The organism is Streptomyces sp. MAI_2237, assembly GCF_054189285.1.
Window position 1 is genome coordinate 114167 of the sequence record NZ_JAJPGQ010000002.1, and the last position, 113603, is coordinate 227769.

Below are 113603 nucleotides of genomic sequence, written 5' to 3' on the forward strand. Positions count from 1 at the left end.
CGTCAACACCATCCCCACCGCCGCCGAGCCGGCCGTGCCCGGTGACGAGGCGATGGAGCGCCGTATCACCGCGTGGAACCGCTGGAACGCGGCCGCGATGGTGACCCGGGGCAGCAAGTACGGCGTCGGCGGCCACATCGCCACCTTCGCCTCCGCGGCCTGGCTCTACGAGACCGGCTTCAACCACTTCTTCCGCGGCAAGGAGGCCGACGGCTCGGGCGACCAGCTCTACATCCAGGGCCACGCCTCCCCCGGCATCTACGCCCGCGCCTTCCTCGACGGCCGGCTGACCGAGACGCACCTGGACAACTTCCGCCGCGAGTCCGGCGGCAACGGTCTGCCCTCCTACCCGCACCCCCGCCGCCTGCCCTGGCTGTGGGAGTTCCCGACGGTGAGCATGGGCCTCGGCCCGCTCTCCGCCATCTACCAGGCCCGCTTCAACCGGTACCTGACCGCGCGCGGCATCAAGGACCTCACCGACTCGCACGTGTGGGCCTTTCTCGGCGACGGCGAGATGGACGAGCCCGAGTCGACGGCGGCGCTCGCGCTCGCCGCCCGCGAGGGCCTGGACAACCTGACCTTCGTCATCAACTGCAACCTGCAGCGCCTCGACGGCCCGGTCCGCGCCAACTTCAAGATCGTGCAGGAGCTGGAGGCCCAGTTCCGCGGCGCCGGCTGGAACGTCGTGAAGTCGCTGTGGGGCTCCGCCTGGGACGAGCTGTTCCAGCTGGACACCACCGGCGCGCTCGTACGCCGGCTGCGCGAGGTACCGGACGCCCAGGTGCAGACGTACCAGACGCGCGACGCCGCCTACATCCGCGAGGACTTCTTCGGCAAGGACCCGGCGCTCGCCGAGATGGCGAAGCTGCTCAGCGACGACAAGATCCTCGAGTGCTTCCACCTCTCCCGCGGCGGCCACGAGTCCCGCAAGGTGTACGCGGCGTACAAGGCGGCCGTCGAGTTCAAGGGCGCCCCGACCGTGATCCTCGCCCAGACCGTCAAGGGCCACACCCTCGGTGAGGGCTTCGCGTCGAAGAACGCCAACCACCAGATGAAGAAGCTCTCGGTGGACGAGTTCAAGGCGATGCGGGACCTGCTCGAACTGCCCATCTCCGACAGCCGGTTCGTCGACGGCGTGGTCCCCTACGGCCACCCCGGCGCCGACTCCCCCGAGGTGCGCTACCTCCAGGAGCGCCGCGCGGCCCTCGGCGGCCCCGCCCCGGCCCGCCGCGTGCACCCGGTGGCCCCTCTGCCGGCCCCCGCCGAGAAGGCGTTCACCGCCTTCGACAAGGGCTCCGGCTCCCAGAACGTCGCCACCACCATGGCCTTCGTCCGGCTGGTCAAGGACCTGGTCCGCGACAAGGAGACGGGTAAGCGCTGGGTACCGATCGTGCCCGACGAGGCACGCACCTTCGGCATGGAGTCGCTCTTCCCGTCCCTCGGGATCTACTCCCCCAAGGGCCAGACGTACGAGCCGGTCGACCGCGACCAGCTGATGTACTACAAGGAGGCCAAGAACGGCCAGATCCTCAACGAGGGGATCACCGAGGCCGGTTCGATGGCCGACTTCATCGCCGCTTCGACGTCGTACGCGACGCACGGCGAGGCGATGATCCCCTTCTACATCTTCTACTCGATGTTCGGCTGGCAGCGCACCGCCGACCAGATGTGGCAGCTCGGCGACCAGCTCGGCCGCGGCTTCCTCGTCGGCGCCACGGCCGGCCGCACCACGCTGACGGGCGAGGGCCTGCAGCACGCCGACGGCCACTCGCCGGTCATCGCGGCGACCAACCCGGCGGCGCTGACGTACGACCCGGCGTTCGCGTACGAGGTCGCGGCGATCGTCAAGGACGGTCTGCGCCGCATGTACGGCGAGGCGGCTCCCGGCGAGGACCCGAACGTCTTCTATTACCTCACCGTCTACAACGAGCCGCTGCCGCAGCCGGCCAAGCCCGCCGTCGCGGGTGTCGACGAGGGCATCGTCAAGGGCCTGTACCGCTTCAACACGGCGGAGTCGGCGGGGCTGTCCCCGGCGGCCAACGCCCCGCGCATCCAGCTGCTGGGCTCCGGCACGGCGATCCACTGGACGCTCAAGGCGCAGCAGCTGCTGGCCGAGGAGTGGGGCGTCGCGGCCGACGTCTGGTCCGCCACGTCCTGGACCGAGCTGCGCCGTGACGCGCTGGAGGCCGACGAGGCCCTGCTGCGCGGCGAGGAGCGCGTCCCGTACGTCCGCCGGGCCCTGCACGGCGCCGAGGGTCCCGTTCTCGCGGTGTCCGACTACATGCGCCAGGTCCCGGACCAGATCGCGCAGTGGGTCGAGCAGGACTGGTCCTCGCTGGGCGCGGACGGCTTCGGCCTCTCCGACACCCGCGAGGGCGCCCGCCGGCACTTCGGCGTCGACGCCGAGTCGATCGTCGTGGCCGCGCTGGCCCAGCTGGCGCGACGCGGCGAGGTGAAGGCCACGGCGGTGAAGGAAGCGCGCGAGAAGTACGGGTTGTAAGTCGGCTGCGGGCCGGTGGGGGCCGGTCGCGCAGTTCCCCGCGCCCCTGAAAACAGGGGGCGCGGGGAACTGCGCGATCAGCCCCCACTCACCCGCACCCGAACACGCACGATGATGTCCCCATGCGTGCTGCCCGCCTCATCAAGATGGTGCTGCTTCTGCAGTCCCGGCCCTCCATGACCGCCGCCGAACTCGCGCGGGAGCTGGAGGTGTCGGAGCGGACCGTCACACGGGACGCGCAGGCGCTGTCTGAGGCGGGCGTGCCGGTGTACGCGGACCGGGGGCGGGCCGGCGGCTACCGGCTGATCGGCGGGTACCGGACCCGGCTGACCGGGCTCGCCCGCTCGGAGGCCGAGGCACTGTTCCTGTCCGGGGTGCCGGGCGCGCTGCGCGAGATGGGGCTGGAGGACGCCGCCTCCGCGGCCCGGCTGAAGGTCTCGGCCGCCCTGCTGCCTTCACTGCGGGACGCCTCCCGCACCGCGGCGCAGCGATTCCACCTGGACGCCCCGAACTGGTTCACCGAGCTGAAGGCGCCCGCGCTGCTGCCCGCCGTGGCGGACGCGGTGTGGGACGACCGGAGGATCACCGCGCGCTACCGCGGCCGGGACACCGAGGTCGAACGGACGCTGGAGCCGTACGGGCTCGTGCTCAAGGCGGGGGTCTGGTACCTGTGCGCGCGGGTCGCGGAGCGGGGCACGTACCGGGTGTACCGGATCGACCGTTTCACGGCGGTCGACGGCGCCGAGGAGCGGTTCGAGCGCGACGAGGACTTCGACCTGCCGGCCTTCTGGGACGAGCGGGCGGAGCAGTTCGCGCGGTCGATCCTGCGGGACGAGGTCGTCGTACGGCTCTCGGAGGCGGGGGTGCGAGCGCTTCCCCATGCCGTCGACCCCGCGGCCGCGCGGGAGGCGCTGGCGGCCGCCGGCTCCCCCGGCCCGGGCGGCTGGGTCACGCTGACCCTGCCGGTGGAGTCCGTGGAGGTCGCGCACGCGCAGCTCGCGGGGCTCGGCCCGGAGGTGGAGGTGCTGGCGCCGCCGCGCCTGCGGGAGCGGTTCGCGAGCGACGCCGCACGGCTGGCCGCCCTGTACGGGACATAACAATCCGCCGCACTCCACGTGCGCCCCACCCGCCCAGGGCCGATGCTGTACCCGTGATGGACGAGACGGAGTTCTGGGAGCTGGTGGACGCCGCCCGCGAGGCCGCCGAGGGCGACCCCGAGGAGCAGGCGGACCTGCTCGTGGACCGGCTGCTCCAGCTGGAGCCCGACATGGTCCTGGACTTCGCCCGTCACTTCGAGGCCCGCTACAACCGCGCCTACACCTGGGATCTGTGGGGGGCCGCCGCCGTGCTGCTGAACGGCGCCGGCGACGACACCTTCGACTTCTTCCGCTGCTGGCTGATCGGGCAGGGGCGGGAGGTGTACGAGAGCGCGGTGCACCATCCCGACGCGCTGGCCGGCCTCCTGGACGACTTCGACGAGGAGCTCGACGGCGACGGGGAGGAGCTGGGGTACGCGGCCGACGAGGCGTACGAGGAGCTCACCGGGACGGTGGCACCCGACCTCGGCATCGCGCCGGCGCCGCCCGAGCCGGAGGGGACGCCGGTCGACCTGGAGGACGACCGGGCGCTGGCCGAGCGCTATCCGAAACTGTGGGAACGGTTCAGGGGCTGACGTCCGCGAGCCGGCATCCGTTCGACGAGGGGGACCATGGCCCGCATCCCGTACCCGGAGCGTCCGGCCGACGGTGTTTCGAAGCTGCCCGTGCCGCTGAACGCCTTCCGTATGCTCTCGCACGCCCCGCCGCTGACGGACACGGCGATCGAGATGGGCCTGGCCGTGCTGCGGGCGTCGACGCTGCCGGTCCGGCTGCGCGAGCTGGTGGTGCTGGCGGTGGCGGCCGGCACGGAGTGCGAGTACGAGGCCGTCCAGCACGGTCCGGTCGCGCTCGCCTCGGGTGTGACGCCCGAGCAGCTGGCGGCGATCTCCGAACGGCGGTCGGCAGGCCGGGAGTTCGACGAGACGGAGTCTGCGGCGGTGACCGCGGCCTTCGAGCTGGTGTCCCGGTGCACCCTGTCCGAGGCCACCCTGACGGCGCTGCGCGCCCGCTTCACCGACCGGCAGGTCGTCGAGATCGTGACGACGACCGGCTACTACGTCATGCTCGCGGGCCTGATGAACGGGCTCGGGGTGGACGTCGACCCGTCCGGGGAACGGTTCCTGGGACTGGCTGGGGACGAGGGCCCGCGCTAGCGCTTCAGAGCGCGGCGGTGCGCCTGCGGGAGGAGTCCGACGGGATGTAGGCGTGCGCCTGGTCGGCGACCGCGTGGTGCAGGGGGGCGGCGTTGGCCTGGTCGAGTGCGGACGCGGTGACGGCCGCGGGGCCGAGGACGACGGCTGCGGCCGCGCAGAACGCGGCCCACGGGCCGAACACGCCCTTGGTCCGGCCTTCGGTCTTGTGCGTGGCGCTGCTGTGACTGTTCACTTCTTCCCCACCTTCGGTCAGTGCGTGTGCATGACGATAGGGACGGTGCCTCAGGACGGTCCGTGAGGCCGCTGGGAGAAACCTGTGAGGCCATGAGCAGCCCGTACGTGAGGGAGCTGACGCGCGAGGAGCATCTCGCGCACCTGCGGCTGCACCCGGACGTCAGCCATCTGCAGATCCCCGAGTGGGGCGACGTGAAGCCCGACTGGGTGGCGGAGAGCGTGGGCTGGTTCGAGGGGAAGCTGCTCGTCGCGGCGGCGCTGGTGCTGTACCGCCCGCTGCCCGGGACGCGCCGCTTCCTCGCCTACCTTCCCGACGGGCCCGCGATCGACTGGTCGGACCCGCGGCTGGAGCGCTGGCTGGACCCGCTCGTCGCGCACGTCCAGGAGCGCGGGGCGTTCGCGGTGCGGATCGGGCCGCCGCTCGTCGTACGGCACTGGGAGGCGGCGACCGTCACGGCGGGGATCGCCGACCCCGCCGTACGGCATCTGCGCGATCTGCCGGCGGCCGGTGTCGACGGGTTCGCCCTGGACGCGGCCGAGCGACTGGGGCGGCTGGGGTGGCGGCGGTGCGCGGAGGGCGACGGCAGCGGGTTCGGGCTGGGACAGCCCCGCTACGGCTTCCGGATCCCGCTCGCCGGGCGGTCGACGCAGGACCTGCGGCAGGGCCTCGCCCCGCACTTCGCGCAGGCGCTGGGCACGGCGGAGCGGGCGGGCGTGCGGGTCTCCTGGGGCACGGCCGCCGACCTGTCCGACTTCCACCGCCTGTACGAGGCCACGGCCGCCCGCGACGGCTTCCGGGCCCGCCCGCCGGAGTACTTCCGGCGCATGTGGAAGGCGCTCAACGCCGAGGACGACGACCGGCTGCGCCTCTACCTCGCGGAATACGACGGGTTCGTGCTCTCCGCCGCCCTCATGATCAACGTAGGTCCCCGGTCCTGGCACTCCTACCCCGCCTCCGGCCGGCAGGGCCGTGAACTGCGGCCCAGCGGCGCCCTGTTGTGGCGCATGCTGTGCGACGCGCGGGCGGCGGGCACCGACGTCTACGACCTGCGCTCCATCACCCCCGTCCTCACCGGGGGCCGGTTGCTGGGCCGCCTGCGCTTCAAGGCGGGTACCGGCGGACGGGCCGTGGAGTACCTCGGGGAGTGGGAACGGCCGGTGGGCGGTGGCGGGAAGGTGCTGCAGCGGGCGGTGCGGGCGTATCTCGGGCGGCGGTGACGCTACGGCGTCCTGCCCTGGAGCCGGGCCGCCAGGGCCCTGATCTCCGGCAGGTGGGCGGAGAGGGCGGCGCCGGGGCAGGAGGTCATGTAGCCGTCGTCGTGGCCCGCGAGGGCGGGGAGGGTGGCCGTGGTGCCGGCTGTGTAACGGCTGAGGCTGTTGCTGGAGGTCAGCCGGACCCGGGAGCGGGGGTCGACGTCGGCGACGCCCAGTTTCCAGGCGGCGAGCCCGGCGATCGCGTCGGTCATGGCCTTGGGGACGGGGACGCCCGCGGTGAACGTGCCGAGGGCGGCGATACCCGCGGTGCGGTGGTTGAAGCCCTGGGTGTGGGCACCGGTGACGGGACGGTCGACGCCGCCCGCCCGGCCCTCGTAGATGGTGCCGCAGCGGTCGACGAGGAAGTTGTAGCCGATGTCGTCCCAACGGCGGGCGCCGGTCTGGCCGGCGTAGAGGTAGCGGATGATGCGGGGCGCGTCGGCGCAGGCGTAGCCGTTGGGCGAGTCGGTGTGGTGGACGAAGACGGCGACGACCTTGTCGTCGTAGCGCGGAGGCGGCTGCGCGTGCCGGGCGAGGTCGTCGAGCCAGACGGAGCGCGGCACGATGGGTGGCCTGGCGGCGGTGTGCGCGGCGGGCACCGGGCGGGCCGGGGCGGGCCGGACCCGGCGCCCCGCGTTCGCGTGCTGGACGCCGTCCACGCACAGCACGAGACCGAAGACGGCGGCGAGCCCGATGAAACAGGCGAGCCCCACCCGCGCGCCTCGCGGCAACCGAAACCCCCGCCCCACCCCACGGCACCCGACCGGAACCCTGCGCCCACCCGGCAGCCCCGGCGCGACCACACCCCCGACCGCCCCGGTGCCGCCCGGCATCTCGCTCCCGGTCGCCTCGCCCCCCAGAGGGCTGCTTCCGGCCGCCACGGCCTCCGCCACCGGGGTATCCGCCACGGGCCCGACCCGCCGCCCCGCAGGCCCGGCCGCCTCCGCCGCCGGAGCGGCGTGCGGCGCTTCCGTCCCCGGCCAGGTCGCTGTCTCCGCCGGTGACGGGGTGTCGGGCGGCGCGTTGCCGTCGCGCCGTGCCGGCGTCCCGCTTGCGCGCAGCGCCGCCTTGCCTGCGCGCAGGGCGTGCAGCAGGCGCTGCAGCCGGGGTGGGCGCGGCGCCCGGGTTCGGGGCAGCGTGGCGCGTATGCGCGCTGGGCGTCGGCTTCGAGATGCCCGCGATCTTCGGACCCGCATGGGTCCACTCTCGGCCGGAAAGGCTTCGCCCGCGATGTGCGCTGTGCCACCCGGTGGAACCATCCTCCTGGTCCGCGACGTTTTTCCCGGTGAAGGGGGGCCGGAGGGCGACACGCACGCACGCGACTGATCATCGGGACCGTCCCGCGCGTACTAAGGGGTCTGAGGGAAAGGCGGCTCTGTGGACCTGCTCGACATCCTGCTGATGCTGGTGGTTCTGGCCTACGCGGCATCCGGCTACCGGCGCGGCCTGGTCGCCGGCTGCGTCTCGCTCGCCGGGTTCGTCGGCGGAGCCGTCGTCGGCGTGTGGGTGCTGCCCTGGATGATGGACCTGGTGACGGCGGGGACGACCCGGGCGACGGTCACCGCGGTGCTGACCGTGCTGGTCCCGGCGGTGGTGGGACACGAACTGGCCGGGCGGCTGGCGCTCAGGCTGCGCCGCGAGCTGGACCGGGGGCCGCTGCGGGTGGCGGACGGCGTCGGCGGCGCCGCGGCCAACTCGGTCGCCGTGCTGATCGTGGCGTGGGTCGCCGCGAGCGTGGTCGGCGTCTCCTCCTCCCCGCTGGTCACCACCGCCATCCGGGACTCGACCCTGCTCGGCGCCGTGCAGAACGTGATGCCCGACACCACCCCGACCTGGTTCTCCCGGGCCACCTCCGCGCTGACCCAGGCGGGCTTCCCGCAGGTCTTCAACCCGTTCGAGAACGAGTCGACGGCGAGGGTGGCCAAGCCCACCGGCGACAGCGTCACGGCCGCCGCCACCAGTGCCGCCAAGCGCAGCACGGTGAAGATCGAGGGCGCCTCCGGCAACCAGGGCCGCGAGGGCAGCGGGTTCGTGTACGCGCGCGAGCACGTGATGACGAACGCGCACGTGGTGGCCGGCATCGGCAACCCGACCGTGCGCATCGGCGGGGTCGGGCCGTCGTACGACGCCCAGGTGGTGCTCTTCGACCCCGACAAGGACGTGGCCGTGCTGTACGTGCCGGGCCTCAGGGCACCGGTGCTGAAGTTCGACCGCGGTGCCGAGCGCGGCGACTCGGCGGTGGTCGCCGGTTATCCGCAGGACGGGTCCCTGGACCTGCAGGCGGCGACGGTCGCGAGCCGGGTCGACGCCACCGGCCAGAACATCTACGGCGACGCCACGGTGACCCGCGAGATCTACTCGATCCGGTCCACGGTCCGCCCGGGCAACTCCGGCGGCCCACTGCTGACGACGGACGGCCGGGTGTTCGGTGTCGTCTTCGCCCGCTCCACCTCCGACAACGAGACCGGCTATGTGCTGACGGCGGCCGAGGTGTCCGCCGACGCCCGGCGCGCGGCGCAATCGACGGCCGGGGTGGACACGGGGGATCTGGTCACGTCGTAGCGCGGTCCGCGGGCCGATGATGGAGGGCTGGTCCCCCACACCCGCCGGAGGCTGCCGTGCCCGTCTTCTTCCTGATCTCCCTGCTGGTGGCGGGAGGCGCGCTCGTCCTGGTCGTGCGCAGGCGCCGCGAGGCGGCCCAGCGCGACCAGGTCAGAGACTGCACCCCATGAGGACGTCGTCCACGTACGCGCCCTGCAGCAGGAACTCTCCGGGCAGCACGCCCTCCACCACGAAGCCCTCGGCCTCGTAGAGCTTGCGGGCCGGGGCGTTGTGCCCGAGGACGCGCAGGGTGAGCCGGCGGGCGCCCTGCCGGCGGGCCTCCTCCCGCACCGCGCGCAGCAGCGCCCGCCCGACACCGCCGCCGCGCGCCTCCTCGGCGACGACGAGGCCCTGGATCTGCCGGACGTGCGCGTTGCAGGCGAGGGGGGTCGGATAGCCCAGCCGGACGTATCCGACGACCGTGCCGTCGAGTTCGGCGACCAGGTGGTCGCGGGGGCCGAACCGCTCGTTGTAGAAGGGCTCGTACGGCGGCCGGGGCCGCGGCTGCACGGAGTGCAGCGGGGACCAGGTGACGCGGTCGAGGCGGCCCAGTGTCTCCTCGTCGTCGAGCGTGGCATGACGTATGTGGGGAACAGCCATGACGGCCACCTTATGAGCCCCTTGAGGAGAATGAGCCCATGGAACGATCTCGAATCGCGGTGGCCGGCGCGTCCGGGCTGATCGGCGGCGCCCTGGCGCGGTCCCTGAAGGCGGACGGGCACGAGGTGGTGCGGCTGGTGCGGCGGGCCGCCCGGGCCGACGACGAGGTGTGCTGGGACCCCGAGGGGCGGTACGTGGACGCCGACGGGCTGGCCGGGTGCGACGTGGTGGTCAACCTCGCCGGCGCGGGGGTCGGCGACCGGCGCTGGACCGACGCGTACAAGGAGCGCATCCGCAACGGCCGGGTGCTGGGCACGGCCGCGCTGGCCGAGGCGATCGCCGGGCTGCCGGACGGACCGCGGGTGTTCGTGAACGGCAGCGCCATCGGGATCTACGGCGAGACCGGTGACCGGGCCGTCGACGAGAGCGCGCCGTCCGGCCGCGGGTTCCTGCCCGAGCTGTGCGTGGAGTGGGAGGCGGCCGCGGCGCCCGCGCGGGAGGCGGGCGTGCGGACCGTGTTCGCGCGGACGGGCCTCGTGGTGTCGGGGCAGGGCGGCGCCTGGGGGCGGCTGTTCCCGCTGTTCAAGGCGGGGCTCGGGGGGCGGATGGGCGACGGGCGGCAGTACTGGTCGTACATCGCGCTGCAGGACGAGGTGGCCGCGATCCGGTATCTCATCGACACCGACGGGCTGTCCGGGCCGTTCAATCTGACGGCCCCGAATCCGCTGACGAACCGTGAGATCACCGCGGCCATGGGGCGCGTGCTGCACCGGCCGACGCTGTTCCCCGTCCCGGCGCAGGTGCTGCGGACCGTGCTCGGCGAGATGGCCGGGGACGTGCTGGGCAGTGCGCGGGTGCTGCCGAAGCGGCTGCTGGAGTCGGGTTTCACGTTCACGTACCCGGAGATCGAGCAGGCGATCCGCGCCGCCCTGTGAGGGCCACCCTGCGCAGCCACAGCGTGACCGCATGCGACCGTTGTGCGACCGTGCCCTGTCCATGCGCGACTGCACTTGACCGGTCTCAGCCCTAACCTCGACCCGAACTCGGGTATCCCTGGAGCCTGTTGGGGGCATCACGTCTCCACCGGCCGCGCAACCTCGAGGAGGGGCACGTGCTTGAGCCCGCGTACCAGGCGGACGTCGTGATCGTGGGGGCCGGCGTGGCCGGCCTCTCGGCGGCGCATCGACTGACCAGCGCAGGAGTGACGACCGCGGTTCTGGAGGCCGCCCCCTGTGCGGGGGGCCGGATGTCCACCGAGAAGGTCGACGGGTTCCGGCTCGACCGCATTGGGCAACTGCTGTCGACGGCGTATCCGGAACTACGTCTGACCCCCGGCCTCGACGCCCTCGTGCTGCGCCCGTTCGCGCCGGGCGTCCTGCTGCACAGCGACGGCCGGCACCACCGGGCGGGGGCGGTGGCCGGCGCGGGGGGCGCACGGGGCGCACTCCATGCCGTACGTGCCCTGGCGAGCGCCCCCCGCGCTACGGCCGCGCCACGGGCGAGCGCCCCGCTGGGCACCGCCGTCGACCAGGCCCGGCTCGGCGCGGCGCTCACCCGGCTCGCGGCCATGCCGGTGCCACGGCTGCTGGCCCGGCCGGAGCTGCCCGCCCGCGAGGCTCTCGCCGCGCGCGGTGTGCCCGCCCGCACCGTGGACGGCTTCCTGCGTCCGCTGCTCGCGGCGCTGCTGTGCGACCCGGAGCTGACGACGTCCAGCCGGTGCGCGGATCTCGCGCTGCGCTCGTTCGCGGGCGGGCGGCTGTGCGTACCGGAGGGCGGCGCCGAGATGCTGCCGGAGCTGCTGAGGCGGGCGCTGCCGCCGGGCACGGTGCACACCGGGGTCCGGGTCACCTCCGTCTCCACCAACGCGGTGGCCACCGCCGAGCACGGTGAGATCCGCTGCCGTGCGGTGCTGCTGGCGACCGACGCGCGGGCCGCCGCCGAGCTGCTGCCCGGTCTGCGCGTGCCGGACTTCCACCAGCTGACGGTGGTCCACCACTCGGCGGACGAGGCACCGGCGACGGGCGCCTCGCTGCTCCTGGACGCCGACCGCGGCGGCCCGGTCGCCCACACGGCGGTGGTCAGCGCGGTGGACCCGAGCCGGGCCCCCGCGGGCCGGTGCCTGATCTCCTCCACGGTCCTGGGACCGCCCCCGGCCGACCTCGACACCGCCGTCCGCATGCACCTGTCGCGGCTCTACGGCACCTCGACCCGCCGCTGGGAGACCCTCGCCGTCCACCACACCGCCGAGGCCGTCCCGGCCATGCGCCCGCCCCACGACCTGCGCCGCCCGGTGCGCCTGCTGGCCGGCCTGTACGTGTGCGGCGACCACCGGGACACGAGCACGGTCCAGGGAGCCCTGCACTCGGCCCACCGAGCGACGACGGCGATCCTGAGGGACCTCGGAGCGACAGGCTCGACGCACACCTCCGCCCCCCTCCTGACAACCGAGGCCGCCTAGGAACGCCCCGAAAGGCGCGCGGGGAACTCCGCGACCAGCCACAACGGCGCCGCACCCGGCACACAACGGCCCCGTCAGACCAGATGCACAGCCCGCCTGGCACGCGCCCCAAAAGGGGCGCGGGGAACTGCGCGACCAGCCACGACGGCGCCGCACCCGGCACACAACCCCCGCCGTCACGGCGATCCCCCGCCCCGCCCCGCCCCGTCCCGACCCCGGCCCCTCAGCCCAGCGCAGCGACCTTGTCGCGATACCCCCGTACCGGCGCCGAGTCCTTGTACGGCTCCAGCCGGCGCTCGAAGTCCCTGACGTACTCCGTGGCCCGCACCGACCGCATCTCCGCCGCCGCACCCGCCGCCTCCGCCCCGAGCGCGCAGGCCTGGTCCAGCTCACCCAGGCCGAGCCGGGCGGAGGCCAGCACCACGCGGCAGAACAGCCGGCTGCGGGCGTACGCGGGCCCCCGCAGCTGCAGCGAGCGTTCCGCGTGCTGCGCCGCCGCCCGGAACTGCTGCAGGTCCCGGTGCGCGTGCCCGAACTCGTCGGCGAGCTGCGCCTCGTCGAAGAACCGCGCCCAGTACGGCACGTCGTCTCCCGAGCGGGCCGCCTCCAGCGCGCGCTCGGCCCGTACCAGCGAGGCCGTGCAGTTGCGGACCTCGCCGAGCACGCCGTGCGCACGCGCCTCGGCCGCGTGCAGCAGCGCCTGCACGACCGGCGGGGCGCTGGTGCCGGCGCCCTGCTGGGCCACCCGCGCCAGTTGCACGGCCTCGCGCCCGTGCCCGAGGTAGACGGCCTGCCGGCTCATGGTGACCAGCACGTACGCCCCGTACACCCGGTCCCCCGCCGCCTGCGCGAGCCGCAGCGACTGCACGAAGTACCGCTGGGCCAGTCCGTGGGCGGCGATGTCGTACGACGTCCAGCCCGCGAGCCGGGTCAGGTCGGCGGCGGCCGCGAAGAGCTTGCGGCCGGTCTGCTCGCCGTAGGCGCCGCGCAGCATCGGCTCGCACTCGTGCTCCAGGTAGCGCACGAGGGCCTGGCGGGCGTGCCCGCCGCCGTACATGTTGTCGAGGGTGCGGAACAGCTCGCCGACCGAGCGCAGCGCGGCGATGTCGCCGCCGGTGACCCGCTGGCCGGGCCCGCGCTCGCCGTGGCCGCGCTGACGCGGGACGCCCGGGCGGCCCTGGACCGGGATCTTGGGGACGCCGGCCGCTCGGGCGGCGCCGGGCACGGCGGGCGGCTGCTCGCCGCGGGCGACGCGGTCGTCGGCCCGTCCGATCAGCCAGTCCCGGCTGGGCACCACCAGCCCGGCGGGCGTGAAGGCGATCTTGCGCAGTTCGGCGTGCGAGCCGGAGTCCTTGCGCCACAGGCCGCTGACGATGTCGACGGCCTCCTCGGGGGTGGAGGCGAACTCCAGCCCGGCGTACACCGGCGCACAGGCGTCGAGCCCGAGGTCCTGGGCGGTGAGTCTGCGCCCCAGGCGCCGGGTGAAGACCTCGGCGATGAGGGCGGGGGTGGTGCCGCGGGGCTGCTGTCCGCGCAGCCACCTGGTCACGGACGTCTTGTCGTATCTCAGGTCAAGCCCGTGTTCGAGACCTAGCTGGTCCACGCGCCGGGCGAGCCCCGCGTTGGAGAACCCCGCTTCTGCGATGAGCGCGGCGAGCTGTCGATTGGGAGTGCGCTGCGCGGGTCGTTCCGTCATCTGCGGTGCGGTCTCCTGCCTTTCGGGCCTACCCCGGGGCCGACCTGGCCGCCGAGGTGCCCGGATTGCCTGTGAGCAGCCCTTATGGCCTCTGTGAACGGCGCGAATGTAGCGGAGAGTGAGCATGCCGTCGCACACTTCCCCGTTCGTTCATCCGATCGTGTGAGGATTGGCCGCACGGCTGACGCGCGACGGCCGGCCGTACAGTGGCGTAGGCACGTTTCGTGCCTTACGACTTCCAGGGAGGCGCTTGCCGTGAGTGAGCTGCGGTTCGTCCGCATGGGGTTCGGCACCGAGGCCGTGGACTACCAGGTGGCGTGGGACGAGCAGCGCCGGGTGCACGCGGCGCGGTTCGCGGACGAGGTCCCCGACACCGTGATCCTGCTGGAGCATCCGCCGGTCTACACGGCGGGCCGGCGCACGGCGGACAACGAGCGGCCCCTCGACGGCACCCCCGTCATCGACGTCGACCGCGGCGGCAAGATCACCTGGCACGGGCCGGGCCAGCTGGTCGGCTATCCCATCCAGAAGCTGCCGCGTCCGGTGGACGTCGTCGCGCACGTACGCCGCCTGGAGGAGGCGCTGATCCGCACGTGCGCGGAGTTCGGCGTGGAGACCACGCGGGTCGAGGGCCGCAGCGGGGTGTGGGTGCTCGGCGACCCCGTCGAGCAGCGGCCGTCGCTCGGCGGACTGTCCCTCGACTTCGACCCCCGGCTGACCGACGAGGAGTTCGACCCGCGTCTGAACGGCCCCGAGTACGCCCCGTCCAACGCCGGCCAGCGCCGCGAGGACCGCAAGATCGCCGCAATCGGCATCCGCGTGGCCAAGGGCGTCACGATGCACGGCTTCGCGCTGAACGTGAACCCCGACAACAAGTGGTTCGACCGCATCATCCCGTGCGGCATCCGCGACGCCGGAGTCGCCTCGCTGGCGGCCGAACTGGGCCGGGACGTCACCATCGCCGAGGTGCTGCCCGTGGTGGAGCGGCACCTGAGGGACGTACTGGAGAACGCCGAGCTGAAGCCGCGCCTCGTCGAGAAGACGCCGGCGTAACTCAGCGGGCCAGCACCACCGCCTGGCTTTCAAATCCACGGGCGTACCCTTGAGCACGCCGAAGAATCAATCGCTAGGAGCCCATCGTGTCCGCAGTCGCACCCGACGGACGCAAGATGCTGCGCCTGGAGGTCCGCAACAGCCAGACCCCCATCGAGCGCAAGCCCGAGTGGATCAAGACCCGGGCGAAAATGGGTCCCGAGTACACGAAGATGCAGAACCTCGTGAAGAGCGAGGGGCTGCACACCGTGTGCCAGGAGGCGGGCTGCCCCAACATCTACGAGTGCTGGGAGGACCGCGAGGCGACCTTCCTCATCGGCGGCGACCAGTGCACCCGGCGCTGCGACTTCTGTCAGATCGACACCGGCAAGCCCGAGGCCCTGGACCGCGACGAGCCGCGGCGCGTCGGTGAGTCCGTGGTCACGATGGACCTGAACTACGCCACCATCACCGGCGTCGCACGCGACGACCTGGAGGACGGCGGCGCCTGGCTGTACGCCGAGACCGTGCGCCAGATCCACGCCCAGACCGCGAACCGCGAGGGCGGCCACACCAAGGTCGAGCTCCTCGCCCCCGACTTCAACGCGGTCCCCGAGCAGCTCGCCGAGGTCTTCTCCTCCCGCCCCGAGGTCTTCGCGCACAACGTCGAGACGGTGCCGCGGATCTTCAAGCGCATCCGCCCCGGCTTCCGCTACGAGCGCTCGCTGAAGGTCATCACCGAGGCCCGCGACTTCGGCCTGGTCACCAAGTCGAACCTCATCCTGGGCATGGGCGAGACCCGCGAGGAGGTCAGCGACGCGCTGCGGCAGCTGCACGACGCCGGCTGCGAGCTGGTCACCATCACGCAGTACCTGCGCCCGTCGGTGCGCCACCACCCCGTGGAGCGCTGGGTCAAGCCGCAGGAGTTCGTGGAGCTGAAGGAGGAGGCCGAGCAGATCGGCTTCTCCGGTGTGATGTCCGGCCCGCTGGTCCGCTCCTCCTACCGCGCCGGACGGCTGTACCAGATGGCCGTCGAGAAGCGCGGTGCGTACATCGCCTCGCAGGCGGTGTGATGGCACGCAGTGCCACGCTAAACGTGTGAATCTGCGCACAAGCAACTACCGCTGGGTAGTGGCTGATTGACGCGGTCCCGGACGTCCTCGCAGTTGAGGACGGCATCGGGGCCGCGTCCGCGTTTAACTGGCGCGAATCGGGGTTTCATCGGTGTTTGACCGGTCGGTCACGCCCTGGTAACACCAATCAGTGACCCTGGCTGTACACCCCGTGCACCACTCACATGAGCCGTCAGTCTCGAGGGGGGACTCCCATCATGCAGGCCGCGCCCGTTCGCGCCACCGCCATCCCGTCGTTCACCGATGCACTCCGTGCCGTCGAGTCGCTGCTGATGAGCAGCGGCCAGCGCACCGCCCGGCGCAACGCCTGGACCTCCGTCCTGGAGGACCGCCGCCGCGCCAAGGACCGGGTCGAGGCCCAGCGCGTCCTCGACCAGACCACGACCGTCCGCCCCTGACACCTCGCGATCCCTTCCCGCCGGGCACTGCCGTCGTCGGCGCTCCCGGGGCCACGTAGACTTCGTGGCATGGCGAGGAAGGACACGGCAGCAGACGCTGCGAACTCCGGGCGACTGAAGCAGATCGTCCTGACCTACAAGATGACCCGCAAGGCCGACAAGAAGATCGGTCTTGTACTCGCGGCTGTCGGCATCAGCATCCTCGGTGTCTTCCTCGCGATCGGTTTCTTGATCGGTCACCCCATCTATCTAGGCATCCTGGGTCTGTTCCTCGCCCTCCTCACGATGGCCATCGTGTTCGGGCGACGGGCCGAGCGTGCCGCCTTCGGGCAGATGGAGGGCCAGCCGGGCGCCGCAGCGGCCGTGCTGGACAACATCGGCAGGGGCTGGACGACGACTCCGGCGGTGGCGATGAACCGCAGCCAGGACGTCGTGCACCGGGCCGTCGGCAAGGCCGGCATCGTCCTGGTCGCCGAGGGCAACCCGAACCGGGTGAAGACCCTGCTGGCCGCCGAGAAGCGGAAGATGAACCGCATCGTCGCGGACGTGCCGGTGCACGATCTCATCGTCGGCACGGGCGAGGGCCAGATCCCGCTGAAGAAGCTGCGCACGGCCATGCTCAAGCTGCCGCGCGTGCTCACCGGCCCGCAGGTGACGGCCACCACCGACCGGCTGCGCGCGATGGGCGACCTGATGAGCAACATGCCGCTGCCCAAGGGGCCGATGCCGAAGGGTATGAAGCTGCCGAAGGGCGGGCCGAAGGCCCGTTGATCTCCCTCTATGTCGAAGGGGCGCCCGCGGATGCCGCGGGCGCCCCTTCGCGTGTACGGCGGTTCAGGCGCGGACCTCGACCGTGCGGGCCAGCTTGTCGTGCAGTCCACGGCCGTCGCGGTCCCAGATCAGGGCCGGGAGGGCGACGCACAGCAGGGCCGTGCGCAGCAGGCCGCGCGGGAGGCTGGGGCGGCCCGTGTCGAGGGCGACCACGCGCAGACCGAACAGGCGCTTGCCGGGCGTGAAGCCGATGGTGCCCACGGTCAGCACGCCGAGGGCGAAGAAGACCAGGAGTGCCCAGTTACCGGTCGACTGGGGGTGGTAGCCGTGCGTGATGAGACCGTATGCGATCAACAGGCACAGCCCCCAGTCGACGGCCAGGGCACCGAACCTGCGGCCGGGGCGGGCGATCGAGCCGGGCCCCTCCTCCGGCAGGCCGAGCTGCTCACCGCGGTATCCGAAGTCCACACCGGCTTCCTCGGCGGCCGCACGGGGGCCGGAGAGCCACGATCCAACTGCTTCCCTCTTGTCCACCCGTCCACGGTACTGCCAGCGTTTCGGGATACGGACAGGTGGGGTCAACCGGACGACCTCCGGTTAACTTGTGCGAAACAAATGGGTCACGCCCGAGAAATCACCCATCCCTAGGGTCGAGGACAGCGTGTGCCACCGCACTGGCCGCACGAACGAACTACCACCCCGGCAGGCGGTCGGGAGTAGGAGGAGCTGGATGTTCCAGAACGCCGACGAGGCCAAGAAGTTCATCGCGGACGAGGACGTCAAGTTCGTCGACGTCCGCTTCTGCGACCTGCCGGGCGTCATGCAGCACTTCACGGTGCCCGTCGAGGCGTTCGACCCGGACGAGGAGCTCGCCTTCGACGGATCGTCGATCCGTGGTTTCCAGGCGATCCACGAGTCCGACATGGCGCTGCGCGCGGACCTGTCGACCGCCCGGGTCGACCCCTTCCGCCGGGACAAGACGCTCAACATCAACTTCTTCATCCACGACCCGATCACGGGCGAGCAGTACTCCCGTGACCCGCGCAACGTGGCGAAGAAGGCCGAGGCCTACCTCGCCTCCACCGGTATCGCGGACACGGCGTACTTCGGCCCCGAGGCCGAGTTCTACGTCTTCGACAGCGTCCGCTTCTCCACCTCGGCGAACGAGAGCTTCTACCACATCGACTCCGAGGCCGGCGCCTGGAACACCGGTGCGGTCGAGAACAACCGTGGTTACAAGGTCCGCTACAAGGGCGGTTACTTCCCGGTCGCCCCGGTCGACCACTTCGCCGACCTGCGCGCCGAGATCTCCCTGGAGCTGGAGCGGTCCGGCCTGAAGGTCGAGCGTCAGCACCACGAGGTGGGCACCGCCGGCCAGGCCGAGATCAACTACAAGTTCAACACGCTGCTCGCCGCCGCCGACGACCTCCAGCTCTTCAAGTACATCGTGAAGAACGTCGCCTGGCGCAACGGCAAGACCGCGACCTTCATGCCGAAGCCGATCTTCGGCGACAACGGCTCGGGCATGCACGTGCACCAGTCGCTGTGGAGCAACGGCGACCCGCTGTTCTACGACGAGGCCGGCTACGCGGGCCTGTCGGACACCGCCCGCTACTACATCGGCGGCATCCTCAAGCACGCGCCGTCGCTGCTGGCCTTCACCAACCCGACGGTGAACTCGTACCACCGTCTGGTGCCGGGCTTCGAGGCCCCGATCAACCTGGTGTACTCGCAGCGCAACCGCTCCGCGGCCATGCGCATCCCGATCACCGGCTCGAACCCGAAGGCCAAGCGCGTCGAGTTCCGCGCGCCCGACTCCTCCGGCAACCCGTACCTGGCCTTCTCCGCGCTGCTGCTCGCGGGCCTGGACGGCATCAAGAACAAGATCGAGCCGGCCGAGCCGATCGACAAGGACCTCTACGAGCTGGCTCCCGAGGAGCACGCCAACGTCGCGCAGGTCCCGACCTCGCTCCCGGCCGTCCTCGACTCCCTGGAGCGCGACCACGAGTTCCTGCTCGCCGGTGACGTCTTCACGTCCGACCTGATCGAGACCTGGATCGACTTCAAGCGCGCGAACGAGATCGCCCCGCTGCAGCTGCGTCCGCACCCGCACGAGTTCGAGCTGTACTTCGACGTGTGATGGGGCCCCCGGGGCGGAGCGGGATTCCGCTCCCCTGGGCCGTATGCGGGCCGTCGGCCGTGTCCTTCCTCGCCGGAAGGGCACGGCCGACGGCCTTTCGCGCCGGTCAGCGTACGTCGACGTAGTCGCCGGTGGCGGTGGCCGGCGACGTGGTGGACGTGCCGGCGAAGGACCAGCGCCAGTAGCCGTCCGCGGCTGCCGTGACCGTCGTCGAGAGGTTGCCCGTCGCGTTGCTGTAGACCGTCTTGAGGGTCGTGTACGTGCTCGTGCCCGCCTTGCGGAACTGCAGCTTCACCGGCTGGTCGGTGTAACCGGCGTAGACGCGCCTGTCCCAGTTGGCACGGGCCAGCTTCCCCGTGACCGTGATCGCCTTGCCCTTGGTGACCGGTTCGGGGCCGGCGTCGACGCTGAGCGTGCCGCGGCGCAGGACCGGGTGCTTGGGGGCACCGCCGTTGTTGTACAGGTCGCCGTCCTTGGACTGGAGCTGGACAGTCACGTCCCACCTGCCGGCGAGGGTGTTGCGGGGCACGCCCCAGCCCGAGTCGAGCTTGAAGGCGAGCTTGCAGGTGGAGGTGGTGGCGCTGACCGCGGTGCACGTCGGGGTGCCGTGGTACGACCAGTAGTCGTCGCCGACCTCCCGGTCGATCCCGAGGAACGCGAGGTCCTTGCTGATTCCCGAGTCGTCCGAGGCGGTCACGGAGATGGTGAACGACTCGCTCTGGGAGGTGCCGAGGACGATCGGCTTGCCACCGTTCACGGACAGCTTCTGGATCACCACGCCGGTCTCCGTCGCCCAGGCGGGCGGCGCGACGACGGCGGAGGCGGAGAGCGCCAGGGCGCCGGCGAGGACGGCACCTATGGATTTCATGCGCATGAATCCCCAAATGTTCGGGCCCGCCCCAGCCGTGTTTCCCCCCGGCCGTGGGCGTGGCAGGTGCGGCGAGAATACGTCATCTGCGCAGGTCAGGCATGGTGGGGTCCGGCTGGGGTTTTCCCGGGCCGGGGCACCGTCGTATGGTTTTCTGCACTGCTGTTCGACAGTTGACGCTGACCTGACGGGGAGATACGGGGATGTCCCAAACGGGGGACGAGGAGCGGGAGTTCGACATCAAGTGGGCCGACCGGGCGGAGTTCAAGGAACCCTCCGCGCGGGCCCGGATGCTGGCCGCGCGATGGCGGGAGAACCCGCCCGAGCCGCAGCCCTTCCGTGCCGATCCGGGGCCGGTGGAGCCGCGGCGCTCCTCGTGGTGGTCGACGGCGATCGTCTTCGGGTGCGTGGCGGTGGTGATCGTGCTGCTGGGCTGGGTGCGGTTCCGGGCTCCGTACTAGGGAGGACCGCGGCCGGAGGGGGCAGGGCTCTCACAGGGACCTTTTGCAGCACCTAGGGCCGTTCGGGACCACTTCATGGGAGTGGGCGGGTGCACACTGGACAGCGGGACGAGTGCCTGACTGCGGGGTGAGGCAGATGCAGAGCCGCTTCCGGAGCGACCGGCGACTGACCGTGCGGATGACGGTCACTATGTTCCTGCTCGGATTGCTGTACGTGGGCTTCGTGGCCGCACTGATCGTGCTGCTGAAGTCGTGGTTGCTCGTCGTGGTGCTGGTCGCCGCGATGTTCGTCGCACAGTTCTGGTTCTCCGACCGGATCGCGATGTTCGCCATGCGCGGGCGGGTCGTGGAGCGCGAGGAGTATCCCGAACTGCACGCCGTGGTCGACCGGCTGTGCGCGATCGCCGACATGCCCAAGCCGGTGGTCGCCGTGTCCGAGATGGACATGCCCAACGCCTTCGCGACCGGCCGGAACCCGGATCACGCCGTGGTCTGCGTGACCACCGGGCTGCTGCGGCGGCTGGAGCCCGCCGAGCTGGAGGGCGTCCTCGCGCACGAGCTGTCGCACGTGGCGCACAAGGACGTCGCCGTGATCACGATCGCCTCGTTCCTCGGCGTGATCGCCGGGCTGATCGTGCGGTTCGCCTTCTACTCGCAGCTGTTCGGCGGAGGACGCCGGGACCAGAACACCGCCGCCGTCTTCGCCGCCGTGATGGCGGTGTCGGCCGCGGTGTACGCGATCAGCTTCCTGCTGATCAGGGCTCTGTCCCGGTACCGGGAGCTGGCCGCGGACCGGGCGGCGGCGCTGCTGACCGGGCGGCCCTCGGTGCTGGCGTCGGCGCTGACCAAGGTCACCGGCGACATCGCCCGGATCCCGACCAAGGACCTGCGCACCGCCCAGGCCTTCAACGCCTTCTACTTCACGCCGGCCACCGGCAAGGAGCCCGGCATCGAGCGGTTCTTCTCCACCCACCCGACGCTCGAGCAGCGTCTGGACCAACTGGGCCGGATCTCCGCCGAACTGGGCGAGGCGGCGACCCCCGGAACCTCCGAAACCCCCGGAAAGGCGTGATGCATGGGGCTCCTGGACATCCTCCTCGGCCGCACGAAGCCGGTCCTGCCCGATCTGGACCGGCTCTTCGCGCTGCCGTCGGCGGCCATCACCCTGGAGGCCGCGGCCGGCTTCACGCCGACCGGCACCGGGGCGGTGTGCTTCGCGACGGTCGAGGGCGCCGCCTTCGAGCAGACGCACCGGGAGGTCCAGGCCCTGCTGGACGCGGACGCCGACCGATGGGGGTCCGCCCGCCCGAACGACGCCGAGGGCGAGGCGCGGGCCCCGGTGGAACTCAGCCAGGACAAGTACGGCTACTCCTGGCTGGTCTCGCGCCGCTCCCCCGACCAGCTGTCCGACCTGGTCAACGACCTGCACGCGGTGAACAGTTCGATGGAGGTCAACGGCTTCGGACCGCAACTGCTGTGCTCCCTGGCCTCCTTCGAGGGTGAGGGCGGTAAGCGGCTCGCGCTGGTCTACCTCTACAAGCGGGGCACGTTCTACCCGTTCGCGCCGCTGCCCGGCGGCGGACAGCGGCGCGACAACGCACTGGAACTGCAGGTGAAGGCGGCGCTCGCCGACGACCTGCGGATGGAGCAGGATCTGAGCCGGTGGTTCCCGGTCTGGGGCGCGCCCGGCCTGTGATCCGTCACTTGGTGCGGTCCTGGCGGCGCGACTCCAGGGGGCGCTCGCGGCGGTAGCGGCGCTCCCACTTGGCCTGCTGGTCACGGCGCTTGCGGTATGCCTGGTAGGTGGCCGGCGTCGATCCGGACGAGCCGCCCCCGCCCGACGTCGACGACGACGCGTCGCGGCCGTACTGCAGGTACAGGAACAGCACACCGGCGGCGGCCAGCCACCAGACGTGGTTTCCGAATCCCAAGAGGACCAGCACTGCGGTCCCGGCGATCAAGATGGTGCCCATCACGGGCCTCCGTGAACGTGGGTCGATGAAGCGATCTGGATCCCGACGGGGCGCTGGGGGACGGGCGCCCGGCCGTCGGTGCGTAGAGAGTAGCCCTGAGACCGCAGGGTGATGCCTGTCCTGCGGCAAGCGGTGGTGAGCAGCTCCGTTCCGCGTGTCCAGCGTAGAAAGCCGGTCACCCTGCGTGCATCCCGTTTTCGCCGCCTACCCCCGCGGGGGCAGCTTCAGGCGGCGGTCCACGACGTCCTGGGCGACGTCCGTCAGCCGGCGGCGGTGCGAGCGGGCGTGGGAGCGCAGCAGCTGGAAGGCCTCGTCGACGGAGATGGACAGACTGGCCGCGAGGGTGCCCTTGGCCTGTTCGATGACGATGCGGCTGGTCAGTGCCTGGCCGAGCTGGTCGGCGAGGGCGCGGCTCTCGGCCAGGAGGCGCTCCCGGTCCAGGGTCCAGCCGACGACGTCGGCGAGGGACTGGCCGAGCTCCAGCAACTCGGGGCGCAGCGGGGTGGGTCCGGGTCCCAGCAGCGCCAGTGCGCCCCGGGTGTCGGCGCCGACCCGCAGGGGGACGGCGGCCGCGCGGCCGTAGCCCAGTTCCCGGGCGCGGCGCGCGTAGCGCGGCCAGTCCCGGCGGGCCTGTTCGCCGTCCAGGTCGGTGTCCGGCACGGGGCAGCCGGTGCGGCGGGCCTCGGGGCCGGGGCCCTCGTCCCAGTCGACGGCGTCCCGGGCCAGGTCGATCAGCTCCTCCCCGGTGCCGGCCACCTGCGCCGAGGCCTGGCCGTCGGGGAAGTACAGGACGTTCGCGGCGCAGTCGTCGAACAGCTCGGTTCCGTGCTCGGCAAGGGCCCACAGGAGGCCGGTGGGGTCGGCCGGGTCGGCGACCGGGCTCGCGGCCAACTCGACGAACGCCTTCGCCAGCCGCTGCTGTGACACGGGCTTGGTCATCGGTCTCTCACCTCTTGGCCCTTCGCCCTGCGAACGACGACCTCCGCGGCCGCGCTCTTCGCCCGCCAGTCTTGCCTGTTCCGGCTCCGGTGTCCGGTTGCTCAGCCGAGTCGCAGCGCTCCCTCCGCGATGCGCTCCGCCACCCGGTGCGCCGGGACGCCCTCGCCGAAGGCGTGCGCCCGGATCAGTTCCAGCGCGTCGGCCACCGGGCAGTCGAGCTGTACGGAGACCATCCCCGCGGCCTGGTGCACCTTGGCCCGCAGGTCGATGCCGTCGCACAGGTCGGCCAGGCCGGCCGGGCCGAGGATCACCGAGCGGGTGAGGGCCTCGGCGATTTCGGCGAAGGCGGTCGAGCCCGCCACCCCCGGCGCCGGGTCGTAGACGGTGAGCGCCCCGACACAGCTCCCGTCCAGGCTGAGCGGTACGGCGGCCACCTCGGCGACGCCCAGTTCGCCCACGGCGCGGCCGTAGCCGGGCCAGCGCCGTGCCAGCGCGTCGCCGGTCGCCGTCACCGGGCCGACCGTGCTCGTCGCGTCCCGGGCGGGGCCCTCGCCGAGCAGGAACTCCAGCTCCTGGGCGGCCCGTGAGGGTTCGTCCGAGGCGGCCAGGGCCAGGTCCGTGAACTCCGTCCCGACCAGGGTGAGGGCGGCGCCCCTGCTGCCGCAGGCCCTTGCGACACCGGTCATGAACAGCGGCCGTGGGCTGTCCGGCCGGTGGGCCCGGGCCATGAGCCTGTCGGCGAAGGCGTCCTGGAGCTCGGCGGCGGTCCGATGACAGGCCTCGGACGACCGGTGGACGGCGGCGATCCGCAGATGGGCCTCGCGCAGGAAGGCGCCGGCGGACTCGCCGGCGAGGCGTTCGTGCCGCTCGGCGCGGTCGGCCTCGTGCGAGGAGCGCGCACGTGCCGCAGCGGCCTTCCGCTCCGCGGAGGTCAGCGGGTCCGAGGCCTCACCAGCGCCGGCCATACCCGAATCCTACGCCCGGCACCCGGCCCGGAGTCCGCCGTCCGGTCCTCCTCAAGGAGCACGACCACTCCGCCGTGGTGTCCGTCGAACGGGCTGCACCGCAGCCGGGAGGTGATCGCCCGGCCCAGGCGGTTCACGGCCGAACCGCACGCACGCCTGGCGCTTGACGAGGATGACGGTGCGGTGTCGCGGGTCCAGGTGCTGCACGACCAGGACCGGCACCGGCACCGGCAGGTCGGCGTCCAGGCGTCGGACCGGGCTGCGGAGGGCTGCACGTGGCCGGCCTCGGGGCGGGCGTCAGGCGTCGGGGGCCGCCCGGACCACCCCGGCGGCGATCGCCGCGCCGAGGGCGGCGTGGTCGTCGGCGGTCTGGCCGGCGTAGGCGAGGGCGAAGTCCGCCACGGCCCGGTCGAAGGTGTCGGCCTCTCCCAGGTAGGAGGCGATGGCGATGCGGTCGCCGGAGCGGGCGTGGGCACGGGCCAGGGCGCTGCCGCACAGGCGGGCGTAGGCGAGCAGGTCGGACGGACTCATTCCGGCGACGTCCGCGGAGCCCTTCATGTCCCGCAGCCGGCGCCAGTAGAAGGCCCGTCCCTGCGGTCCGCTCATCCACCCCAGGAAGATGTCGCTCGCGGCCTGCGTCAGCCGCTGTCCCGCCACCACCCGGTGTCCGGGATGCACGTACGGCCCGTGCGGCAGGTGTTCCTCCAGTACGGAGTTGCGTGCCTCCTTGATCTGCAGGAACAGCAGGTCATCGGCGTCCCGCCCGGCGAGCAGCACGACGAAGCAGCGCATGCCGACGCTGCCGACGCCGACGACCTTGCGGGCGGCGTCCACGAAGCGGTAGCGGTCCAGCAGCAGGCGGCGTTCCTCGGAGAGGGTGGAGCGGTAGTCGCTGAACATCTTGCGGACGGCGGCCGTGTCGGAGACGCCGGCGGACTCCAGCAGCGGCGGGTCGTGCACGATCCGGCGGCGGCCGTCGACGACCTCGGTCAGCTTGCCGACGGCCTGCAGGCTGGTGCGGCGGCGGGCGCGGGTGAGGCTGGCGGCGACCTGCCGGCGGCGGCGCGCGGAGCGGGCGAGGGTCCGCAGGCTGTCGGCGTCGACGCGCTCGTACCAGACCTCGAGCTCGCCGCGGCCGGCCAGCCGCCTGATCGCGGTCCGGTAGGCGGCGGCCGTCGCCAGCGCCGCCCGTCGTGCCCTGTCGTCGGCGTGCCCGTTCTCCCGGGCGGCGACGGCCACGCTGGCGGCGAGCCGCTGGACGTCCCACTCGAAGGGGCCGGGAAACGTCTCGTCGAAGTCGTTGAGGTCGAACAGCAGCGTGCGTTCCGGGGAGGCGTACAGGCCGAAGTTGAGCAGGTGGGCGTCGCCGCACAGCTGCACGGTGAGGCCGGTGTGCGGCCGGGAGGCCAGGTCGGCGGTCATCACGGCGGCCGACCCGCGCAGGAAGGCGAGCGGCGAGGCGGCCATCCTGCCGTACCGGATCGGCAGCAGCTCGGACAGCCGGTCCCGGCCCTGCCGCTCCAGCACGGCGACGGGGTCGGACCGGTCGACGGGCGCGAGCCACCCGGCGTGACCGGAACGCGGGACCCGCTTGCGGGCGGCCCTCCCGCGCTGGGCGCGGTCGGCCGGGGAGGCGGGGGCGACGGACGTGCTCATGGGGCGTGCCGGGTGGGTGCGGTGCCGGCGGGGCCGGAGGGCCGGGTGGGTGCGGTGCGGCCGCCCGGGGGCAGGGGCTGCGGTGTCGGCGGTCGTCTCCGCGTGGCTCCGCTCGTCCCGCGCTCTGTGTCGTGACTGCCGTCCATGTCGCCTCCCGCCGCCGTGTCCGCCTGGGACGGTTCCGGTGATCCCCTCGGCTCGTCGCCTCCTGATCGCAGTGAAGGCGGCAGGCGCGTCGTGCGCATGCCGGGTCCGGCAATCGGGTGACCGCGCGCGGAGCGGGGCCGGTGTCAGTGGCGTTCGCGATGATGTCCTCAGGGCCGGATGCGGCGCGTGGTGGTGTCGACGGGGTGGAGGGTGCATGGGCGGCAGGGAGCGGTACGTCGGTGTGGCGGAGCGGCGGGCGCGGCTGGCGCTGCGGCACCGGCTCGCGGGGCCGGCCCGGGGCGCGGCGCCGGAGGAGATCGCGGACGCGCTCGTCGCGCTGCACGGCACAGACCCGGCGACGGTGTATCTGGCGGTGGGCGCGCGTCTGGGGGACCCGGCCCGGACGGTGCCCGAGACGGACCGGGCGCTGTACGAGGACCGCTCGCTGGTCCGGATGCACGGCATGCGCCACACGGTGTTCGTCTTCCCGACCCCGCTCACCGCGGTCGTGCACGCCTCGACGGGCCTGGCGGTGGCCGCGCGCGAGCGGGCCAAGCTGGTGGCGGACATGGCGAAGGCCGGGGCGCCGGACGCGGCCTGGCTCAAGGAGGTCGAGGAGTCGGCGCTGGCCGCGCTGGCCCGCCGCGGCCAGGCGACGGCGGCCGAACTGGCCGAGGACGAGCCGCGGTTGAGGGAGCGGTTCGCGTACGCAGCCGGGAAGGGCTACGAGGGCGTGCACACCGTCTCGGCGCGGCTGCTGCGGGTGCTGGGCGTGGAGGGCAAGGTGGTGCGGGGCCGGCCGCTGGGCTCCTGGACCTCGACCCAGTTCCGCTGGGCGCTCGCCCCCGCCCATCCCGAACTCGACCTGGCCGGCGCCCAGGCGGAGCTTCTCGGACGCTGGCTGGCGGCGTGCGGGCCGGCCACCGAGGCGGACCTGAAGTGGTGGACGGGCTGGAAGGTGACCGACGTACGGCGCGCGCTGGCGGCGATCGGCGCGCGGCCGGTGTCCCTGGACGAGGGCACGGGGTACGTCGTCGCGGGCGACACCGACCCGGTGGCCGGGCCCGTCGAGCCCTGGGCGGCGCTGCTGCCGGCCCTGGACCCGACGGCGATGGGCTGGCAGTCCCGGGACTGGTATCTGGCGCCGGAGCTGCGGCCGTCGCTGTTCGATCGCAGCGGGAACGTGGGACCGACGGTGTGGTGGGACGGCAGGGTGGTGGGCGGCTGGGCACAGCGGGCCGACGGGGAGATCGCCTGGCGCCTGCTCGACGAGGAGGGCGTGGGCCGCGAGGGCGAGGCGGCGATCGCGGCCGAAGTGGACCGGCTGCGCGGCTGGTTGGGACCGGCCCGGGTGACCCCACGGTTCCGGACCCCATTGGAGAGGGAATTGACGGCCTAGGGCCGGGCGCCCCGTGGGCGGGGCGCCCGGCACCGGTGGTTCACCTCGAGTAGCGCATCAGTGCCCGCACCATGTGGCAGGTCGTGTCCGACGGCGGGTGGACTCCGATCGTCTCCGCCGTGCTGCGGATGGTCTCGTTGCGCGCCTGGTTCGGCATGTAGACGCCCGAGTCGAGCAGGGCGATGGCCAACCGCATCGCCTTCAGGCGGCGGTTGTGCGTGACGTACCACTCGCGCGGCCGTCCCGGCGGCAACGGGCGCTTCTCCAGGGGTTCGTACGGCAGGTCGAGCAGGACGGGACGGTTCACGGTGGACTGGGTCGGCTTCGGCTTCAGTGCGGCAGCGGGCACAGGCATCCTCCTGTCGCGGTGAGGGGGTCGGCACGGGGGTTTCGGCAGCCCCCCAACACCCTCGAACACTTCTTCTAGTGTACTGCTCGCCACTGACAAAAGCCCCTGGCCACAAGGGCTTTCGGCCACCCCTGACGTACCGTGGACCCCATGGAGATCTGGATCAACCCGGCCTGTTCCAAGTGCCGCAGCGCGATCGGCCTGCTCGACGCCGAGGGAGCTGACTACACCGTCCGCCGCTACCTGGAGGACGTGCCGAGCGAGGACGAGATCAGGGACGTACTCGATCGTCTCGGACTGGAGCCGTGGGACATCACCCGCACCCAGGAGGACGCGGCGAAGGAGCTGGGGCTCAAGGACTGGCCGCGGGACGCGTCCTCGCGCGAGCGGTGGATCACGGCGCTGTCCCGGCACCCGAAGCTGATCCAGCGTCCGATCATCACCGCGGACGACGGCACGGCGGTGGTCGGACGCAGCGAGGAGGCCGTTCGGGACGCTCTGTCCCGGTAGCCGGTGGTATCTCCGGCGGCGGGATTTCGGGCCTGGACTGCTGTTACCCTCCGCCGCCATGACCTTCGGTGATCAAGGAACGCCGTACGACCCGTGGGCGGCGGAGCGGGAGCGCGTACGCAGGGCACGACGGGCACGGGCGGCCGCGGCCGCCGCGGTGGGCGTCGTGCTCGTCGCGGCCGCCGCCGCGGGCATGGTGCTGTACTCCGGTGACGGCGCGGGCGAGGCGGCCGCGGCGAAGACGTCGGGGAGCCCCCTGGTGTCCGCCACCCCGGACGTCCGCGTCTCCGGCTCCCTGTCCGGCGCCCCCTCCTCGCTCCCCTCTCTCCTCGCACGCCCCGTGATCCGGCCCGAGCAGGCGTTTCCCTCGAAGAGCGTCCGGCTGAAGGACGGCTCCCGTTACGAGCGGGTGGACCTGGCGACCACCACGGAGTGCGCCCGCGGGATGTCGCAGCAGCTGGCGGCGGTGGCCCAACAGGGCAAGGGGTGCGTCCGGTTGACGGCGGCGCTGTTCACGGACGCCGACCGCCGCTCGCAGATCACCGTCACCGTGGTGAGTTTCCGGCGGGCGGAGGACTCGGGGATGGTCTTCGGGATGGCCTCCATGGACCCGGTGACGTACCAGGTGGTCTCCCTCGACCCGCCCGCGCAGGCGGGGCTGCCGACCGTGCCGCCCGGGTCGGCGGGGGTGTTCCGGCGGTTGGCGACCGTGCGGTCCGTGGTGTTCGCCAACGGGCAGTGGGGCGACGGCTCGGAGACCGCGGAGGCCGTGCTGACGAAGGAGACGGAAGGGCTGCTGCGGCACGTGAACGACACGGTGGTGGCCTACGAGGAGGACAAGGTCGGCGGCCTGTGAGTCCGCTCCAAGTCTCCTGTGACGCAGGTTACTTCGGTGAGTCCCGCAACCGCTGAGTAAGTCTGTTCGGTATCTCGTACATAGCGGCGTACGCTCCCCTACCTCTCAGGAGGCGCGCATGTCGCGCAGGAGAACTGTCGGTACGAAGAAGAAGATCGCGCTGCTGGTGAGCGCGGCGGCGGTGGCGGGCGGCGGTGCCTTCGTCATGGCGAGCACCTCCAACGCCGCGCAGAGTCCGCCGAAGACCCTGTCGGCCGCGGACTCGAACGTCTGCCAGGGGCTGGCCACCGCCCTCGGCAACAACCAGAAGTTCATCGACGGGCAGCGGGCCAACCCCGACGCCCAGTCCGCGGCCCGGATCGCCAACCGCGAGGCGGTCATCGCGCAGATCAAGGTGCAGCAGAAGGCGTCCGGTTGTGCGGTTGGGGAGTCGGCTCAGGGCTCCCAGTCCGCTCAGCCCGCGCAGTCGGCTCCGCCCGCGCAGGCCGCACCGCCCTCGCAGGCCGCCTCGGCGCCCGCGGGAAACGCGAACGCGGGTGGCGCTGCCGCGTCCGGCTCCGCCCGGCAGGTCTGCAAGGGCTCCACCGTGACGCTGTCGGGCGAGGCCGGCGCGCCTGCCGCGTCCAGCAACCAGTTCCCGGCGGGGACGACGCTGAAGGTCACCAACCTGGACAACAACAAGTCCACGACGGTGAAGGTCACCTCGGTCTCCGGCAGTTGCGCCCTGCTGAACAACGCGGCCTTCGAGCAGGTCCGCGAGCCGGGCAAGTTCCTGATCCGCCGGGCCCTGATCGAGAAGGTGGGGTGAGGCTCACCCGTTCAGGAACTCCGTGAGGAGGCGCCCCAGTTCGGGGGGCGCGGACTGCGGCAGCGCGTGATGGGAGACGCCGGGGACCACGACCGTCTCGACGCGCGGCAGCAGTCCGGCCGCCCGCTGGGCCACCTCGTGCGGGTCCTGGGTCCTGCTGCTCCCGGCCAGGAGCAGCAGGACCGGCATGTCCAGCCCGCGCAGCGCCTCGGGCGCCGGGCGCGGACCGGCCACCGGCTTCGACACGGAGGGGAAGCCGGCGGCCGCCTCCTGGAGGCGGAGCCAGTCGGGGTCGAGGGGGGCTCCCCCGGTCTCCCACTCCAGGAAGGCGCGGACCCCGCGGGGCGAGGGCCGCAGCAGCGACGGCAGGGCGTGCAGCAGGTACGCCGGCCGGAACCCGGCGAAGCACTGGGCGGGGTCCAGGAGGAAGAGCCGGCGCACCCGGGCGCGTGCCCGCAGAGCGTGCCGCAGGGCGATCCAGCCGCCGTAGGAGTGCCCGCCCACGGCGGTCTCGGCCAGGCCCAGGCCGTCGAGGACCGCGTCCAGCCAGTCCGCCAGGTCCGCGGCCGTACGGGGGTGACGGCCGCGGACCTCGGTGCCGCGGCCCGCGCAGGCGGGGAGGTCCACGGCGTGGACGCGGTGGGTGCGGGCGAGTTCGGCGGCCTGGGCGTACCAGGAGGCCGAGGTGGCTCCCCCGCCGCCGGGCAGCAGGACGACCGCCGGTGCGTCGGGCGGGCCGCACCTGTTGACGTACGCCGTTCCGAAGGGCGTGGGGACGGTCACCGCCTCGCGCTCGGCGGGCCACTTCGCCATGACCTTGTCGTACGCGGCCAGGAAACCCTCCCGGTCGAACGCGGTGCGCATCGCCTCCGCCTCCTCTATTATCTCGTCGAGCGAGATACTCGGTGAGCGAGACGATACCGGAGAAGGACATGCAGCCCCAGGGCCCGGAACTGGACATCGTCCATCTGCTGCGCGCGGTGACGGTCGAGCTCGGTCTGCTCAGCGGCAGGTTCGCGAGCCGAAACCAGATGCATCCCACCGACGTCCGCGCGCTGATCGCCCTGATGGACGCCGCGCGCGAGGGCGAGGAGACGACGGCCGGGCGGCTCGGCGCCGCGCTCGGGCTGAACTCGGCCGGCACGACGGCCCTGGTGGACCGGCTGGTGCGGGCCGGGCACGTGCGGCGGGTCCGCTCCGAGCGGGACCGGCGCAGGGTCGTGATCGAGGTGGAGGAGCAGGCGGTGGCGCTCGGGTGGGCCTTCTTCGGGCCGCTGATCGGGCGGACGGCGGAGCTGCTGCGCGGATACGACGAGCGGGAACTGGCCGCCGTCAGGGGGTTCCTGGAGGGCGTACGGGAGGCGGCGGCCACGGAGGGCTGACGGCTCGGCCGCCGCACACGTCCGCACGCCGTGAATCGCGCCACACCGACGCCAGGTAACACGGGGTTCACATTCGAGCAATGGCCGGGAAACCGCCTGTTGACAGGCTCGCGGCCATCGAACAGCGGCGCCCCAGTGCCGCAGCGCCGCAGCACCCGCAAGTGCGCCTGGACATACCCCGAAGGATGTGGCCCGTGAGCTTCAAGGCTGAGTACATCTGGATCGACGGCACCGAGCCGACGGCCAAGCTGCGTTCCAAGACGAAGATCCTCGCCGACGACGCAAAGGGTGCCGAGCTGCCGATCTGGGGCTTCGACGGGTCCTCCACCAACCAGGCCGAGGGCCACGCCTCGGACCGCGTGCTCAAGCCGGTCTTCACCTGCCCGGACCCGATCCGCGGCGGCGACGACATCCTCGTGCTGTGCGAGGTCCTGAACATCGACATGACGCCGCACGAGTCCAACACCCGTGCCGCGCTCGCCGAGGTGGCGGAGAGGTTCGCCGCGCAGGAGTCGATCTTCGGCATCGAGCAGGAGTACACCTTCTTCAAGGACGGCTACCCGCTCGGCTTCCCCAAGGGCGGCTTCCCGGCCCCGCAGGGCGGCTACTACTGCGGTGTCGGCGCGGACGAGATCTTCGGCCGTGACGTCGTCGAGGCGCACCTGGAGAACTGCCTGGCCGCCGGTCTCGGCATCTCCGGCATCAACGCCGAGGTCATGCCCGGCCAGTGGGAGTTCCAGGTCGGCCCGCTGGCCCCGCTGGAGGTCTCCGACCAGCTGTGGGTGGCCCGCTGGCTGCTGTACCGCACCGCCGAGGACTTCGGCGTCTCCGCGACGCTGGACCCCAAGCCGGTGAAGGGCGACTGGAACGGCGCCGGCGCGCACACCAACTTCTCCACCAAGGCGATGCGCGAGGGCTACGACGCGATCATCACCGCGTGCGAGTCGCTCGGCGAGGGCTCCAAGCCGCTGGACCACGTCAAGAACTACGGCGCCGGCATCGACGACCGCCTCACCGGCCTGCACGAGACCGCCCCGTGGAACGAGTACTCCTACGGCGTCTCCGACCGCGGCGCCTCGGTGCGCATCCCGTGGCAGGTCGAGAAGGACGGCAAGGGCTACATCGAGGACCGCCGTCCCAACGCCAACGTCGACCCGTACGTCGTGACGCGCCTCCTCGTCGACACCTGCTGCTCCGCGCTGGAGAAGGCCGGCCAGGTCTGATCCGGCCGCCCGGCCTCCGAGGGGCGTCCACCGTGCGCGGTGGGCGCCCCTTCGTGTCCGGGAAGGCGTCCAAGCAGTGGGAACGGGCTCCTCGTGCCGGCCGCCGTCTGCTTCAATGGGCCCATGGCCAGCTTCCAGAAGCACACCGCGACGGGTCGCCATGACCTCGAGCCCTTCTGGCCCTCCCGTCAGCACCACGACTTCGACCGGGTGTGTTGCCGCGCGAACACCGCGCCGGCCCTCTGAAGCCGTACCTCACCCGGCCTCCGGCCAGCGCGCAACGGCGTACGTCCTTCCCGACGAACCTCTCGCGCGAAAGAGCTGACCTGTCATGGCGACCACCCGTCCGCTGTCCCCCGCTCCCGCCCCCGTCTCCGCCCTCACCGCCCCCGCCCGGCACCGGCTGCGCGCCGTCGACCCCGACGAGGTGATCGACGTCGCGGAGTTCCTGCCGCCCGGCGCCACCTGGCTGCCCGCGCCGCAGCACACCCTGCCCACCCTGCCGGGACAGCCGCCGATGGTCGGCTACCTCGTCCTCATCCCGGCCGACCGCCCGCACGCCGCCCCCGCCGACGCGGCCCCCGGCCTGCCCGGGACGGCCGGCGACCCGCTCGTCCGCATCGACGCCGTGCAGCGCACCGCCTCCGTCGACGGACGCGAACTCGACCTCACCTACCTGGAGTTCGAGCTGCTCGCCCACCTGGTCGCCCACCCGAACCGGGTGCACACCCGCGACCAGCTGGTCACCACGGTGTGGGGATACGGGCACGTGGGCGACGGCCGCACCGTCGACGTCCACATCGCCCGGCTGCGCCGCAAACTGGGCGCCGAGCACCGGCAGGCGATCCGGACCGTGCGGCGGGTCGGCTACAAGTACACACCGCCGGCCGGACGTTGAGCCCGCCGCTGCTCCTCTGCTGACGGCAGAGCGCCGTTCCGTCCCGCGTCCCGACCGGGCAGAGTCACCGGCATGAGACTTCTGGTGCTCGGTGGTACGGAGTTCGCGGGACGGGCCGTCGTGGAGGCGGCCCTCGGGCGCGGCTGGGAGGTGACGGTCCTCAACCGGGGCCGCCACCGCCCACCGGACGGCGTACGGGAGCTGCGCGGCGACCGTACGGCGCCCGGCGGGCTCGACGCCCTCGCGGACGGCGAGTGGGACGCCGTCGTCGACACCTGGCGGCTGGCGCCCCGCGTGGTGCGGGACGCGGCCCGGCTGCTGCGCGGCCGGGCGCGGCGGTACGTCTACGTCTCCAGCTGCTCGGTGTACTCCTGGGCGCCGCCCGCCGGGTACGCCGAGGACGCGGCCGTGGTCGAGGGCGCCGACCCGGACGCGGAGGAGACGGACTACGCCCGCGACAAGCGGGGCGGTGAGCTGGCCGTGCTGGACGCCTTCGGTGCGGAGGACTCCGTCCTGGTGCGCGCCGGGCTGATCCTCGGTCCGCACGAGAACGTCGGACGGCTGCCGTGGTGGCTGGCCCGGACCGCCCGGGGCGGCCCCGTGCTGGCCCCGGGCCCGCGGGAGCTGCCCCTGCAGTACGTCGACGTCCGCGACCTGGCCCAGTGGATCCTCGGCGCGATCAAGCAGGAGCTCAGCGGGCCGTTCAACCTGATGAGCGAGCAGGGGCACGCCACGATGGGCGAGTTGCTGGAGGCGTGCGTGGCGGTCACCGGCTCCGCCGCGGAGCTGAGGTGGACGGCGCCCGAGGTGATCCTCGACGCCGGTATCGCGCCGTGGACCGAGCTGCCGGTGTGGGTGCCGCCGGGGACGGACATGCACGACGCCCTGCACGCGGCGGACGTCTCCCGTGCGGTGGCGACGGGCCTGGTGTGCCGGCCGGTGGGCGAGACGGTCGCGGACACCTGGGCCTGGCTGCGGTCCGTCGGGGGGACGGCCCCCTTGCGTTCCGCCGCGGCGGTCAAGGGGCTCGATCCGGAGGTGGAGGCGAAGGTGTTGGGTCGGTGATTCGGCTGCGGGCCGGTGGGGGTTGATCGCGCCCACGCGGCGGAGCCGCACAGGGACACAGCCCCGCGCCCCCTTCAGGGGCGCGTCACGGGCCGGGGTGTACCTGGCAACACCCCCGAACCCGGGGGCCCGGCCCCGTGACCTGCCCCCACCGCTCGGCCAGACTCTCTGCCATGAACACCAACACGAAGAGCGGCTCTCTCTCCACGAGGGCCCGGGCCGTGGCGATCGCGGCGGGGCGGGGGTTCGTGCTGACTCTGGTGAGCCTTCCGGGAGCGGTGCTGGGCTTCACGCTCTCGCTGCTGTCGATCGCGCTCGTCCCCCTCGGCATCGGGGTGCTGACCACGCCCTGGGTGCTCACCCGGGTACGGGCCTTCGCCGACTGGCGGCGCGCGCTGGCGGAGCGGTGGGGCGGGATACCGATCCCGTCGGCGTACCGGCCCGTCCCGGAGGGGGCCAACGCCTGGTCGCGGACGTACGCGATGCTGCGGGACCCGGCGACCTGGCGGGACCTGCGGTGGCTGCAGGTCGACATGACCGCGGGATACGTCACCGCGCTGCTGCCGGCCGTGCTGCTCGTCTACCCGCTGGAGGGCCTCGCGGTCGCCGCCGGGCTGTGGCGGCCGCTGTCGGCGTCCGGCGGGTACTGGTACGGCTTCGTGCACGTCACCGACCAGAGCTCCGCCCTCGGCGCCGGCGCCCTGGGCGTCGTCCTGCTCGTCCTCACGCCCTTCGCGCCGCGCATGCTGACCACCCACTTCAAGCTGACCCGGGCCGTACTGGGCGCCAGTCAGGCCGAGTTGGCCGAGCGGGTACGGGTGCTCACCGAGACCCGGCGGGACGCCGTGGACACCTCCGCCGCCGAACTGCGGCGGATCGAACGGGACCTGCACGACGGCGCGCAGGCCCGGCTGGTGGCGATGGGCATGGACCTGGGCACCATCGAGCTGCTCATGGACAAGGACCCCGCGAAGGCCAAACAGCTCCTCTCGCAGGCCCGGCAGTCCTCCGTGGACGCCCTGGCCGAGCTGCGCGAACTCGTGCGCGGCATCCACCCGCCGGTGCTCGCCGAACGCGGACTGGGCGACGCGGTGCGGGCGTTGGCGCTCAGGCTGCCCCTTCCGACCGAGGTGACGGTGGAGCTGGACGGGCGGGCGGAGGCGCCGGTGGAGTCGGCCGCCTACTTCGCGGTGAGCGAGGTGCTGACGAACGCCGTCAAGCACTCCGGCGCGGACCGGATCTGGATCGACCTGCACCACGCCGAGGGCCGGCTGCGGGTCGGCGTGACGGACGACGGCAAGGGCGGCGCGGCGATCGGGGCCGGTTCGGGGCTGGCCGGGGTGGAGCGGCGGCTCGGTACATTCGACGGTGTCCTGGCCGTCAGCTCGCCCGCGGGCGGCCCCACCATGGTCACCATGGAGATCCCTTGCGCGTTGTCCTAGCCGAAGACCTCTTCCTGCTGCGCGACGGACTGGTCCGGCTGCTGGAGGCGTACGACTTCGAGATCGCCGCCGCCGTCGAGTCCGGCCCCCAACTCGCCGGCGCCCTGGCCGAGCTGGACCCGGACGTCGCCGTGGTCGACGTGCGCCTGCCGCCGACGCACACCGACGAGGGGCTGCAGTGCGCGCTGCGGGCGCGCCGGGACAGACCCGGCTTTCCGGTGCTGGTGCTGTCGCAGCACGTGGAGCAGTTGTACGCGCGCGAGCTGCTGGCCGACGGCAGCGGCGGGGTGGGCTATCTGCTCAAGGACCGGGTGTTCGACGCGGAGCAGTTCGTGGACGCCGTCCGCAGGGTGGCGGCGGGCGGTACGGCGATGGACCCGCAGGTGATCCAGCAGCTGCTGTCCCGGCGGGCCGCCGACGACCGGCCGCTGGCACGGCTGACCCCCCGGGAGCGGGAGGTCCTGGAGCTGATGGCGCAGGGCCGCTCCAACGCGGCGATCGCCGGGCAGCTGGTGGTGACGGAACGGGCGATCGCCAAGCACACCTCCAACATCTTCGCCAAACTGGACCTCGAGGTGTCGGACGATGACAATCGCCGCGTTCTGGCGGTCCTCGCCTACCTGGACCAGGACCGGTGAACGGCCGCTGATTTTCCGTAACTTCCCCTGCTCAGAGGGCGGTTGGGAAGCAAAAGCCGAGTAAACCTCTGATTTGTTCGTGAGGCTGCTGAACACCTCTGGGACGACGCCCGTATGAGTGGGAGCCGCTTCACTCCTGTCGGGCGCCTCGAAGCCCCGCCAAGCCCGCAAGGAAGTCAGAGGAGTTCCATGGGACGCAACACACGCAAACGCCGTACGCCGCTGGCCACCAAGGCCATAGCCGCATCGGCGGCCCTAGCGCTCGGTGGGGGCGGGCTGATCTGGGCGAACTTCTACGCCTCGGCGCACGAGTCGAACAACTCCGGGCAGAACCAGACCAAGGCCGCCGCCGGCCAGGTGGCGACGATCGCCTGTCCCGACGTCCAGCAGAAGCTGACGAACGTGCCCGAGAAGGCCCGTCAGGGCGTGGCGACGGAGCTCGCGAACCTCGACAAGCAGATCACCGAGGCCTACGCCCGGCTCGCCTCCACGCGCCAGGCGCAGACGCAGGACGCCGGCTTCGTGCAGAACGCGATCGTCGGCCCCCTCAAGGAGAAGCGGTCCGCGACCCTCGACCGGATCCGTATCGACATCCAGCGCGTGGGCGGCCAGGTCGACGCGGCGGGCCTTAGCGCGCTCGCCGCCTGCACCACGCAGACCGCCAACCAGACCACGGCCGGTGGTCAGCAGCAGAACGGCGGCCAGCAGCAGGGCGGCCAGCAGCAGCAGAACGGCGGCCAGCAGCAGGGTGGTCAGCAGCAGAACGGCGGTCAGCAGAACGGCGGCCAGCAGCAGGGCGGCCAGGCCGGCGCCGGCCAGAACATCGGCGGCCAGGCCGGCAACGGCCCCGTGGCTGCCGACTTCGTGGACATCACCAAGGTCCAGCCGAACGTCGCCGCGAAGCCCCGCAAGAACGGCAACGCCTCCACCGGCACCTTCGTCACCCGCTGCGGTGTGAACGCGAACAAGAACCACAACACCGACAACGTCATCGTGGCGCCCGGCGTGAACAACGGCGCGCACCACCTGCACGACTACGTCGGCAACCAGAAGGTCAACGCGTTCTCCACCAACAACTCGCTGATCGCGGACCAGACCAGCTGCCAGAACCAGGGCGACCTGTCGGCCTACTACTGGCCGGTGGTGCGTCTCCAGAACGGCACGCAGGACTTCGACCAGAACGCGGACGGCGGCGGCAAGGAGGGCAACGTCGGCAAGATCCTGACGCCGGTCCAGGCGCAGATCAAGTACGTCGGCAGCCCCACCAGCAAGGTCACCGCGATGCCGCAGTTCCTGCGCATCATCACCGGTGACGCCAAGACCACCACCAACGGTCTGGCGAACGCCAACGCGCACTGGTCCTGCACCGGCTTCGAGAACAAGGTCCAGCTGACCACGCAGTACCCGATCTGCCCGCAGGGCAGCAACGTGGTGCGCACCTTCGCCTTCCAGTCCTGCTGGGACGGCAAGAACATCGACAGCGCCAACCACCGCACGCACGTCGCGTTCGCCGACGCCAACGGCAACTGCGGCAACGGCTTCAAGGCGATCCCGCAGCTGACCATGCGCCTGGTCTACAAGATCGCCCCGCCGGTCCTGCAGAACGGCCAGGTCAAGAACGCCTACGCGGTGGACGGCTTCCCGGAGCAGCTGCACAAGGCGGCCACGGACCACGACGACTTCATCGCGGTCTTCAAGAACAACCTGGCGAACACCATCGCCAACTGCATCAACCAGGGCAGGCAGTGCCAGTGACGCACGGCTGACAGACCCGCGAAAGGCGGGCGGTGGGAATCTCCCACCGCCCGCCTTTCGTATGTGCCGTACGGCTCAGCCGCTGTGCGACGAGCCGTGCGCGCTGTGGTCGGTGCCGATCTCCTCCTCGCCCCCCAGCGTGGTCTGCAGCGCCTTGACGATCTTGTCCGTGCCGACGGCGACCCACTTGCGGCCGACGAGGTAGTGACCGCCGTAGTCCTTCGCGTCGTTGATCCACTCGCGCTGGCCGCGGTCGGTGGCGAACGTGGCGAAGACGTACTTGCCGTCGGAGGTCTTGCAGATGGCCTGGCGGACCTCGTCGGAGTCGATCTGCATGTTCGGCCTGCACTTCACCTTGGCCGCCAGGCTCTCCAGACTGCCGGTGGCGGCCGTCGGGATCTTCGCGGCCGCGTCGCTGTCTCCGGATCCACAGCCCGCCAGCGCCAGAACGGCCACGGCGCCGGCCGCGGCGAGCATCGGTCGGGTCAACCTCATCTGTTCCTCCGGGTCGCTCTGTTGGCCAGGCCCCACGGGCCCGTTCCCTTCGATACGGCTGCCGGGCACGGGGCGCTCAATCGGATTGAGGGATGTGGCCACAGGTGTGCGAGGGTAGGCCGGTGAATCAGGACTGGGAAGACCGTGTGGCCGCCGCCTGGGCCACCTTCGACGACTATCCGGAAGAGCGGGCGGCGGACTTCCGGGCGGTGATCGACGCGCTCGTCGCCGAACTGCCGGCGGGCAGCCCGCTCGGCCCGTTCGAGCAGGCGTGCGCCTGGGACTCGACGGGGCACTCCGACAAGGCGGCTCCGCTGTACCGGGAGGCGCTGGCCGCCGGGCTGAGCGAGGCCAGCGGCTACAAGGGCAGGCGGGCGAAGATCCAGCTGTCGAGTTCGCTGCGCAACATCGGGCAGGCGGAGGAGGGCGTCAAGCTGCTGACGCCCGAACTGGACGCCCCTTCGGACGAGTTGGACGACGCGGTGCGCGCCTGTCTGGCGCTGTGCCTGTCGAGCCTCGGCCGGGACCGCGAGGGGCTGTCCCTCGTCCTGGGCGCTCTCGCGCCCCATCTGCCGCGCTACCAGCGGTCGATGGCCCACTACGCGCGGGCGCTGGTCGAGCCGGAGGACTGAGCGGGCGGCGTGCGACGGTGACCATCCGACGATTCGCTCGTTCTGCTGAACGTGCAGTCACAGGATGTCGCCCCGCGCCACGCAGCCTCTTCCAGCGACCCGGCCGTCGACGTCGAGCGGGCCGAGGCTGCGCTCGTCGAGCACTACCCCCGGCTGGTCCGGCTCGCCTACCTCGTGCTGCCGCCGAGCCTCGGCCGCAACCGGCGCGTGGTGACCGCGCACGCCCTCACCCAGCGCGCCCTGCCCCAGGGCCGCGCCCAGTCCCCTGTGATCCCGGCCCAGTCCACGGGCCGCGACCGCGACCCCGGGTACGCCGTGGTCCGCCTCCAGGTGCTGCGCAACGCCCTGGAGGCGGGGCGCCCGCTGCGCTTCACGGCGCTGCCCAGGCGGTCCCAGCTTCCGCCGCTGCTCCCCCAGGTGTGGGGTCTGCGGCTGTTCCCCCGCTCGGGCGGCGCCGACGAACTCGCCCTGGACCAGCGCCTGTCGGCCCTGTCCGGGCCGGCCCGCGCCGCCTACGTGCTGCGCGGTCTGGAGAGGCTGCCCGACGCCGACGTGCGCGAGATCCTCACGGCCGCCGGCTGCGACGACGTCAAGGGGGCGCTGCGCGAGGCCGACGAGGTGTCGGCGGCCCACCATCCCCTGCTGGAGTCCCCCGAGTTCGACCCGTGCTCGCTGCAGGCCCGGCCCACCGATCTGATGCGCCGCCGCCAGCACACCAAAGCCGCGGTCGTGGCCGCCGCGGCGCTCGCCGTGACGGGCGCGCTGCTCGGGATGCCCGGTGACGGCTGGGGTCCCGACGGTGCGGCGGCCCCCGCCTACGCGCAGAATCCGGCCGCCGAGGCCGCCCTGAACCCGGGCCGGCTGACCGAGGTGGCCCCCACCGCGTGGGAGTCCTCGGCGCGAACCGACTTCTCCGTCTGGCCCGCCCGAGGTGAACTGACCGGCGACCGCGCCCTGTTGCGCCGCGCCCTCGCCGTCTGGGCCCGCCCCGGCGAGCGTGTCCGGGTCTCCGCGACGCCGGGCACCCCCTCGGGCGGCCCGTCCGGCCCGCCCCAGCTGCTGTACGCGGGAAAGGTCGACAGCGCGCGGGTGGTCATCCTCTACGACGGTCTGCGCATCGTCCGCTACGCCGAGCCGGCCGACGGCACCCAGGGGGCCGCCCTGGACTTCGCGCGGGTCGACGGCGCCGACCGGGCGGGGGCGAGCGCGGTGGTGCTGGGCCGGGCCGACGGCAACGTCCGCTATCTGACGGCGCCCTGGGTGACGAAGGCCGCCGAGCGGGACCTGCTCAAGCCGGACGCCGGGGCGACGGACCTCGGCCTCGCCAAGGGGATCACGTCGCCGCTGGCCGGCCCGGCCGAGCAGACCGGCGCCTGTGCGTCGTGGAACGTGCTGGAGCTGACCGACGGCACGAGCACCTGGCTGCTGACCGACCTCGGCGAGCTGGTCCCGGCCCGACTCACCACCGGCCGCCCCGGCTCGTCCGCGCAGGTCTCCGCGGCGCGGACGCTGCGGGCATGGGCGCCGTACGGCTGTTCGCTGGCGGCGGTGCGCTCGGCGGGTGTGCGGGCCGTCAACGCCTGGGCGTACGCCGCGCAGCCGCTGCCGGACGGAAGCGGGTCGGCGGACTGGGTGTGCACGCGCGCGGAGACCTGGCGGGGCGGCGGCACACGTGTGCTGGCACAGTTCGGAACGCCGGGCGGCAGGTACGGGGCGGTGGCCGCGAAGGCCGAGAACGCGGCGGCCTGCGGCCCGAAGGACCCGCACGTGCTGGCGGGGGTGCTGTGGAAGTCGGAGACCAAGGGCTGGTACCTGCTGGCGGCCGGCGGGCCGGGGACGGCGTCGGTCACCGCGACGGGCGGCATCGAGGCCTCGGCACGCGGGAACGAACTGGCGGTTCCGGCGAAGCAGGGCCGGCAGGCCGAGTTGAAGGGCACTCTCGACGACGGCCGGGTGATCGGCGGTCTGCGGTAGGAGCGGGACGACCTCCTAGTTGACACTGGCGTCAACAAGTCGGCGCAGAAGGGTTCCGTAGAACCCTACCCGTCAGTACATTGACGCCATGTCTCACAAGCGGGCCTCGGAGCGGGTCGACCTCAAGGCGCGGAAGGTGTCCTTCTCCTGGGAGGACACGCCGCTGCACTGGGTGCCCGGGGACCCGTTCACCACGCACACCATCAATGTGCTGCACCTGCTGCTGCCGGCCGGTGAGCGGTGGTTCGTGCACGTCTACAAGCAGGTCCTGCCGCTGATCCGGGACGAGCGGCTGCGCGCGGACGTCATCGGGTTCATCGGCCAGGAGGCGATGCACTCGCAGGCCCACGACGAGGTGCTGCCGCATCTGAGGGAGCTGGGGCTCGATCCGACGCCGTACACCGCGCAGGTCGACTGGTTCTTCGAGAAGCTGCTCGGCGACCGGACCCTGCCGCCCGGCCGGGCGCGCCGGTGGTGGCTGCTGGAACGGGTCGCACTGATCGCGGCGATCGAGCACTACACCGCCTTCCTGGGCGACTGGGTGCTGAATGCCGGCGAACTGGACCGGCGGGGCGCCGATCCCACCATGCTGGACCTGCTGCGCTGGCACGGAGCCGAGGAGGTCGAGCACCGGTCGGTCGCCTTCGACCTGTTCATGCACGTCGACGGCAGCTACCGGCGGCGAGTGCGCACCTGGGCGACCGCCTTCACGGCACTGGTGTTCCTGTGGCAGCGCGGCTCCCGCTTCTTCATGGCGAACGACCCGACGCTCGCCGACGGCAAGGCGTCCTTCAAGGACTTCTACGTCAGCGGCCGACGGGGCACCCTGCCCGCGACCGGCGACCTGCTCAGGTCGATCCCGCGCTACCTGAGCCGCGCCTACCACCCCTCCCAGGAGGGCTCCACCGAGCAGGCGGTCGCCTATCTGGCCTCCTCCCCCGCCGCCACGGCCGCAGAGAAGGGCGCCGCCTGATGCCCAAGCCGCTCACCGTCGCCGCCCTCGCCACGGCCGCGCTGCTCACCCGGCACGCGCTGCGCCGGCGCGTCCGGGTCTCGCCGCTGTGGCCGATGCCCGCGCTGGACCCGCCCGTCTCCGGCCGGCCGCGCTCCCGGGCGCTGCGGCTGCTGGTCGCCTCGCGCGAGACGGTCGCCGACGGCGTCGTACAACTGCGTCTGGAGGGTGAGCAGCTGCCGCGCTGGGAGCCCGGCGCGCATCTCGACCTGGTGCTGCCGTCGGGGCTGGTGCGGCAGTACTCGCTGTGCGGGGACCCGGCGGACGGCTCCTCGTACACGGTGGCCACGCGGCTGGTCGCGGACGGGCGAGGGGGCTCGCGCGAGGTGCACGAGCAGCTGGCGGAGGGGATGGAGCTGGAGGTGCGCGGACCGAGGAACCGGTTCCCGCTCGTCGAGGCCCCGTCGTACGTCTTCGTCGCCGGCGGCATCGGGATCACGCCGATCCTGCCCATGCTGCGGGCGCTGCCGGAGGGGACCGAGTGGCGGCTGCTCTACTGCGGGCGGTCGCGGGAGTCCATGCCGTACCTGGCGGACGTCGAGAAGCTGGGCCCGGACCGGGTCACGGTGGTCACCGGTGTGCCGGACCTCGACGCGCTGCGGGTGCCCGAGGGCGCCGTCGTCTACTGCTGCGGCCCAAAGGGGCTGATGGCCGCCGTGGCGGAGCGCTTCGAGCGGGTGCGCCTGGAGCGGTTCGCGCCGCGTACCTCCGGCGGCGCGGCTTTCGAGGTCGAACTGCGGCGCAGCGGGCGGACGTTGACGGTGCCGGCCGACTCGACGGTGCTGGCCGCGGTGCGGGCCGAGCTGCCGGACACGCTCTACTCCTGCGAGCAGGGGTTCTGCGGGACCTGTCAACAGCGGGTGCTGGAGGGAGAAGTGGAGCACCGGGACGAGTTGCTGACGGACGCGGAGCGTGACGACTCGATGCTGATCTGCGTTTCGCGGGCGCGAAGTGATCGGCTTGTGCTGGACATGTGAACACCGATGGCCGGACCGGCCCGTTCGGGGCCGGATCCGATCGGTAAGGTGTTCGCATGAGTACCGGGGTACGCCGCAGGATGGGAGTCGATGAGCGGCGGCAGCAGTTGATCGGCGTCGCCCTCGAACTGTTCAGCCAACGCTCTCCCGACGAGGTCTCGATCGACGAGATAGCAGCCGCCGCGGGCATCTCCCGTCCGCTGGTCTACCACTACTTCCCCGGCAAACTCAGCCTGTACGAGGCCGCGTTGAAGCGCGCCGCGCAGGACCTCGCGGGCCGTTTCGACGAGCCGCACGAGGGACCGCTCGGTGACCGGCTGCGGCGCGTGATGCGCCGGTTCTTCGATTTCGTCGACGAGCACGGCCCGGGTTTCTCGGCGCTGATGCGCGGCGGCCCGGCGGTCGGCTCCTCGGCGACCAACGCGCTGATCGACGCCGTACGGCAGGCCGCCTATGTCCAGATCCTTTCGCACCTCGACGTCGAGGACCCGCCCGCGCGGCTGGAGCTGGTCGTGCGCTCCTGGATCTCGCTCGCCGAGTCGACCGCGCTGATCTGGCTGGACGGCCGGCGCATCCCGCGCGCGGAGCTGGAGAGGCAGCTCGTGCACGACTTCGCCGCGCTGGCCGCGGTGAGCGCCGCCTACGACGAGGAGATGGCGCAGGTGGTGCGCCGCATGGTCAAGGACGAGCCGCCGGACGGGGCCTTCGCGGACCTCGCCGCCCGGCTGATCGGGCTCGCGTCCTGAACCCGGGCCGCGCCCTCAGCGTTCGAACTTGCGGTACGACGGGTCGAGGTCGCGCACCTCGGCGGAGGCGTGCAGGACGGTGTGGCCGTCGTCGGCCACATGCTTCTTCAGCAGCTCCAGCACGGTCTCGGTCAGCTTCGCCTTGGTCTCCTCGGTGCGGCCGGCGAGGAGTCCGATCATGACGTGCACCACGGCGTGGCCCAGCTCGCCCGGCTCCTCGTAACCGAACGCGGTGACCTCCGAGGCGCGGAACTGCGTCTTGCACGCCTCCGGCTTGGCGGCGGCGATCTCGACGAGCGAGGCGTGCAGCTCCCGCGCGAAGCCCTCCCGGTCGAAGTCGATGTGCTTCGAGTGGTCGACGATGATCTGCGGCATGGGCACTCCTGTTCTACGACGGCGACAGGCTCACCCTAGTCGGCCAGCTGCAGGGCCAGCATGGCGATGTCGTCCTCGTGGTCGCTGCCGAAGGAGGCGAGGAGCGTGTCGCACAGGGCGTCCAGTCCGGGCAGGGCGCCGACGGCGGCGGCCCGCAGCTGTTCCATGGAGACCGACAGGTCCACGCCGCGGGTCTCGATCAGGCCGTCGGTGACCATCAGGAGCCGGTCGGCGGGGTCCAGGTACAGCTCGGTGGGCGCCGGGTGCGGCAGGCCCACGCCGATCAGCGGGCCGGACGCCTTGACGTACTCGGCGTCGCCGGAGTCCCGCAGCAGCAGGGGCGGGATGTGGCCCGCGTTGGCGATGCGGGTGCGCCCGGTGGCGGGGTCGATCAGCACCAGGCACACGGTGGCCGTCACATCGGGGTGGAAGCGCTGGAGCATCCGGTCCAGCCGTTCGGCGAGCACCGCCGGGTCGCTCTCGTCGACGCAGTAGGCGCGCAGCGCGTGCCGGATCTCCACCATGACCGTGGCCGCGTCCAGCGAGTGCCCGACGACGTCGCCGACCGCGGTGAGCACGCCGTCGTCCAGGTGCAGCGCGGCGTAGAAGTCGCCGCCGATCTCGGTCTCCCGGGACGCGGGCACGTAGCGCACGGCGATGTCGATGCCCGGCAGTTCCGGCAGCCGGTGCGGCTCGGGCAGGAAGCTGTGCTGGAGGGTGAGGGCGACATGCCGCTCGGCCTGGTACATCAGCAGCGGTTCGGCGGCCAGCGCGGTGGCCTGCGCCAGCTGGGCCAGCAGCGCCTCGCCCTCGGGGCTGACCCGGCGCAGGCCGCGGGTGGGCGTGGCCAGGCACACCGGGGCCCGGCCTCCCTGGGTGAGGACGAGTGCGAGGCGGGCGTCGTGCTGCACACCGGGCCGGAAGAAGCCGGCGGGCCACAGCGGCGACGGCACGGTGGTGATCTGCACCCCGGCCTGGCCGCGGGTCAGGCGCCGCAGCAGCGCGGCCACGGCCTGGTGCGCGCCCTCGTCCGGCAGGGACAGCCCGGTGCGCCCCCGGTACAGGCCGCGGTACAGCCCGTCGTCCCGGTCGAGGACGAACACCGCGGCGGGGCAGCCGAGGAGGCGTGCGGTGCCGTCGGCCGCGGCGTCGGCGAGCTCCTGCAGCGAGCGGGCGGCCTGGATGGTGACGATCGTCTCCGACAGCAGCCGCAGCCGTTTGACGAGCGCCTGGTCGTCGGCCCGCAGCCGGGCCGCGCGCACCGCGGCCCGCACCGCCGCCTCGATCTCCTCCGGCTCGGCCGGCACCGTCAGATACGCCTCGGCGCCCGCGAGCAGGCCCTGGCAGCGGTCGGCGGGCGGTGCGGCGAGCGCGGAGAAGTGCACCACGGGCAGGCCGGACATGTGCGGGCGCTCCCTGAGCCGGCGGCACAGTTCGAAGCCGCTCATGTCCGGAAGGTGCACGTCGACGAGGGCCACGTCGGGCATGGTGCCCTTGCGCAGCCGTACGTCGAGCTCGTTCAGCGCCTCGCCGCCGCTGGCGACCGGGACGACCTCGTGGCCGGCCCGGCGCAGCACTGTGCCCATGGCGTAGCGGCTGGCGGCCACGTCGTCCACGACCAGCACGGTCGTGCCTGTCAGCTTGCCGTTGTCGTCCATCCTCTGCCCTTGGACAGGCCGGTGGGACGGCCCCCGACTTTCGGGGTCCGTCCCACCAAAGTAATGCCGTCTCAGTCAGTACGGGAGAAGACGGCGACAGTGCGCCCCGGAACGGCGAAGGTGCCCGATACCCGCTCGTAGGAGGAGGACTTGACGATAGGGTCCGCTCCGGACGCCTGAACAGGGTGCAGGTGGTAGGCCGTACCGGCCAGAGAACCGATTCTCTGCTCCTGCTTCTCCGGCGTCGCGTTGAAGACGACGACCAGGTCGCCCAGCTCCATGGTGATCACTCCGGGCGTCTCGTCCTTGCCCGACAGCGGGAACGAGAGCTTCGACTGGACCTGTCCGGTGGTGCCGAGCGAGAAGACGTGCTCGGTCGTACGGACCCTCAGCAGATCACGGTAGGCGGCCGAGGCGCCCTCGATCTGCGGGCACCCCACCTTCACCGTGCTCAACAGGGGCTTGGCGAAAGCCCACTTGGACTGGTTGTCGGCCGCCGGCGGAAGCCCGCGGCCGAACCCGTTGCCGTCGGCGCAGTTCCAGTGGATCGCGTTGAACCAGTCGCCGCTGTCGAAGGAGTTGCGGTCCAGGGACTTCGAGCGCAGCAGGTCGGAGCCGGCCTGGGAGAGGGACGGGCCCTGCGAGAGGGTGGCCGTCGCCATCGCCAGGACCTGCATCCGGGCCCGGTCGGCGGCCGAGGTGCCCTGGGGCAGCTTGTACGTCAGCGCGTCGAACAGGGACTCGTTGTCGTGCGCGTCCGCGTAGGCGAGGGCGTCGCCGGGGGCGTCCGCGTATCCGGCGGGCTGGCCGTTGTAGTCGACCTCGGAGCCCTTGACCTCCTTGCCGTCGGTGTCGGTGAAGCCGAACGACCTGAGGTTGCCGGACAGGCCCACCTTGATCAGGTCCTGGTAGTGCAGGAGACGGGCCTTCTGCTCGGCCGTCGTGCCGTTCGCGGCCGAGGAGTTGGGGTCGGTGTAGAGGCCGGAGGCGAAGCCCTGGACACCGGGGTCGGAGTCGAAGGGACCGCCGCCGCGCACCGCGTCCCGGGCCCGGTCGGAGAAGGTCGCGATGCCCGTGCCCGCCATGTTCTTCTGGGTGGCCTGGACGAAGCGGGCGTCGTCGGCGACCTCGCCGAAGTTCCATCCCTCGCCGTACATGATGATCTTCTTGCCGTCGACGCCGTCCTTCTTGAGGGTCAGCGCGTCGAGGGCCTTGCGCACGGCCAGGATGTTCGCCTTGGGCTGGTGCCCCATGAGGTCGAAGCGGAAGCCGTCGACCTTGTACTCCTTGGCCCAGGTGACCACGGAGTCGACGACCAGCTTGCCCATCATGGCGTTCTCGGTCGCGGTGTTGGCGCAGCAGGTGCTGTTGGCGACCGAACCGTCGGCGAGCAGGCGCTGGTAGTAGCCGGGGACGATCTGGTCCAGAACGCTGGTGTCCGCCTCACCGGCGGCCGAGGTGTGGTTGTAGACGACGTCCATGACGACCCGCAGCCCGTCCTGGTTGATCGCCTTGACCATCTTGCGGAACTCGACCGTGCGCCCGGTGCCGTCCGGGTCGGTGGCGTACGAGCCCTCGGGGACCGTGTAGTGGTAGGGGTCGTAGCCCCAGTTGTAGGCGTCCTTGGCCGCCGTCTTGGTCACGCACTCCTGCTGCTTTTCGGAGTCGGCGGCGTAGGAGGCGAGGTCGCAGTCGGGGCTCTGCTGGTCGGCCTTCTTCTCGGGCACGGTCGCGAAGTCGAAGACGGGCAGCAGGTGGACGTAGGAGGTGCCCGCCTTCGCCAGGTCGCGCAGGTGCTTCGAGCCGTCGCTGCCCTTGTCGGCGAAGGCCAGGTAGGTGCCCTGGTCCTTGGCCGGCACGGTCTTGTCCGCGACGGAGAAGTCCCGGACGTGCAGCTCCTGGATCTGGGCGTCCCTGAGCGGTACGGCCTTGGGCTTGGCGTAGGCCGACCAGCCCTTGGGGGCCAGCGACCTGTCGTTCAGGTCGGCGACGACGCTGCGCCCGGAGTCCGCGGTGAGGGCGACCGAGTAGGGGTCGGTGACCTTGTTGGTGACGACCTTGCGGACGCTGGGCGCCCACACCTTCACGACGTACCGGTACTCCTTGCCCTTCCAGGACGCGGGGCCGGTGACGGACCAGACGCCGGTCGTGGCGTCGCGGTGCATCGCCTTGCGGGAGCCGTCGAGTTCGAGCGAGACGTGCTGCGCGGTCGGCGCCCACACGGACAGCGTGGGACGGCCCTTGTGGAACGTCGGTCCCAGGTCGGCCTTCGTGGCGCTCGCGTACACGTCGTCGAGGACGCCCGCGATCTGCACGCCGGTCGCCGCCAGCACGGCGCCGTTGGCGGCCCGCTGGGAGGCGACGATCTGCCCGCCGAGGGCCTCGTGCACCCGGTCCCGGTCGCGCGGGTCGACGGACCAGGCGGTGTAGTCCTTCAGGTAGGGGAACTTCGCCTTCTGGGCGTCGGTGAGCGTGGTCTTCTCAAGGCGCAGCCAGCGCTCGTCGTCGCTGGTCAGCGTCCCGTTCTTGACGGCGATGGAGCCGTCGCGGGAGTACAGCAGCTGGGTGGAGGCGGCGGCGTCGGAGCCGTTCCAGGCGACCGTGTCGCGGTCGATCCAGACCGCCTTGGAGGTGGTCAGGTCGAGGGCGGCGGCCGAGCCGGCGGGCTGCGGCAGCAGGTACTTCTCCTGGCCGTTCAGCAGCCACACCTCGTAGCCGTTGGCCTTGAGGTCGAGGGACTGGTCGGCGGGCAGGTCCTTGTCGTCGCCCTTGTGGATGATGTAGCTGAGGCTGGTGGCGCCGTCGGTGAGCGGCACCTCGAAGACGGCGCCGTAGGCGTCCGTCCGCACCGGCTTCAGCGGGCTCGGCCAGTCGGTGGGGTTCGCGGCGCCGGTCCAGACGTGCAGGCCCCAGCCGTCGTAGTTCCCGTCGGCCCGGTGGTAGTGGAGGACGGCCTTGGTCTTGTCCTGCGCCGGGTAGTCGGGGCGGGTGGTCTCGACGGTGTCCTTGCCCTGCTCGATCCACACCTCACCGGTCTTGGTGACGTCGATGGAGCGGTCCGCGGAGACGTCCTTGTTGCCGTCCTTGTCGATGACGAGGAACCCGACGTCGGAGGCGCCCGGCTTCAGCTTGACGTAGGCGAAGGCCCCGTAGGCGTCGCGGCCGGTGAACGGGTGGCTGGCCGGCCAGTTCGTCGACTCGCCGTCGGCGAGGTCGCCCCAGGCGTACAGGCCCCACTTGTCGTAGTCGCCGTCGGTGCGCTTGTAGTGGACGACCGCGTAGTCGCGCGAGGAGGCGGTGGGGATCTCCGGGGCGGGCGGGGTGCCGGTGGTGGAGGCCGCCGTGGCGGACGCCGTGTGCCCGGCCGAGTCGACGACGACCGCCTTGTAGCGCAGGGCCGTTCCGGCGGGTACGTCCTTGCCGAGGGTCTGGGTGACCTTGTACGGGGCGTGGTCGGCGGAGCCGAGGACGCGCCACGTGCCGTTGCCGACCTGGGCGGCGAAGACGACCCGGTTCAGCCGGCCGCCGTCCACTCCGGCCGACACCTCGACCGTGCCGGTGGCGCCGGCGTCGGGGGCCTTGAGGGTGAGCGTGGGTGCCGTGGCCGGCTTGGCGAGCTTGCCGGCCGCCTTGAGGACGACGGCGGAGCCGGCCGGGACGGTGACGGTGGCCTTGCTGTCGGCGCCGGAGGTGACGGTGGCCGAAGTGCCGTAGATGCCGCGGTACTTCATGGCGGCCGAGCCGGCCGCGAAGGTGGCGGTCTTCGCCTCGCCGGCGTTGTTGAAGGCGACGAGGTACTCCTGGCCGGACCTGGCGTCCGTGCGGGAGAAGGCGTAGATGCCGGAGCCGTCGGCCGCGTAGCGCTCGGTCTGCACGCCGTCCGTCAGGGCGGGGTTGGCCTTGCGCAGCTTGCCGAGAGCACTGATCTCCTTGTAGAGCGGTGCGCTCTTGTCGTAGGCGTCGCTCGCGGCGGTCCGGTCGGTGCCGATCTCGTCGTCGTCGAGGTAGTCGGCGACCTTCGAGGCGAACATCGGCTGGCGGGCGTCCTTGTCGCCGCCGGAGCCGGTGAAGCCCTGCTCGTCGCCGTAGTAGACGACGGGGTTGCCGCGGCTGAGGAACATCACCTCGTTGGCGAGCTTGTCCTTGGCGAGCAGTTCGGCGTCCGTGGCCTTGGGGTTGTCCTGCTTCAGGAAGTACCCGATCCGGCCCATGTCGTGGTTGCCGAGGAAGGTGACCTGCTCGTACGCGTTGGCCTTGTCGGTCGTGTACTTGTAGTCGTCACCGAAGACCGAGGCGAGCTTCTGCGCGCTGCCGCCCTGCGAGGCGTAGGTGCGGGCCGCGTCCTGGAAGGGGAAGTCCAGGGTGGCGTCGAGGCGGCCCTGGGTGACGTACGGCGAGGTGATGGAGGTGTCGGCGGAGTAGACCTCGCCGAACATGAAGAAGTTCTTCCGCCCGTGCGCGGCCGCGTACCTGTCGAGCGCGGTCGCCCACTGGGTCCAGAACTCCATGTTCACGTGCTTGACGGTGTCGATGCGGAAGCCGTCGACGCCGAAGTCCCTGACCCAGCGCTCGTAGATCTTCTCCATGCCGCTGACGACCTCGGGACGCTCGGTCCACAGGTCGTCGAGGCCGGAGAAGTCGCCGTAGGTGGCGTTCTCGCCGGCGTAGGTGGAGTCGCCGCGGTTGTGGTACATCGTCGGGTCGTTGAGCCACGACGGGACCTTGAGGTTCTTCTTCTCGGCGGGCACGGTCGGCGTCCGCGGGAAGGAGTCGGTGTCGACGGGCGGGAACGGCTTCGTGCCGTCCGCGTAGTCGGCGTCGTCGAAGGGCCGCCCGTCCTTGGTCAGGTAGGGGAAGGCGCCCTTGGAGAGGTAGTCGTAGGACTTGCCCTCGTAGTCGACGACGTCGGCGGTGTGGTTGGTGATGACGTCGAAGAAGACCTTCATGCCCTTGGCGTGCGCCTTGGAGATGAGGGTCGCCAGGTCCTTGTTGGTGCCGAAGTGCGGGTCGACCTTGGTGAAGTCGGTGATCCAGTAACCGTGGTAGCCGGCGGAGGCGTTGGAGCCGGTGCCCTGCACGGGCTGGTTCTTGAAGATCGGGGCCATCCAGATGGCGGTGGTGCCCAGGCCCTTGATGTAGTCCAGCTTCTTCGTCAGGCCCTTGAGGTCACCGCCCTGGTAGAAGCCCTTGTCGGTGGGGTCGTAGCCGGTGCTCAGGCGTGAGCCCGTCAGACCGCCCTCGTCGTTGCCGGTGTCGCCGTTGGCGAAACGGTCCGGCATGACGAAGTAGAACTGCTCCCGGGTGTCGTCGTGCCGGGCGGGCTCGGCCGCGAGCTTCGCGTCCGAGGGAGGCGGCGGCGGGGAGGCCGCCTGCGCGGCCAGTGGCTGGATCAGGGCGGCGGCAACAGCCACGACAGTGACGGCCGCGACCCGTCTCGCTCTCGGTATCACAGGCGGAAACTCCTTGCGATGACGGCTCTGGTGGGTCCGACCCCGCGTGACCGTACCGCCGACGAAAGGTTTACAGCAAGAGGCTTGAAATTCACAGCAAGAAGTTTCAACCGCAACCTTGACGTGTGCTTCTCAACTCCCCCAATCTCACCACTGGTTGAAACCCCAACACCCCCTCAACGGAGCCGCACATGAGCAGACACCGACCCCCGGGTGTCCTCCGGCGCACGGCCACGGCCGTCGCCGCCGGCACGCTGGCCCTGGCGGGCGCCGTCGCACTGCCCGCCGCAGACGCGCACGCCGACACCACCGCCAAGGGCGACGTCATCGCCAACCTCTGGGAATGGAACTGGGACTCCATCGCCTCGGAGTGCACGAACGTCCTCGGCCCGGCCGGCTACGGGGCGGTCCAGGTCGCCCCGCCCGCCGAGTCCCTCAAGCAGTCCTCCTCCTACTGGTGGGACGTCTACCAGCCGTACTCCTACGACCTCGACAGCCGCTTCGGTTCGCAGGCGAAGTTCGCGTCGATGATCAGCGCCTGCCACGCGGCCGGCGTCAAGGTCTACACGGACGCGGTGATCAACCACACCGCGGCCCAGACCGGAACCGGCTACAACGGCACGACGGTCACGAACAAGTACGACACCCCGGAGTGGAACCGCACCGACTACCACGACTCCTCGGACTGCCCCACCTCCGACCTCACCATCCAGGACTACTCCAACCTCACCCAGGTCCAGAACTGCGAACTGCTCGGCCTGCCCGACCTCAGGACCGGCTCCGACACGGTCCGCACCGGCATAGCCGACTACCTCAACTCGCAGCTCGCGCTCGGCGTCGACGGCTTCCGGGTGGACGCGGCCAAGCACATCCCCGAGGCCGACATGGCGGCCATCGAGTCCAAGCTGACGAACACGAAGGCGGGCTCGGCGCCGTACGTCTTCCAGGAGATCTACCCGGGCTCCACCCCGCAGCCCTCGGACTACTACGCCTCCGGCGACGTCCTGGACTTCACCTACGCGAGCCGGATGAAGTCCGCCTTCCAGGGGAACGTCAGCGACCTGTCCTCCCTGGCGAGCAGCGGCATCCTGCCCGCGGCGAACTCGGTGTCCTTCGTGACCAACCACGACACCGAGCGCAACGGCCTGCACATGTCCTACAAGGACGGCGACACCTACAAGCTCGCCAACCTCTTCCAGCTCGCCTACAAGTGGTCGACGCCCACCGTCTACGCCAGCTGGGAATGGACCCAGAGCGACCAGGCCCCGCCCAACTCCGCCGGCTTCGTGAGCAACACGGACTGCTCGAACGGCTCCTGGTACTGCCTGGACCGTGACACGGGCGTCGTCGGCATGGTGGCCTGGCACAACGCGGTGGACACCGCGGCGGTCTCCGACTGGCAGACGAAGTCCTCCAACGTGATCGGCTTCGGCCGCTCGGGCGCGGGCTTCTTCGCCCTCAACAACGGCTCCGCCTCGGCCACCTACACCTTCACCACCGGCATGGCGGACGGCACCTACAGCAACGTCGTCGACGGGGGCGCGACCAAGGTCACCGTCTCCGGCGGCAGCGCCTCGCTCACCGTCCCCGCCAAGAGCGCCGTCGCCTTCTACAACGCCTCCTACACCTGCACGGTGGGCTGCGGCGACACGGGCGGCGGTTCCGGCTCCTCCGGCTCCACGGTCAGCGCGACCTTCAAGGAGTACGCCCCCACCACGAGCGGCACCGACGTCTACGTCGTCGGCTCGATCGCCGCGCTGGGCGCCTGGGACACCTCCAAGGCGGTCAAGCTGTCGTCGTCCGGTTACCCCGTCTGGTCGGGCGAGGTGAGCGTGCCGATCAACACGTCGTTCACCTTCAAGTACATCAAGAAGGACGCGTCCGGGAACGTCACCTGGGAGTCCACCGCCAACAGGTCGGCCACCGCAGCGAGTTCGGCGATCTCCCTGAACAACTCCTGGAACGTGGCCGACGCGGACGCCACCGACGTCACCTTCAACGAGTACGCGACGACCGACTGGGGCACCAACGTCTACGTCGTCGGCTCCGTCGCCTCCCTCGGCTCGTGGAACACCGCCGACGCGATCCCGCTGTCGTCGGAGTCGTACCCGACCTGGAGCAAGCTGGTGATCGTGCCCAAGAGCGCGGCCTTCACGTACAAGTACATCAAGAAGGACGGCTCCGGGAACGTGACCTGGGAGTCCGGGACGAACCGCTCGTACTCGACGGGCAGTTCCTCCGGGTACTCCACCAGCGACACCTGGAAGTGAGGTCGTCGCCCGAGGGCACAGGTCACCGATGGATCGCCGCGACCGTCGCGGTCAGCGCGCCCCCGCTGACCGCGACGGTCGTCTGTCGTGCCGTGCCGTGTCAGGGGGTCAGCAGGACGACTTGCCCGCGTAGATCGCCAGGGCGGTGTTGGAGCCCAGGGTGGCCGTGAACTGGCCGCTGGAGTTCACCGTCACGCTCGTGTTGTTCTGCACGTTGCAGTACGTCCCGGCGGGCAGCGAGGTCTGGTACGTGCGGCTGAGCGAGCCGGACTCGTGGTTGATGGCCACGAAGCCTTTGGAGCCGCGTCCGAAGGCGATGGCGTCGTTGCCGTCGTCCCACCAGTTGGTGACGGCCTGGCCGCGGGTGGCGTTGCGGAAGGCGACCATGCGCATGATCTCGGGCCAGGCGTGCTGGCACTTCCAGCCGTCCTGCCAGCAGGCGTTGACCTGACCGCCGTTGGGCGGCCCGGCGTCGGCGTCCGACCACTCGTAGCCGGAGTTGATGTCCGGGGCGCCGTAGGGCCAGGCGAGCATGAAGACGTTGGCGAGCGTGTAGTTGGCGCCGTCCTTGTAGTTGAGGGTCGAGCCGTTGCGCTCGGTGTCGTGGTTGTCCACGAAGACGCCCGCCACCGAGCTGCTCATGTACCCCCAGCCCTCCCCGAAGTTCTTCAGGTAGGCGAGGTTCTCGTTGTTGAAGACCCGCTTGAGGTCGTAGGCGTAGCGGAACTCCTGCACGTCCCCGTTGCCGGTGTACTCGGTGGGCTGGACGGCCTCGCCGGCGCCGTAGATGACCTCCTGCTTCCAGTAGGCGTTCGGGTTGCTCAGCCGGGACTTGATGTTGGCGAGGTCGGCTGTGTCGATGTGCTTGGCGGCGTCGATGCGGAAGCCGTCGACGCCGTAGCCGAGCAGGGAGTTCATGTAGCCGGCGATGGTGGCGCGGACGTACTCCTCGCCCGTGTCCAGGTCGGCCAGGCCGACGAGTTCGCAGTGCTGGACGTTCCAGCGGTCCTGGTAGTTGGAGACCTGGGAGGTGCAGTCGTCGAAGTCGTACGAGGAGTACAGCCCGGGGTAGTTGTACTTCGTGTACGACGACCCGCCGGTGCCGGTGCCGCTGCCGGCCGCCATGTGGTTGATGACCGTGTCGACGACGACCTTCACCCCGGCCGCGTGACAGGTGTTGACCATGTTCTTGAAGGCGGTGGCGTCACCGAGCCGGCCGGCGATCTTGTAGCTCACCGGCTGGTACGACGTCCACCACTGCGAGCCCTGTATGTGCTCCGCGGGCGGCGAGACCTGCACGTAGCCGTAGCCCGCGGGGCCGAGGGTGCTGGTGCACTCCTTGGCGACGGAGGCGAAGTTCCACTCGAAGAGGACGGCGGTGACGTCCTTGGTACCGGGCGGCGACGCTTGCGCGCTGGTCGTGCCCATGACAATGGCGACCGTGGAGGCGGCGACGGCCATGGAAAGGATTCTGCGTGATGCCATGTGGGGTTCCTTCACCGTTGAAGGTTTTTGCTGCAAGCTTTCAACCAACTTGCGATGACGCAGATGTTAAAGGCCCGTTGCCTGAAAAGGCAGCAGGCAACATGAAGTTGATGCAAGAAATTTCAGAGCCCGGCAGCGGGCAGCCAGTACAGCACCTGCGGACTGCCGAACTCGACGAACACGTCGACGGCGACGGCGCCCAGGCCCTCGAGAAGCCGGCGCGAGCGCGCGTTGGCCTCCTGCGTGACGGCGACCATGTCCCGGCCCGGCACGGCGACGTGAGCCCACTCCAGGACGGCCGTGACGGCCTCGCGTGCGTAGCCGTGGCCCCAGTGCTCGGGCAGCAGCTGGTACGAGAGCTCGGTGCGGCCGTCCCGGGCGTCCGGTTCCACCAGTACCGAGCCCACCACCCGGCCGTCGGCCCGGCGCACGACGCTCAGCAGCCCCCGTGCGCCCACGCACAGCCGTTCGCGGGCCCGGGCCACCTCCGCGTCGACCGGTCCGCCCAGGTGCCGCCGGACGTCGGCGTCGGTCCACATGCGGCGGTGTGCGGGGACGTCCGCCTGCTCGACGGGCCGCAGGAGCAGGCGACGGGTCGTGAGCGAGTGGGGCCACCAAGCGGCTTCGGCAGGGGCGGACATGAGGGAGAGCATGGCAGAGGCCTGCCGGTCGGGGAGGAGCGGCAGGCCTCTGGGTGGGGGTGGTCAGGTCGTGGTGAACCAGACCGTCGTGTCCGACGGGACCTTCGTCTCGCCGTCCGCCTCCGTCACCTCGCCACTGGTGAGGAGGACGCGACCGTAGGCCGGGGTGGTCACCGACTCGCCGCTGGTGTTGGCCACGCACACGAACTCGCCGCGCCGGAAGGCCAGGACGCCCTCGGGCGCCCGCAGCCACTCCACCGAGTCGCCCGCGCCGAGGTCGGGGTGGGCGCTGCGGAGGGCGAGGGCGGCGCGGTAGAGCTCCAGGGTGGAGCCGGGGGTGCCGGTCTGGGCCTCCACGCTCAGGTCGCCCCAGCCGGACGGCTGCGGAAGCCAGCTGCCGCCGCTGCCGAAGCCGTACGACGATCCGTTGCGCGTCCACGGGATCGGCACCCGGCAGCCGTCACGGAAGCCGTCCTGGCCGGCGCCGCGGAAGTACGCGGGGTCCTGGCGGACCTCGTCCGGGAGGTCGACGACGTCCGGGAGGCCGAGTTCCTCGCCCTGGTAGACGTACGCCGATCCGGGCAGAGCCAGCATCAGCAGGGACGCGGCCCTGGCCCGGCGCAGGCCGAGTTCGCGGTCGCCGGCCAGACGGATCTGGGTGCCGAGGCCGGGCGGATTGGCGAAGCGGGTGGCGTGCCGGGTGACGTCGTGGTTGGACAGCACCCAGGTGGACGGCGCGCCCACCGGCCGCATCGCCTCCAGGGTGCGGTCGATGACCTCGCGGAGCTCGGCCGCGTCCCAGGCGGTGGACAGGTACTGGAAGTTGAAGGCCTGGTGCAGCTCGTCGGGGCGGACGTAGTTGGCGGTGCGCTCGACGGTCGGCGTCCAGGCCTCGGCGACGAAGATCCGCTCGCCCGTCTCCCGCCACCGCCCTTCAGCGGAAGGCCCTCCGGGCCCTCCCTTTCCGCTGTACTCGTCGAGGATGAGCCGCCACTGGCGGTAGATCTCGTGCACGCCGTCCTGGTCGAAGAACGGCATGACATCGTTGCCCAGCAGCTTCAGCTGGTCGTGGGCGCCGAGGTCGGGCAGGCCGGCGGCCTTGACCAGGCCGTGCGCGACGTCGATGCGGAAGCCGTCGACGCCCATGTCGAGCCAGAAGCGCAGGATGGAGCGGAACTCGTCGCCGACCGCCGGGTGTTCCCAGTTGAAGTCGGGCTGCTCGGGGGCGAAGAGGTGCAGGTACCACTCGCCGGGGGTGCCGTCGGGCTCGGTGACGCGGGTCCACGCCGGGCCGCCGAAGATGGACTCCCAGTCGTTGGGCGGCAGTTCGCCGCTCTCGCCCTTGCCGGGCCGGAAGTGGTAGCGCTCCCGCAGCGGGGAACCGGGGCCCTCGCGCAGGGCCCGCTTGAACCACTCGTGCTGGTCGGAGGAGTGGTTGGGGACCAGGTCGACGATGATCCGCAGACCCAGCTCACGGGCGTCGCGGATCAGCGCGTCGGCATCCAGGAGGTTGCCGAACATGGGGTCCACGGCTCGGTAGTCGGCCACGTCGTAGCCGGCGTCGGCCTGCGGGGAGGCGTAGAAGGGGCTCAGCCACACGGCGTCCACGCCGAGGTCGCGCAGGTACGGGAGTCGGGAGCGGATGCCCTCCAGGTCGCCCATGCCGTCGCCGTTGCTGTCGGCGAAGCTGCGCGGGTAGACCTGGTAGATCACCGCGTCGCGCCACCAGTCCCGGCGCTCGGCGACGGTGGCTACGGCGGAGGTCGGGGCCGGGTCGGCGGCAGTGTGCTGCTGGCTCATGGCGTCCTTGATACGTGACTGGGGTGGGGTCATGGGCTGTGGTGCGGTACGGCGGCGGGTCGGGCGGCGAGGCGGCCGCGGTCGCAGCGGGGTCGGATGGCGACCGCGACCGCCTCGGGTCCTGGGCCCGCGCAGGGCGTCAGCCCTTGGTGCCGCCCGCGGTGAGGCCGGTCACCAGGTTCTTCTGCACGAGGTAGAAGAAGGCGGAGACCGGTACGGCGATCAGTACCGCGGTCGCGGCCATCAGGTTGCGCTGGGCGTCGTGTTCGCTGATGAAGGTCTGCAGACCGACGGCGAGCGTGTACTTCTGGTCGTCCAGCATGAACGTCGTGGCGAAGGCGACCTCGCCGAAGGCGGTGATGAAGCTGTAGAACGCGGCGACCGCCAGGCCGGGCTTGGCCAGCGGCAGGATCAGCCGGGCGAAGGTGCCGAAGGGGCTGAGCCCGTCGACGCGGCCGGCCTCGTCGATCTCGAACGGGATCGTGTCGAAGTAGCCCTTGAGCAGCCAGGCGCAGTACGGCACGGCCGTCGAGCAGTAGACGAGGACGAGTCCGAGGTAGCTGTCGATGAGGCCCAGGTCGCCCAGGATCTGGTACATCGGCACCATCAGGACGGCGACCGGGAACATCTGGGTGAGCAGGAGCACCCACATGAACTTGCGGTAGCCCGGGAAGCGCATGCGGGAGACCGCGTATCCCGTGGTGGCGGCGACCATCACGCCGAGCACGGTGGTGCCGAGCGAGACGATCAGGGAGCTCTTCAGCCAGTCGAAGAAGCTCGTGTGGTTCAGGACGAACGAGTAGTTGTCGAACGTCATCTTCTTCCAGATGCCGCCCGGGTGGAGGTAGTCGTCCTTGTCCGGGCCGAGGGAGAGGAAGACGAGCCAGGCGATCGGGAACAGCGCGACGACGCTTCCGGCGATCAGGATGCCGTGGGAGGCGAGCGAGGCGCCGAGGCTGCGCTCGCCGCGCCCGCGCGCCTTGCCGGGGGCCGCCGGCGCCGGACGGTCGTCGGTCGCCGCGGACGAGGTCTGGACAGTGGTCGTACTCATGGGAACTCCTGCCTCAGATCGCGAGCTGCTGCTCATTGCGGTTCAGCCAGCGGCGGTAGAACGAGGTGAAGACGATCAGGATGGCCAGCAGCAGGATGCCGTAGGCGGCCGACTGCGCGAAGTCGCGCGGCTGCTGTCCGAAGCCGAGGTAGTAGGCCCAGGTGACCAGGATCTGGGCGTCCGGGGCGGAGGTCGCGCCGAACAGCAGGAAGATCACGGCGAACTGGTTGAAGGTCCAGATGATGCCGAGCAGGACGACCGTGGAGCTGACCGAACGCAGACCCGGCAGGGTGACGTAGCGGAAGCGCTGCCAGGCGCTCGCGCCGTCCATCTCGGCGGCCTCGTACAGCGAGGCGTCGATGGACTGAAGGCCGCCGAGCAGCGAGACCATCATGAACGGCACACCGCACCAGGTGTTGACCATGATGGCGGCGAACCGCTGCCAGAAGGTGTCCTCCAGCCAGGACGGCTGTGGCAGGTGCAGGGCGTGCAGGGCGGTGTTGATGATGCCGCCGTCGGAGAGCATGATCCGCCAGCCGAAGACGGTGACGAAGGTCGGCACGGCCCACGGCACGATGAGCAGCAGCCGGTACAGGGTGCGGCCGCGCAGCTTCTGGTTGAGCAGCAGCGCGAAGCCGAGGCCGATCGAGTAGTGCAGCGCGACGCACAGGGCGGTCCAGGCGACCGTCCAGATGAAGTGCGACCAGAAGCGGTCGTAGGACAGCGGGCCGAACAGGATGTCCTTGTAGTTGTCCAGGCCGATGAACTTGTAGGTGGCGTCGATGTGGTTGACGCCGATCGTGCGCGCGGTGTTGAGGCTGTTGGCGTCCGTGAGCGTCAGGTAGAGCCCGTACACCAGGGGATAGAGGACGAGGACGCCGAGGACGATCACCACCGGGGTGATCATCGCGTACGCGTACCAGTACTTCTGGTAGCTGTGCTTGAGGCGCTGGCCCAGCCCGGGCCGCGGCCCGCGCTCGCCACGGCGTTTGCCGGTGGCGCGGTCGATGGCGACTGTCATGTTCGACACCTTCTGGAAGTTCTACGGCTCTGAGAAGAGGCTGGGCGCAGACCGGTGGCCGTCGGGTCCGTCCTTGTCAGGGCGGGCCCGACGGCCGCTCGGGTTTACTTGCTGAAGTCCGGCACGAGCTTGGCGATGGCCAGTTCGGCGTTGCTCAGGCCCTTGTCCAGGGACTCCTTGCCACCGGCGATCTTCGGCAGCTCGGTGTCCAGCGGGCCCCACAGGGAGCTGTACTCGGGCAGCGCGGGCCGCGGCTGGGCGGCGGACAGCACGCCCTGGTAGCCGGCGATGCCCGGGTCGCCCTTGACCTCGGCGGTGTAGGCGTCGGCGCGGGTGGGCAGCGTGGAGTTCTTCAGCGCGATCTCCGTCTGCGACTTGGCGGAGGTCATGAAGTTGACGAACTTCAGGGCCGCCTTCTGGTGCGCCGAGTCCGAGCCCGCGTAGACGGACAGGTTGTGGCCGCCGGTCGGGGCGCCCGCCTTGCCGGTGGAGCCGGCCGGGACGGTGGCGATGCCGAGGTTGGACTTGTCCTTGAAGGCCGAGCCCTTGTAGAAGTTCGTGATCTCCCAGGGGCCCTGGATGATCGCGGCGACCTTGCCGTTGACGAACGCGTCCTGGATGTGGGCGTAGGCGTCGGCGGTGGTGTCGGCCTTGTGCAGGCCCTTGCCGGAGAAGAGGCTCAGCCAGGTGCCGTAGGCCTTCTTCGCGGCGGCCGAGTTGACCGTGATCTTCTTGGCGGTGGCGTCGACGGTGTCGGTGCCCTCGCCGTAGAGGAAGCTCTGGGCGTAGTAGGCCTGGGTGGAGCCCCAGTAGCCGTCGACCTTGGCCTTGTCCTGGACCTTGGCGGCGTCGGCCTTCAGCTCGTCCCAGGTCTTGGGGGCCTCGGTGATGCCGGCCTTCTTGAACAGGGCCTTGTTGTAGACGAGGGCGAGGGTGTCGGTGACCAGCGGCACGCCGTAGGTCTTGCCCTGGTACTGCGCCTGCGTGATCAGGCTGGACTGGAACTTGTCCTTGTCGGCGAGGGCCTCGGTGCCGTCCAGCGGCAGGAAGTAGCCCTTCTTGGCGAAGGCGGGGGTCCAGCCGACCTCGGAACGCAGGATGTCCGGGGCGCCCTTGGAACCGGCGGCGGTGTCGAACTTGTTCTGCGCCTGGTCGAAGGGGACGTTGACGTACTTGACCTTGACGTTCTTGTTGGCGGCCTCGAACTGCTTGATCAGGGCCTGGTACGTCGGCGCCTCATTGGTGGCGTTGGAGGTGTCCCACCAGGTGATGGTGACCGGCCCGCCGCTCTTGTCGCTGCCGCTGTCGCTTCCGCCGCAGGCCGTCGCCGCGAGGGCGAGGGACGCCACCAGCGCGGTGGCCGCTATGCCACGCCGCATGAGTTCTCCTTGAGGGTTAAGCCCGTGTGGTGCGAGAGCGGCCCCGTCCGCCGTTCCCGCTGTGTTGCCGACTGCGCCGTTGCGGCGGCCGGGCGTCAGGGAACGTAACAGCGTTGAAAGCGTTGCGAAAGACCTTGCAGCAAAAAAGTGCAAGAGGCTGCGGAAGTTACCCCGCCGTGACCGCCTGTCGACCGTCGCGAGACCCTTTCTCGCCAGGGCTGAGCGGGATGCGGCCGGGTTGTGCAAGACTCTGCAAGCTCTTGCCATCCGGCTCCGGCGCGGGAATCATCCCCTTGCGGGACAAGGGGCACCGACCAGAACAGAGGGACCGCGATGACGATACGGCCGGTACAGTCCGGTGCCGTGACCACACGGCTAGCCGACATCGCCGCTCAGGCGGGGGTGAGCGAAGCGACCGTCAGCCGCGTCCTCAACGGCAAGCCGGGCGTCGCCGCCACCACCCGCCAGTCCGTGCTGGCCGCACTGGACGTGCTCGGCTACGAGCGTCCCGTGCGGCTGCGTCAACGCAGCGAGGGTCTGGTGGGGCTGATAACCCCCGAGCTGGAGAACCCGATATTCCCGGCTCTGGCCCAGGTGATCGGGCAGGCGCTGACGCGGCAGGGCTACACCCCGGTGCTGGCCACGCAGACGCCGGGCGGCTCGACCGAGGACGAGCTGACCGAGATGCTCGTCGACCGGGGGGTCGCCGGCATCATCTACGTCTCCGGGCTGCACGCCGACACCACCGCCGACATGGAGCGCTACGAGCGCCTGCGCGCGCAGGGCGTGCCGTACGTCCTGGTGGACGGCTTCTCCCCCAAGGTGCAGGCGCCGTTCATCTCCCCCGACGACCGCGCGGCGATGACGCTGGCGGTGACGCATCTGGCGTCCCTGGGGCACACGCGCATCGGCCTCGCCCTCGGCCCGAAGCGCTTCGTGCCCGTGCAGCGCAAGATCGAGGGGTTCGTGCGCGCGATGCAGGACCAGCTCGGTCTGAGCGCGGAGACCGTCGAGAACGACCTCGTCCAGCACTCGCTGTACACCCTGGAGGGCGGTCAGGCCGCCGCCACCGCGCTGATCGGCCGCGGCTGCACGGCGCTGGTGTGCGCGAGCGACATGATGGCGCTCGGCGCGATACGCGCGGCACGGCAGCACGGCCTGGACGTCCCGAAGGACATCTCGGTGGTCGGCTTCGACGACTCCCCGCTGATCGCCTTCACCGACCCGCCGCTGACCACGATCCGCAAGCCGGTCCCGGCCATGGGACAGGCGGCGGTACGCACGTTGCTGGAGGAGATCGGCGGAACGCCCGCACCCCACAGCGAGTTCGTGTTCATGCCGGAGCTGGTGGTACGGGGTTCGACCGCCTCGGCCCCTGGGGACCGCCATCGTCCCTAGGACGGAGAATCCTGGGATTTCGGCAGTGCGCCGGGAGTAGGCGTAGGGGTTCGTGCGTTGTAGGAAATGCGACCTGAACCCGACCGGGGGATGATCGGTGGCGGAAGGCATTTCTGGCAGACTCTGTGCCCATGGGTGACTCGACCGTGACCAGTCTGGGAGACCGTGAGCAGGCGGCCGTTCCGGACTCCCCCACGGCCGTGAAGGGGAAGGCCGCAAGCCCGCGTCATCTGCACCGGCTGCGCACCCCCCGCCGCCCTCGCCTGTGGTTCGAGATCCTTCTGATCGCGGTGAGTTACTGGACGTACTCCATCGTCCGCAACGCGGTCCCGGAGCAGCGCGTCGAGGCGCTGCGCAACGCCGACTGGATCTGGAAGACCGAGCACCGACTGGGCATCGCCGTCGAGCAGTCGGTCAACCACACGGTGAACTCGGCGTCCTGGCTGATCGTCGGCATGAACTACTACTACGCCACCCTGCACTTCGTCGTGACCCTGAGCGTGCTGGTGTGGCTGTTCCGCAGTCATCCCGGCCGCTACGCGGCGACCCGGCTGGTGCTGTTCGCGACGACGGGCGTGGCCCTGGTCGGCTACTACCTGTACCCGCTCGCTCCCCCGCGGTTGATGCGCGGCAGCCACTTCATCGACACCGTCCTGATGCACCGGACCTGGGGGTCGATGGCCTCCGGCGACCTCAAGCACATGTCCAACCAGTACGCCGCGATGCCGTCCATGCACATCGGCTGGTCACTGTGGTGCGGGCTGACGGTCTTCGCGCTGGCGAGCGTGCCGTGGGTGCGGGTGCTGGGCCTGCTGTACCCGGTGGCCACGCTGATCGTGATCGTCGCGACGGCCAACCACTTCTGGCTCGACGCGGTGGGCGGCCTGCTGTGCCTGGCGTTCGGGTTCGCGGTGGCATGGGCCTGGTACGGCAGGCTGCCGTACGCCCTGCCGAGGACGGTGCCGGAGAAGCGCGAGAAAAGCGAGTCGCAGCCGGCGAAGGCGTAGTTCAGCACGCCCTGTGCACCACGTGGCCTCCGGTCACCGTCAGCCGTACCGGCGCCTCGGCCACCTCGTCCGCCGGGGCCTTCACGGGATCCAGGGCCAGGGCCGTGAGGTCGGCCCGGTACCCGACGGCGATCCGCCCCGCCGCACGCTCCTCCCCCGCCGCGCGCGCCGCGTGGCTGGTGCAGCCCTCCAGCGCCTCCAGGCCCGTCAGCCCCGCCCGCGCGGAGGCCGCCCCCCTGGGCGCCCGTGCCGTCGCCAGGACGGCCCGCACGTCGTAGTGGGCGATCGGCCAGTCCGAGCCCAGGGCGACCGTCGCGCCGGCGTCCCGCAGGTCCCGCAGCCGCCAGGCGTGCCCGGCGCGGGCGGTGCCCAGGCGGCGGGACCACTCGTCGGTGCCGTCGGCCCGGGTGTACGCGGTGTGCGGCGGCTGCATGCTGGCCGCCACCCCGAGCTCGGCGAATCGCGGCAGCAGCGCGTCCGGCGCCGTCTCGATGTGCTCGACGCGGTGCCGGCCCCGGGCGTCGGGGCCGAGCCCGGCCACCACGCCCAGGACGTGCCGTACCGCGGCGTCCCCGATGGCGTGCGTGGCGGTGCGGACACCGGCGGCGTGCAGGTGCCGCACGGCGGCCGCGTACGCCTCGGGGTCCGGCCAGAAGGCCTCGGTCCCCTGGCCGTGGCAGTCGGCGTGCTCCAGCCAGGCGGTGCCGCCCTCCACCGTGCCGTCCATGAAGAACTTCACCCCGCCGACCCGCCAGTGCCGGCCCCCGCGCCCCTGCACCGTGATCAGCTCCTCCAGCGCGGCGGTGTCCGCACCGGGCATGCACCAGGGCGCGAACCGCAGCCGCACCGGCAGCACCGTCTCCCGGGCGACCGAGCCGACCAGCTCGCTGTCCCCCGCGTCCATGACGTGGGCGCCGGTCAGGCCGGTCGCGGCCATCGCCGTGAGCAGATCGACGAGGCGGGCGCGGCGGGCCGCGCGGGAGGGCTGCGGCAGCACCCGCGTGAGCAGGTCCATCGCCGCGTGCTCGACGAGATGCCCGGTGGGCCGCCCGGAGGCGTCACAGACCACCTCCGAACGCTGGGCGAAGACGCGGGGGCCGGTCACTGCCGCCACCGCCAGCGCGGCACCGGTGGCGAGGGCGGAGTGGCCGTCGTAGAGGCGCAGGAAGGCGGGGGTCTCCGCTCCGATCGCGTCCTCCACGAGCGCGCGGTCGATCGGCCGCCCCTCGAAGGCGTTGTGGTCGAGGCCGAACCCGACGACCCACCCGTCGATCCGCTCGGCCCCGGCGAGCGCGGACCGCAGTCCGGCCAGGTCCCGCACGCCCGACAGGTCGACCCCGGTGGCCATGTCCAGCCCCCACACGGGATGGCTGTGCGCGTCCACGAGCCCGGGCACGACGTGCGCCCCCTCCAGGGCCACGACCTCGGTGCCGGGTCCGCGCCACGCGGGTACGTCCGCCTCGTCGCCGACCGCCGCGATCACCCCGTCGCGGATGGCGACAGCGCCTGCGTAGGGACGTTCGGGGTCGAGGGTGCGGATCTCGGCGCCGGTGAGGATCAGATCGGGGGCGTGCATGAGTGGGCTGAACTCCCTTGTCTCGTACGGCTATACGGCGGGCTCGGGTGTCTCGGCGGGCTCGGCCGGCTCGGCGGCGAAGTCCCGGTACACGTCGGGCCGTTCGCGGCGCAGCCACCAGGCCAGCACCAGGCCGGCGGCGAACACGGCGGGGGCCGTGGTGATCAGGACGGTGTTGACGGTCGGCGAGGCGCCGGTGAACAGGTCGATGTGGGTGATGACGAGCCCTATGGCGGTGGCGAGCAGCACGGTGGCGGCGACCGGCGCGACGATCGTGCGCAGGGCGCCCTCCTGGTGGCGCACGCGCCGGAAGTAGCAGGGCACGGCGATCGCGGCGAGCAGCTGGAGCAGGAACAGGCCGATCATTCCGGGGGTGTTCACCCACAGCAGGAGCTGCTGGTAGGGGTCGGCGCCGGCCGCCCAGAAAGCGACGACGACGGCCGCGCCGAGGACGGTCTGGGCGATGCCGGCGACGTACGGGGAGCGGTGGCGGGCGTGCACGCGGCCCAGCGGCTTCGGCAGGACGCCCTCCTCGGCGAGGGCGAGGGCGTAGCGGTTGATCGCGTTGTGGAAGGCGAGGAGGGAGGCGATGACGCTGGTGACGATGAAGACGTGCATCAGGTCGGCCGCCCAGCCGCCGACGTAGGTGGTGATCGCGGAGAAGAACAGCCCGCCGGGGTCCTTGGCGGCCGCGGCGATCACGTCGGCGTCGCCGAAGGCCTGGATGACGATCCAGACGATGAAGGCGTAGAAGAGGCCGAGGAAGGCGACGGCCACGTAGGTGGCCCGCGGGATGGTGCGGTGGGGGTCGCGGGCCTCGCGGCGGTAGATGACGGTGGACTCGAAACCGGTGAACGCGGCGAAGGCGAAGGCCAGGACGACCGCCGTGCCGGGGACCAGGACGTGGCCCGGGGCGAAGGAGGCGCCCGACAGGCCGTGCGCGCCGCCCTCGAGCAGCACCCCTCCCGCGAGGAGCACCAGGATGCCGGTCTCGGCGAGGAGCAGTACGCCCAGCACCTTGGCGCCGAAGTCGATCGAGCGGAAGCCGCCGTAGCCGATGAGGAGCAGGCCCGCCAGCGAGATCGGCAGCCACGGGACGCCGGTGCCGAACAGGGCGTGCAGGGTGTCCCTGGTGGCGGAGGCGAGGAGGCCGTAGACGCCGATCTCCATGCCGTTGTAGCCGATCAGGGCGAGCAGGGCGGCGCCGATGCCGACGGGGCGGCCGAGGCCGCGGGTGATGTACGCGTAGAAGGCGCCGCCGCTCTTCACGTGGCGGCTCATGGTGGTGAAGCCGACGGCGAAGACGGCGAGGGTGATACCGGCGATGAGGTAGCCGGCCGGGGCGCCGATGCCGCCGAGCAGGATCGCGAGCGGCGCGACGCCGGCCATGACGGTGAGCGGGGCGGCGGCGGACACCACGAAGAACGCGATGTCTGCGGTGCCGAGGGAACCGGAGCGCAGAGTCGCCGTGGCGGTCGGCGTTCTCTCCTCGGGGGTGGTGACGGACATGGGCAAGCCCTTCAGGCGCGGCGGACGGGGAGGGTTCCGGACGTGCGGGTCGGTCGACGGCCCCCGGGCAGGAGGATGGCGACCCCGGGACCGTAAACCTAAAGGCTTTCGGTTTCGGCAATGTAGCCTCCTCCTGGGCATCCGGGAAGACCTCAAGGGGGACCGCAGACCATGGGACGGCCGCGCACACCGCTCCTCGACCGCGAGCGCATCACCACGACGGCTCTGCAACTGGTCGATGAGCAGGGGGATTTCAGCGTGCCGCAGATCGCCAGGCGGCTGGGGGCGCAGACCGGCTCGGTGTATCACCATGTGGACGGCCGCGAGGGGATCGTGGAGCTGCTGCGGGAGCGGGTGACCGAGGCGATCGACCCCGGGACGCTGGACCTCGTCCCCTGGGACGCGGCGCTGGAGGCCTGGGCGCGCTCCTACCGCGCGGCCTTCGCCGCCCACCCGAAGGCGATCCCGCTGCTCATGACCTCACCCGTGCGGGCGCCCCGGGTTCTGGAGCAGTACGAGCGCGCGGTGAACCTCCTGCTGGCGGCGGGCTTCGCGCCGGGCGAGGTGATGCCGCTGATCATCGCCCTGGAGAACCTGGTCCTGGGCTCGGCCCTGGACCTCGCGGCACCCGAGACGATGTGGGAGCTGACGGAGCACACCCCGACGCCCCGGCTGGCGGAGGCGCTCGCGGCGGTGGGCGAGGGACGGGCGGACCGGGCCTTCGAGGTGGGGCTGGCGGGGTTCCTGGGGCACGCACGCGCACTGCTGGGGACGTGACCCCCGAGGACACCCCTCGAGACTTCGCTCAGCCCCCGTAGAACAGCTCCTCCACCACCGACCGCGCCCTGCGTGCCGTGCGGCGGTAGGCGTCCAGCATGTCGCCGACCATTCCGTCGCCGTAGCCCAGGTAGCGGCCCACGGCGGCCACCTCGCGGCCGTCCGAGGGGAAGGTGTCCCCGGCCCGGCCGCGCACCAGCATCACGGCGTTGCGCACGCGCGTGGCCAGCACCCACGCCTCGTCCAGGGTCTCCGCGTCCTCGGCCGAGATGAGCCCGGCGGCACGCGCCGCCGCCAGGGCCGCGCGCGTCCGGGTCGTCCGCAGCCCCGGCTCCGCGTGGCCGTGCCGCAACTGCATCAACTGCACGGTCCACTCGACGTCGGACAGCCCGCCGGGCCCGAGCTTGGTGTGCAGCTTGGGGTCGGCGCCGCGCGGCAGCCGCTCGGCCTCCATACGCGCCTTCAGCCGCCGGATCTCGCGCACCGCCTCGTCCCCGAGCCCCCGCGCCGGGTACCGCAGCGGGTCGATCAGCTCCACGAAGCGGCGGCCGAGGTCCTCGTCGCCCGCGACCGGTTCGGCCCGCAGCAGCGCCTGCGACTCCCACACCAGCGACCAGCGACGGTAGTACGCCTCGTACGACTTCAGGGTCCGCACCAGCGGGCCCGACTTGCCCTCGGGCCGCAGGTCGGCGTCGATCAGCAGCGGCGGGTCCGCGCTCGGGATCTGCAGCAGCCGCCGCATCTCGGAGACGACCTTGTTCGCCGCGTCGGCGGCCTCCCGCTCGCCCACGCCCTCCCGCGGCTCATGCACGAAGACGACGTCGGCGTCGGAGCCGTAGCCCAGTTCGTGGCCGCCGAAGCGGCCCATGCCGATGACGGCGAACCGGGTCGGCAGCTCCTCGCCCCAGCCGTCCCGCACCACCGCGCGCAGGGTGCCCGCGACGGTGGCCGCGGTCAGGTCGGACACCGCCGCGCCGACCCGGTCCACCAGGGCGCCCTGGTCGGCCTCGGCGGGGTGCGTCTCGGTGCCGTACGAGCCCACGATGTCGGCCGCGGCCGTGCGGAACAGCTCCCGGCGCCGTACGCCGCGCGCCGCCGTGACCGCCTGGACCGCGCCGTCCGCGCGGCCGACCGCGGCGAGTATCTCCTGCTCCAGCGGGTCCCGGCCGCGCGGCTCCAGCCCCCCGCCGTCGCCGTCGCCGAGCAGCGCCACCGCTTCGGGCGCCCGCATCAGCAGATCGGGAGCGAGCCGGCCGGCGGACAGCACGCGCGCGAGGTTCTCCGCGGCGGCGCCCTCGTCCCGCAGCAGCCGCAGATACCAGGGCGTCTTGCCGAGCGCGTCCGACACCTTGCGGAAGTTGAGCAGGCCCGCGTCCGGGTCGGCGGAGTCCGCGAACCAGCCCAGCAGCACGGGCAGCAGGGTCCGCTGGATCGCGGCCTTGCGCGTCACCCCCGACGCCAGCGCCTCCAGGTGGCGCAGCGCGGCGGCCGGGTCGGCGTACCCGAGCGCGACCATCCGCTCCCGCGCCGCCTCGGGGCTCAACCGGGCCTCGCCGGGAGCGAGTTGGGCCACCGCGTCGAGCAGCGGCCGGTAGAAGAGCTTCTCGTGCAGACGGCGTACGACGGCCGTATGCCGCCGCCACTCGCGGGTGAGCTCGGCGACGGGGTCGGCGCGCAGGCCGAGGGAGCGGCCGATGCGGCGCAGGTCGGCGTCGTCCTCGGGGACGAGGTGCGTGCGCCGCAGCCGGTACAGCTGGATGCGGTGCTCCATGGACCGCAGGAAGCGGTAGGCGTCGTCGAGCTGCACGGCGTCCTGCCGCCCCACGTACCCGCCGGCGGCGAGCGCCTGCAGGGCGTCGAGCGTCGTCCCGCTGCGCAGCGACGCATCCGCCCGCCCGTGCACCAACTGCAGCAGCTGGACGGCGAATTCGACGTCCCTGAGCCCTCCGGGGCCGAGCTTCAGCTCGCGGTCGACCTCGGCGGCGGGGATGTTCTCGACGACCCGGCGGCGCATCTTCTGCACGTCCGCGACGAAGTTCTCGCGCTCGGCGGCCTGCCAGACGAGGGGTTCGAGGGCGGTGACGTACTCCTCGCCGAGCTCGATGTCGCCGGCCACCGGGCGGGCCTTGAGCAGCGCCTGGAACTCCCAGGTCTTGGCCCAGCGCTGGTAGTAGGCGAGATGGCTGGAGAGGGTGCGCACCAGGGGGCCGTTCCTGCCCTCCGGGCGGAGGTTGGCGTCGACGGGCCAGATCGAGCCCTCGACGGTGGTCTCCGAGCAGACCCGCATCATGTGCGAGGCCAGCTTCGTGGCGGCCCTGAGCGCCTTGCCCTCGTCGGCGCCGTCCACGGCCTCGCCGACGAAGATGACGTCGACGTCGGAGACGTAGTTGAGTTCGTGGCCGCCGCACTTGCCCATCGCGATCACCGCGAGCCGGCACAGCGCCGCGTCCTCGGGAGCGGCGGCGCGCGCGATGGCGAGGGCGGCGCGCAGGGTCGCGGTGGCGAGGTCGGCGAGCTCGGCGGCGGTCTCGGCGATGTTCGTGGTGCCGCAGACGTCACGGGCGGCGATGGACAGCAGACAGCGGCGGTAGGCGACCCGCAGGGAGACCGGGTCGCCGGCCTCGGCGAGGCCGCGCTCGAACTCCTCCACGCCCGGGTGCAGGTCGCGCGGCTCGTACGTGACCAGCGCGTGCCAGTCCCTGGGGTGCCGGGCGAGGTGGTCGGCGAGCGCGGACGAGGCGCCGAGGACCCCGAGGAGGCGGTCGCGCAGCGGCTTGGCCGCTATCAGGGTGTCGAGCAGCTCGCGGCGCGCGGTGGGGTCGGGCTGCGCCTCCAGCAGCCGTACGAGACCGAGCAGCGCCTGGTCCGGGTCGGCGGTGGCACCCAGGGCCTCCAGCAGCACCGGGTCGTTGCGCACGGGCATCAGCTCGTCGCTGTCCAGCAGGCGCTCGGCGGCCGAGGCATCGGTGAAGCCGTGCCGAAGCAGCCGTGTGAAGGTACTGCTCCTGCGCCCCGGCGCCGTCATCCGCGGCCTCCCCTCGGATCAAGGTCGTACTGGCCCGAGCCTAACCGCAGGCACCGACACGGGCGCCCGGGCGGAGCCCCTCGCCTTCGCGCTGTTCGGTGGCGCCGGGACGGTGTTCGGTGGCGCCCGGGACGGTTTTCGGCGGCGCCCGGGCCGGTATTCGGTGGCGCCCGGGACGGTTTTCGGCTTCGGTGAGGAGGAGCCGTACGACGACAAGGGAGTCGTTTTCATGGACATGAGCCTCGAAGTGATCCTGCTGCCTGTCTCCGACGTGGACCGCGCCAAGGAGTTCTACCGGGACAAGGTCGGCTTCCACGTGGACCTCGACGGCGAGGTGATGGAGGGCGTGCGGATCGTCCAGCTCACCCCGCCCGGCTCCGGCTGTTCCATCGCGCTGGTCGACGGGTTGCAGGTGCCGACCGGCATGCCGCAGCCTGGTACGTACCACGGGATGCAGCTCTGTGTGAGCGACGCGAAGGCCGCGTACGACGAGCTGACCGCGCGCGGTCTCGAGGTGAGCGAGCCGCAGCGGTTCACCGACCAGGACGGGGCCACCTTCCTCTACTTCAAGGACCCGGACGGCAACGGATGGGCGATCCAGGAGTACCGCCGCCGCGCCATCGAGCCGCTGCACGAGGTGCTGGCGCGGCAGGCCGCCGAGCGGCAGTAGTTCACCCGCTCTTCATCCGTCCGGTTGGACACGGTGGGGCACGGGAATGTTGGCGTGTGCATGCTCTGTCCGCACCGCCAGCCCCGCCCTTCCCCCCTCCGGAGGTTGATGTGTCCGGCAGTACCGCAAGTCCTGCCCGCCCGAGGGCCCGCCGCGGCCGCGCCGCACTCGCGTCCACGCTCGCCTTCACGGCCGCGGCCGTCGGTCTGTGGACCGGCCTCGGCGGCTCCTCGTCCGCGGCATCGTCCGCGGCCTCGGCCGTGCCGACCCCGGACCACGTGGTCGTCGTGGTCATGGAGAACCACGCCTACAGCCAGGTCATCGGCTCCTCCAGCGCGCCGTACATCAACTCGCTGAAGACCGGCGGGGCGAACCTGACCCAGTCGTACGGCATCACCCACCCGAGCCAGCCCAACTACTACGCCCTGTTCTCCGGCTCCACCCAGGGCGTCACCGACGACAGCTGCGTCACCCCGGGCTTCTCCTCGGCCGCCAACCTCGCCTCGGAGGCCATCGCGGCGGGTCGCACCTGGGCCAGCTACAACGAGTCGCTGCCCAGCCAGGGCTCGACCACGTGCAGCAGCGGCAACTACGCGCAGAAGCACGACCCGTGGTTCGGCTTCAAGAACGTGCCGACATCGACCGCGAAGACGTTCGCGCAGTTCCCCACGGACTACTCGACGCTGCCGCAGATCTCCTTCGTCACCCCCAACCTGTGCAGCGACATGCACGACTGCTCGGTGTCCACCGGCGACACCTGGCTGAAGAACAACCTCGGCGGCTACGCCACCTGGGCCAAGACCCACAACAGCCTCCTCGTCGTCACCTTCGACGAGGACAACCGGCTGTCGGGCAACCGCATCCCGACGGTCCTGTACGGCCAGCCGGTGACGGCGGGTTCCTCGTCGTCCGCCACCTACAACCACTACGACCTGCTGCGCACCCTGGAGGACACGCAGGGCCTGTCCACGCACGCGGGCAACGCGGCCTCCGCGACGGACATCACGGGCATCTGGGCGTCCTGACGTGTACGTAGCGGACAGCCGCGCGACCCCGCCGGCGTCCGCGGAAGGCGCCACCCGGCCCGCACGGGCCGGGTGGCGCCGCACCGCGGTCGCGCCCACCGTCCTCGCGCTCGGCACCGTCAGCCTGATCACCGACGTCTCGTCGGAGATGGTGACGGCGGTGCTCCCCCTGTACCTCGTCACGAGCCTCGGCCTGTCCCCGCTGGGCTTCGGGCTCCTGGACGGCGTCTACAACGGCTTCTCGGCGCTCGTACGCCTGGCCGGGGGCCATCTCGCCGACCGGGGCGGCGGCCGCCACAAGGTGGTGGCGGGCCTGGGCTACGGCATCTCGGCCCTCTGCAAGCCCCTCCTGCTGCTGGCCCACTCCCTGACCCCCATCGGCCTGGTCCTGGCCGCCGACCGCACCGGCAAGGGCCTGCGCACGGCCCCGCGGGACGCGCTCATCTCCCTGTCGTCGACACCCGAGACCCGGGGCCGCTCCTTCGGCGTGCACCGGGCGATGGACACGGCGGGCGCACTGCTGGGCCCGCTGGTGGCGTTCCTGATCCTGCGGGCGACGGTGGACGGCTACGACGCGGTGTTCACGGTCAGCTTCTGCGTGGCCGTGCTGGGAGTGCTGGTCCTGGTGCTGTTCGTGCCGGGGTCGTCGACGGCACCGGCCCTCGAAGCCGCCGTACGCCCCACGCTGCGCGCCGCGGTCGGCCTGCTGCGCCGCCGCGACGTCCGCCGCGTCACGGTCTGCGCGCTCCTGCTGGGCCTGGCGACCGTGAGCGACTCCTTCGTGTACCTGCTCCTGCAACGCCGCCTCGGCGTCCCCGACCGCTGGTTCGCGCTGCTCCCGCTCGGCACGGCGGCGGCGTTCCTGCTGCTCGCGGTGCCGCTCGGGAGGCTGGCGGACCGGGTGGGCCGGTGGCGGGTCTTCCTCGCCGGCCACGGCGCCCTGCTGACCGCGTACGCGTTGCTGCTCACCGCCTGGCACGGCCCCGCGCTCCCCTGCGCCGTCCTCCTCCTGCACGGCTCGTTCTACGCGGCGACCGACGGCGTGCTGATGGCGGCGGCGGCGGACGGTGTGCCGGAGCACCTGCGGTCGTCGGGCCTCGCCGTCGTGCAGACCGGCCAGGCACTCGCCCGGTTCGCCTGCTCGCTGGGGTTCGGCGCCGCGTGGTCGCTGTGGGGGGACCGTACGGCGCTGCTGGCGGCGACGGCGACGCTGGCGCTGTGCGCGGCGGTGTCCCTGGTCCTTCTGCGCCCTGTGGCACCTGCCGGACCTGCCGGGCCAGCCGGACCTGCGGGATCTGCCGGACCTGCCGGACCTGCCGGACCTGCCGGACCTGCGGCAAAGGAGGCGACCGGATGACGACCCCCGCCCCGCCTCCGGCCCCGCCCCAGACCGCACTTCCGACCGCGCCCCCGCCCCTCACCGTCTCGCGCCGCGCCACCGCCCGGAAGGTCCCCGCATGACCCTGCGCAACCGCATCCTCGTCCTGCTGGCGGCCCTGGTCGCGCTCGCGGCGGTCGCCGTGGCCTCGCTCCTGCACGCCTCGGCCCGCGCGGAACGCCGTGACCAGGCCCAGCCGGGCGGCCCCCGGGTGACCTCCGGAACGGTCACCCTGACCGCCCCCGGGCGCATGGTCTTCCGCAACTTGGCCTGGGGCCCGCACCGCGACGAACTGACGACGGTCCCGGCGACCGACCCCTCCGGCCCGCGCACCGCCTCCGGCGTCAAGTGCCTGCGCTTCTACGCCGCCTCGGGTACCGGAGTGTGCCTGCAGGCGGTGCACGGCGCCGTCTCCGACACCTACCGGGCGGTCGTCCTCGACGCCCACCTGAAGGAGCGCGCGAGGTACGACGTGCCCGGCATCCCGTCCCGCGCCCGCGTCTCCCCGACGGGCCACTTCGCCGCGTGGACGGCCTTCGTGGGCGGCGACTCGTACGCCGGCACGAACTTCTCGACCCGCGCGGCGATCGTGGACGTCCGCACCGGGAAGCTGACCCCGTCCCTGGAGGCCTACCAGGTGCTGAAGGACGGCCGCCCCTACCGCGCGGCGGACCTGAACTTCTGGGGCGTGACGTTCGCTTCGGACGACCGCACGTTCTACGCGACGATGGCGACGAAGGGCCGGACCTACCTGGTCCGGGGCGACCTGCGCGCCCGCACGGTCACCACCCTCCACACCGACGTCGAGTGCCCGTCCCTGTCCCCCGACGGCACCCGGATCGCCTTCAAGAAACGGGTGAAGGGCCTCCCGAAGGACGCCCCTTGGCGGCTGTACGTCCTCGACCTGCGCACCCTGCGGGAGACCGCGCTGGCCGAGTCCCGCAGCGTCGACGACCAGGCGGTCTGGCGCGACGACCACACCCTGGTCTACGCCCTGCCCGGCGACTTCGGCGCGGACCTGTACACCATCCCGGCGGACGGCGGGGGAAAGCCGCGGCGCATCAGCACCGCGGCGGTGTCCCCGGCATTCATCGGCCCGTAGTGGCATGACCACCTGAACACCTGAACACCTGAACACCTGCAAGGCGACTAGACCTTGAGCAGATGAATGCTCCGGTCCATGGCCTCAAGCACGTACTCGATCTCGGCCCGCGACCTCATCCGTGCCCTCGCGTCCTCTTCCCCGATCAGGCTTTCGAACCTGCCCAGGACGAGCCGCTGACTCGCCTGGAGCCGGGCGTGCATGGCCCGCTGGTCCTCCGCCGGCTGCAACTGCGCCGTGCGGTGGGTGCTGGCGCAGGCGTCGAGCCAGGCCGTGAGTTGATCGTCGACGTACTGCTCGGACTCCTTCAGAGCACCCCTGAGGACGTCCAGCGCGTCGTGCCAGGCCGCCACGAACGCCTGGGCGTCGCTGGCCCCGGCGGAAACGCCCTGTACCGCAGACCTCCTGCCGAGAGCGGTCAGCGCGGTGGGTGCGTTCACGGCCACGCGGGCCCGGATGTCGGCGCTGACGATGATCGCCGCCGTCAGCAGGGCCGCGGCGACGATGACACCGACACTGGCGTAGGCCGCGACCACGACAGACGCCGCGTCCGTCTTCTTGTCGACGGCGAAGAGTCCCAGAGCGGCGGCGCCCGTTCCCGTGATGAGTGCCCCCAGCCCCAGCACCCGCGTGACGTTCAGCGTGTTCGTGCTCACGCCGACGGTCCTGGCCGCCTCCTCCGGGGACGGGTTCGCCGGCGCCCGGCTCGATCCCTGGTTCAGCACTCCGAGCGCCTCGAACAGAGCCGCGAGGGGAACCGCGAGACTCTTCCTTCTCCTCGACGAGGCCCGGTCTACCGCTGTCGACATGCTCGAACACCTTCTCTCCGGTGACCCGCAGCCGTGACATCCGAATACGCAGGAACGAGGGCATTCCGCCCGCGCGCAAGTCGAACCCCGGCCCTTCCAGCGTTCGACCAAGCCCCTCCCCCAGGAAGGGCACGAAAGCCGCACATCAGCACCATGCGGCCCCTTGCACACCCCGACACCCCACCGCCCGAAGACGAAGAAGGGCCGACGGTCCAAGACCGCCGACCCATCCTTCGCCGAGCCGCCCTACAGCACGGGCAGGTTCTTCCGCAGCTCGAACGCCGTCACCTCGCTGCGGTACTCCTCCCACTCCTGCCGCTTGTTGCGCAGGAAGAAGTCGAAGACGTGCTCGCCCAGGGTCTCCGCGACCAGGTCGCTGCGTTCCATCAGGGTCAGGGCCTCGCCCAGGTTCTGGGGGAGCGGCTCGATGCCCATCGCGCGGCGTTCGGCGTCGGAGAGGGCCCAGACGTCGTCCTCGGCGCCCGGCGGGAGTTCGTAGCCCTCCTCGATGCCCTTGAGGCCCGCGGCCAGGAGTACGGCGTAGGTGAGGTAGGGATTGGCGCCGGAGTCGATGGAGCGGACCTCCACGCGCGCGGAGCCGGTCTTGCCGGGCTTGTACATGGGGACGCGGACCAGGGCGCTGCGGTTGTTGTGGCCCCAGCAGATGTAGGAGGGGGCCTCGCCGCCGGCGCCGGCGGTGCGCTCGGAGCCGCCCCAGATGCGCTTGTAGGAGTTGACCCACTGGTTGGTGACCGCGGAGATCTCCGCCGCGTGGCGCAGCAGGCCGGCGATGAAGGAGCGGCCGACCTTGGAGAGCTGGTACTCCGAGCCGGACTCGTAGAACGCGTTGCGGTCGCCCTCGAAGAGGGAGAGGTGGGTGTGCATGCCGCTGCCCGGGTGCTCCGAGAACGGCTTCGGCATGAACGTCGCCTGGACGCCCTGCTCCAGCGCCACCTGCTTCATGACCAGGCGGAAGGTCATGATGTTGTCGGCCGTCGAGAGGGCGTCGGCGTAGCGCAGGTCGATCTCCTGCTGGCCGGGGGCGCCCTCGTGGTGGGAGAACTCGACCGAGATGCCCATGGACTCCAGCATGGTGATCGCCTGGCGGCGGAAGTCCATGCCGATGTTCTGCGGGGTGTGGTCGAAGTAGCCGGAGTTGTCGGCGGGGGTGGGACGGGTGCCGTCGAGGGGGCGGTCCTTCAGCAGGAAGAACTCGATCTCGGGGTGGGTGTAGAAGGTGAAGCCCAGGTCGGAGCCGCGCGTGAGGGCGCGCTTGAGGACGTAGCGCGGGTCCGCGAAGGACGGGGAGCCGTCCGGCATGAGGATGTCGCAGAACATGCGGGCGGTGCCGGGGGCCTCGGCGCGCCAGGGCAGGACCTGGAAGGTGGACGGGTCCGGCTTGGCGATCATGTCGGACTCGTACACGCGGGCGAAGCCCTCGATGGCCGAGCCGTCGAAGCCGATGCCCTCGTCGAAGGCCTGTTCCAGCTCGGCCGGGGCCACGGCCACGGACTTGAGGAAGCCCAGCACGTCCGTGAACCACAGGCGTACGAACCGGATGTCGCGCTCCTCCAAGGTCCGGAGCACGAACTCCTGCTGCTTGTCCATCTTCCGCTTCCCCATCCTTGCTGGTCAGGCCGCCTGTCTCCGTGTCCCGCAGGAGGCGGTCGGGCACCTGAGCATCACACCACAACAGCATTTCATGCGCGTTGCCGACCTTGATCGTCGAAACGGCCTCGGACTGAACGCCTCACGCACGGCGGCGGGTGTACGGCTCCGCAGCCCATCTTGCCTGCTCGGACTGACATCCGTAACGCCCGGACCCGCTTCGTCCGTGAGCGATACCACTCCCCCATAATTTGCATCTCAAATGCAAGTTTAACTACGGTTCCGATCAGCCGAGTTCGCAGGACCGGGCTCGGAGGACCAAGAGGAGCCCCGATGCTGTCCGAATCAGCCGCCGTCACCGTCCGCGCCACCCTCCCCGCCGTCGGCGCGCACCTCGACGAGATCACCGAGCGCTTCTACGCCGGTCTGTTCACCGCCCGCCCCGAGCTGCTGCGCGATCTGTTCAACCGCGGCAACCAGGCGGCCGGCACGCAGCGCCAGGCGCTCGCCGGTTCGATCGCGGCCTTCGCCACGCACCTTCTGGAGCACCCGGAGTCGCGTCCGGACGCGATGCTGGCCCGCATCGCCCACAAGCACGCCTCCCTGGGCGTCACGCCCGAGCAGTACGCCCTCGTCCACGAGCACCTCTTCGCCGCCATCGCCGGCGTCCTCGGCGAGGCCGTCACTCCCGAGGTCGCGGCCGCCTGGGACGAGGTCTACTGGCTGATGGCGAACGCCCTCGTCGCGATCGAGAAGCGCCTCTACGAGGAGTCCGGCGAACCGGGCTGGCGGAACTGGGAGGTAGTCGAGCGCGTCGCCGAGACCGCGGACGTGGTCACCTTCCGGCTACGCCCGGCCGACGGCGGGCCGGTCGCCGACTTCCGCGCCGGCCAGTACGTCTCCGTGCGCGCCGAGCTGCCGGACGGCGCCCGCCAGATACGCCAGTACAGCCTGTCCGGCGCACCCGGCTCGACCCTGCGGCAGATCAGCGTCAAGCGGGTCCGGGACGGCGGCGACGCGCCCGGCGGCGAGGTGTCGAACCATCTGCACGCGCGCGTGCGCGAGGGCGACGTGCTGGAGCTGTCGGCCCCGTACGGCGACCTCGTCCTGGACGACGCCGCCGGCACCCCCTTGCTGCTCGCCTCCGCCGGCATCGGCGTGACGCCGATGGTCGCCATGCTGGCGCGCCTCGCGGAGACCGGCCACCGCGCCCCGGTCACGGTCGTCCACGGCGACCGCTCTCCCGCCGACCACGCCCTGCGCGCCGACCACGAGGCCTACGCCGACAAGCTCCCGGACGCGGCCGTGCACTTCTGGTACGAGCAGGACGCGACCCCGGGCGCCCGCACCGGCCTGGTCGACCTCGACACCGTCGACGTGGCGGCGGGCACGCGCGCGTACCTGTGCGGACCGCTGCCCTTCATGCGGGCGGTCCGCTCCCAGCTGATCGACAAGGGCGTCGCCCCGGCCGACATCCACTATGAGGTCTTCGGTCCCGACCTGTGGCTGAGCCGCGCCTGAGAGGTCAGGACGTCCGGGAGATCCCGAGCAGCAGGGGCCCCGTCGGTTCCGCGACGATGTCCGCCACGGTGAGCGGGTCCAGGGCGGCGAAGAACGCCTCCTGGGCCCGCCGCAGCGCGCCGCGCAGACGGCAGGCGGAGTTCAGCGGGCAGGGCGTCGTCCCCTCGCAGTCGACCACGTCGCCGTCGCCCTCGAAGGCGCGCACGACGGCGCCGACGGACGCCGTACGCCCCCGGTCGGTGAGGGAGAGTCCGCCGCCCCGGCCGCGCCGGGCGTCGACGAGCCCCATGTGCTGCAGTTCGGCGACGACCTTCGCCGCGTGGGTGTAGGGCACGTCCACGCCGGCGGCGACCTCGCGGGTCGTGGGGCTGGAGTCGCCCGCGACGGCGAGCCGCATCAGGACGCGCAGGGCGAGGTCGGTGGAGCGCAGCAGCCGCATGAAGCCAGCGTAGATAATACGCATCTGCGGTTCAAATTATCGGTCGGCATCGGTCATGCGCCCGTCGGAATCGATTGGCTGTGACCCGTCTACTGGATCACTCCCCCGCCCCACTACGATCAGGCCACCCGATCGTCTCTTTTCCCCAGAAGGACACCGCGATGGCTTCCGGCAACAAGAGCAGCAGCGCGGCACGCAGAGCGCGCGTAGAGGAGATGCGGCGCGCCGAGCAGGCCCGCGAGCGGCGCAACCGGATCCTGACGATCGCGGCGAGCGTGGTCGTGGTCGCCGGTCTGGTCGTCGGCGGCGTCTTCGTCGTGAAGTCCCAGAGCGGCGACGACGGCAAGAAGAAGGACACCGCGAGCGATTCCAAGGGCGGCAACTCCGGGGACTCCGGCCACTTCGTCACCGGCAAGGACGGCGTGCGGGCCTGGTCGGGCAAGCTGGCGCGCACGCATGTCACCGGGACCGTGAACTACCCGATGCACCCGCCGGTCGGCGGCAACCACAACCAGGTGTGGCTCAACTGCAACGGCGACGTCTACACCAAGGCCGTGCACGACGAGAACGCCGTGCACGCGCTGGAGCACGGCGCCGTGTGGGTGACGTACACCGGCAAGGCGAAGAAGGCGGACGTCGACACGCTCGCGGCGAAGGTGAAGCAGACGCCGTACTCGCTGATGAGCCCGTACGAGAACCAGACCTCGCCGATCGAGCTGTCGGCCTGGGGGCACCAGCTCGGGGTGACGAGCGCGAGCGACCCGAAGGTCGCGAAGTTCTTCGAGACGTACGTGCAGGGCAAGCAGACGCCCGAGCCGGGTGCCTCGTGCACCGGCGGGACGATGTGACGTGAAGCGGCACATCGGCTGGATCGCGGGGGCCGCCGCGGCGGTGCTGGTCGCGGCCGGCGGGGTCACGTACGCGGTCGCCGAGGACGGCGGCTCCGGCCCGAGCACGCCGTCCGCCGACTCCGCGGACGCCGGGTTCGCGCGGGACATGGCGGTGCATCACCAGCAGGCCGTGGAGATGTCGTACATCGTGCGGGACCGCACGAAGAACGAGGAAGTACGGCGGCTCGCCTACGACATCGCCCAGACGCAGGCCAACCAGCGCGGCATGCTGCTGGGCTGGCTGGACCTGTGGGAGCTGCCGAAGGTGTCGGCGGACCCGCCGATGACCTGGATGGGCATGGGTGACATGGCGTCCGGCAAGGACGGCGCGCTGATGCCCGGGATGGCCACCAACACCGAGCTGAAGAAGCTGTCGACCCTCAGCGGCAAGCAGGCCGAGGTGCTGTACCTGCAGCTCATGACGGAGCATCACAAGGGCGGCGTCCACATGGCCGAGGGCTGTGTCGCCAAGTGCACGGTGGGCGTGGAGAAGCGGCTCGCGCAGGGCATGGTCGAGGCGCAGCAATCGGAGATCCGGCTGATGGCGGACATGCTCAAGGAGCGGGGCGCGAAAGCGCGTTCCTAGCAGTTCGGCCCCCGCAACCGCGGGGACGAAGGCCCCAAATCGCCCGTCATGACGGTTCCTTGGGGTTCTCTTGGCCTCCGATTTCCCCTGGCATGAACGGTTCATCGAAAGAGTGGCCCCCATCGCTTGATCCACACCCCGCCCCTCCGCCGCGGAGCGGGATGTCTACGCGGATCACGCGACGAGACGACCACACATGCGAAGAACCGCATCGCAGGGGGTTCTATGAGATCCAACCGCGCCAGACTGCGTGCCACGAGCATGGCGGCAACTCTGCCCATGCTCGCCGGTGCGTTGGCGCTCGGCATACCCGCGGCGCACGCCGCGGACAACCCGGCCAGGGACGCGCTCGTGGGCACCAAGCCCGCGTGGGCGACGGCCAAGGCGGACAAGGGTGACGCCTCCAACGGCACCCAGGTCTCCCTCCGGGTCTATCTGGCCGGCAAGGACGCGGCGGGCCTCGCGGCCTACGCCAGGGCCGTGTCCGACCCGAGCTCGCCGCTCTACGGCAAGTACCTCAGCTCCAAGAAGGCGCAGACCCGCTTCGGCGCGACCAAGGCCCAGGTGGCCGCGGTCAAGTCGTGGCTGACGTCGAACGGCCTGAAGGTCACCGGCGTCAGCAAGCACTACGTCTCCGTCTCCGGCGACGTGGCCGCCGCCGAGAAGGCGTTCGGCACCCAGCTGCACAACTTCACCAAGGGCTCGAAGACCTACCGCGCGCCGTCGAAGACGGCCTCGGTACCGGACAGCCTCAAGGGCGCCGTCCTGACGGTCACCGGTCTCGACAACGCGCCGCACATGTCGCGTCACGACGACCAGCTGCCGCCGCCGGAGACCGTGTTCCGCAACTCCGGGCCGTTCTCGTCGTACTTCGGCTCGAACATCGCGAGCACGCTGCCCGACGCGTACGGTTCGAAGATCCCGTACGCCGTCAAGGGCTACACCGGCAAGCAGCTGCGCGCCGCCTACGGCGCGGGCAGCTACACCGGCAAGGGTGTCCGCGTCGCCATCACCGACGCGTACGCCTCGCCGTCCATCGCCTTCGACGCGCAGACGTACGCGACGAAGCACGGCGACGCCAAGTGGACGACGGGTCAGCTGCACCAGGCGCTGCCCACGAAGTACACGAACACCAAGGACTGCTCCGCCGCCGGCTGGTACGGCGAGGAGACGCTGGACGTCGAGGCCGTGCACGCGGTCGCGCCGGCCGCGGACGTCACCTACGTGGGCTCGGCCTCCTGCATGGACGCCGATCTGCTGGACTCGCTCAGCAAGGTGGTGGACAACCACCTCGCCGACATCGTCTCCAACTCGTGGGGCGACATCGAGGCCAACCAGACGCCGGACCTCGCGGCCGCCTACGACCAGGTGTTCCAGTTCGGCGCGGTCGAGGGCATCGGCTTCTACTTCTCCTCCGGTGACAACGGCGACGAGGTCGCCAACACCGGGACGAAGCAGGTCGACACCCCGGCCAACTCGGCCTGGGTGACGGCGGTCGGCGGTACCTCCCTGGCGGTGGGCAAGAGCGACGCCTACCAGTGGGAGACCGGCTGGGGCACCGAGAAGGCCGTGCTGTCCGCGGACGGCAAGAGCTGGACCAACTTCCCCGGCGCCTTCACCTCGGGCGCGGGCGGCGGCACCAGCAAGACGGTCGCCGAGCCGTACTACCAGAAGGGCGTCGTCCCGAACGCGCTGGCCACGGCGAACAACGCCGAGGGCAACCGCGTCGTTCCGGACATCGCGGCCATCGCCGACCCCAACACCGGCTTCCTGGTCGGCCAGACGCAGACCATGCCCGACGGCAAGACCCAGGCCTACGACGAGTACCGCATCGGCGGCACCTCGCTCGCGGCCCCGGTCATCGCCGCCGTCCAGGCCCTGGCCCAGGAGGCGCGCGGCAAGGCGATCGGCTTCGCCAACCCGGAGATCTACGCCCGTTACGGCAAGGGCGTGTACCACGACGTGACCGACAAGCCGACCGGCAAGGACCTCGCGGTCGCCCGTGTCGACTTCGTCAACGGCTACGACGCCACCGGTGGCCTGGCCACCTCGGTCCGCAGCCTCGGCAAGGACAGCTCGCTGTCCGCGGTCAAGGGCTACGACGACGTGACCGGCGTGGGCTCGCCCGCGAACGGCTACGTGGACTCGTACAAGCGCCACTGAGGTCCTCGCGACACCGGCGAAACAGCGTGCGCCCGTTCCCTCCGGGGAGCGGGCGTTCGCATACCCGGCGGGGGTAGGGTGCGCACATGACCGGATCGAGGAGCGCGACGGGCCGGCGGCCGCTGCCGCTCGCCGTCCTGCTCCTCGGCCTTGTCATCGTGCGCGTTCCGTCCCGCCCCGCCCGCGCCCCGCGGGCCCCGTGGCTGACCCCACCTCCCGGCAGACCGTCGTTCGACGGCCTGTCGGTGCTGCACATATAGGCCTCGCACCGGCCGCCTCGGCCCGCCCTCACGGAGGACCCCCGAAGCGGCAGACCCGTCCGGCCTTTCACCCAGCACCACTCAGACGAGGTGTCAGCACATCATGCCCATTCCCACCCGCCGTACGGTCCTCGGCGCGTCCGTCCTCGCCTGGGCGGGAGCCCTGGCCGCGTCCCCGGACTCGGTCGCGAGCACGTCCGGCGGCTCCACCCCGAACTCCCCCACGGGCTATGTGAACCCGTGCGGCAAGGAGGTGATTGCCGCCGAGCAGCGGCGCGCCGTGAGCGGCGGCGCCGTCCGGCAGCACCGCCTCACCGCCACCGAGAGCCGGCTGGACCTCGGCGGACGCACCGTCAGGTCCTGGTCGTACGGCGGTGATCTGCCCGGCGAGGAGATCCGGGTCACCGCGGGCGACACCCTGGCCCTGACCCTGGCCAACCACCTTCCGTACACCACCGCCCTGCACTGGCACGGCATCGCCCTGCGCAACGACATGGACGGCGTGCCCGGCCTGACCCAGGGCCCGATCGAGTCGGGGACGGCGTTCGACTACCGCTTCACCGTCCCGTATCCGGGCACGTTCTGGTTCCACCCGCACACCGGGGTCCAGCTGGACCGGGGGCTGTACGCCCCGCTGATCGTCGACGACCCGAGGGAGCCCCTGTCGTACGACAGGGAGTGGGTCGTGCTGCTGGACGACTGGGTCGACGGGGTGGGCGGCTCCACCCCGGACGCCGTGCTCGACGAACTGGGCGGCGGGATGCGCGGCATGGACATGGGCGGCTCCGGCTCCGGGTCCGCCGGTCATGGCAGGTCCGGTAAGTCGATGCGGACGCCGGGTCCGGCGTCGGCGTCCTCGCACGGGTCCGGCCCCTCCCGGAGGCTGGTGGGCGCCCACAGCGACCTGCTGGGCGGCGACCCCGGCGATGTGGCGTATCCGTACTACCTCGTCAACGGGCGTACGGCGCAGGCTCCTTCGGTCTTCCGCGCCCGCCCGGGGGACCGCATCCGGATCCGGTTGATCAACGCCGGCGGGGACACCGCCTTCCGCGTCGCCCTCGGCGGCCATGAGCTGACGGTGACGCACACCGACGGCTACCCGGTGCGGCACGCGCAGGGCGACGCGCTGCTCATCGGCATGGGCGAGCGGTACGACGTGATCGTGACGGCCGGCGACGGCGCCTTCCCGCTGACCGCGGTGGCCGAGGGCAAGAACGCCTCCACGATGGCGGTCCTGCGCACCGGCGGCGGCGCGGCACCCACCGCCGAGGCCCGCCCGCAGGAGCTCGACGGAAGGCTCCTGGCCGCACACAAGCTCACGGTCGACGAATCGGTGGCGCTGGAGCGCAAGGCGCCGGACCGGACGATCGACCTGTCGCTGACCGGCACGATGACGCGCTACGACTGGGCCTTCGACCGCAAGCCCTACGACGCCTCGCAGCGCCACCCCGTGCGCGCCGGGGAACGGGTCAGGCTGCGCTTCACCAACCGGACCTCCATGTGGCACCCGATCCATCTGCACGGCCACACCTTCGCGCTGGCCCGGGGGGAGCAGGACGGGGTGCGCAAGGACACGGCGCTGGTGCTGCCCAAGGGCACGCTCTCGGTCGACTTCGACGCCGACAACCCGGGCCTGTGGATGCTGCACTGCCACAACGTCTACCACGCGGACGCGGGAATGATGACGGTGGTGGGGTACCAGAGCTGAGGACGCGAGGCGCCCGGGGGCGCGGGAAGTGGTGCGAGCCACCCCCGCACCCCCATCGCGTCGCTTTGACGATTACACTGGGCGCCTGCCTCGACTCCGCCTTCACCCGAGGAAGCACCGTTGAACTTCTGGTCGATCTATCAGCACGGTTTCGCGCGGGTCGCCGCCTGCACGGGCCACACCGTCATCGCCGACCCGCCCGCCAACGCCGAGGCGGTGCTGCGGCACGCGCGCAGGTGCGCCGAGGAGGGTGTCGCGGTCGCCGTCTTCCCGGAGATGGTGCTGTGCGGCTACTCGATCGAGGACCTGCTGCTGCAGGACGCGCTGCTCGACGAGGTCGAGGGCGCGCTGCGGGACGTGGTGGCCGGCTCGGCCGGGCTGCTGCCGGTCCTGGTCGTCGGCGCCCCCCTGCGCCACCGCAACCGGGTCTACAACTGCGCGGTGATCGTGCACCGCGGCCGCGTCCTGGGCGTGGTGCCCAAGTCGTACCCGCCGAACTACCGCGAGTTCTACGAGCGCCGGCAGATCGGCGACGGCGCCGACGAGCGCGGCGGCTCGATCCGGGTCGCCGGCGAGACGGTGCCGTTCGGCGTGGACCTGCTGTTCGCGGCCGAGGACGTGCCCGGTCTGGTGCTGCACGCGGAGATCTGCGAGGACATGTGGGTGCCGGTGCCGCCCAGCGCGGAGGCGGCCCTGGCCGGTGCGACCGTGCTGGTCAACCTCTCGGGCAGCCCGATCACGGTGGGGCGCGCCGAGGACCGCAAACTGCTGTGCCGCTCGGCGTCCTCACGCTGTCTGGCCGCGTACGTCTACGCCGCGGCCGGTCTCGGCGAGTCGACCACCGACCTGTCCTGGGACGGCCAGGCCATGGTCTACGAGAACGGCGTACTGCTGGCCGAGACCGAGCGCTTCCCGCTGGGCGACGAGTACGCGGTGGCCGACGTGGACCTCGACCTGCTGCGGCAGGAGCGGCTGCGGATGGGCACGTTCGACGAGAACCGCCGTACGCACCAGGACCGCACCGGTGACTTCCGTACGGTGGCGTTCGAACTCGAGCCGCCCATGGGCGACCTGGGCCTCAGGCGCCGTCTCGAACGCTTCCCGTTCGTGCCGGCCGACGCCGAGCGGCTCGCCCAGGACTGCTACGAGGCGTACAACATCCAGGTCGCGGGCCTCCAGCAGCGCCTGGTGTCGATCGGCGGCCCGAAGGTCGTCATCGGGGTGTCCGGCGGCCTGGACTCCACGCACGCGCTGATCGTCGCCGCCCGCGCCATGGACCGCGCGGGCCGGCCGCGCAGCGACATCCTGGCCTGGACCCTGCCCGGGTTCGCCACCAGCGACCACACCAAGGACAACGCCCACAAGCTGATGAACTCCCTCGGCGTCACCTCGGCCGAGCTGGACATCACGCCGACCGCGCGGCTGATGCTGCAGGAGATGGACCACCCGTTCGCCGCCGGTGAGCCGGTCTACGACGTCACCTTCGAGAACGTGCAGGCCGGTCTGCGCACCGACTACCTGTTCCGGCTGGCCAACCAGCGCGGCGGCATCGTGCTCGGCACCGGTGACCTCTCCGAGCTGGCGCTCGGCTGGTCGACGTACGGCGTGGGCGACCAGATGAGCCACTACAACGTCAACGGCGGTGTGCCGAAGACGCTGATCCAGCATCTGATCCGGTGGGTCATCAGCAGCGGCCAGTTCGACGAGGAGACCGGCAAGACCCTCGCCGCGATCCTCGACACCGAGATCAGCCCTGAGCTGGTGCCCGGCGAGGAGATGCAGTCGACGGAGTCGAAGATCGGGCCGTACGCGCTGCACGACTTCACGCTCTTCCACGTGCTGCGCTACGGCTTCCGGCCCTCGAAGATCGCGTTCCTCGCGTGGCACGCCTGGCACGACCCGGAGGCCGGCGACTGGCCGCCGAACTTCCCCGACGCCAAGCGGGTCGCCTACGACCTGCCGGAGATCCGGCGCTGGCTGGACGTGTTCTGCCGGCGGTTCTTCGGGTTCGCGCAGTTCAAGCGGTCCGCTATGCCGAACGGGCCGAAGGTGTCGGCGGGCGGGTCGCTCTCGCCCCGGGGGGACTGGCGGGCGCCGAGCGACAGTTCGGCGCGGGCGTGGCTGCGGGATCTGGAGCGGTTCGAGGAGTTGGCCACCGAGTAGGTCTGTGGGGGCGGGTGCGGGGGCGCGACCCTGGGGGCTGCGCCCCCAGACCCCCCGGCCCTCCGGGCCTCGTGCTCAAACGCCGGACGGGCTGGACGAACGCTGCGGCACGTGGGAGGCGACCACTCGTTCCCGGGCCGTGGCCGGAACGGTCCGGCGCCGGTCCACCGCGTACGCCACCGCCGCGACGCCGAGTCCCAGCACCGCCAGCATCGCGCCCGCCGGGGCCGGGGACGTGACCCCGAAGCCCGCGGCCAGGGCGACTCCGCCGATCCAGGCTCCGCCGGCGTTCGCCAGGTTGAAGGCGGCCTGGTTGGCCGAGGACGCCAGGGACGGGGCCGCCGACGCCTTCTCCATGACCATGAGCTGGAGCGGGGAGCCGGTGACGAAGGCCGCCGCGCCGAGCAGGGTGACCGCGATCGCCGCGCTCCACTGGGCGGACATCAGCAGCGGGAAGAGGGCCAGGACGGCGGCCAGGGAGACGAGGCCGCCGAAGAGGGTGCCGCGCAGGGAGTGGTCCGCCAGGCGTCCGCCGAGCAGGTTGCCGATCGTCGCGCCGACGCCGAAGAGGGCGAGGAGCAGGGTGACGCTGGTGTCGGCGTATCCGGCGGCGTCCGTCAGCATCGGGGTGATGTAGCTGTAGGCGGAGAACAGCGCGCCGAAGCCGGCGACCGTGGTGCCCAGGGCCAGCCACACCGGCAGCGACCTCAGGGCGGTCAGCTCGCGGCGCAGTCCGGCGGCCGGTGCCTGGGTGTGGTCGTGCGGGATGAGCAGGGCCAGTGCGGCGATCGCCGCGAGACCGATCGTGCTCACGCCGAGGAAGGTGGCCCGCCAGCCCAGGTGCTGGCCCATGAGCGTGGCGACCGGTACGCCCGCGATGTTGGCGACCGTCAGGCCGAGGAACATCAGCGAGACGGAACGGGCCTTGCGCTCGGGCGCGACCATGTTCGTGGCGACGACCGCGCCCACGCCGAAGAAGGCGCCGTGCGGCAGGCCGCTGAGGAAGCGGGCCGCGAGCAGGGAGTCGTAGCCCGGGGCGAACGCCGAGAGGGCGTTGCCCGCCACGAACAGCGCCATCAGGCCGATCAGGACCGTGCGCCGGGACATCCGCGCGGTCATCGCGGCGAGCAGCGGGGCGCCGATCACCACGCCCAGCGCGTACGCCGAGACCAGATGACCGGCGGTGGGGATGGAGACGTGCAGGTCGGTCGCGACGTCGGGCAGCAGGCCCATCATCACGAACTCGGTGGTGCCTATGCCGAAAGCGCCGACGGCCAGAGCGAGCAGGGCCAGGGGCATGAAGGGGCCTGTTCCTTTCCGAAGATCGGGAAGTCAGAGGGACGGGTGTTCCGCCAGTCTATGTTCACTGGCGGAACAAAGTCTCTCAGGCCCACTATTCCTGAAGGTTAAGAGCGGGTGTCGAGGTTCACACGGGCGGCCACCGGCAGATGGTCGCTCCCGGTCGCCGGCAGCGTCCACGAGCTCACCGGCTCGACGCCCTGGACCATGATCTGGTCGATCCGCGCCATCGGGAACGAGGCCGGCCAGCTGAACCCGAAGCCGTTGCCCGCCGCGCCCTGGGTGGAGCGCATCTGGGAGGTGACGCCGTTGAGGGAGCGGTCGTTCATGGTGCCGTTGAGGTCGCCGAGCAGCACCTTGCGCGGCAGCGTCTCGTCGGCGATGGCCTCGCCGAGGGCGTCGGCGCTGGTGTCGCGCTGACGGGCGGTGAACCCGGCCTTCAGCTTCACGCGGACCGACGGCATGTGGGCGACGTAGAAGGCGACCGGGCCCTGCGGGGTGGTGACGGTGGCCCGCATGGCGCGCGTCCAGCCGAGTTTGATGTCGACGGCCCTGACGCCGCTCATCGGGTACTTGCTCCACAGGCCGACGGTGCCCTGCACGGAGTGGTACTTGTAGGTCGGCGCGAGCGCCTTCTCGTAGACCGGGACGACCGAGGCCTTCAGCTCCTCCAGGGCCAGCACGTCCGCGCCCGAGGCGGCCACGTCCCGGGCGGTGCCCGCCGGATCGGGGTTGTCGGCGTTGACGTTGTGCGTGGCCACGGTGAGGTCGCCGCCGCTGCCGGTCTTGTCGCTGAGCAGACCGCCGAAGAGGTTCAGCCATACGACGACCGGCAGGATCAGGGCGATCAGGGCCGTGGCCGACTTGCGCACCAGGGCGAGCAGGAGCAGGACCGGGATCAGCAGGCCCAGCCAGGGCAGGAAGGTCTCGGTGAGACTGCCCAGGTTGCCGATGGTGTTGGGGACCCGCGCGTGCAGCAGCATGACCAGGGCCAGGACCACCGCGAGGGCGGCGAGGACGATGCCGCGGCGCCAGATTCTCGGGTCGCCGCGCCAGCCGGAGATCAGACGGTGCATCAGGCGCCGGAATCGGGCTCCCGGACGCTCGGGCCCCGAGCCGCCGTTGTCCGTCTCCGTCATGTATGCCTGCTGCGCCATACCGCGTCGCCTCACTGCCTGCCGTGCACACCGTTCGTCCCCCGAGGAGGGGCACGCCCTCCTAAGACCCTAGGGGATGATCGGCGTCGATCCTGCCGCCGTGCGGCGGCCGTACGGGCAGTGGGACGTGGGGGCCGACGTCACGGGTTCCGTGGCTGCGGGCGGAAAGCGCGCTCTGTGACACAACGCGCACATTCGGGTTACGCGGACGGCGAACTGACGGGCCGTAGCCCTTCGAGGAGCGTGTCCACGATCTGCTCCGACAGGCCCTCGGAGAGGTCGGGCTCCGTCGCGGCCTGCGGCCGCATGACGGTGCGCACCAGCATCGGGGCGACGAACAGGTCGTGCAGCAGGTCGATGTCGACGTCCTCACGCAGTTCGCCGCTCTGCTGTCCGCGGCGCAGGATCTCGATCTGCATCCTGCGCCGCGGCGCGACGACGGAGGCGTGGTAGGCGGCCCAGATCTTCGGACTGCTCTTCATCTGGGCGAACACGTTGTGCAGCAGGGCCGAGCTGCGGGTCATGACACCGCGCTGGCGCAGCGGCTCCAGCAGGGCCACCAGGTCGTCGCGCATGGAGGTGCCGGGCAGTTCGGTGTCCGGCGGCTCGGCGGCGCGCACGACGTCGACGAAGAGCTCCTCCTTGCCGCTCCAGCGGCGGTAGATGGTGGCCTTGCCGACCCCTGCCGTGCGGGCGATGCGCTCGATGGAGAGGTCGGCGAGCGGCACGCCGTCCTCCAGGAGCTTGAGCACGCCCTCTATGACGGCGCGTTCGACCGCCTCGCTGCGGGGGCGTCCCCGTGCGGGTGCCTCGGAAGCGGCTGGGCTGTCGGCAAGGCTCACTGCTGCGTCCCTTCCTCGTACTGGAGCGATTGTCCCCGCTGCCACCCGGTGGAGCGGAAGGCGTTATTCCGTCGCTGCCACCAACTGCTGCTCCTCCTCGCCCTCCTGGCGGGCGGGCGGCTTGCCGGGCAGGAACAGGAACACCACCACCGCGCCGATCAGGGCCACGACCGTGCCGCACAGGGCGGTGACGTGCATGGCGTGCAGGAAGGCGTCGTTGGCCGAGCCGACGAGCCCCTTGCCGCGCGGGCCGAGCTTGGCGGCGACACCGAGCGTGGCCTCGATGGACTCGCCGGCCGCGTCCCTGAGGCCGGCCGGCAGGAGGGAGAGCTTGCCGTCGATGCCGTTGCGGTACGCCGTGGACAGCACCGAGCCGAGGACGGCGATGCCGAGGGCGCCGCCGACCTGGCGGAAGGTGTTGCTCAGCGCGGACGCGGAGCCGGCCTTCTCGCGCGGCAGGGCCTGCATGATGACGACGGACGTCGGGGTCATGACGTGGGCCATGCCGGTGCCCATGAGGAAGAAAACGACCTCCAGGACCCAGATCGGGGTGTCCGCCTCGAACCCGGCGAACGCGGCCAGCATGCCCGCGAGCAGCACCAGGCCGCCGCCGGTCGTGGCCTTGTGGCCGAACCGGTCGACGACGAGCCGCGCCCGCGGGGCGAAGATCATCTGCGCGGCGGCCAGCGGCAGCATCAGCAGGCCGGACTGCAGCGGCGAGTAGCCGCGCACGCTCTGGGTGTAGAAGACCGAGAAGAAGGTCACGCCCATCAGCGCGAAGAAGACCAGGGCGATGGCGGCCATGGCGGCCGAGAACACCTTGTTCTTGAAGTAGCTGACGTCCAGGGACGGGTGGTCGCTGCGCTTCTCGAACAGCACGAACGCGGCGAGGATCACGACACCGGCGCCGATGGTGGCCAGCACCTGCGGGTCGGTGAAGTCGGCGAGCTCGCCGCCCTTGATGATGCCGTAGACGAGCAGGACGAGACCGACGACGGAGAGCACCACGCCGATCGGGTCGAGGCGGCCGGGCTTCGGGTCGCGGGAGTCCGGCACCAGCCAGACCATCAGCGCGAGGGCGAGAAGCACGATCGGCACGTTGATCAGGAAGACCGAGCCCCACCAGAAGTGGTCCAGGAGCACACCGCCGGTGATCGGACCGATGGCGATGGCGAGGCCGACTCCGCCGGCCCAGATACCGATGGCCTTGGGCTGCTCCTCACGCTCGAAGACGTTCATCAGGACGGCGAGGGTGGCTGGCATGACGAACGCGGCGCCCAGCGCCATCACCGCGCGGTAGGCGATGAGCTGACCGGGTGAGCCGGACTCGGCGGCGAGCGCGGAACCGATGCCGAACACGACGAGACCGCCGAGCAGCACCTTCTTGCGGCCGATCCGGTCGCCGACGAGCCCCGCGGTGAACAGCAGGCCCGCGAAGACGAGGGTGTAGGCGTTGATCGCCCACTCCAGCTCGCTCTGCGTGGCGCCCAGGCCGGTGGGGGCCGGAGTGGAGATGGTCTTGATGGCGACGTTCAGGATCGAGTTGTCCAGGACGACGATCAGCAGGCTCAGCATCAGCACGCCGAGGATCGCCCAGCGGCGCCGGTGCACCGCTTCGGGTATGCGAGGAGCTGGGACGGCAGGAGAGGTCATGCCTCCACCGTAAGCAATATCGATACGAGACGGTGCCGTATCGAAAATGTTTTTACCCAGCCCTTACCCATTCTCCGCACGTGACGCAGGTCCTCTTGGCCGGGCCTGGCACGAGGTGCCACCATGGGGGTGATCCGGGGACGCCGTCAGGGCGCCTCGAGATGACTGAAGGAGCCGTTGCCATGACGCAGCTCTCGGCTGCCCAGACCGCGCAGAACGCCCCCTCCGACGGCAGCAAGGCGCTGTACGGGGGAAAGAGCACCCGCCGCATCACCGTCCGCGACATCGCCCTCGCCAAGGAGCGGGGCGAGAAGTGGCCCATGCTCACCGCGTACGACGCCATGACCGCCTCCGTCTTCGACGAGGCCGGCATCCCCGTGCTCCTCGTCGGCGACTCGGCGGGCAACTGTCACCTCGGCTACGAGACGACCGTGCCCGTCACCATGGACGAGATGACCATGCTGTCGGCCGCCGTGGTGCGCGGTACCCGGCGCGCCCTGATCGTGGGCGACCTGCCGTTCGGCTCCTACCAGGAGGGGCCGGTGCAGGCGCTGCGCTCGGCGACCCGGCTGGTGAAGGACGCCGGGGTGGGCGCCGTGAAGCTGGAGGGCGGCGAGCGCTCGCACGAGCAGATTCGCCTGCTCGTGGAGTCCGGCATCCCGGTCATGGCACACATCGGGCTGACCCCGCAGTCCGTGAACGCCATGGGCTACCGCGTCCAGGGGCGCGGCGAGGAGGCGGCCCAGCAACTGCTGCGGGACGCCAAGGCCGTCCAGGACGCGGGCGCCTTCGCCGTGGTGCTGGAGCTGGTTCCGGCGGAGCTGGCGGCCGAGGTCACGCGCGTGCTGCACATCCCCACCGTCGGCATCGGCGCGGGGCCGGAGACGGACGCGCAGGTACTGGTGTGGACGGACATGCTGGGCCTGACCTCGGGCCGGGTGCCGAAGTTCGTCAAGAAGTACGCGAACCTGCGTGAGGTCATGGGCGACGCGGTGAAGGAGTTCGCGCAGGACGTGGTCGGCGGGGGCTTCCCGCTGGAGGAGCACAGCGTTCACTAGAGCCACAGCGTCCACTTGAGCCACAACTTCACTTGAGCCACTGCGGCACAGAGGCAGCCCGCCGATCTTCCCCCGTCGGCGGGCTGCCCCCTTTTGCGCCTGAACCGGCGCCGCTCTCGCGGACCTGGTTGCTCGCGGTCGTGGTTCCGCAATTGATGGTTGCGGTGCTCGTCGGGGATTTGTCGGTGGTGTCGGCGGTTCGTCGGCCGTGTAGGTGACCTGTCGGTCGTTTGTCGGTGGGGGCTGGGAGCGTCTTGCTCATGACGCGAATCGACAAGAACTCCAGCGGCGGCGGCAACGCCGTCACCGTGCGGGGGATGGTCAAGCACTACGGCGAGACCAAGGCGCTGGACGGCGTCGACCTGGACGTGCGCGAGGGCACCGTGATGGGTGTGCTCGGGCCGAACGGGGCCGGCAAGACCACCCTCGTGCGGATCCTTTCCACGCTGCTCTCCCCCGACGCCGGCGAGGCGACCGTCGCCGGTTACGACGTCCTGCGCCAGCCCCGCCAGCTGCGCCGGGTGATCGGCCTCACCGGGCAGTACGCCTCGGTCGACGAGAAGCTGCCGGGCTGGGAGAACCTGTACATGATCGGGCGGCTGCTCGACCTGACCCGCAAGGAGGCCCGCGCCCGGGCCGACGAGCTGCTGGAGCGGTTCTCGCTGACGGACGCCGCCAAGCGGCCCGCGAGCACCTACTCCGGCGGCATGCGGCGGCGGCTCGACCTCGCCGCCTCGATGATCGGGCGCCCTCAGGTGCTGTTCCTGGACGAGCCGACCACCGGTCTCGACCCGCGCACCCGCAACGAGGTGTGGGACGAGGTCAAAGCCATGGTCGGCGACGGGGTGACCGTCCTGCTGACCACCCAGTACATGGAGGAGGCCGAGCAGCTCGCCTCCGAGCTGACCGTGGTGGACCGGGGCAAGGTCATCGCCGGCGGCGCCATCGACGAGCTGAAGGCGAAGGTCGGGGGGCGCACCCTGCGCGTGCGGCCCGCCGATCCGCTGCAGCTGCGCCCGCTGGCCGGCGCCCTCGACGAGCTCGGCATCACCGGGCTCGCCGCCACCACGGTCGACACCGACAACGGCGCGGTGCTCGTGCCGATCCTCAGCGACGAGCAGCTGACCGCCGTCGTCACGGCCGTGACCGCCCGGGGCATCACCCTGTCCGCCATCACCACCGAACTGCCCAGCCTGGACGAGGTGTTCCTGTCCCTCACCGGCCACCGTGCCAGTGCCCCGCAGGACACCGTGCCCGCCGAGACCCGCGAGGAGGTCGCCGTATGAGCGCCGCCACCGTCACCGCAACCCCGGCCGCCGTGGCCGACGCCCGCATCACGCTGCGCGGCCACCTGCGCCACACCGGCGCCCTGATCCGACGCAACCTGCTGTGGATCAAGCAGGACCCCGAGTCGATGTTCGACGCGCTGCTGATGCCCGTCGTCTTCACCCTGCTGTTCGTGTACGTCTTCGGCGGCTCCATCGGGCAGGCCCTGGGCGGCGGTCAGGACGGGTACGTCCAGTACGTCATCCCGGGCATGATCGCGATGATGAGCATGACGCTGTCCCAGGGCGTCGGCACCGGCTTCAGCCAGGACTTCAACTCCGGTGTCATGGACCGCTTCCGGTCCCTGCCCATCGGCCGCGGCTCGGTGCTCTTCGCGAAGATCTCGGTGGAACTGGTGCGGATGCTGTTCGCGACCACCGTGCTGATGATCGTCGCCGTGCTGGTCGGGTTCCACATCCATCACTGGGCCGGTCTGTTCGCCGCCGTCGGTCTGTCCGCGGTGTTCGCCTCCTCGATCATGTGGGTGTTCCTCACCCTGGGCGTGGTGCTGAAGAACGCGCAGTCCGTGCAGGCGATGGGCTTCCTGGTGCTGTTCCCGCTGCAGTTCGGGTCGTCGATCTTCGCGCCGACGCAGTCGATGCCGGGCTGGCTGCAGGCCTTCACCGACTACAACCCGCTGTCCACGCTCGCCGACGCGGCGCGCGGGCTGATGGTCGGCGGCCCGGTCGCGCACGACCTGTATGTGACGCTGGGCTGGTCGGTGGCGATCACCGCGATCGCGGCGCCGTACGCCATCCACAAGTTCCGTACGAAGAACTGAGCCTCGGTGGCTCAGACGAGGGCGGTGGCCTCCGCGAGGGAGAGGCCACCGCCCTCGGCGTGTGCCTCCTCGTAGGCCGCGTCGCCGAGCACGGCCCGGGTGTGCCGCCGGGCCCGCTCGTACACCTCCCGTTCCAGCGACGTCGCCACATGGCCCGGCGGCAGCGACGCCTCCGCGGCGCCGAGGACGCGGGCGCCGTCGCGGGCCCGGCGGCCGCCGTCGGTCTCGGCGAGGCCGAGCGCTCCGAGGGCCAGGTAGAGCGGGTGCATGTGCGGGGCGATGGCCTTGCTCAGCGGGTCGGCGGCCCGCTGAAGGGTCTGCCGGGTCTTGGCCAGGGAGAGGTCGTAGTTGCCGTCGACCGCCTCGACCCAGGCCTCCGAGCCGAGGATGAAGGCGTCGAAGACGACGAAGTGGGCGACCTTGAACTCCTCGCGCAGCAGCCGCAGTTGCTCGCGCGCCTCGGCGACCCTGCCGGTCATGGCGAGGCGTCCGGCGAGGAACATCCGGGCCGCCGGCATCGCCTCGTTGGCGGCGCCGTCCCGGCTGTCGATCACCTCGCGCAGGATCCGCTCGCCCCGCTCGGGCTCACCCGCCTCCAGCAGGGCGCTGCCCAGCCGGGCGGCCAGCGCGGCCCGGTGCGAGCGGACGCCGAGGCGCTTGGCGTGCTCGATCGCGGCCTCGTAGTCGGCGGCGGCCCGGCGGTAGTGGCCGGTGCGTTCCAGGGACTCGCCGCGCGCGGACAGCGCCTCGGCGGTGCCCCACAGGTCGCCGAGGCGCCGGTAGATCTCCAGCGACTCGTCGGCGTCGCGGGCCGCGTCGCCCGCCCAGTCGCTGCGGTTGGCGAGGAGGTTGGCCCGCATCTGCAGGGTGGCCGCGAGGTCCCACTCCATGCCGGGAGTGGCACGGCAGGTCTCGACGCAGGCGTCCATGATCTCCGGCAGCCGGTCCACGTCGCCGCTCAGCATCACGGCGTAGAACCAGATCATGCCCGGTGCCCGGCAGGTCTGCGGCAGGCCCGGCCGGTACACCTCCGTGATGACGCGCAGCTTCTCCTTGGCGGCCGGGGAGTCCCAGGCCTCCAACTCGGCGTCCATGCAGGCCAGATGGGCGAGGTGGACGCCGCGCCGGGCCTCGGTGAGCAGTTCGCCGGTCCAGGGCGGCGGGGTCTCGGTGCAGCGCCGCCAGACCGGTTCGGCGCGCCGGACGGGGGTGGTGAAGGGGTCGGGGCCCAGGGCCATGACCTCGACGCACCAGTTGCGGGTCTCGATCCGGACGTCGCGCATCTGCCAGTACCAGGCCAGGGAGAGGATCAGGCAGAGGCCCTCCTGCTCGTCGCCTTCGTTGACGGCGTGCCGCAGGGCCGTGCGCAGGTTCTCGTACTCGCGCTCCAGCAGGGCGATGGCGTCGAGCTGGCCGGGGCCGCGCAGCAACGAGTCGGTGGCGCGGGCGAGTTCGCGGTAGTACGTCAGATGCGCGCGCTCGGTCGCCCGGCGCCGGCCCGCTTCGTCGAGCCGTTCGCCCGCGTACTCGGCGACGGTCTCCAGGAGCCGGTAGCGCATGCCGCCCTCGCCCGAAGGGGCCGCCACCAACAGGGACTTGTCGACGAGGGAGCCGAGCACGTCGAGGGCCCGGGGCCCGCAGACCGCCTCGGCGGCGGCGAGGTCGCAGCCGCCCGCGAAGACGGACAGCCGCCGCAGCACGTCCCGCTCCTCGTCGTCGAGCAGGTCCCAGGACCAGTCGACGACGGCACGCAGGGTCTGCTGGCGGGGCAGGACGGTGCGGCTGCCGGAGGTGAGGAGCCGGAAGCGGTCGTCGAGCCGGTCGGCGATCTGCCGCGGCGTCAGCATCCGCAGCCGGGCGGCGGCGAGTTCGATGGCGAGCGGCAGGCCGTCGAGGCGCCGGCAGATCTCGGCGCAGGCCCCGGGGTCGTCCTGCACCCGGAAGCCGGGGCGCGCTGCGGCCCCCCGGTCGGCGAGCAGCCGCAGCGCGACGGGTTCCGGCAGCGGCTCCACGGGTCGCACCAACTCCCCCGGTACGCCCAGGGGTTCGCGGCTGGTGGCGAGGATCGTCAGCCCCGGGCAGCGCTCCAGCAGCTCCTCCACCAGCCGGGCGGCGGCGTCGACGACATGCTCGCAGTTGTCCAGGACGATCAGCATCCGGCGCCGTCCGCAGTGCTCGGCCAGGCGCTCCACGGGGTCGCCGTGCCGTTCGTTCGCGGCGGCCCGCATCGCCTCCGCGCCCGCGCCGTACAGCACGGTCTCGCGGGCCCCCAGCGCGGTCAGTACGGCTTCCGGTACGGCCTCCGGGTCGTCGACCGGCGCGAGTTCGGCCAGCCACACGCCGTCGCGGACGTCCCGCACGGTCTCGGCGGCCTCCTGCGACAGCCGTGTCTTCCCGGCCCCGCCGGGGCCGAGCAGGGTGACGAGCCGCGCCGCGCCCAGGTCCCCGCGGATGGTCTCGATGTCAGCCTCCCGGCCGACGAAGGAGGTCAGTCGGGCGCGGAGGTTGCCGCGGGACGGGGCGGCGGGGGTCGCGGGCCGGCCATCGGCATCGGCGACATCCGCGGGCCGGCCATCGACGCCGACGGGGCCCGTGGGCCGGCCGTCGGCACCGGCAGAGGCGGGGGCGGAGGTTGCCGGGCGGTCGCCGAAGGAGGCCGGGGAGGCAGAGGCCGCGGGGTGCCCATCCGAGCCGGCCGGGGTGGCGGAGGCCGTTGGTCGGTCGTCGGGGGCGGACACGGGCGGCGTGAAGGCGCGCGCCTCGGCGCCTGCGGCGGTGCCGGTCGCGCCGGGCAGGCGGCTCCCGTGCGGACGCGGACCGTGCGGTCCTCCCCAGGCGTCGGCCGCCTGCGCGCCCCGTCGCCGGAATTGCTCCCCCGGCTGGAGCAACTCCGCGTGCAGGGACCTCAGTTCGGGTCCGGGGTCCGCGCCCAGGCGGTCGGCGAGGAGCTGTCGTACGTCCTCGAAGACGGCCAGCGCCTGCGCCGTGCGGCCCGCGTCGCGCAACGCGCGCAGCCGCAGGGCCTGGAGGGGTTCGTCGAGGGGGTGGGCGTCGCACAGGCCGGTCAGTTCCGGCAGCGCCTGCTCGGCGTGGCCCAGGGCGAGCGCGGCGGTGTGGCGGGCGCGCAGGGCGTCCAGGCGGCGGGCCTCCCAGCGGGCCGCCTCGGCGGCGCGGTCGGGAAGGTCGGCGAGGGCGGGGCCGTGCCACAGGGCGAGGGCGTCGTCGAGGACGACGGTCGCCTTGGCGGGGTCGCCGTCGCTGAGCGCGCGCGTGCCCTCGCCGGTCAGCCGCTCGAAACGGTGCAGGTCGACGTCGTCGGGCGCGGCGGTGAGACGGTAGCCGCCGTCCGCCGAGGCGACGGTGTCCGCGCCGAGGGCCCGGCGCAGCCGGCCGACCAGCGCCTGCAGCGCGCCCGGCGCGTCGGCGGGCGGGTCGCCGTCCCACACCTCGTCGACGAGCAGCCGTACCGGCACGGTCCGGCCGGGCCGCAGCGCGAGCACGGTCAGCAGGGCGCGCAGCCGCGCCCCGCCGACGGGGACGGGACTGCCGTCGGGGCGGAGAGCCTGAGCTGTGCCGAGGATGCGATAGCGCACGGGGTCCATTGTCTCCGGTCGGATCGGCGGGGGTCACGGGGTTCGGGTGCGAGGGGCGGCGTGGGACGCGGCCGCCGGACACGAGCCGGGGCCGCGTGCCCCAGCCTTCCCGGAACCGAAGGCGCACCGCGAGACGTTTTCCCGGTGTGCCCGGTACCGTCGGGCAGTCCCAACCCGTGATCGTCCAGTCCAGGGAGCCTCATGACCACCGCGACCACCCGCCACAGCGACCGGCGGGTCAGTCCAGTCTTCGTCGGCATCCTGGCCGTGACGGCGGTGACCGGCTGGGCCACCTGGTCGGGGTTCGCCGAGAAGCCGGGCGTGGCGGTGTTCCTGTTCGTGACGGCGGCGTGGGTGGTGTCGCTGTGCCTGCACGAGTACGCGCACGCGCGCACCGCCCTGCACAGCGGCGACATCACGGTCGGCAGCAAGGGCTATCTGACGCTCAATCCCATGAAGTACACGCATGCCCTGCTCAGCATCGTGCTGCCGGTGGTGTTCGTGATCATGGGCGGGATCGGGCTGCCCGGAGGTGCGGTGTTCATCGAGCGCCAGCGCATCCGGGGCCGCTGGCGGAACAGTCTGATCTCGGCGGCGGGCCCGCTGACCAACGTCGTGTTCGCCGCCGTGTGCACCGCCCCGTTCTGGCTGCACGCCCTGGACGGCGTGCCGGCGCAGTTCCGGTACGCGCTGGCCTTCCTCGCCCTGCTCCAGGTCACGGCGGCGCTGCTGAACTTCCTGCCGGTGCCGGGCCTGGACGGCTACGGCGTGCTCGAGCCCTGGCTGTCGTACAAGGTGAAGAGGCAGGTGGAGCCGTTCGCGCCGTTCGGTCTGCTGTTCGTGTTCGCGCTGCTGTGGGTGCCGGCGATCAACCGGGAGTTCTTCGACGTGATCGACGCGATCCTGCGGGGCCTCGGGGTCAGTGACTACGACACCTCGGACGGGTACGCCCTCTACCGCTTCTGGGACTGAGCCGCCCGGCCCCGCTTGATGTAGTACCAGCACATGTTGCTGGACAGGCCCGCCAGCAGCACCCACACGATCCCCAGCCAGCTGCCCTGCGCGAAGGAGACGACGGCCGCGGCCACGGCGAGCACGAAGACGATCAGGGCGTAGACACCAAGGCGGGGCATTTCGGTCGGCTCCTTCGGGGGACACTGCTACGGCGACCAGTGTCCCCCATCGGCCTATACGTCCGTGACGCGGAGCCCGGCGTGCGCCTTGTAGCGCCGGTTCACCGAGATCAGGTTCGCCACCAGCGACTCCACCTGGTGGGCGTTGCGCAGCCGGCCCGCGAAGATGCCGCGCATGCCCGGGATGCGGCCGGCGAGCGCCTGCACGGCCTCCACGTCGGCCCGCTCCTCCCCCAGCACCATCACGTCGGTGTCGATCTCCTCGATCTCGGGGTCCTGCAGCAGGACGGCCGACAGGTGGTGGAAGGCGGCGGTGACGCGGGAGTCCGGCAGCAGGGCGGCGGCCTGCTCGGCGGCGCTGCCCTCCTCCGGCTTGATGGCGTAGGCGCCCTTCTTGTCGAAGCCGAGCGGGTTCACGCAGTCGACGACCAGCTTGCCGGCCAGTTCCCCGCGCAGGGACTCCAGGGTCTTGCCGTGGCCCTCCCAGGGCACGGCGACGATCACGAGGTCGCTGCGCCGCGCGCACTCGGCGTTGTCCGCGCCCTCGACGCCGTGCCCGATCTTCTCGGCGGCGGCCTGTGCCCGCTCGGCGGCACGCGAACCGATGATCACCTTCTGGCCGGCCCTGGCCAGCCGGTAGGCCAGGCCCTTGCCCTGCGGCCCGGTCCCACCGAGGACGCCGACGACGAGCCCGGAGACGTCGGGGAGGTCCCAGGGGTCCTTCGCGGGGGCCTTGGCCGGGGTCTGTGCAGCACTGTCGCTAGAGGTCATGGGCCGACCTTACTGAGGCGTCCTCGCGATGTCCGCGCCGGTCCCGCCGCGCCCTGTCTTTCCGCCGGGGGTCATGGGGTCGTCCCCCCGACATCGCAGCACATCCGCCCCCTGCGCCCCGGCCGGTCAGGTGAGCCGCGTCGCCGGCAGCCGCCGGAGGACGATCCGCTCGTAGGCGCCGAAGTCCCCCGTCTCGTAGAGGATCCCGACGGTCGAGTCGTCGATCCGGACGAGGTCGGAGTAGGCGGCGGGCAGGCCGTCCATGGTGTACACCGGCCGCCAGGTGGTGCCGTCGTTCGTGGAGGCGCGGACGGTCATCAGGGCGCGCGCGTCGGGATGGGCGGGGCCGGAGAAGAGCAGCACGTCCGGGTCGCGGAGCTGGAGCAGGCTGCCCTCGCACACCGGGCCGGCCAGGCCGGCCTGCGGGCGGAAGGGGGTGCGCAGGGTTTCACCGCCGTCCTCGGAGCGGGCGTCGGCGCGGTTGCCGGGGGACGGGGAGTCGTTGCGGGTGTTGAAGTAGACGCTGCCGTCGGGGAGTTCGGCGGCGGTGGTCTCGTTGACGTTGATGTAGCCGTCGGTGTTGTCGTCGACGTAGCCGATCGACCAGGTCTCGCCGCGGTCGTCGCTGAGCAGGCAGTGGCCGCCGTTGTACTTCGCCTCCGTGCCGAGGTCGGTGCCGGCGGGCGGGAGGCTGTGGTTGGCGGGGACGACGACGCGGCCGGTGCTCAGCTGGAGGGCGTGGCCGGGGGTGGTGGCGTACCAGCGCCAGTCCGGCCGCTTCACCGACGCGGTGATCTCGGCCGGCTCCGACCAGGTGACGCCGTCGTCGTCGCTGTGCTGCACCCACACGCGGCGGCCGTCGGCGTCCTTCACCTTGCCCAGCCGGATGAGCTCCTCGGTGGCCGTGGCGGCGGCGCGGACGTGGACGAGGAGGACGCGGCCGGTGTCGAGGACCACCGGCGCGGGGTTGCCGGCGAGGCCGGTGCCGTTCGCCGCGGCCACCCTGAGCGGGCTCCAGGTGCGGCCGCCGTCCGTCGAGCTCTTGAGCACGATGTCGATGCGGCCGTGGTCGCTGGCGGAGGTCACCCGGCCCTCGCAGAAGGCGAGCAGGGTGCCGGTGGGGGTGGCGACCACCGCGGGGATGCGGTAACTGGCGTATCCCTCGCGGCCGGCGCGGAACGGGACGGAGGCTTCGGTCATCCGGGCACTGTCCCCAGACCGGGCGAATTCACGGTGAACGGCGGGTCACGAGTGTCCGGTTGCTGCAGGATGCGGACACATGGACGCGGTACGGGTCGCCTTGTTGCGTGAAGTGCTCGCCGGGACCGAGTGGTTGGGGGCCACGCGCCGGTTCGCGGGGGCGCTGCGCGGGTCGGTGGTGTCGCACGGCGGCGGGCTGCTGCTGGTGGGTACGCCCGCGTACGAGCCGTGGCATCTGGCGGCCCATCTCGTCGACGAGGCCGCGTGGTCGGGGACGCCGGAGCTGGCGCCGACGCTCGTCCGGCATGAGGCGCGCGCCTCGGACCCGGCTCATCTGGCCGTCGGACTGGGCAGGTTGGCGGCGGCGCGGCGGGGCGAGACGCTGCTGGTGGTGTCGCCCTGGCCGTCGGACACCGGGTGTCCGGGACAGCCGGCCGCGCCCTTGCTGGAGCGGGTGCACGATGCGCGGCAGGCCGGGGCGACGGTGCTGTCGCTGGGTCCCGGCGAGGGGGACCTGACGTCGATGGCGCACGAGTCGCTGGCCGTGCCGGACGGCTCCGAGCTCGACCTGGACACGGTGCAGCACCTGGTCAGCGCGGCGGCCGGGGAGAACGCGGTGCCGGCCCCGCGGAGTGGCCGCCGCTTCCGGGACCGCCTGTCGAGACTGGCGGAGACACTGACCGAGCCGCCGGCACGCTGGTAGCGGGGGCCGCCCGGCTGCGGCGCTGACGGCGAGGGCCCTGACCGGCCGACCGCGGAGAGCGAAAGCCCTGACCGGCCGCGCGCGGAGAGCGAAGGCCCTGACCGGCCGCGCGCGGGGAGCGAAGGCCCTGACCGGCCGGCCGCGCGGGGAGCGAAAGCCCTGACCGGCCGGCCGCGCGGGGAGCGAAAGCCCTGACCGGCCGGCCGCGCGGGGGCCGGGCCCGAAAACCGTTTGCCCGTCGCCGTCCACGCGCCCACCATGAGCCGACGTGACCGACGACGCCTCCGCGCCCCCCTCCCGCCTGCGCGCGATCCTCCCCGACCTCGCCCCCTGGCGGGCCTCCGCCGACTTCCGGCGGCTGTGGGTGTCGGGCCTGATCTCGAACTTCGGGAGCTTCCTGACGTTCGTCGCGCTGCCGGTGCAGCTCAAGGATCTGACCGGTTCCGCGGCGGCGGTGGGCGCCATCGGGGCGGTGGAACTGCTGCCGCTGCTGGTGTTCGGGCTGTACGGCGGCGCGCTGGCCGACGCCCTGGACAAGCGGAAACTGATCATCCGGACGGAGGTCGGTCAGGGCCTGCTGTCGGCCGTGCTGCTGCTCAACGCGCTGCTGCCGTCCCCCGCCGTCTGGCCGCTGTACGTCGTGGCCGCCCTGTCCTCGGCGCTGGTCTCGGTCCAGCGCCCGGCGACCGACTCCCTGTGGCCCCGGATCGTGGCCCACGAGCACATGCCGGCCCGCGACCGCGCTGAACTCGCTGCGCTGGACGGTCGGCGGTGTGGCGGGCCCGGCACTGGCGGGCGTGGTGGTCGCCTACGCGGGCCTGGGCTGGGCGTACGGCGCGGACCTGGTGACGTTCGTCGTGTCGGTGGCGCTGATGGTCCCCATCGCCGCCTCGCCCGCCTCGCACGAGGCCGCGAAGCCGTCGCTGCGGGCGATAGCGGAGGGCGCCCGGTACGCCTGGAGCCGCAAGGAACTCCTCGGCACCTACGCCGTCGACCTCGCGGCGATGTTCCTGGCGATGCCGCTGGCCGTCCTGCCGTTCCTCGCGGACGAACTGCACGCGAACTGGTCGCTGGGCCTGATGTACGCCGCCCTCCCGCTCGGGTCCCTGCTGGTCAGCCTGACCAGCGGCTGGACCTCGCGGGTGCACCGGCACGGCCGGACGGTCGTGCTGGCGGCGGCGCTGTGGGGCCTGGCCATCGCGGGCGCGGGTGTCGTCGGCAACGTGTGGCTCGTCCTGCTGTTCCTGACCGTGGCCGGGGGCTGCGACATGGTCAGCGGCATCTTCCGGGGGGCCATGTGGAACCAGACCATCCCGGACGAGCTGCGCGGCCGGCTCGCCGGGATCGAGCTGCTGTCGTACTCGGTCGGCCCGACCGTCGGTCAGGTCCGCTCCGGCGGGTTCGCCGCCTGGTGGGGCGTACGGACGTCGGTGTGGTCGGGCGGCCTGCTGTGCGCGGGCGCCGTGGGGCTGCTCGCCCTGTGCCTGCCGAAGCTGATGACGTACGACGTCCGTACCAACGAGCACGCGGTGCGGCTGCGCGAGCACCGCACCGCAGCCGCACCGGCTCAGGCGCAGGCCTGATCAGTCCTCCTCCGCGCTCCCCGCCGGGGCGTCGTGCCACTTGGGGTCGTTCTCCCACTGGAGATTGCGTTCGCGGGCGGTATCCATCGCGTGCTGGGCCTCCTGCCGGGAGGCGTACGGCCCGAACCGGTCCTTGGCGGGGCATTCGGGCCCCTCCTCGACCTTCTTGTGCTCCAGGCAGTAGAACCACTCGCCCGGCTTGCCGACCGTACGCTTCTTGAACAACGCCATGACCTGCTCCTCTCGCCTCCCACATGTTCCCCCGTCCCGGCTCGTTAGACTCGCTGGCATGTCTGGCCAGTCGCTGCTCGTACCAGGGGAGCTCTCCCCCACCCGTTCCGTCCCCGGAAACATCCGCCGCCCCGAGTACGTCGGCAAGCCCGCGCCGGCGCCGTACACCGGGCCGGAGGTGCAGACGCCCGAGACGATCGAGGCGATGCGGCTCGCGGGCCGGATCGCCGCGCGGGCGATGGAGGAGGCCGCGAAGCTGATCGCACCGGGGGTGACCACCGACGAACTGGACAAGGTGGCGCACGCGTACATGTGCGACCACGGCGCCTACCCCTCGACGCTCGGCTACCGCGGCTTCCCCAAGTCCCTGTGCACCAGCGTCAACGAGGTGATCTGCCACGGCATTCCGGACTCGACGGTGCTGCGCGACGGCGACATCGTCAACCTCGACGTGACGGCGTACATCGGCGGGGTGCACGGCGACAACAACGCCACGTACCTGGTCGGGGACGTCGACGAGGAGAGCCGTCTGCTCGTGGAGCGCACCCGCGAGTCCCTCGACCGCGCGATCAAGGCGGTCAAGCCGGGCCGCCAGATCAACATCATCGGCCGGGTCATCGAGTCGTACGCCAAGCGCTTCGGCTACGGCGTGGTCCGCGACTTCACCGGCCACGGCATCAACTCCTCGTTCCACAGCGGCCTGATCATCCCGCACTACGACAGCCCGCACGCGACGACGGTCATGCAGCCCGGGATGACCTTCACCATCGAGCCGATGCTGACGCTCGGCACGCACGAGTACGACATGTGGGACGACGGCTGGACGGTCGTCACCAAGGACCGCAAGCGCACGGCCCAGTTCGAGCACACGCTGGTGGTGACGGAGACGGGCGCGGAGATCCTCACGCTGCCCTGACGGCCCCATGGACTCCTTCTCCGCCGTCATCCGCACCGCCTCCCGCGCGCAGCACACGGAGGCGGAGACCTCGACGTTCCTGAGCGACCTGCTGGGCGGACGGCTCGGAGTGGCGGCGTACGCGCGCTACACCGAGCAACTGTGGTTCGTCTACGAGGCGTTGGAGTCCGGGGCCGGGCGGCCGGCGGCGGACCCGGTGGCCGGGCCCTTCATCCGCCCCGAGCTGTTCCGCCTGCCCGCCCTGGAGCGGGACCTGGCGCATCTGCGGGGCGCCGGCCGGCGGACGGGGCTGTCCGCGCTGCCGGCGACGCGGGCGTACGCGGCGCGGGTGCGCAAGTGCGCCGAGGACTGGCCGGCCGGCTACGTCGCCCACCACTACACGCGCTACCTCGGCGACCTCTCCGGCGGTCAGATCATCCGGGACCGGGCGGAGCGGACGAGGGGGTTCGCGAGGAAGGGCGACGGGGTCCGCTTCTACGTGTTCGAGCGGATCGCCAACCCGTCGGCCTTCAAACGGAGTTACCGGCAACTTCTCGACGGCCTCCGGGCGGACGAGCTGGAGCGGCAGCGGATCGTGGCGGAGTGCAGGCGGGCGTTCGCGCTGAACACGGCCGTACTCGGGGCGCTGGGCGAGGAGTTCCCGCTCAGCGCCTGACCCGGGCGGCCCTCAGCGCTCCGGCTGGCGCTCCAGGACCACGCGCCCGCCGATCTCCACCCATCCGTACGGCTGCGGGGCGGTGAGGATCTGCGACCCGGCCCCCTGGGTGATGTTCAGCGCGCGCCCCAGCCGGTCGGTCAGCAGCAGCGCCGCCGCGCCGGTCGCCTCGTCCTCGTCGATGCCGTCGTCCCGGCCGGGGAAGGCCCGGGCCCGCACCCGTCCGGCGGCCTCGTCCTCCCAGGCCCAGGCGTAGATCCACTCGCCCTTGGGCGGCACGGGCAGCGCGTCGACCTCGGCGGCCGTGGCGTACTGGCGCAGCGTGCGCGGCGGTGCCCACTCCGCCCGCGCCTCGATCCAGCTGAACTCCCCGTCCTGGCGGGCCCCGACCAGCCCGGCCGGCGTCACGAGCTCCTCCACGTCGAGCAGCCAGGCCACGCCGACACAGGGGTGACCGGCGAAGGGCAGCCGCAGGGTCGGCGTGTAGATGTCGATCACGCCGCGCTCGGGGTCGTCGACGAAGACGGTCTCGCTGAACCCCAGCTTCCCGGCGAACACCTGCCGTTCCGCCCGCTCGGCCATCACCGAGCCCTCCCGCACGACACCGAGCTCGTTGCCGTAGCCACCGTTGGCCGCACAGAAGACGCGCAGCACGTCGTAGTCAGTCACGACCAAATTGAAACACCGTCCGCGGGGAGGTCGTCCCAGTCGGCGGGGGTGCCGGCGAAGGGCCAGACCTCGGTGCGCGCCTCGTCGTAGGGCAGCGAGGCGAGGGCGAGCGCGTGGCCCTCCTCCCGGGCCGCACGCAGGCGCTCGGCGCCGGCCGGCGCCGGCTCGGCCGTCTCCCGCCGCCACTGCTCCGTCATCTCGGCCGCGGTGCGCCGCCACCGCTCGTCGTCCTCGACGCGTGTGAGGACGACACAGGGCGGGACGCCGCCTTCCTCCAGTGCGGCCACGGCCCGGTCGTGGCCGTCGAGGAGCAGCCATCCGTCCAGGAACGACACCCACCACAGCAGGACGGGGGCGAGCGTGCCCTCGCGGGCGTGCTTGCGGTACGCCTTCACCCGGGGGGCGTCGGGCGACGAGAGCCGTCTCAGCGGGAGGACTCCGTGCCAGCCGCCGCCGCAGAACAGGTCGAGGCGGCCGTCCGGCCATCCGGTGGCGAAGTCCTCGGTCCAGATGCCGGGCGCGAACGCGTTCCGCTCCCCCAGCAGCCACCGTCCGTCGTGCAGCGGGCTCTCGTCGGCGTCCTCCAGCCATCGCGCGTACCGGTGCGGCCAGGCGCCCGGCGTCCGCATCGTCTCAGCCCGCACCGGCGGCAGCGGGGAGCGATGGCCGTCGAGGCGGCGCACCCGCAGCTGGTGGCAGCAGCCGTCACCCTCCAGCAGGCCCAGCAGCAGCGGCCGTCCGCCCTGCCGCAGCAGTCTTCGTCGGCCGTCGGCCTCGAAGCGCAGCGAGGGCGGACCTGGCCGGTCCGACACGGCCAGCACGAGCCCGCCTCCGGGCAGCGGCTCCCTGATCGTTCTCTTCACCTCCTCAGTCTCGGCGGCACCAGGGAGCTTGAACATCCATTGACCATTTCTTGGGGATTGCTTTTGGCCACCGTGATCGGGTCGTGCTCATACAGCGTCCATGAGAGCTGAATCACCGCATGGGTGGGTATCGCGCAGGCAAGGCTTAGATAAGTTAGGTGAGCCTCACCATCCCTTGGTGGGTCCGGACACGCGATTTTTCGCCAGCACTTGGAGCCTGCATGCGAGCCGCCAGACCCTCCGTCGTCACCGCCGTTGCCACGGTCGCGGCCCTGACCGCCGTCACCGGCTGCACGCAGAAGAGCAAGGCCGAGGGCGACGGGGCGATCAAGGTGACCGCCGCCGACTCCACGTGCGACACCTCCGCGAAGTCGATACCGGCCGGCCAGGTCACGCTCAGCATCCACAACACCGGCTCCCAGGCGACCGAGGTCGAGATCCTCTTCCCCGACGACCGGATCGTGTCGGAGAAGGAGAACATCGGGCCGGGCACCAAGTACACGCTGACCGCCGAGGTGAAGGCGGGCGACTACGAGATCGCGTGCCGTCCGGGCATGAAGGGCCACGGCGTCCGGCAGAAGCTCACCGTGACCGGCTCCGGCGGCGCCGCCCGGCGCGACCCGCGGCTGGACAAGGCCGTCGCCTCCTACCGCGAGTACGCGCAGGAGCAGGCCGACGCGACCATCCCGAAGGTCGAGGTCTTCGCCAAGGCGATCAAGGCCGGCGACCTGAAGGCCGCCCAGAACGCCTACGCCCCCTCCCGCGTCGGCTGGGAGCGCACCGAGCCGATCGCCGAGTCCTTCGGCGACATCGACCCCAAGACCGACGCCCGCGCCGACGGCCTGGAGAAGGGCCAGAAGTGGACCGGCTGGCACGCGCTGGAGAAGGCGCTGTGGCAGGACAAGAAGATCGGCGCCGACCAGAAGGCCCTCGCCGACCAGCTGGTCACCGACCTCAAGGGCTGGCAGGAGCGGATCGGCAAGGCCGAGATCACCCCGACCTCCATGGCCAACGGCGCCAAGGAGCTGCTGGACGAGGTCGCCACCGGCAAGGTCACCGGCGAGGAGGACCGCTACTCGCACACCGACCTCAGCGACTTCAAGGCCAACGTCGAGGGCGCGCAGAAGGCCTACGAGCTGCTCAAGCCGGTCGCCCAGAAGAACGACAAGGCGCTGACCGCCGAGCTGGACAAGCGGTTCGCCGCGCTCGACACCACGCTCGCCACGTACCGCTCCACCAAGACCTCGGACGGTTTCGTCTCGTACGACACCGTGACCGAGGCCCAGCGCAAGGAGCTCTCGGACGCGGTGAACGCGCTCGCGGAGCCGCTGTCCAAGCTCGCCGCCGCCGTCGTGAAGTAGGGGACGACTGACCATGACGGACACCCAGGAAGCCACCGCCGCCGACGCCGACGACCGGAAGGCCGCGCCCAGCCGGCGCTCGCTGATCGGCTGGGGCGGGGCCGGGCTCGCGCTCGGTGCCGCCGTGGCCGGCGGCGCGGTCGCGATGACCCGCGTCGGCAACGACGTGGACCCGGCCGCCGCCGAGACGGGCGCCGCCGTCGCCTTCCACGGCGCGAACCAGGCGGGCATCGCCACCCCGGTGCAGGACAGGCTGCACTTCGCCGCGTTCGACGTGCAGACCGACGACCGCGCCGAGTTCGTGCGGATGCTCAAGGACTGGACCGAGGCCGCGCGCCGGATGACGGCGGGCAAGGCGGTCGGCGAGGGCGCGTACGGCGGTCTGGCCGAGGCCCCGCCGGACGACACCGGCGAGGCACTGGGCCTCAAGCCCTCCCGGCTGACGCTCACCATCGGCTTCGGTCCGTCGCTGTTCGAGAAGTTCGGCGACACGTTCGGGATCAAGGACAAGCGGCCCGAGGCCCTGGTCGACCTCCCGCAGTTCGCCGGCGACAATCTCGACAAGACCCGCACCGGCGGCGACCTGTGCATCCAGGCCTGCGCGGACGACCCGCAGGTCGCGGTGCACGCGATCCGCAACCTGGCCCGCATCGGCATGGGCACGGTCAACATCCGCTGGTCCCAGCTCGGCTTCGGCAAGACCTCCTCCACGACGCCCGACGCGCAGACCCCGCGCAACCTGATGGGCTTCAAGGACGGCACCCGCAACATCGCGGGCACCGAGACGGACCGGCTGAAGAAGTTCGTCTGGGTGGGCGAGAAGGACGGTCCGGACTGGATGACCGGCGGCTCCTACCTGGTCGCCCGCCGCATCCGGATGCACATCGAGACCTGGGACCGCACCTCCCTGCAGGAGCAGGAGGACGTCTTCGGCCGCGACAAGGGCGAGGGCGCCCCGGTCGGCAAGGCCAAGGAGCACGACGAGCCGTTCCTGAAGGCGATGAAGCCCGACGCGCACGTGCGCCTCGCACACCCCGACTCCAACGGCGGGATCACGATCCTGCGCCGGGGCTACTCCTTCACCGACGGCACCGACGGCCTCGGCCGTCTCGACGCGGGCCTGTTCTTCCTGGCCTACCAGCGCGACGTGCGCAAGGGGTTCATCCCGCTGCAGCGCAGGCTGTCGGCGCAGGACGCGCTCAACGAGTACATCCAGCACGTGGGTTCGGCGGTCTTCGCCGTCCCGCCGGGCGTCCGCGGCAAGGACGACTGGTGGGGCAGCACGCTGTTCTCCAAGGAGGCGTAGCCCGTGTTCTCCAACTACCTGATCGGCCTGCGCGAGGGCCTGGAAGCCAGCCTCGTCGTCTGCATCCTGATCGCCTACCTGGTCAAGACCGGGCGCCGGGACGCCATCCGGCCCATCTGGATCGGCATCTCCATCGCCGTCCTGATCGCCATGGGCTTCGGCTGCGTCCTGGAGTTCGGCTCCCAGGAGCTGACCTTCCAGGCCCAGGAGGGCCTCGGCGGCTCCCTGTCGATCGTCGCGGTCGGCCTGGTGACGTGGATGGTCTTCTGGATGCGCCGCACGGCCCGGCACCTGAAGTCCGAACTGCACGGCAAGCTGGACGCGGCCCTCGCGATGGGCACCGGCGCGCTGGTCGCCACCGCGTTCCTCGCCGTGGGCCGCGAAGGCCTGGAGACCGCCCTGTTCGTGTGGGCGTCCGTCCACGCGGCCAGCGACGGCACCCCGCGCCCCCTGATCGGCGTGGCCCTGGGCCTGGCGACGGCCGTCCTGCTGGGCTGGCTGTTCTACCGCGGCGCCCTGAAGATCAACCTGGCCAAGTTCTTCACCTGGACCGGCGGGATGCTCGTGGTGGTCGCGGCGGGCGTGCTGGCGTACGGCTTCCACGACCTCCAGGAGGCCGACATCGTCCCCGGCCTGACGCACCTGGCCTTCGACATCTCCGGCACCATCCCGCCGGACAGCTGGTACGGCACGCTGCTGAAGGGCGTGTTCAACTTCCAGCCCGACCCGACGGTGCTTCAGGTCACGGTGTGGCTGCTGTACTTGGTCCCGACGCTCGCGCTGTTCTTCGCCCCGGTAGGGTTCGCCTCCGGGAAGGGGAAGGTGAAGGATCGCGATGAGCAGGGATCGCAGCCGTCCGAGGCGTCCAAGGCTTGACCGGCGCGTACTGATAGCGGCCTCGCTGACCGCTTTGTCGTTGACGGCGAGCGGTTGCGTGGTGGTGCACGGGGAGCGCGAGGTGCTCCCCTCCGCAACCCGTGCCGAGGCCGCCAAGGCACTGACGGCGTTCACCACCGCGTACAACAAGGCGGACAAGGCGTACGACAGTTCGCTCGACGCCGGCCATGTCACCGGCGCCCTCGGTGACATCGACGCGGCCAGACTCAAGGCCGGGCACACGACGAACCCGGCCGGCAATCCGGCCTACTCGCCGCTGAAACTGACCGACGCGCGGTTCACGATCCCGAAGAAGGCCGGCTGGCCGCGCTGGTTCGTGGCCGAGGCGCGGGGCAACAAGGGCGGCAGTCTGCGCTGGCTGCTGGTGTTCACCCGGGACGGGCTGGGCCGGCCCTGGCAGGTGGCGTACCTGACACTCGTCAAGCCGGGGGTGCTGCCGCAGATCAAGACGGACGCGGACGGCAGGGCCGAGGCCGTGCCCGCCGGCTCGACCGATCTCGCCGTCGCGCCCGAGGACCTGAGCAAGGACTACACCGCCTATCTCAAGAACGGCGGCAAGACCTTCGCCGACGGCCCGCACACCAGCGAGTGGCGGGCGGCCCGCGCCAAGAACGCCAAGAAGCCGGGCCTGGCCACGCAGTTCCTCGACCAGCCGCTGAGCGGCGGCGCCTACGCGCCGCTGGCGCTGCGCACGCAGGACGGCGGCGCGCTGGTGTTCTTCGCCCACCGCCGCTTCGCGAAGATGACCGCGGCCCCGAACTCCTCGATCCCCCCGCAGAACCCGGCCGTGCGGGCGCTGACGACGGGTGAGGTCAAGCAGTCGCTCACCATGCAGTTCATGTCGAACGAGGTGGCCCAGGTCCCGGCGGGCGACGGCCAGGTCACCGTCCTGTCCCGGCTGGAGGGCATGACCTCGGCCGAGGGCAGCTAGGGCCTGTCCGAACGACGGGCCCCAGGGCCCGTCGGGCCCGTCAGCGGCGCAGGGGCCAGGCCGCGCCCGTGTGGTCGGCCTCCTCGCCGACGTGGCGGGCGCTGGCGTCGGTGAGGACCTCGAGCAGGGTGAGCGGGTCGGGCAGGGGGTGCTCCGGGCCGCGCACCCAGTGCACGCTCTGGTCGCCGGGGAGCCGGGCGGGCGGCACCAGGACGTAGGAGCCGCGGCAGTGCCAGCGCAGGCCGGGGTGCTCGTCCATAGTCTCGGGGTGGCAGTCCAGCTCGCAGGGCCACCACTCGTCCTCGTCCTCGGGGGTGCCGCGGGTGAGGGTGAAGAACAGCATGCGGCCGTCGTCGCTCTCGGCGACCGGCCCGACCTCGATCCCGGCGCCGAGCAGCCGCTCCAGCGCCTCCCGGCCCGCCTCCAGCGGTACGTCGAGAACGTCGTGGACCATGCCGGTCGCGGTGATGAAGTTGGCCTGCGGCTGGTGCCGGGCCCAGCGCTCGATCTGCGTGTGGTCGGTGGTGGACTGCGTCTGCCAGGCGAAGGAGACCGGGTGCCGGGCCGGGGTGGGGCAGCCCACGCGGTCGCAGGAGCAGCGGTAGTCGGGCCCCGGGTGGGCGGCGGGCGCGAGCGGCAGGCCCGCGTCGGCGGCGGCCAGCAGCAGGGCCTCGCGGCCGCCGTCCGGCGCGGCTGCCTCCTTCGGGCGGCGTCCGCGCAGCCACTGGGAGAGTTTGCCCTGCCGGCCGGTCCGGCCGCCTGCGTCCCCGCTCATCTATCCCCTCGCCTCGCCGTCGTGCGAACCAGCATGCCTCATGGTCCCACCATCTGGCGCATCGGGGGCGGGGAGCCGTGAATCGGGGCAGGGGGGACGAGCGGTACGAGGTCGACCATCGGGTCAGCGGGGTGCGAGGCCAGTCAGGGCGTAGTCGACGAGGGTGTCGGTGTAGGCGTGGGAGATCGGGCCCGTGTGCTGGAGCCAGCGCTGGGCGAGCGGGGAGACGAACAGTTCGAGGGCGATGCGCGGGTCGATCTCCGGACGCACCTGGCCCGCCTCCTGGGCGGCGCGCAGCCGGTCGACGTACAGCTGAAGGCTGGGCTCGAGGAGCTTGGCGACGAACACCCGGCCGACCTGCTCGTTGACCAGCCCCTCGGCGGCCAGGGCCCGGGAGGGCACCTCGAAGCGGGGGTCGGTGAGCTGGTCGACGGTTGCCCGCAGCACGGCCTTGAGGTCGGCGGCGAGGTCGCCGGTGTCCGGGATGGCGTAGGGCTCCCCGCCGGCCTCCCGCGCCGCCTGCGCGCTGAGGTCGAGGAACGCCTCCAGCAGCACGTCGGCCTTCGACCCCCACCAGCGGTAGATCGTCTGCTTGCCGACGCCGGCCCGGGCGGCGATGGCCTCGATGGTCGTCCTGGGGTAGCCGACCTCGCCGACCAGCGCGAGGGCGGCGTCGTGGATCGCGCGACGGGAGCTCTCGCTGCGGCGGGTGGCGTCCGGGGCCGGCTTCTTGACCATGGGTCGACGGTATCGGCTCGGCGGCTACGGCCGTGCCGCGCGCGGGGGCCAGGAGTCGCCCCAGTCGGCGTCCCGGGCGGCCTTGTACAGGTCGCCGTGCCGCTTGGTGACGGTCGTGCGGCTCAGGCGCTCCTCGGTCTCGCACAGGTCGAGCAGGACCTGCCCCTTGCGGATCTGCGG

General features: G+C 71.7%; 101 protein-coding genes and 1 pseudogene (2 of these 102 running past the window's edge). 60 read left to right on the forward strand and 42 right to left on the reverse strand.

The window, feature by feature from the left end:
• The 4 genes from aceE to LN251_RS05350 all read left to right on the forward strand — a co-directional run.
• On the forward strand, window positions 1-2500 hold the 3' portion of the coding sequence (aceE, locus tag LN251_RS05335) for a pyruvate dehydrogenase (acetyl-transferring), homodimeric type (protein ID WP_458243341.1). It extends 203 nt beyond the left edge of the window; 2500 of the gene's 2703 nt are visible here — the last part of the coding sequence; its start codon lies beyond the left edge, outside the window; the stop codon is at window positions 2498-2500.
• 122 nt (window positions 2501-2622) lie between these two features.
• On the forward strand, window positions 2623-3597 hold the full coding sequence (locus tag LN251_RS05340) for a helix-turn-helix transcriptional regulator (protein WP_458243342.1): 975 nt from the start codon (window positions 2623-2625) through the stop codon (window positions 3595-3597).
• Between the two features lie 56 nt (window positions 3598-3653).
• Complete coding sequence (locus LN251_RS05345) at window positions 3654-4172, forward strand: DUF4240 domain-containing protein (protein ID WP_458244131.1); 519 nt, start codon at window positions 3654-3656, stop codon at window positions 4170-4172.
• A 36-nt stretch (window positions 4173-4208) separates the two neighbouring features.
• Window positions 4209-4751, forward strand: a complete 543-nt coding sequence (locus tag LN251_RS05350; protein ID WP_458243343.1) for a carboxymuconolactone decarboxylase family protein — start codon at window positions 4209-4211, stop codon at window positions 4749-4751.
• Window positions 4752-4755: 4 nt separating this feature from the next.
• Here the strand turns inward: LN251_RS05350 and LN251_RS05355 are convergent, their stop codons facing one another.
• Window positions 4756-4983, reverse strand: a complete 228-nt coding sequence (locus LN251_RS05355) for a hypothetical protein (protein WP_458243344.1) — start codon at window positions 4981-4983, stop codon at window positions 4756-4758.
• Window positions 4984-5075: 92 nt separating this feature from the next.
• Here LN251_RS05355 and LN251_RS05360 point away from each other — a divergent pair, with 92 nt between their 5' ends.
• On the forward strand, window positions 5076-6203 hold the full coding sequence (locus tag LN251_RS05360; protein ID WP_458243345.1) for a lipid II:glycine glycyltransferase FemX: 1128 nt from the start codon (window positions 5076-5078) through the stop codon (window positions 6201-6203).
• Between the two features lie 2 nt (window positions 6204-6205).
• Here LN251_RS05360 and LN251_RS05365 read toward each other — a convergent pair whose 3' ends face one another.
• A complete protein-coding gene (locus tag LN251_RS05365; RefSeq protein ID WP_458244132.1) occupies window positions 6206-7072 on the reverse strand; it encodes a peptidoglycan recognition protein family protein in 867 nt (288 codons plus the stop codon).
• A 544-nt stretch (window positions 7073-7616) separates the two neighbouring features.
• Here LN251_RS05365 and LN251_RS05370 point away from each other — a divergent pair.
• Window positions 7617-8801: a MarP family serine protease gene (locus tag LN251_RS05370; RefSeq protein WP_458243346.1), complete on the forward strand. Its 1185-nt coding sequence runs from the start codon at window positions 7617-7619 to the stop codon at window positions 8799-8801.
• Window positions 8802-8951: 150 nt separating this feature from the next.
• Here LN251_RS05370 and LN251_RS05375 read toward each other — a convergent pair whose 3' ends face one another.
• The gene (locus tag LN251_RS05375; protein WP_458243347.1) at window positions 8952-9440 is read right to left on the reverse strand and encodes an N-acetyltransferase family protein; all 489 of its coding nucleotides are present in this window, start codon (window positions 9438-9440) and stop codon (window positions 8952-8954) included.
• A gap of 38 nt (window positions 9441-9478) precedes the next feature.
• On the opposite strand from LN251_RS05375, the gene LN251_RS05380 reads away from it, so the two are divergent.
• The gene (locus LN251_RS05380; RefSeq protein WP_458243348.1) at window positions 9479-10375 is read left to right on the forward strand and encodes a TIGR01777 family oxidoreductase; all 897 of its coding nucleotides are present in this window, start codon (window positions 9479-9481) and stop codon (window positions 10373-10375) included.
• A 176-nt stretch (window positions 10376-10551) separates the two neighbouring features.
• Entirely contained in the window at window positions 10552-11898 is a 1347-nt protein-coding gene (locus tag LN251_RS05385) for an NAD(P)/FAD-dependent oxidoreductase (RefSeq protein WP_458243349.1), read from the forward strand.
• A 223-nt stretch (window positions 11899-12121) separates the two neighbouring features.
• Here the strand turns inward: LN251_RS05385 and LN251_RS05390 are convergent, their stop codons facing one another.
• The gene (locus LN251_RS05390; protein ID WP_458243350.1) at window positions 12122-13594 is read right to left on the reverse strand and encodes a regulator; all 1473 of its coding nucleotides are present in this window, start codon (window positions 13592-13594) and stop codon (window positions 12122-12124) included.
• 255 nt (window positions 13595-13849) lie between these two features.
• Here LN251_RS05390 and lipB point away from each other — a divergent pair, with 255 nt between their 5' ends.
• The 4 genes from lipB (at window position 13850) to LN251_RS05410 (ending at window position 16928) form a co-directional block, all read left to right on the forward strand.
• Window positions 13850-14647: a lipoyl(octanoyl) transferase LipB gene (gene lipB / locus LN251_RS05395; protein WP_458243351.1), complete on the forward strand. Its 798-nt coding sequence runs from the start codon at window positions 13850-13852 to the stop codon at window positions 14645-14647.
• Between the two features lie 86 nt (window positions 14648-14733).
• Window positions 14734-15699, forward strand: a complete 966-nt coding sequence (gene lipA, locus LN251_RS05400) for a lipoyl synthase (RefSeq protein WP_404150486.1) — start codon at window positions 14734-14736, stop codon at window positions 15697-15699.
• A 257-nt stretch (window positions 15700-15956) separates the two neighbouring features.
• Entirely contained in the window at window positions 15957-16157 is a 201-nt protein-coding gene (locus LN251_RS05405) for an SCO2195 family GlnR-regulated protein (RefSeq protein ID WP_058925734.1), read from the forward strand.
• A 69-nt stretch (window positions 16158-16226) separates the two neighbouring features.
• Window positions 16227-16928, forward strand: a complete 702-nt coding sequence (locus LN251_RS05410; protein ID WP_249841277.1) for a DUF4191 domain-containing protein — start codon at window positions 16227-16229, stop codon at window positions 16926-16928.
• A gap of 63 nt (window positions 16929-16991) precedes the next feature.
• On the opposite strand, the gene LN251_RS05415 is transcribed toward LN251_RS05410, so the two are convergent.
• Window positions 16992-17462: an RDD family protein gene (locus tag LN251_RS05415; protein WP_458243352.1), complete on the reverse strand. Its 471-nt coding sequence runs from the start codon at window positions 17460-17462 to the stop codon at window positions 16992-16994.
• A gap of 196 nt (window positions 17463-17658) precedes the next feature.
• Here LN251_RS05415 and glnA point away from each other — a divergent pair, with 196 nt between their 5' ends.
• Window positions 17659-19068, forward strand: a complete 1410-nt coding sequence (gene glnA / locus LN251_RS05420) for a type I glutamate--ammonia ligase (RefSeq protein WP_058925731.1) — start codon at window positions 17659-17661, stop codon at window positions 19066-19068.
• Window positions 19069-19174: 106 nt separating this feature from the next.
• Here the strand turns inward: glnA and LN251_RS05425 are convergent, their stop codons facing one another.
• Window positions 19175-19936, reverse strand: a complete 762-nt coding sequence (locus LN251_RS05425) for a hypothetical protein (protein WP_458243353.1) — start codon at window positions 19934-19936, stop codon at window positions 19175-19177.
• Window positions 19937-20139: 203 nt separating this feature from the next.
• Between LN251_RS05425 and LN251_RS05430 the strand changes: the two genes are divergently transcribed.
• The 3 genes from LN251_RS05430 (at window position 20140) to pspAB (ending at window position 22093) form a co-directional block, all read left to right on the forward strand.
• On the forward strand, window positions 20140-20397 hold the full coding sequence (locus LN251_RS05430) for an SCO2583/SCO2584 N-terminal domain-containing protein (RefSeq protein ID WP_458243354.1): 258 nt from the start codon (window positions 20140-20142) through the stop codon (window positions 20395-20397).
• Between the two features lie 136 nt (window positions 20398-20533).
• A complete protein-coding gene (htpX, locus tag LN251_RS05435) occupies window positions 20534-21469 on the forward strand; it encodes a zinc metalloprotease HtpX (protein ID WP_058925729.1) in 936 nt (311 codons plus the stop codon).
• Window positions 21470-21472: 3 nt separating this feature from the next.
• Window positions 21473-22093, forward strand: coding sequence for a PspA-associated protein PspAB (gene pspAB, locus LN251_RS05440; protein ID WP_458243355.1), 621 nt, complete (start codon window positions 21473-21475; stop codon window positions 22091-22093).
• A gap of 4 nt (window positions 22094-22097) precedes the next feature.
• On the opposite strand, the gene LN251_RS05445 is transcribed toward pspAB, so the two are convergent.
• The 4 genes from LN251_RS05445 to LN251_RS05460 all read right to left on the reverse strand — a co-directional run bounded on the left by LN251_RS05445 (window position 22098) and on the right by LN251_RS05460 (window position 25930).
• Window positions 22098-22370, reverse strand: coding sequence for a hypothetical protein (locus LN251_RS05445; RefSeq protein WP_458243356.1), 273 nt, complete (start codon window positions 22368-22370; stop codon window positions 22098-22100).
• A gap of 204 nt (window positions 22371-22574) precedes the next feature.
• Complete coding sequence (locus LN251_RS05450) at window positions 22575-23309, reverse strand: GAF and ANTAR domain-containing protein (RefSeq protein ID WP_458243357.1); 735 nt, start codon at window positions 23307-23309, stop codon at window positions 22575-22577.
• Between the two features lie 101 nt (window positions 23310-23410).
• On the reverse strand, window positions 23411-24274 hold the full coding sequence (locus LN251_RS05455) for an ANTAR domain-containing protein (RefSeq protein ID WP_458243358.1): 864 nt from the start codon (window positions 24272-24274) through the stop codon (window positions 23411-23413).
• Window positions 24275-24571: 297 nt separating this feature from the next.
• Window positions 24572-25930, reverse strand: coding sequence for a DUF2252 domain-containing protein (locus LN251_RS05460; RefSeq protein ID WP_458243359.1), 1359 nt, complete (start codon window positions 25928-25930; stop codon window positions 24572-24574).
• 361 nt (window positions 25931-26291) lie between these two features.
• On the opposite strand from LN251_RS05460, the gene LN251_RS05465 reads away from it, so the two are divergent.
• On the forward strand, window positions 26292-27476 hold the full coding sequence (locus LN251_RS05465) for a winged helix DNA-binding domain-containing protein (RefSeq protein WP_458243360.1): 1185 nt from the start codon (window positions 26292-26294) through the stop codon (window positions 27474-27476).
• A 40-nt stretch (window positions 27477-27516) separates the two neighbouring features.
• Here the strand turns inward: LN251_RS05465 and LN251_RS05470 are convergent, their stop codons facing one another.
• On the reverse strand, window positions 27517-27825 hold the full coding sequence (locus LN251_RS05470) for a hypothetical protein (RefSeq protein WP_458243361.1): 309 nt from the start codon (window positions 27823-27825) through the stop codon (window positions 27517-27519).
• A 150-nt stretch (window positions 27826-27975) separates the two neighbouring features.
• Here LN251_RS05470 and LN251_RS05475 point away from each other — a divergent pair, with 150 nt between their 5' ends.
• The 3 genes from LN251_RS05475 (at window position 27976) to LN251_RS05485 (ending at window position 29999) form a co-directional block, all read left to right on the forward strand.
• The gene (locus tag LN251_RS05475; protein ID WP_458243362.1) at window positions 27976-28335 is read left to right on the forward strand and encodes an arsenate reductase family protein; all 360 of its coding nucleotides are present in this window, start codon (window positions 27976-27978) and stop codon (window positions 28333-28335) included.
• Between the two features lie 58 nt (window positions 28336-28393).
• Window positions 28394-29191, forward strand: coding sequence for a hypothetical protein (locus LN251_RS05480; RefSeq protein WP_458243363.1), 798 nt, complete (start codon window positions 28394-28396; stop codon window positions 29189-29191).
• A gap of 118 nt (window positions 29192-29309) precedes the next feature.
• Window positions 29310-29999, forward strand: coding sequence for a hypothetical protein (locus LN251_RS05485; protein ID WP_458243364.1), 690 nt, complete (start codon window positions 29310-29312; stop codon window positions 29997-29999).
• 3 nt (window positions 30000-30002) lie between these two features.
• Here LN251_RS05485 and LN251_RS05490 read toward each other — a convergent pair whose 3' ends face one another.
• Window positions 30003-30863, reverse strand: coding sequence for an alpha/beta fold hydrolase (locus tag LN251_RS05490; RefSeq protein WP_458243365.1), 861 nt, complete (start codon window positions 30861-30863; stop codon window positions 30003-30005).
• Between the two features lie 68 nt (window positions 30864-30931).
• Here LN251_RS05490 and LN251_RS05495 point away from each other — a divergent pair, with 68 nt between their 5' ends.
• The 8 genes from LN251_RS05495 to LN251_RS05530 all read left to right on the forward strand — a co-directional run bounded on the left by LN251_RS05495 (window position 30932) and on the right by LN251_RS05530 (window position 38402).
• Window positions 30932-31381 (forward strand): MarR family transcriptional regulator, encoded by a 450-nt coding sequence (locus LN251_RS05495; RefSeq protein WP_458244133.1) that lies wholly within the window; start codon window positions 30932-30934, stop codon window positions 31379-31381.
• 194 nt (window positions 31382-31575) lie between these two features.
• The gene (gene glnII, locus LN251_RS05500; RefSeq protein WP_458243366.1) at window positions 31576-32604 is read left to right on the forward strand and encodes a glutamine synthetase; all 1029 of its coding nucleotides are present in this window, start codon (window positions 31576-31578) and stop codon (window positions 32602-32604) included.
• A gap of 123 nt (window positions 32605-32727) precedes the next feature.
• The gene (locus tag LN251_RS05505; RefSeq protein ID WP_458243367.1) at window positions 32728-32850 is read left to right on the forward strand and encodes a hypothetical protein; all 123 of its coding nucleotides are present in this window, start codon (window positions 32728-32730) and stop codon (window positions 32848-32850) included.
• Window positions 32851-32935: 85 nt separating this feature from the next.
• Window positions 32936-33502, forward strand: coding sequence for a winged helix-turn-helix domain-containing protein (locus LN251_RS05510; RefSeq protein WP_458243368.1), 567 nt, complete (start codon window positions 32936-32938; stop codon window positions 33500-33502).
• Window positions 33503-33574: 72 nt separating this feature from the next.
• Window positions 33575-34567, forward strand: a complete 993-nt coding sequence (locus tag LN251_RS05515; RefSeq protein ID WP_458243369.1) for an NAD-dependent epimerase/dehydratase family protein — start codon at window positions 33575-33577, stop codon at window positions 34565-34567.
• Between the two features lie 173 nt (window positions 34568-34740).
• The gene (locus tag LN251_RS05520) at window positions 34741-36009 is read left to right on the forward strand and encodes a sensor histidine kinase (protein ID WP_458243370.1); all 1269 of its coding nucleotides are present in this window, start codon (window positions 34741-34743) and stop codon (window positions 36007-36009) included.
• Window positions 35994-36647, forward strand: coding sequence for a LuxR C-terminal-related transcriptional regulator (locus LN251_RS05525; RefSeq protein WP_458243371.1), 654 nt, complete (start codon window positions 35994-35996; stop codon window positions 36645-36647). Before LN251_RS05520 ends, LN251_RS05525 begins: the two co-directional genes overlap by 16 nt.
• A 189-nt stretch (window positions 36648-36836) precedes the next feature.
• Window positions 36837-38402, forward strand: coding sequence for a DUF1996 domain-containing protein (locus LN251_RS05530; RefSeq protein ID WP_458243372.1), 1566 nt, complete (start codon window positions 36837-36839; stop codon window positions 38400-38402).
• 75 nt (window positions 38403-38477) lie between these two features.
• Here LN251_RS05530 and LN251_RS05535 read toward each other — a convergent pair whose 3' ends face one another.
• A complete protein-coding gene (locus LN251_RS05535; protein WP_458243373.1) occupies window positions 38478-38897 on the reverse strand; it encodes a hypothetical protein in 420 nt (139 codons plus the stop codon).
• Window positions 38898-38989: 92 nt separating this feature from the next.
• On the opposite strand from LN251_RS05535, the gene LN251_RS05540 reads away from it, so the two are divergent.
• From LN251_RS05540 to LN251_RS05560, 5 genes are all read left to right on the forward strand, one after another.
• Entirely contained in the window at window positions 38990-39529 is a 540-nt protein-coding gene (locus tag LN251_RS05540) for a tetratricopeptide repeat protein (RefSeq protein WP_458243374.1), read from the forward strand.
• 51 nt (window positions 39530-39580) lie between these two features.
• A complete protein-coding gene (locus LN251_RS05545) occupies window positions 39581-41503 on the forward strand; it encodes a hypothetical protein (RefSeq protein WP_458243375.1) in 1923 nt (640 codons plus the stop codon).
• 88 nt (window positions 41504-41591) lie between these two features.
• Complete coding sequence (locus LN251_RS05550) at window positions 41592-42476, forward strand: metal-dependent hydrolase (RefSeq protein WP_458243376.1); 885 nt, start codon at window positions 41592-41594, stop codon at window positions 42474-42476.
• Window positions 42476-43492, forward strand: coding sequence for a PDR/VanB family oxidoreductase (locus LN251_RS05555; RefSeq protein ID WP_458243377.1), 1017 nt, complete (start codon window positions 42476-42478; stop codon window positions 43490-43492). Before LN251_RS05550 ends, LN251_RS05555 begins: the two co-directional genes overlap by 1 nt.
• A gap of 56 nt (window positions 43493-43548) precedes the next feature.
• The gene (locus LN251_RS05560; RefSeq protein WP_458243378.1) at window positions 43549-44238 is read left to right on the forward strand and encodes a TetR/AcrR family transcriptional regulator; all 690 of its coding nucleotides are present in this window, start codon (window positions 43549-43551) and stop codon (window positions 44236-44238) included.
• 15 nt (window positions 44239-44253) lie between these two features.
• Here LN251_RS05560 and LN251_RS05565 read toward each other — a convergent pair whose 3' ends face one another.
• From LN251_RS05565 to pulA, 3 genes are all read right to left on the reverse strand, one after another.
• Window positions 44254-44613, reverse strand: a complete 360-nt coding sequence (locus LN251_RS05565; RefSeq protein WP_458243379.1) for a 5-carboxymethyl-2-hydroxymuconate Delta-isomerase — start codon at window positions 44611-44613, stop codon at window positions 44254-44256.
• Window positions 44614-44648: 35 nt separating this feature from the next.
• Complete coding sequence (locus LN251_RS05570; protein WP_458243380.1) at window positions 44649-46271, reverse strand: SpoIIE family protein phosphatase; 1623 nt, start codon at window positions 46269-46271, stop codon at window positions 44649-44651.
• A gap of 71 nt (window positions 46272-46342) precedes the next feature.
• A complete protein-coding gene (gene pulA, locus LN251_RS05575; RefSeq protein ID WP_458243381.1) occupies window positions 46343-51721 on the reverse strand; it encodes a pullulanase-type alpha-1,6-glucosidase in 5379 nt (1792 codons plus the stop codon).
• Window positions 51722-51912: 191 nt separating this feature from the next.
• On the opposite strand from pulA, the gene LN251_RS05580 reads away from it, so the two are divergent.
• Window positions 51913-53991, forward strand: a complete 2079-nt coding sequence (locus LN251_RS05580) for a carbohydrate-binding module family 20 domain-containing protein (protein ID WP_458243382.1) — start codon at window positions 51913-51915, stop codon at window positions 53989-53991.
• 108 nt (window positions 53992-54099) lie between these two features.
• Here LN251_RS05580 and LN251_RS05585 read toward each other — a convergent pair whose 3' ends face one another.
• From LN251_RS05585 to LN251_RS05610, 6 genes are all read right to left on the reverse strand, one after another.
• Entirely contained in the window at window positions 54100-55476 is a 1377-nt protein-coding gene (locus tag LN251_RS05585) for an alpha-amylase (RefSeq protein WP_458243383.1), read from the reverse strand.
• A 122-nt stretch (window positions 55477-55598) separates the two neighbouring features.
• On the reverse strand, window positions 55599-56117 hold the full coding sequence (locus LN251_RS05590) for a GNAT family N-acetyltransferase (protein WP_458243384.1): 519 nt from the start codon (window positions 56115-56117) through the stop codon (window positions 55599-55601).
• 63 nt (window positions 56118-56180) lie between these two features.
• Window positions 56181-57917 (reverse strand): glycoside hydrolase family 13 protein, encoded by a 1737-nt coding sequence (locus LN251_RS05595; RefSeq protein WP_458243385.1) that lies wholly within the window; start codon window positions 57915-57917, stop codon window positions 56181-56183.
• A gap of 139 nt (window positions 57918-58056) precedes the next feature.
• Window positions 58057-58968, reverse strand: coding sequence for a sugar ABC transporter permease (locus LN251_RS05600; RefSeq protein WP_458243386.1), 912 nt, complete (start codon window positions 58966-58968; stop codon window positions 58057-58059).
• Between the two features lie 13 nt (window positions 58969-58981).
• Window positions 58982-59989 carry a carbohydrate ABC transporter permease gene (locus tag LN251_RS05605; protein ID WP_249837755.1) on the reverse strand — a complete coding sequence of 336 codons (1008 nt, stop codon included), beginning with the start codon at window positions 59987-59989 and terminating at the stop codon, window positions 58982-58984.
• A 104-nt stretch (window positions 59990-60093) separates the two neighbouring features.
• Window positions 60094-61368: an extracellular solute-binding protein gene (locus tag LN251_RS05610; protein ID WP_458243387.1), complete on the reverse strand. Its 1275-nt coding sequence runs from the start codon at window positions 61366-61368 to the stop codon at window positions 60094-60096.
• 363 nt (window positions 61369-61731) lie between these two features.
• Here LN251_RS05610 and LN251_RS05615 point away from each other — a divergent pair, with 363 nt between their 5' ends.
• Window positions 61732-62766, forward strand: coding sequence for a LacI family DNA-binding transcriptional regulator (locus LN251_RS05615; protein ID WP_458243388.1), 1035 nt, complete (start codon window positions 61732-61734; stop codon window positions 62764-62766).
• A gap of 131 nt (window positions 62767-62897) precedes the next feature.
• The gene (locus LN251_RS05620) at window positions 62898-63773 is read left to right on the forward strand and encodes a phosphatase PAP2 family protein (protein WP_458243389.1); all 876 of its coding nucleotides are present in this window, start codon (window positions 62898-62900) and stop codon (window positions 63771-63773) included.
• Window position 63774: 1 nt separating this feature from the next.
• Here the strand turns inward: LN251_RS05620 and LN251_RS05625 are convergent, their stop codons facing one another.
• Window positions 63775-65349, reverse strand: coding sequence for an amidohydrolase (locus LN251_RS05625; RefSeq protein WP_458243390.1), 1575 nt, complete (start codon window positions 65347-65349; stop codon window positions 63775-63777).
• Between the two features lie 30 nt (window positions 65350-65379).
• Window positions 65380-66858: an APC family permease gene (locus tag LN251_RS05630; protein ID WP_458243391.1), complete on the reverse strand. Its 1479-nt coding sequence runs from the start codon at window positions 66856-66858 to the stop codon at window positions 65380-65382.
• Window positions 66859-67029: 171 nt separating this feature from the next.
• Here LN251_RS05630 and LN251_RS05635 point away from each other — a divergent pair, with 171 nt between their 5' ends.
• Window positions 67030-67635, forward strand: coding sequence for a TetR/AcrR family transcriptional regulator (locus tag LN251_RS05635; protein ID WP_458243392.1), 606 nt, complete (start codon window positions 67030-67032; stop codon window positions 67633-67635).
• Window positions 67636-67663: 28 nt separating this feature from the next.
• Here the strand turns inward: LN251_RS05635 and LN251_RS05640 are convergent, their stop codons facing one another.
• Entirely contained in the window at window positions 67664-70660 is a 2997-nt protein-coding gene (locus tag LN251_RS05640) for a bifunctional [glutamine synthetase] adenylyltransferase/[glutamine synthetase]-adenylyl-L-tyrosine phosphorylase (protein ID WP_458243393.1), read from the reverse strand.
• 229 nt (window positions 70661-70889) lie between these two features.
• Here LN251_RS05640 and LN251_RS05645 point away from each other — a divergent pair, with 229 nt between their 5' ends.
• From LN251_RS05645 to LN251_RS05660, 4 genes are all read left to right on the forward strand, one after another.
• Window positions 70890-71330, forward strand: a complete 441-nt coding sequence (locus tag LN251_RS05645) for a VOC family protein (protein WP_458243394.1) — start codon at window positions 70890-70892, stop codon at window positions 71328-71330.
• Between the two features lie 110 nt (window positions 71331-71440).
• Entirely contained in the window at window positions 71441-72355 is a 915-nt protein-coding gene (locus LN251_RS05650; protein WP_458243395.1) for an alkaline phosphatase family protein, read from the forward strand.
• A gap of 1 nt (window position 72356) precedes the next feature.
• A complete protein-coding gene (locus LN251_RS05655) occupies window positions 72357-73712 on the forward strand; it encodes an MFS transporter (protein WP_458243396.1) in 1356 nt (451 codons plus the stop codon).
• A gap of 100 nt (window positions 73713-73812) precedes the next feature.
• On the forward strand, window positions 73813-74835 hold the full coding sequence (locus LN251_RS05660; protein WP_458243397.1) for a TolB family protein: 1023 nt from the start codon (window positions 73813-73815) through the stop codon (window positions 74833-74835).
• Window positions 74836-74882: 47 nt separating this feature from the next.
• On the opposite strand, the gene LN251_RS05665 is transcribed toward LN251_RS05660, so the two are convergent.
• The gene (locus LN251_RS05665) at window positions 74883-75644 is read right to left on the reverse strand and encodes a hypothetical protein (RefSeq protein ID WP_458243398.1); all 762 of its coding nucleotides are present in this window, start codon (window positions 75642-75644) and stop codon (window positions 74883-74885) included.
• Between the two features lie 246 nt (window positions 75645-75890).
• Complete coding sequence (locus tag LN251_RS05670) at window positions 75891-77252, reverse strand: glutamine synthetase family protein (RefSeq protein WP_142151538.1); 1362 nt, start codon at window positions 77250-77252, stop codon at window positions 75891-75893.
• A gap of 333 nt (window positions 77253-77585) precedes the next feature.
• On the opposite strand from LN251_RS05670, the gene LN251_RS05675 reads away from it, so the two are divergent.
• Window positions 77586-78773 (forward strand): globin domain-containing protein, encoded by a 1188-nt coding sequence (locus LN251_RS05675; protein ID WP_458243399.1) that lies wholly within the window; start codon window positions 77586-77588, stop codon window positions 78771-78773.
• A gap of 4 nt (window positions 78774-78777) precedes the next feature.
• Here LN251_RS05675 and LN251_RS05680 read toward each other — a convergent pair whose 3' ends face one another.
• Window positions 78778-79212, reverse strand: a complete 435-nt coding sequence (locus tag LN251_RS05680) for an RrF2 family transcriptional regulator (RefSeq protein ID WP_458244134.1) — start codon at window positions 79210-79212, stop codon at window positions 78778-78780.
• 161 nt (window positions 79213-79373) lie between these two features.
• Between LN251_RS05680 and LN251_RS05685 the strand changes: the two genes are divergently transcribed.
• The 6 genes from LN251_RS05685 (at window position 79374) to LN251_RS05710 (ending at window position 86982) form a co-directional block, all read left to right on the forward strand.
• Window positions 79374-80060 carry a DUF3105 domain-containing protein gene (locus LN251_RS05685; RefSeq protein ID WP_458243400.1) on the forward strand — a complete coding sequence of 229 codons (687 nt, stop codon included), beginning with the start codon at window positions 79374-79376 and terminating at the stop codon, window positions 80058-80060.
• A gap of 1 nt (window position 80061) precedes the next feature.
• Window positions 80062-80688: a DUF305 domain-containing protein gene (locus LN251_RS05690; protein ID WP_458243401.1), complete on the forward strand. Its 627-nt coding sequence runs from the start codon at window positions 80062-80064 to the stop codon at window positions 80686-80688.
• 225 nt (window positions 80689-80913) lie between these two features.
• Window positions 80914-82851 carry a S53 family peptidase gene (locus LN251_RS05695; RefSeq protein ID WP_458243402.1) on the forward strand — a complete coding sequence of 646 codons (1938 nt, stop codon included), beginning with the start codon at window positions 80914-80916 and terminating at the stop codon, window positions 82849-82851.
• 86 nt (window positions 82852-82937) lie between these two features.
• Window positions 82938-83111 carry a hypothetical protein gene (locus LN251_RS05700; protein ID WP_458243403.1) on the forward strand — a complete coding sequence of 58 codons (174 nt, stop codon included), beginning with the start codon at window positions 82938-82940 and terminating at the stop codon, window positions 83109-83111.
• Window positions 83112-83214: 103 nt separating this feature from the next.
• The gene (locus LN251_RS05705) at window positions 83215-84819 is read left to right on the forward strand and encodes a multicopper oxidase family protein (protein ID WP_458243404.1); all 1605 of its coding nucleotides are present in this window, start codon (window positions 83215-83217) and stop codon (window positions 84817-84819) included.
• Window positions 84820-84939: 120 nt separating this feature from the next.
• Window positions 84940-86982 carry an NAD(+) synthase gene (locus LN251_RS05710; protein WP_458243405.1) on the forward strand — a complete coding sequence of 681 codons (2043 nt, stop codon included), beginning with the start codon at window positions 84940-84942 and terminating at the stop codon, window positions 86980-86982.
• Window positions 86983-87057: 75 nt separating this feature from the next.
• On the opposite strand, the gene LN251_RS05715 is transcribed toward LN251_RS05710, so the two are convergent.
• From LN251_RS05715 to LN251_RS05730, 4 genes are all read right to left on the reverse strand, one after another.
• A complete protein-coding gene (locus tag LN251_RS05715) occupies window positions 87058-88281 on the reverse strand; it encodes an MFS transporter (RefSeq protein ID WP_458243406.1) in 1224 nt (407 codons plus the stop codon).
• Window positions 88282-88388: 107 nt separating this feature from the next.
• Entirely contained in the window at window positions 88389-89357 is a 969-nt protein-coding gene (locus LN251_RS05720; protein WP_458244135.1) for an endonuclease/exonuclease/phosphatase family protein, read from the reverse strand.
• Between the two features lie 281 nt (window positions 89358-89638).
• Window positions 89639-90280: a TetR/AcrR family transcriptional regulator C-terminal ligand-binding domain-containing protein gene (locus tag LN251_RS05725; protein WP_458243407.1), complete on the reverse strand. Its 642-nt coding sequence runs from the start codon at window positions 90278-90280 to the stop codon at window positions 89639-89641.
• Between the two features lie 63 nt (window positions 90281-90343).
• Window positions 90344-91933 (reverse strand): MFS transporter, encoded by a 1590-nt coding sequence (locus LN251_RS05730; RefSeq protein ID WP_458243408.1) that lies wholly within the window; start codon window positions 91931-91933, stop codon window positions 90344-90346.
• A 182-nt stretch (window positions 91934-92115) separates the two neighbouring features.
• On the opposite strand from LN251_RS05730, the gene panB reads away from it, so the two are divergent.
• From panB to LN251_RS05745, 3 genes are all read left to right on the forward strand, one after another.
• A complete protein-coding gene (gene panB / locus LN251_RS05735; RefSeq protein ID WP_058925680.1) occupies window positions 92116-92991 on the forward strand; it encodes a 3-methyl-2-oxobutanoate hydroxymethyltransferase in 876 nt (291 codons plus the stop codon).
• A 260-nt stretch (window positions 92992-93251) separates the two neighbouring features.
• A complete protein-coding gene (locus LN251_RS05740) occupies window positions 93252-94277 on the forward strand; it encodes an ATP-binding cassette domain-containing protein (RefSeq protein WP_458243409.1) in 1026 nt (341 codons plus the stop codon).
• Window positions 94274-95098 carry an ABC transporter permease gene (locus tag LN251_RS05745; protein WP_458243410.1) on the forward strand — a complete coding sequence of 275 codons (825 nt, stop codon included), beginning with the start codon at window positions 94274-94276 and terminating at the stop codon, window positions 95096-95098. The genes LN251_RS05740 and LN251_RS05745 overlap by 4 nt, the downstream gene beginning before the upstream one ends.
• A gap of 11 nt (window positions 95099-95109) precedes the next feature.
• On the opposite strand, the gene LN251_RS05750 is transcribed toward LN251_RS05745, so the two are convergent.
• Window positions 95110-98700, reverse strand: coding sequence for an AfsR/SARP family transcriptional regulator (locus tag LN251_RS05750; protein WP_458243411.1), 3591 nt, complete (start codon window positions 98698-98700; stop codon window positions 95110-95112).
• A gap of 192 nt (window positions 98701-98892) precedes the next feature.
• Between LN251_RS05750 and LN251_RS05755 the strand changes: the two genes are divergently transcribed.
• On the forward strand, window positions 98893-99663 hold the full coding sequence (locus tag LN251_RS05755; RefSeq protein ID WP_458243412.1) for a site-2 protease family protein: 771 nt from the start codon (window positions 98893-98895) through the stop codon (window positions 99661-99663).
• On the opposite strand, the gene LN251_RS05760 is transcribed toward LN251_RS05755, so the two are convergent.
• The 3 genes from LN251_RS05760 to LN251_RS05770 form a co-directional block, all read right to left on the reverse strand.
• Window positions 99645-99824: a hypothetical protein gene (locus tag LN251_RS05760; protein WP_200704524.1), complete on the reverse strand. Its 180-nt coding sequence runs from the start codon at window positions 99822-99824 to the stop codon at window positions 99645-99647. The genes LN251_RS05755 and LN251_RS05760 overlap by 19 nt on opposite strands.
• 54 nt (window positions 99825-99878) lie before the next feature.
• The gene (gene npdG / locus LN251_RS05765) at window positions 99879-100595 is read right to left on the reverse strand and encodes an NADPH-dependent F420 reductase (protein ID WP_458243413.1); all 717 of its coding nucleotides are present in this window, start codon (window positions 100593-100595) and stop codon (window positions 99879-99881) included.
• 126 nt (window positions 100596-100721) lie between these two features.
• Entirely contained in the window at window positions 100722-101795 is a 1074-nt protein-coding gene (locus LN251_RS05770; RefSeq protein ID WP_458243414.1) for a sialidase family protein, read from the reverse strand.
• A 79-nt stretch (window positions 101796-101874) separates the two neighbouring features.
• Between LN251_RS05770 and LN251_RS05775 the strand changes: the two genes are divergently transcribed.
• Both LN251_RS05775 and LN251_RS05780 read left to right on the forward strand, forming a co-directional pair.
• Window positions 101875-102498 (forward strand): hypothetical protein, encoded by a 624-nt coding sequence (locus LN251_RS05775; RefSeq protein ID WP_458243415.1) that lies wholly within the window; start codon window positions 101875-101877, stop codon window positions 102496-102498.
• Window positions 102499-102766: 268 nt separating this feature from the next.
• A pseudogene (locus LN251_RS05780) lies at window positions 102767-104081 on the forward strand (MFS transporter).
• Here the strand turns inward: LN251_RS05780 and LN251_RS05785 are convergent.
• Window positions 104082-104312, reverse strand: a complete 231-nt coding sequence (locus LN251_RS05785) for a hypothetical protein (RefSeq protein ID WP_458243416.1) — start codon at window positions 104310-104312, stop codon at window positions 104082-104084.
• A gap of 58 nt (window positions 104313-104370) precedes the next feature.
• On the opposite strand from LN251_RS05785, the gene map reads away from it, so the two are divergent.
• A complete protein-coding gene (map, locus tag LN251_RS05790) occupies window positions 104371-105228 on the forward strand; it encodes a type I methionyl aminopeptidase (RefSeq protein WP_458243417.1) in 858 nt (285 codons plus the stop codon).
• Between the two features lie 7 nt (window positions 105229-105235).
• Window positions 105236-105883, forward strand: coding sequence for a biliverdin-producing heme oxygenase (locus tag LN251_RS05795; RefSeq protein ID WP_458243418.1), 648 nt, complete (start codon window positions 105236-105238; stop codon window positions 105881-105883).
• A 12-nt stretch (window positions 105884-105895) separates the two neighbouring features.
• Here LN251_RS05795 and LN251_RS05800 read toward each other — a convergent pair whose 3' ends face one another.
• Window positions 105896-106552: a PhzF family phenazine biosynthesis protein gene (locus LN251_RS05800; RefSeq protein WP_458243419.1), complete on the reverse strand. Its 657-nt coding sequence runs from the start codon at window positions 106550-106552 to the stop codon at window positions 105896-105898.
• A complete protein-coding gene (locus tag LN251_RS05805) occupies window positions 106549-107415 on the reverse strand; it encodes a hypothetical protein (RefSeq protein ID WP_458243420.1) in 867 nt (288 codons plus the stop codon). The genes LN251_RS05800 and LN251_RS05805 overlap by 4 nt, the downstream gene beginning before the upstream one ends.
• A gap of 221 nt (window positions 107416-107636) precedes the next feature.
• Here LN251_RS05805 and efeO point away from each other — a divergent pair, with 221 nt between their 5' ends.
• From efeO to LN251_RS05825, 4 genes are read left to right on the forward strand one after another with little or no spacing between them, the layout of a single operon-like run.
• Entirely contained in the window at window positions 107637-108776 is a 1140-nt protein-coding gene (gene efeO / locus LN251_RS05810) for an iron uptake system protein EfeO (RefSeq protein WP_458243421.1), read from the forward strand.
• A gap of 13 nt (window positions 108777-108789) precedes the next feature.
• Window positions 108790-110082 carry an iron uptake transporter deferrochelatase/peroxidase subunit gene (gene efeB, locus LN251_RS05815; protein WP_458243422.1) on the forward strand — a complete coding sequence of 431 codons (1293 nt, stop codon included), beginning with the start codon at window positions 108790-108792 and terminating at the stop codon, window positions 110080-110082.
• A 3-nt stretch (window positions 110083-110085) separates the two neighbouring features.
• Window positions 110086-110958 carry an iron uptake transporter permease EfeU gene (gene efeU / locus LN251_RS05820; RefSeq protein WP_458243423.1) on the forward strand — a complete coding sequence of 291 codons (873 nt, stop codon included), beginning with the start codon at window positions 110086-110088 and terminating at the stop codon, window positions 110956-110958.
• Window positions 110918-111910: a hypothetical protein gene (locus tag LN251_RS05825; RefSeq protein WP_458243424.1), complete on the forward strand. Its 993-nt coding sequence runs from the start codon at window positions 110918-110920 to the stop codon at window positions 111908-111910. Before efeU ends, LN251_RS05825 begins: the two co-directional genes overlap by 41 nt.
• Before the next feature lie 40 nt (window positions 111911-111950).
• On the opposite strand, the gene LN251_RS05830 is transcribed toward LN251_RS05825, so the two are convergent.
• From LN251_RS05830 to LN251_RS05840, 3 genes are all read right to left on the reverse strand, one after another.
• Complete coding sequence (locus tag LN251_RS05830) at window positions 111951-112685, reverse strand: bifunctional DNA primase/polymerase (protein WP_458243425.1); 735 nt, start codon at window positions 112683-112685, stop codon at window positions 111951-111953.
• A gap of 123 nt (window positions 112686-112808) precedes the next feature.
• Window positions 112809-113423 (reverse strand): TetR/AcrR family transcriptional regulator, encoded by a 615-nt coding sequence (locus LN251_RS05835; RefSeq protein ID WP_458243426.1) that lies wholly within the window; start codon window positions 113421-113423, stop codon window positions 112809-112811.
• Window positions 113424-113447: 24 nt separating this feature from the next.
• Window positions 113448-113603: the final stretch of a small ribosomal subunit Rsm22 family protein gene (locus LN251_RS05840; protein ID WP_458243427.1), read on the reverse strand. Its footprint extends 840 nt past the window's final position; only the last 156 of its 996 coding nucleotides appear in the window; the start codon falls outside the window, past its right edge; the stop codon is at window positions 113448-113450.

Coding starts and splice junctions, on each gene's coding strand:
- LN251_RS05340 (WP_458243342.1), top strand. CDS start 2,623: ATGCGTGCTGCCCGCCTCATCAAGATGGTGCTGCTTCTGCAGTCCCGG.
- LN251_RS05345 (WP_458244131.1), top strand. CDS start 3,654: ATGGACGAGACGGAGTTCTGGGAGCTGGTGGACGCCGCCCGCGAGGCC.
- LN251_RS05350 (WP_458243343.1), top strand. CDS start 4,209: ATGGCCCGCATCCCGTACCCGGAGCGTCCGGCCGACGGTGTTTCGAAG.
- LN251_RS05360 (WP_458243345.1), top strand. CDS start 5,076: ATGAGCAGCCCGTACGTGAGGGAGCTGACGCGCGAGGAGCATCTCGCG.
- LN251_RS05365 (WP_458244132.1), bottom strand. CDS start 7,072: ATGCCGGGCGGCACCGGGGCGGTCGGGGGTGTGGTCGCGCCGGGGCTG.
- LN251_RS05375 (WP_458243347.1), bottom strand. CDS start 9,440: ATGGCTGTTCCCCACATACGTCATGCCACGCTCGACGACGAGGAGACA.
- LN251_RS05380 (WP_458243348.1), top strand. CDS start 9,479: ATGGAACGATCTCGAATCGCGGTGGCCGGCGCGTCCGGGCTGATCGGC.
- LN251_RS05390 (WP_458243350.1), bottom strand. CDS start 13,594: ATGACGGAACGACCCGCGCAGCGCACTCCCAATCGACAGCTCGCCGCG.
- LN251_RS05405 (WP_058925734.1), top strand. CDS start 15,957: ATGCAGGCCGCGCCCGTTCGCGCCACCGCCATCCCGTCGTTCACCGAT.
- LN251_RS05410 (WP_249841277.1), top strand. CDS start 16,227: ATGGCGAGGAAGGACACGGCAGCAGACGCTGCGAACTCCGGGCGACTG.
- glnA (WP_058925731.1), top strand. CDS start 17,659: ATGTTCCAGAACGCCGACGAGGCCAAGAAGTTCATCGCGGACGAGGAC.
- LN251_RS05425 (WP_458243353.1), bottom strand. CDS start 19,936: ATGAAATCCATAGGTGCCGTCCTCGCCGGCGCCCTGGCGCTCTCCGCC.
- LN251_RS05430 (WP_458243354.1), top strand. CDS start 20,140: ATGTCCCAAACGGGGGACGAGGAGCGGGAGTTCGACATCAAGTGGGCC.
- htpX (WP_058925729.1), top strand. CDS start 20,534: ATGCAGAGCCGCTTCCGGAGCGACCGGCGACTGACCGTGCGGATGACG.
- pspAB (WP_458243355.1), top strand. CDS start 21,473: ATGGGGCTCCTGGACATCCTCCTCGGCCGCACGAAGCCGGTCCTGCCC.
- LN251_RS05445 (WP_458243356.1), bottom strand. CDS start 22,370: ATGGGCACCATCTTGATCGCCGGGACCGCAGTGCTGGTCCTCTTGGGA.
- LN251_RS05450 (WP_458243357.1), bottom strand. CDS start 23,309: ATGACCAAGCCCGTGTCACAGCAGCGGCTGGCGAAGGCGTTCGTCGAG.
- LN251_RS05455 (WP_458243358.1), bottom strand. CDS start 24,274: ATGGCCGGCGCTGGTGAGGCCTCGGACCCGCTGACCTCCGCGGAGCGG.
- LN251_RS05460 (WP_458243359.1), bottom strand. CDS start 25,930: ATGAGCACGTCCGTCGCCCCCGCCTCCCCGGCCGACCGCGCCCAGCGC.
- LN251_RS05465 (WP_458243360.1), top strand. CDS start 26,292: ATGGGCGGCAGGGAGCGGTACGTCGGTGTGGCGGAGCGGCGGGCGCGG.
- LN251_RS05475 (WP_458243362.1), top strand. CDS start 27,976: ATGGAGATCTGGATCAACCCGGCCTGTTCCAAGTGCCGCAGCGCGATC.
- LN251_RS05480 (WP_458243363.1), top strand. CDS start 28,394: ATGACCTTCGGTGATCAAGGAACGCCGTACGACCCGTGGGCGGCGGAG.
- LN251_RS05485 (WP_458243364.1), top strand. CDS start 29,310: ATGTCGCGCAGGAGAACTGTCGGTACGAAGAAGAAGATCGCGCTGCTG.
- LN251_RS05490 (WP_458243365.1), bottom strand. CDS start 30,863: ATGCGCACCGCGTTCGACCGGGAGGGTTTCCTGGCCGCGTACGACAAG.
- LN251_RS05495 (WP_458244133.1), top strand. CDS start 30,932: ATGCAGCCCCAGGGCCCGGAACTGGACATCGTCCATCTGCTGCGCGCG.
- LN251_RS05505 (WP_458243367.1), top strand. CDS start 32,728: ATGGCCAGCTTCCAGAAGCACACCGCGACGGGTCGCCATGACCTCGAG.
- LN251_RS05510 (WP_458243368.1), top strand. CDS start 32,936: ATGGCGACCACCCGTCCGCTGTCCCCCGCTCCCGCCCCCGTCTCCGCC.
- LN251_RS05515 (WP_458243369.1), top strand. CDS start 33,575: ATGAGACTTCTGGTGCTCGGTGGTACGGAGTTCGCGGGACGGGCCGTC.
- LN251_RS05520 (WP_458243370.1), top strand. CDS start 34,741: ATGAACACCAACACGAAGAGCGGCTCTCTCTCCACGAGGGCCCGGGCC.
- LN251_RS05530 (WP_458243372.1), top strand. CDS start 36,837: ATGGGACGCAACACACGCAAACGCCGTACGCCGCTGGCCACCAAGGCC.
- LN251_RS05535 (WP_458243373.1), bottom strand. CDS start 38,897: ATGAGGTTGACCCGACCGATGCTCGCCGCGGCCGGCGCCGTGGCCGTT.
- LN251_RS05540 (WP_458243374.1), top strand. CDS start 38,990: ATGTGGCCACAGGTGTGCGAGGGTAGGCCGGTGAATCAGGACTGGGAA.
- LN251_RS05550 (WP_458243376.1), top strand. CDS start 41,592: ATGTCTCACAAGCGGGCCTCGGAGCGGGTCGACCTCAAGGCGCGGAAG.
- LN251_RS05555 (WP_458243377.1), top strand. CDS start 42,476: ATGCCCAAGCCGCTCACCGTCGCCGCCCTCGCCACGGCCGCGCTGCTC.
- LN251_RS05560 (WP_458243378.1), top strand. CDS start 43,549: ATGAGTACCGGGGTACGCCGCAGGATGGGAGTCGATGAGCGGCGGCAG.
- LN251_RS05565 (WP_458243379.1), bottom strand. CDS start 44,613: ATGCCGCAGATCATCGTCGACCACTCGAAGCACATCGACTTCGACCGG.
- LN251_RS05570 (WP_458243380.1), bottom strand. CDS start 46,271: ATGGACGACAACGGCAAGCTGACAGGCACGACCGTGCTGGTCGTGGAC.
- LN251_RS05580 (WP_458243382.1), top strand. CDS start 51,913: ATGAGCAGACACCGACCCCCGGGTGTCCTCCGGCGCACGGCCACGGCC.
- LN251_RS05585 (WP_458243383.1), bottom strand. CDS start 55,476: ATGGCATCACGCAGAATCCTTTCCATGGCCGTCGCCGCCTCCACGGTC.
- LN251_RS05590 (WP_458243384.1), bottom strand. CDS start 56,117: ATGTCCGCCCCTGCCGAAGCCGCTTGGTGGCCCCACTCGCTCACGACC.
- LN251_RS05595 (WP_458243385.1), bottom strand. CDS start 57,917: ATGAGCCAGCAGCACACTGCCGCCGACCCGGCCCCGACCTCCGCCGTA.
- LN251_RS05600 (WP_458243386.1), bottom strand. CDS start 58,968: ATGAGTACGACCACTGTCCAGACCTCGTCCGCGGCGACCGACGACCGT.
- LN251_RS05605 (WP_249837755.1), bottom strand. CDS start 59,989: ATGACAGTCGCCATCGACCGCGCCACCGGCAAACGCCGTGGCGAGCGC.
- LN251_RS05610 (WP_458243387.1), bottom strand. CDS start 61,368: ATGCGGCGTGGCATAGCGGCCACCGCGCTGGTGGCGTCCCTCGCCCTC.
- LN251_RS05620 (WP_458243389.1), top strand. CDS start 62,898: ATGGGTGACTCGACCGTGACCAGTCTGGGAGACCGTGAGCAGGCGGCC.
- LN251_RS05625 (WP_458243390.1), bottom strand. CDS start 65,349: ATGCACGCCCCCGATCTGATCCTCACCGGCGCCGAGATCCGCACCCTC.
- LN251_RS05630 (WP_458243391.1), bottom strand. CDS start 66,858: ATGTCCGTCACCACCCCCGAGGAGAGAACGCCGACCGCCACGGCGACT.
- LN251_RS05635 (WP_458243392.1), top strand. CDS start 67,030: ATGGGACGGCCGCGCACACCGCTCCTCGACCGCGAGCGCATCACCACG.
- LN251_RS05640 (WP_458243393.1), bottom strand. CDS start 70,660: ATGACGGCGCCGGGGCGCAGGAGCAGTACCTTCACACGGCTGCTTCGG.
- LN251_RS05645 (WP_458243394.1), top strand. CDS start 70,890: ATGGACATGAGCCTCGAAGTGATCCTGCTGCCTGTCTCCGACGTGGAC.
- LN251_RS05660 (WP_458243397.1), top strand. CDS start 73,813: ATGACCCTGCGCAACCGCATCCTCGTCCTGCTGGCGGCCCTGGTCGCG.
- LN251_RS05665 (WP_458243398.1), bottom strand. CDS start 75,644: ATGTCGACAGCGGTAGACCGGGCCTCGTCGAGGAGAAGGAAGAGTCTC.
- LN251_RS05670 (WP_142151538.1), bottom strand. CDS start 77,252: ATGGACAAGCAGCAGGAGTTCGTGCTCCGGACCTTGGAGGAGCGCGAC.
- LN251_RS05675 (WP_458243399.1), top strand. CDS start 77,586: ATGCTGTCCGAATCAGCCGCCGTCACCGTCCGCGCCACCCTCCCCGCC.
- LN251_RS05680 (WP_458244134.1), bottom strand. CDS start 79,212: ATGCGGCTGCTGCGCTCCACCGACCTCGCCCTGCGCGTCCTGATGCGG.
- LN251_RS05685 (WP_458243400.1), top strand. CDS start 79,374: ATGGCTTCCGGCAACAAGAGCAGCAGCGCGGCACGCAGAGCGCGCGTA.
- LN251_RS05695 (WP_458243402.1), top strand. CDS start 80,914: ATGAGATCCAACCGCGCCAGACTGCGTGCCACGAGCATGGCGGCAACT.
- LN251_RS05700 (WP_458243403.1), top strand. CDS start 82,938: ATGACCGGATCGAGGAGCGCGACGGGCCGGCGGCCGCTGCCGCTCGCC.
- LN251_RS05705 (WP_458243404.1), top strand. CDS start 83,215: ATGCCCATTCCCACCCGCCGTACGGTCCTCGGCGCGTCCGTCCTCGCC.
- LN251_RS05715 (WP_458243406.1), bottom strand. CDS start 88,281: ATGCCCCTGGCCCTGCTCGCTCTGGCCGTCGGCGCTTTCGGCATAGGC.
- LN251_RS05720 (WP_458244135.1), bottom strand. CDS start 89,357: ATGCACCGTCTGATCTCCGGCTGGCGCGGCGACCCGAGAATCTGGCGC.
- LN251_RS05730 (WP_458243408.1), bottom strand. CDS start 91,933: ATGACCTCTCCTGCCGTCCCAGCTCCTCGCATACCCGAAGCGGTGCAC.
- panB (WP_058925680.1), top strand. CDS start 92,116: ATGACGCAGCTCTCGGCTGCCCAGACCGCGCAGAACGCCCCCTCCGAC.
- LN251_RS05740 (WP_458243409.1), top strand. CDS start 93,252: ATGACGCGAATCGACAAGAACTCCAGCGGCGGCGGCAACGCCGTCACC.
- LN251_RS05745 (WP_458243410.1), top strand. CDS start 94,274: ATGAGCGCCGCCACCGTCACCGCAACCCCGGCCGCCGTGGCCGACGCC.
- LN251_RS05750 (WP_458243411.1), bottom strand. CDS start 98,700: ATGGACCCCGTGCGCTATCGCATCCTCGGCACAGCTCAGGCTCTCCGC.
- LN251_RS05755 (WP_458243412.1), top strand. CDS start 98,893: ATGACCACCGCGACCACCCGCCACAGCGACCGGCGGGTCAGTCCAGTC.
- LN251_RS05760 (WP_200704524.1), bottom strand. CDS start 99,824: ATGCCCCGCCTTGGTGTCTACGCCCTGATCGTCTTCGTGCTCGCCGTG.
- npdG (WP_458243413.1), bottom strand. CDS start 100,595: ATGACCTCTAGCGACAGTGCTGCACAGACCCCGGCCAAGGCCCCCGCG.
- LN251_RS05770 (WP_458243414.1), bottom strand. CDS start 101,795: ATGACCGAAGCCTCCGTCCCGTTCCGCGCCGGCCGCGAGGGATACGCC.
- LN251_RS05775 (WP_458243415.1), top strand. CDS start 101,875: ATGGACGCGGTACGGGTCGCCTTGTTGCGTGAAGTGCTCGCCGGGACC.
- LN251_RS05785 (WP_458243416.1), bottom strand. CDS start 104,312: ATGGCGTTGTTCAAGAAGCGTACGGTCGGCAAGCCGGGCGAGTGGTTC.
- map (WP_458243417.1), top strand. CDS start 104,371: ATGTCTGGCCAGTCGCTGCTCGTACCAGGGGAGCTCTCCCCCACCCGT.
- LN251_RS05795 (WP_458243418.1), top strand. CDS start 105,236: ATGGACTCCTTCTCCGCCGTCATCCGCACCGCCTCCCGCGCGCAGCAC.
- efeO (WP_458243421.1), top strand. CDS start 107,637: ATGCGAGCCGCCAGACCCTCCGTCGTCACCGCCGTTGCCACGGTCGCG.
- efeB (WP_458243422.1), top strand. CDS start 108,790: ATGACGGACACCCAGGAAGCCACCGCCGCCGACGCCGACGACCGGAAG.
- LN251_RS05825 (WP_458243424.1), top strand. CDS start 110,918: ATGAGCAGGGATCGCAGCCGTCCGAGGCGTCCAAGGCTTGACCGGCGC.
- LN251_RS05830 (WP_458243425.1), bottom strand. CDS start 112,685: ATGAGCGGGGACGCAGGCGGCCGGACCGGCCGGCAGGGCAAACTCTCC.
- LN251_RS05835 (WP_458243426.1), bottom strand. CDS start 113,423: ATGGTCAAGAAGCCGGCCCCGGACGCCACCCGCCGCAGCGAGAGCTCC.